This window comes from Streptomyces lasiicapitis (assembly GCF_014646335.1).
GTDB lineage: Bacteria > Actinomycetota > Actinomycetes > Streptomycetales > Streptomycetaceae > Streptomyces > Streptomyces lasiicapitis.
This window is the reverse complement of record NZ_BMNG01000005.1, coordinates 365,169-480,511: the sequence shown is the minus strand read 5'-3', so window position 1 is coordinate 480,511 and position 115,343 is coordinate 365,169. Positions and strand designations below refer to the sequence as shown.

Genomic DNA, 115,343 nt, shown 5'->3' with positions numbered 1-115,343 from the left:
ACCAGACGGAGGACGGCGTCCTCGTCATGGAGCCCGCGGGCGAGGGCCACAAGACGACGATCTACCTGCTGCCGCGCTCCGACCGGGAGAACGGCGAGTTCTGGCTCGACGGCCAGGGCGAGCTGTGGGTCGGCCGCCGCAACTCCCTCACCGAGGCCGAGCGGCTCTACGGCGTCCCCGCCTCCGACGTGCGCGAGCTCGCGGACGCGCTGCGCGAGGCCACCGGTCCTGTCCGCGTGGTGCGCGGGTACGACGCCGGGATCGAGGCGGCGCTCGCCGACAAGGTCACCGCCGAGCGCGACGAGGAACTGCGCGTCTTCCTCTCCGAGGCCCGGCTCGTCAAGGACGAGTTCGAGGTCGGCGAGATGCAGAAGGCCGTGGACTCCACGGTGCGCGGCTTCGAGGACGTGGTGAAGGTCCTCGACAAGGCCGAGGCCACCTCCGAGCGCTACATCGAGGGCACCTTCTTCCTGCGCGCCCGCGTCGAGGGCAACGACATCGGCTACGGCTCCATCTGCGCCGCGGGCCCGCACGCCACCACCCTGCACTGGGTGCGCAACGACGGCGCCGTGCGCTCCGGCGAGCTGCTCCTGCTCGACGCGGGCGTCGAGACGCACACGTACTACACGGCGGACGTCACCCGCACCCTGCCGATCAACGGCCGCTTCGACGAGCTGCAGAAGAAGATCTACGACGCGGTGTACGAGGCCCAGGAGGCCGGCATCGCGGCGGTGCAGCCGGGCGGCAAGTTCCGTGACTTCCACGACGCCTCGCAGCGCGTGCTCGCCGAGAAGCTGGTCGAGTGGGGCCTCGTCGAGGGCCCGGTCGAGCGCGTCCTGGAGCTCGGCCTTCAGCGCCGCTGGACGCTGCACGGCACCGGTCACATGCTCGGCATGGACGTCCACGACTGCGCGGCCGCCCGCCGCGAGACGTACGTGGACGGCACCCTGGAGCCCGGCATGTGCCTGACCGTCGAGCCCGGCCTGTACTTCCAGGCGGACGACATCACGGTGCCGGAGGAGTACCGCGGCATCGGCGTGCGCATCGAGGACGACATCCTCGTCACGGAGGACGGCAACCGGAACCTCTCGGCGGCGCTGCCGCGCCGGTCGGACGAGGTCGAGCTGTGGATGGCGAAGCTGAAGGGCTGACGCTTTTCGCTTCGGTTCGCAGATGAGGGCCGGGCATCCCTGGGGGTGCCCGGCCTTCGCCGTACCCCGGCCCCGCGGCCGAACAACAAGCGGGCCTAGCCCTGGCGTTCGTCCGTCCCGGCGACCTTCCCGGTGCTCAGGGCGATCCGGTTCCACGTGTTGATGGTGAAGATCAGGCCGAGCACGTGCGCCAGCTCGGTCTCGTCGAACTGTGCGGCCGCCTCGGCGTATACGGCGTCCGGGACACCGGCGTCGGCGACGCGGGTGACGGCATCCGTGAGGGCAAGTGCGGCCTGCTCCTTGGCGGTGAAGAAGTTCCTGGCCTCGCGCCAGACGGCCACCATGTGCAGCCGGTCCTCGCTCTCGCCCGCCTTGCGCGCGTCGTTGGTGTGCATGTGCAGGCAGTACGCGCAGCCGTTGAGATGCGAGGCGCGGATCTGGATCAGCTCGACCAGGGCCGGGTCGAGGCCCGCGCGGGCGGCGGCGTCCAGGCCGATGACGGCCTTGAAGACCTTCGGGGCGGCCCTGGCGAAGTCGACGCGGGCGACGGGCCCGGCGGACGGGGTGTGCGTGGTGGACTCGGTGTGCGTGGCGGACTCGATGTACGCGGTGCTGTTCGTCATGACCATGAATCTACGAGCGGAAAGACCACGGGTAGGGTGCATTTCCATGGTGGATTCATGGGTCAATTCGGCGGAGCGCATCGGCAGTGACCTGCACCTGGAGCTCTCCGGCGGAGGCAGCCGCAGAGCCGCCCTGATCCGCGCGCTGCGGGCGGCGGTCCAGGACGGCAGGCTGGCCCCGGGCACCAGACTGCCCCCGTACCGCTCCCTCGCCGCCGACCTCGGCGTCGCCCGCAACACCGTCGCCGACGCCTACGCCGAACTCGTCGCCGAAGGCTGGCTCACCGCCCGCCAGGGCTCGGGCACCCGCGTGGCCGAGCGCGCCGCGCCCCCGCCGCCCGCCCGCGTCCCCAAGCGCTCCCCCTCCGCGCCCGCACGCCCCGCGTACAACCTGGTCCAGGGCCAGCCGGACGCCGGTTCCTTCCCCCGCGCCGCCTGGCTCGCCGCCGCCCGGCGCGCCCTCACCGCCGCGCCCAACGAGGCCTTCGGGCCCGGCGATCCGCGGGGCCGCGTCGAGCTGCGCCGGGCGCTCGCCGGATATCTGGCGCGCGTACGCGGCGTACGCACCGACCCGGAACGGATCGTGGTCTGCTCCGGGTTCGCGCACGCGCTGCGGCTGCTGTTCGGCGGGCCCGGGGGCGGCTCGGGCGGCGGGGTGCTGCGCGGTCCCGCCGCCGTGGAGGCGTACGGACTCGGCTTCCACCGCTCGCTCCTGGACGCCGCCAAGGTACGTACGGTGCCGCTGTCCCTGGACGAACACGGCGCCCGCGTCGAGGAGTTGGCGGACGTCGCGGGCCCGGTCCGCGCGCTGCTGCTCACCCCGGCGCACCAGTTCCCCACCGGCGGCCCGCTGCACCCCGCGCGCCGCACCGCCGCCGTCGACTGGGCCCGCACCCGCGACGGCCTGATCGTGGAGGACGACTACGACGGCGAGTTCCGCTACGACCGCGAGCCCGTCGGCGCCGTCCAGGGCCTGGACCCCGAACGCGTCGTGTACGTCGGCTCGGTGAGCAAGAGCCTGTCGCCCGCCGTGCGGCTCGGCTGGATGGTGCTTCCGGAGCACCTGGTCGACGCCGTCGTGACCGCCAAGGGCCAGCGGGAGGCCTGGGCGAGCGTCCCCGACCAGCTCACCCTCGCCGACCTCATCGACTCCGGCCACTACGACCGGCACGTCCGCCGCATGCGCCAGCGCTACCGGCGCCGCCGCGACCACCTCGTCACCGCCCTCGCCGACCGCGCCCCGCACATCACCGTCACCGGCATCGCGGCAGGGCTGCACGCCGTGCTGCGGCTGCCGCCCGGCACGGAGGCGTCCGCGGTGAAGGCCGCCGCCTGGCAGGGGGTCGGCCTGGAGGGCCTGTCGGACTACCGCCACCCGGCCGCGACCGCGTCCATGCGCGCGCCGGACGGCCTGGTGGTCGGGTACGCGACACCGCCGGAGCACGCGTACGCGGCGGCGGTGGAGGCGCTGTGCCGGGTGCTTCCACCTTCGGGGGAGGGGGAGTTGTGAGGCGTACGTCGCTTCCGGACCGATGTCGTACGCCGCTGCCCGGCCCGCGTCAGCCCGCGGCGGCCGGCTCCTCCTGAGCGGCCTTCCCGTCGTACGCCTCCCGCGCCGCCGCGATGTCCGGGCGGTGGGCGATCGACCAGTCCGCCAGGGACTTCACGAGGTGGGTGAGGCTGTGGCCGAGGTCGGTCAGTTCGTACTCCACCTGCGGCGGGACGGTGGGGTACACCGTGCGCTTCACCAGGCCGTCGCGCTCCAGGCGGCGCACCGTCAGGGTCAGCATGCGCTGCGAGATGCCGCCGTGGATGCGGCGCTGGAGTTCCTTGAACCGCAGTACTCCGGAGGCGAGTTCGACCACTACGTAGACGGACCATTTGTCGCCGAGCCGGTCGAGGACGTCCCTGACGCCGCACTCGTCCTGCGGCGTCTCGCAGACGATCACCGGCTCGTCCGTGGTCGTGCCGGAAGTGGTTACCGCCGTGTGCCCTGCTGACATCAAAGTGCCTCCTTACGTGATCGTCCGCCGCGGATCACGATGTTCTCGGGCCCGGCGACCACCGCCACCCACTCCTTTGAATCTACGGAACCCAGGACAACGGGGGAAATTTCCCATGCTCATGATCACCGGCGCCACCGGCGCACTCGGCAAGCTCGTCACCGCGCGCCTCGCGGGCCGCGACGACGTCGTGATCGGCACCCGCACGCCGGGGCCCGGCGGGCGCCGCGTCGACTTCGACGACCCCTCCTCCCTGGACTTCACCGGCGTCGACACCCTGCTCGTCATCTCGGCGGGCGCGGCCGAGGACGACGTGGTCGCCGCCCGCCACGAGGCCGTGATCACCGCCGCCGAGAAGGCGGGCGTCGGCCACCTCGTCTACACCAGCCTCAGCGGCGACGGCGACCACCTCACGTACGCCCTCGCCCACCGCTGGACCGAACGCCGCCTGCGCCGCTCCACCCTGAACTGGACGGTGCTGCGCAACGGCCTGTACGCGGAATTCCTCGCCGCCGTCGCCGCGCCGGGCCCCGACGGCACCATCGCCGCGCCCCTGGGCGACGGCCGCCTCGCCGCGGTGGCCCGCGAGGACCTCGCCGACGTGGCCGTACGCGTGGCGACGAACCCGGCCCCGCACGCGGGCCGCACCTACGAACTGGTCGGCGAGGAGCCCCTGGGCGGCCCCGACCTGGCCCGCGCGCTCGGCGGCCACTACGAGCCCGACACCCTGGCCGCGACCCGCGAGGCGATCACGACGGCGGGCCAGGCCCTCCCCTTCCAGGTGCCGATGCTCCTGAGCACGTACTCGGCGATAGCGGGAGGCTTCCTGGACGGCACGGGTGTGGAGAACAACAAGCTCCGCGAGCTGCTGGGACGGGCACCGCGCTCGGCGCTCAAGGTCTACAGCGAGACGGTGGGAAATTAGCCCGCCCGGCGATTGAGGACGAGCAGGCCGCAGGCCGCGATCAAACGGCCACCCAGGCCGGAGGCTCACGCACTGATCAGTGGCGCGTCCTCGCGCCACTTCAGCACCTTGTCGAAACTGATCACCGCGCCGCCGCGCCCAGGCTTGTTCCCGAAGTCCACATGATCGGCGAGCTCACGGATGAGACACAGCCCGCGCCCGCTCTCGGCGGTTTCGGACGGCACCGAGGGCGCGGTGGGCAACACGGACGAGGCGGGCGGCGCCACCGCGGCCGGGCGGCGGGCGCGGCGGCGCCGACGGCCGCGGCGCGTCGACATGAGGACACGGCCCGGCGGAAAGCCGGGCCCCGAGTCGGCGACCTCGATGCGGCACTTCTCGCCGTCCAGGTAGGCAGTGACCCGATAGGCGCCACCGGGCGCGCCCGGGGCGGCCGCCCCACCGTGCTCCACGGCGTTGGCGCAGGCCTCGGTGAGCGCGAGCGACAGGTCGTACGAGATGTCGGGGTGCACCCCCGCGCTCTCCATCGTGCCGATCAGCAGGCGCCGGGCGAGCGGAACGCTCGCAGCTTCGCGCCGCAAATGGAGTGACCACCAGATGCTCATGCTCCAGCCTCCTGGCTGCGGCTCGACATACCGATACGTATTGCCGCGCGTGCCCGCGAATAAGCGCCCACTTGACGTGATGCCGCCCATACGGCGGACGCGGCGGCGACCCGTGCCGGTGTAGACGGGTACCCCTCGCGGAGGGGCGGAACCTTGCGGAGCCGGCGTAGACCTGCCGTAGGAGACGGGTGGGCCTGGTGCGATGATGGCCCCGCCATGACTGCCCCCCACGAGCGCCAGGCGCGCACCGGAGCCGACCTCCGGCTGCTGCGGGCCGCGATGTTCGCCGCGGTCTGTGTCGTGCTGTCCGCCGGGGGCCATGTACTCGCCTCGTGCGCCTCGGTCCCGCTGTGGACACTGGCCGTGGCCTTCCTCGCCGTCCTCGCCGTGGCCGTGCCCCTCGCCGGGCGCGAGCGTTCGCTGCCGGGCATCGCGGGGGCACTCGCCGCCGGTCAGCTGGCTCTGCACGCGCTGTTCGGCCTCGGCCAGCAGCACGGCACGGCCATGGCGTCGGCCACCGCGGGCGGTTCGGACGCCGCCTCGCTCGTCGAGCGCGCGGCCCGCATCGCGTGCGGCGCGAGCGCGGCGACGATCACTCCCGTACAGGCACGGCAGATCCTCCGGGGCGCCGGTCTGGAGCCCTCGGGCGGTGCCCACGCGGCCCACGGCCACGCCGGGAGCGAGGCCGCGGGGCACGCCGCGACGGGCTCGATGCCGGGCATGGACCCGGCGGCCTCGCTCCTTCCGTCGCTGCCGATGCTGCTCGCGCACGTCCTCGCGGCGCTCGCCGCGGGCTGGCTGCTGCGCCGCGGCGACCTCGCGCTGACCCGTCTGGTGCGGCTCTCGGCCCAGGGGGCGTATGGAGTCGCCGAGGTGGCGCTCGTACGTTCGCTGCGTGCCGCTCTCGCGCTGGTACGAGTCATGCGCGCCGGGCTCACCGGCGCGCCCACGGCCGGGCCCGTGCACGCCGCGCACACGCTCCTGCCGCCGCGGCTCGAAGCCGCCACGCTCAAGGACACGGTGATCCGGCGCGGCCCGCCCGCGCCCGCCGACCTCGCACTCGCCGCCTGACGCGGACCGCTCCTTCCTCAAGGGGTGCGTGCCGCGAGGCGTGCCCGCACGCATGCGCGCCCGGCCGCACGGCCCGCCCGCACCGCGTCCCCTTGTCGAACACCACAGTGCGTACGGCCGTATTCACCGTTCACCACGGGCACGACGCCCGTGTCACCACGGGCACGACCGCCGTGTCCACCTGCCGAAACTGGAGCATTCCGCCATGAAGTCCCTGACCCGTGTCTCCGTCGTCGCCGGCACCGCCGCCTCCGCCGTCCTGCTGCTCTCCGCCGTCCCCGCCTTCGCGCACGTCAGCGTCAGCCCCGAGGGCGAGGCCGCCAAGGGCGGCTACGCGACCGTCAACTTCAAGGTCCCCAACGAGCGCGACGACGCCTCGACGACCAAGCTCGAGGTCACCTTCCCCGCCGACCAGCCGCTCGCGTCGGTGATGACGCAGCCCGTGCCCGGCTGGAAGGCGAAGGTCACCAAGACCAAGCTGAAGAAGCCGATCGAGATCCACGGCGAGAAGATCGACGAGGCCGTCTCCAAGGTCGTCTGGACCGCCGACGGCAAGGGCATCGAGCCGGGCACCTTCCAGAAGTTCCCGCTCTCCCTCGGCCAGCTCCCCGAGGACGCCGACCAGATGGTCTTCAAGGCGCTCCAGACGTACAGCAACAAGGACGTCGTGCGCTGGATCGAGCCGCAGCAGAAGGGCGCGGAGGAGCCGGAGTTCCCGGCGCCCGCCCTCGCGCTGAGCGCCGCGTCCGAGGACCACCACGGCGGCGCCGGTGCCGACGACAAGTCCGATGACAAGGACAAGGCCGCGGCCGAGTCCGACGCCAAGTCCGGCGGCAAGGAAGAGAGCGCCTCCGACAGCGACAGCAGCGACACCACCGCCCGCACCCTCGGCATCGTCGGCATCGTCGTCGGCGCCGCGGGCGTGGCCTTCGGGGTGCTCGCGGGCCGTCGCCGCGTCAACAGCTGAGCCACCCGCGGGACGCGCCGCAGGGCTTGGCCCCGGCGCGTCCCGGCCACCTCACATCTGGGACATTTTCGTATGCGCAAGTTGAGCAAGCAGACCACGAAGTCGCTCACCGCCGCCGCGTTCCTGACCGCGGCCGCCCTCACCCTGACCGCGTGCGGCTCGGGCGACGGCGACAAGAAGCAGGCGGTCGCCGACGTGTCGATGGAGCCAGGCGCCGACAAGGCCGCGACCGTCCTCGACAAGCCGTTCAAGAAGCCGGACCTGGTCCTGAAGGACACCCACGGCAAGAAGTACGACCTGCGCGAGCAGACCAAGGGCAAGCCGGTGCTCCTCTACTACGGCTACACCAACTGCCCGGACGTCTGCCCGCTGACGATGAGCAACATCGCGGTCGCCAAGAAGAGCCTGCTGCAGAAGAAGACCGTCACCAAGGCCGAGCTCGACAAGCTCCAGGTCGTCTTCGTCACCACCGACCCCGAGCGGGACACCTCGAAGGAACTGGGCAAGTGGCTCAAGGCCCAGGACCCCGAGTTCATCGGGCTCACCGGTGACTTCCCGACCATCCAGGCCAGCGGCCGCACCGTCGGCATCAACGTCGAGCCGTCCAAGAAGCTCAAGAACGGCAAGATCGAGTCGATGCACGGCACGCAGGTCATCGCCTTCTCGCCGAAGTCCGACGCCGGCTACGCCGTCTACAACGGCAAGGACGCGACGGACAAGGACTACGAGCAGGACATCCCCAAGATCCTCAAGGGACAGAACCCGTGAACCACCGCACCACCCGCCGTCGTCTGCTCACCGGCACCGCCCTGGCCCTCACCGCGGGCCTCGCCCTCGCGGGCTGCGGCGACTCCGACAACGGCAAGGACAGCCCCTCCGGGGACGCCGCCAAGAAGCCCGAACTGAAGGTGTCCGGGGCCTACATCCCCGCCCCGGCGATGGCCGACATGGCCGGCGGCTTCTTCACCGTCACCAACAAGGGCGCCGCGGACAAGCTCGTCGGCGCATCGAGCCCGCTCGCGGGCAGCGTCACCCTGCACGCCACCGTCGGCTCCACGATGAAGGAGCGGAAGTCCTTCGACGTGCCCGCGAACGGCGAGCTCGCCTTCAGCCGCGGCGGCAACCACATCATGCTCGAAAAGCTCAAGCACAAGCCGGAGCAGGGCGACAAGGTGGAGGTCACCCTCCGCTTCGAGAAGTCGAAGCCGATCACCGTCGAGGTGCCGGTGAAGGCCGCGACGTACAACCCGGCGAGCGCCTCGGACCAGCGGTCCGACAGCACCTCCGACACGAAGCACGACCCGAGCGACACGAAGCCCCACTCCACCACCGACAAACACTCGTCGCACTGAGGGGACTGAAGAGTTGATGCGGACCACCGCTCCCCGCCCGGGACCGGCCTCCCTGACCGGGTACGGGCGCCTGCTGCTCGTCGCCGTCGCCCTGATCGGCGCCGTCCTCGGCTCCGTGCTCGCCGCCGCGGCGCCCGCCGGCGCGCACGCCGCGCTGACCGGGAGCGACCCCAAGCAGGGAGCGGTGGTCGACAAGGCACCCGCCCAGGTGTCGCTGTCGTTCTCCGAGAAGGTCGCCATGTCCGACGGCTCGGTACGGGTCCTCGACCCGGCCGGCAAGCGCGTCGACACCGGCAAGACCAGCGACCTGGGCTCGAACGCGTACGGCGTGAAGCTGAAGCCGGGCCTGCCCGACGGCACCTTCACCGTCGCCTACCAGGTCGTCTCCGCCGACAGCCACCCCATCTCCGGCGCCTTCACCTTCTCCATCGGCGCGCCCTCCGACACCAAGGTGTCGCTGTCCGACCAGGAGGTCGGCGGCGGACTCGTCGGCGCCCTCTACGGCTTCGCGCGCTATATCTCGTACGCCGGATTCACGATCGTCGTCGGCGGTGCCGCCTTCGTGCTCGGGTGCTGGCAGCGCGGCGCGGGCGTACGTCCGCTGCAGCGGCTCGTGGTCGGCGGCTGGCTCTCGCTCACCGGCGCCACGCTGGTGATGCTGCTGCTGCGGGCGCCGTACACGGGGTCGGGCAAGCTCGGGGACGCCTTCGACCTGGCGAAGCTCGGCGACGTGCTCCAGACCAAGACCGGCGCCGCGCTCGTCTCGCGGCTGCTGCTCCTCGCGGCCGCCGCGCTGTTCATCGCCGTGCTCTTCGGGGCGTACGAGCGGCGCGAGGACGCCAAGGAGAAGCGGGACCTCGCCTTCGGCCTGGCGATCGGCGGCAGCGTCGTCGCCATCGGCATCGCGGCGACCTGGGCACTCGCCGAGCACGCCTCGACGGGCATCCAGGCCGGGATCGCCATGCCGGTCGACGTCCTGCACCTGCTTGCCGTCGCGGCCTGGCTCGGCGGGCTCGCGGCGCTGCTGCTTTGCCTGTACCGCGCGCCGATGATCGACGCCGGTGCCGTACGCCGTTTCTCGCGCGTCGCGTTCGCCAGCGTGGTGACGCTCGCGGCGACCGGGCTCTACCAGTCGTGGCGGCAGGTCGGCTCGTGGACCGCGCTCGTGGAGACGCGGTACGGGCAGTTGCTGCTCGTCAAGATCGGGCTCGTCGTCGTCCTCGTGGGCGTCGCGTCGGTGTCACGGCGCTGGACGGGGCGGATCGCGGGGGAGGCCGGAGGGATGGCGCCCGAGGCGGCGGCCGCGGCGGTCGTCGAACAGCGGACCTCGACCAAGAAGAAGAAGCCCGTCGCCGTGGCGCACAGCTCCAAGACGGGGGTCTCGGCGGAGGTCGAGATTGCCGAGGGCAAGGGCGGTGGCGGTGGCAAGGGCGCCGACAGCAAGGCCCCCGGCCAGGACAAGCGTTCCGCGCAGCTCGCCCGGCAGCAGGCCGCCATGGACTCCGCCCGTGAGAAGCGGATCCGTGACGCCGACCCGCACCGCTCGGGCCTGCGCCGCTCGGTGTTCGCCGAGGCGGGCGTGGCCGTCGTCCTGCTCGCCGTCACCACGATCCTCACCAGCACCGAGCCCGGCCGCACCGAGGAGGAGGCCAAGAACGCCTCGTCCACCTCGGCGCAGCAGCCCGCGGGCCCGGTCAAGATCAAGATCCCGTTCGACACCGGCGGCCAGGACGGCAAGGGCGCCATACGCCTGGAGCTCACACCGGGCCGTACCGGCAGCAACGACCTGCATGTCTTCGCGAACCGGCCCAACGGCAGCGCCTTCGACATCCCCGAGGTGAAGGTCTCCTTCACCCTCAAGTCCAAGGACCTCGGCCCGCTGCCGGTCGCCCCCGACCGCATCGCGACCGGACACTGGAGCGCGAGCGGCGTGCAGATCCCGATGGCCGGCAAGTGGCAGGTCAAGGTGACCGTCCGCACCTCGGACATCGACCAAGTGACTCTCGACAAGAACGTGCAGATCGGCTGAACTCCATGGCGGACCACACCATTTCGCGACGGCGCCTGCTCGGTACGGCGGGCGCCACCGGCCTCGCACTCGGCGCGGCGGGCAGCGCGGCCGGGTACGCGGTCGCGTCCTCGGACTCGTCCGACGGCTCCGGCGCCTCGCGGGCGGCCCTGACGACCCTCGGCACGGACGAGGTGATGTTTCACGGGAAACATCAGCCGGGGATCACCACCCCCGTGCAGTCCCGCGGTCACCTGATCGCCTTCGACCTCGCGGCGGGCTCCGGGCGCAAGGAGGCCGCGGCCCTGCTGCGCCGCTGGTCGGCGGCGGCCGAGCGGCTGATGGCGGGCGAGCCGGTGGACGGCGCGGGCCCGGACACGGACATCGCGCGCGACGCGGGCCCCTCCGCGCTCACCGTCACCTTCGGCTTCGGCCACGGCTTCTTCGGCCGCACCGGCCTGGAGAAGCAGCGCCCGGCCGCCCTCGACCCGCTGCCCGACTTCTCCTCCGACCGCCTCGACAAGTCCCGCAGCAACGGCGACCTGTGGGTGCAGATCGGCGCGAACGACCCGCTCGTCGCCTTCCACGCGCTGCGCGCGCTGCAGAAGGCGGCCGGTTCGGCGGCGAAGGTGCGCTGGCAGATGAACGGCTTCAACCGCTCGCCCGGCGCCACCGCCCGCCCCATGACGGCCCGCAATCTGATGGGTCAGATCGACGGCACCAACAACCCGAAGCCGTCCGACGACGACTTCAACAAGCGGATCTTCGTCCCCGAGAAGCCGGACGGCGCCGACCCCGCCTGGATGGCCGGCGGTTCCTACGCCGTCGTACGCCGCATCCGGATGCTCCTCGACGACTGGGAGCAGCTCGCCACCAAGGCCCAGGAGGACGTCATCGGCCGCCGCAAGGCCGACGGCGCGCCGCTGACCGGTGGCACGGAGACCACCGAGATGAAGCTGGAGAAGACCGGCGCCGGCGGGAAGCTCGTTGTCCCGCTCAACGCCCACGCCCGCATCACCCGGCCCGACCAGAACGGCGGCGCCGCGATGCTGCGCCGCCCCTTCTCGTACCACGACGGCTTCGACGCCAAGGGCGAGCCGGACGCGGGGCTGCTCTTCGTCTGCTGGCAGGCGGACCCGCTGCGCGGCTTCGTACCGGTGCAGCGCAAGCTCGACCGCGGGGACGCGCTCTCGGAGTTCATCCGGCACGAGGCGAGCGGTCTTTTCGCGGTGCCGGGCGGCGCGGGGAGCGGTGAATACGTGGGGCAGAGGTTGTTGGAGGGATAGCAGAGGTTGTCGGAGGGACAGCGGATGTCAGTTTTCGTCGTCTGTTGTCTGGAGTTTGTAATCGGTCGCATGTTGGACAACAGCCAACCTTCGCCTCACCCAGCGCATTAGGGTGATCCCATGTCGGCGACGCGCTACACCTACCTCGGCCCCGAAGGCACCTTCACCGAAGCGGCCCTGCGCACCCTGCCCGAGGCGGCCACCCGGGAGCTGGTCCCGATGGTGTCCGTCCCGGCGGCGCTGGACGCGGTGCGCGGCGGCGAGGCCGCGGCGGCGCTCGTACCGATCGAGAACTCGGTGGAGGGCGGCGTCACCACGACCGTCGACGAGCTCGCCAAGGGTGAGCCGTTGATGATCTACCGCGAGGTCGTCCTGCCGATCGCCTTCGCGCTCCTGGTGCGCCCCGGCACCAAGCTCAAGGACATCAAGACGGTGACGGGCCACCCGGTGGCACAGCCGCAGGTGCGCAACTGGCTCGCCGCCCATCTGCCGGACGCCGTGTGGGAGTCGTCGGCGTCGAACGCGGACGGCGCGCGCCTTGTGCAGGAGGGCCGCTTCGACGCGGCGTTCGCGGGCGAGTTCGCCGCGGCGACGTACGGCCTGGAGCCGCTGGTCACCGAGATCCACGACGCGGCCAACGCCGAGACCCGGTTCGTCCTGCTTGGCCGCCCGGCCCGGCCCGCGGCGCCCACCGGCGCGGACAAGACCTCCCTCGTCATCTGGCTCGGCGACGACCACCCGGGCGCGCTGCTCGAACTGCTCCAGGAGTTCGCGGTGCGCGGCGTCAACCTGATGCGCATCGAGTCGCGGCCCACCGGACAGGGCATCGGCAACTACTGCTTCAGCGTGGACGCCGAGGGCCACATCACCGACCGCCGGGTGGGCGAGGCGCTGATGGGCCTGAAGCGGATCTGCCCGAAGGTGCGCTTCCTCGGCTCGTATCCGCGCGCGGGCGTGGCGGTCGACGATGTCCGGCCACTGCGGCCGGGGACCACCGACGAGGAATTCATTGCGGCTTCGGACTGGCTGGCGCACTGCCAGGACGGCCGGTTCTGAGCGTTCACCGGCCGTTCAGGGCGTTCGCCGGCGCTTCACCTTCCCTGCCCCGGGGGTTCTCCGGGGTTCCCCGCCGTTCTCCGGGTGTTCCCGACGGCCTTCGCCGTGGCCGAAACTGCAGTACTACCTGCAGATTTACGTTATCCACAGAAGTTATCCACAGGTGCCCTTCTCGATCTGGGGACAAGTCGACAACGAAGTGCGACATCGTCGACAAAGCGGCTCTGAGCGCCCAAGTGCGTCCACAGCCCCGCACGTCACCCCTCGTCCACCCTTTTCCATTGATCAACTCTTTGGAGTTAACCATTTCCACTCGAAAGTTGGCCCGGAGGGGGTTTGGGGAAGGAATCCACCGACGCGGGGACGGCATTCGGAACGACTTCTTCCGGCATCCACAGATCTTTCGCACAGCCTGTGGATAACTTTCCGGGAGGTCCCATTCCTGTGGACAACCGCGTCCCCAAGTCCCGTTTCCCGCAAGGGGATCGAGTCAAGGCGGCCGGATGATTCTGCCCCGTTTCGGGGAATCGTGTCCGCTTTATTGACCCTCCGAAGGGGTGGCGCTCTCCGGCCACCCGGACGCCATCCCGGCGTCACTCCAAGGAATTCCCATTCCGACAAAACGGGCATAACGCCTGCATAGTGAATATCGAGTCGTGGGCCGGAACCGGGCGACGGTAGCCTTGAGGGGTGATTGACCTTCGCCTGCTCCGTGAGGACCCCGACCGTGTTCGCGCTTCGCAGCGCGCCCGTGGAGAGGACGTCGGCCTCGTCGACGCCCTGCTCTCCGCCGACGAGCGGCGCAGGTCGTCCGGGCTCAGCTTCGACGAGCTGCGCTCCGAGCAGAAGGCACTCGGCAAGCTCATCCCCAAGGCCTCCGGCGACGAGAAGGCCGAGCTCCTGAAGAAGGCCGGCGAGCTGGCGGCCGCCGTCAAGGCCGCGAACGCCGCGCAGGACGAGGCCGACGAGCAGACCAAGCACCTCCTCCTCCAGCTCGGCAACCTCGTGCACGAGGACGTGCCGGTGGGCGGCGAGGAGGACTTCGTCGTCCTGGAGACGCACGGCACGATCCGTGACTTCGCCGCCGAGGGCTTCGAGCCCAAGGACCACCTGGAGCTCGGCGAGGCGCTCGGCGCCATCGACATGGAGCGCGGCGCGAAGGTCTCCGGCTCCCGCTTCTACTACCTGACGGGCGTCGGCGCGCTGCTGGAGCTCGCGCTGGTCAACGCGGCGATCGCACAGGCCACGGAGGCCGGGTTCACGCCGATGCTGACCCCCGCCCTGGTGCGCCCGCGCGCCATGGAGGGCACCGGCTTCCTCGGCCAGGCCGCGGAGAACGTGTACCACCTGGAGAAGGACGACTTCTACCTGGTCGGCACCTCCGAGGTCCCGCTCGCGGCGTACCACATGGACGAGATCATCGACGCCGACAAGCTCCCTCTGCGGTACGCCGGGTTCTCGCCCTGCTTCCGCCGCGAGGCGGGCACGTACGGCAAGGACACCCGCGGCATCTTCCGGGTGCACCAGTTCGACAAGGTCGAGATGTTCTCGTACGTCGCCCCGGAGGACGCCGAGAACGAGCACAGGCGGCTCCTCGACTGGGAGAAGCAGTGGCTGACCGGCCTCGAACTGCCCTTCCAGGTGATCGACGTCGCCTCCGCCGACCTGGGCGCATCGGCCTCCCGCAAGTTCGACTGCGAGGCCTGGATCCCCACCCAGGGCAAGTACCGCGAGCTGACGTCGGCCTCCAACTGCGACGGCTTCCAGGCCCGCCGCCTCTCCGTGCGCATGCGCGAGGAGCACGACGGCAAGAAGAAGGTCCAGCCGCTGGCGACGCTGAACGGCACGCTCTGCGCGGTGCCGCGCACGATCGTGGCGCTCCTGGAGAACCACCAGCTGGCCGACGGATCGGTGCACGTTCCCGAGGTGCTGCGGCCGTATCTGGGGGGCCGGGAGATCTTGGAGCCCCTCGCCAAGTGAGCACCGCGCCCACGGGCGGCCCCGAGCCGGCCTTCCCGTACCCCCTCGTCGCGACCGACCTCGACGGGACGCTCCTGTCCCCCGACGACACCGTCTCGACGCGCACCCGTGCCGCGCTCACCGCGGTCACCGCGGCGGGCGCGGCCCACATCATCGTGACCGGCCGCTCCGTCGCCTGGACCAAGCACGTCCTGGACGACCTCGGCTACGACGGCCTCGCCGTCTGCGGCCAGGGCGCGCAGGTCTACCACGCGGGCGAGCACCGTCTGCTGACGTCCGTCACCCTCGACCGGCAGCTCGCGGGCCTGGCCCTCGCCAAGATCGAGGCGGAGGTCGGCCCGCTGGCGCTGGCCGCGAGCCGCGACGGCCTGGAGGGCGAGGTCCTGGTGGGCCCCGGGTATGTGGTCCAGGAGGGCCCGCTCCCGGTCATCCCGTTCACGGACGTCGCGGACCTGTGGGCCGCGCCGCTGAACAAGGTGTACGTCCAGCATCCCGGCCTCGGCGACGACGCCCTGGCGGCCGTGGCGCAGGAGGTCGCGGGCGGCCTCGTCGGCGTGACGATGGCGGGCGAGGGCATAGTGGAACTCCTGCCGCTCGGCCTGACGAAGGCGACGGGCCTGTCCCTCGCCGCACGCCGCCTCGGCATGAAGGCAGCGGACACGATCGCCTTCGGCGACATGCCCAACGACATCCCGATGTTCGCCTGGTCCGCCCACGGCGTAGCCATGGCCAACGCCCACGAGGACCTCAAGGCGGTGGCGGACGAGGTGACGACCTCCAACGAGGAGGACGGCATCGCGGTGGTACTGGAACGGTTGCTGGCCTAGGGCGGCACGGGTGGGCACAGCCCAGGACGACGGCCACCGTCATGTGGGCATGCACAAGGCCGGACCCCGGGTCACGGGAATGTTCCCGTGACCCCAGGCCCGGCCGAGTGCGACGTTGGGTGGGCGGCCCGCGCAGCGAAATGTGCGCGCTCGAAGCGGCCGCCCCGGGCGGTCCCCCGTGGACGGGCTCGGACGGAGGGTAGTGACTACTCCGGAGCCTGCCGCGGTTCGCCCTGCAGGGAGCACGACGGACTGTTCGTGAACATCGTCGGCTCCTCTCCCAGAAGGTGAGCGCCGGGACGGACCCGACGCGCGGTGACACCCCTACTCTGCCGGGCACCGCCCGCCGTCCGCCACCGAATATTTTCCCGGGCCCCCGCCCAAGGCCCCGCGGCGCCTACTTGCGCCGCCTCCGCTTACGACGCCGGCTGAAGAACCACCCGGCGGGCGGCTCGTCGGACCGCCAGGGCTGCGGCTCGGGCGCCCCGTCCCGCCAGCGGGCGGAAAGCATGCGGGCCCGAGCGGACGGCTCGGCGGCCTCCGCGGAACGTATGAAGTCGTCGTCGAGCACCACGTCGTCCCAGACCCCGTCCTCGCCACCCGAGGCGCCGGAGGCGCCAGAAGCGCCCGATGAACCCGATGCGTCCTCAGCCCCCGCGGGACCCTCGTCCCGACTCTCGTCCGATGCCATCGCGGCACCTCCCGGCCACAGCAGAAGCATCCCCCTCCCACCAGTGTCCTGATGGGAGGGTGAAGACGCCGTCAAGACGGCCTACTCGTCGCCGGCCAGCGTCAGGGTCCGCAACTTCTGCCCCGCGAACCACGTGGCCCCCGCCGTCACCACGATCAGCAGAATCACCGCCACAGGCAGACCCACGTCGGAGGTGACCAGGTCACCGCCGTCCGCGACCTTGTGGGCGACCGACAACGACCACTGCTGGACGCTGAGCGTGCGCGCCCCGGAGACCAGCGATCCGAAGAGCGCCTCCCACACGAGGGCGTACACGAGGCCGAAGACCACCGCGTGTCGCGTGATGGTGCCGAGGAGCAGGAAGATCGCCGCGTACGCGATCGAGGAGACGAGCGCGGCGATGGTGTAGGCGACGGCGACCTGCTGGCCGTTGCCGTTGAGGATCATGCCCGCGATGAACGTCGGGGCCGCCGAGAACGCCATGGTGACGGCGATGGCGACGGTGAGCTTGGTGACGATGATCGTGGGCCGTTTGACCGGCTTGGACAGCAGGTAGAGCACGGAGCCGTCGTCGATCTCGGGCCCGATCGCGCCGGTGCCCGCGATGACGCCGATGATCGGCACCATCGTGGCGAGGGCGAAGCCGCCGAGCAGGTCGGAGGCGACCTGGTCGTCGGCGCCGCTGAGGCCGCGTACCGCCGCGGAGATGACGATGAGCAGCAGCGGCAGGGCGAAGAGGATCATCGCCCTGCGGCGGCCGAGCAGGGCCCGGTAGGTGAGCCGGGCGACAGTGGGGTCGTACACGGTGACTCCCTTCAGGCCGCGACGAGGTAGGAGAAGACCGACTCGAGCGACTCGTCCGAGGGCGAGACGGTCAGGAGCCGGATGTCGTGCTCGCGGGCGATGCGTGGCAACAGGGTGGTGAAGCGCCCGAAATCGACGGCCTGGATGCGCAACGCGCCCTCCTTGAGGTCGACTTCGATGCCCGCGGTCGACGGGTCGGCGATGAGCGCGGCGGCGAGCGCGCGGTCGTCGCTGGAGCGCACCAGGTAGCGGTGCGGCCGGTCCGTCATCAGGCGGCGGATCTTGCGGAAGTCACCGCTGGCGGCGTGCCGGCCGGCGACGATCACCTCGATGTGCGAGGCGAGTTGTTCGACCTCTTCGAGGATGTGCGACGAGAAGAGCACGGTGCGGCCCTCGTCGCCCATCTTGCGAAGCAGTTCCATGAGCTGCATGCGCTGGCGCGGGTCCATGCCGTTGAAGGGCTCGTCGAGCAGCAGCACGGACGGTTCGTGGACGAGTGCGGAGGCCATCTTCACGCGCTGCTTCATGCCCTTGGAGTACGTCGAGATCTTGCGGTCCTGCGCGTACTCCATCTCGACCGTGGCGAGCGCCCGCTGGGCGGCCTTCTTGCCCAGGCCGTGCAACTCGGCGTTGGCGACGACGAATTCGCGGCCGGTGAGGAAGTCGTACATCCCCTCGCGCTCGGGGACGATGCCGAGGTGCTTGTAGATGGTCTCGTTGCGCCAGGTGGCGCTGCCGTCGAGGGTGACGGAGCCGGTGGAGGGGGCGAGGAAGCCGCCCATCATGCTGATGAGGGTGGACTTCCCCGCGCCGTTCGGGCCGAGCAGGCCGGTGACTCCGGGGCTGATCGTCATCGTGATGTCGTTGACGGCCACGACGTTGCCGAACCAGCGGGATACGTGGTCGATGCTGAGGGACGTCATGGCTAGAGCCCGGCCTTTCGGTAGCGGCGCAGCAGGGCGGCGTAGCTGCCCGCGATGAGGGCGAGGACGACGACTACGTAGACGACGCCCGCGCCGGCCGAGGGGCCTTCCTTGCCGGGGAAGGCGGAGGTGGCGCCCAGGAAGGCGGTCTGCAGTCCGTCGATGAGCGTGATCGGCGAGAACAGGCCGAGCCAGCTGATGGCTTCGGAGCTGCCCTGTTCGTGCGCGATGGCCTGGACGGTGGACACCGCTCCGTAGGAGATGGTCAGGACGGCGATGACGGCGGCGATGCCGAAGCCGCGGCGCGGGGTGACCGCCGAGATGACGAGCGCGATCCCGGAGAACAGCACCGAAAGCAGCGCTACGGAGACCAGCCCTTGGGCGAATCCCTTCGTCTGGTCCGCGAAGTCGAGTTTGGCGAGCAGTGCTCCTACGTAGAGCACGATCAGCGGTGCGGCCGTCAGGATGAACAGCGCGCTGGAGAGCGCCGCGAACTTCGCGCGTACGTAGTCGACGCGATCGATGGGGCGCGAGAAGTACAGCGGCACGGTCTGGAACCGCAGGTCCCTGGAGACGGTCTGCGGGGCCTGGGCGGCCAAGTAGAGGCTGATGACGGCCTGGAGCACGATGGCGTAGCGCGTGTAGTCGATCGGCAGGTCGTTGGCCTTGGTGGCGACGGCGACCGCGACCATGATCAGCGCGGGGGCGCACATGACCCCGAAGAGGATCATCGGCAGGACCTTGGACTTGGCCGAGCGGCCGAGGCCGTAGGCGCCGCGCAGGCTCTGCGAGAACAGCGACCGGGTGGCGTAGGCGCGGCCCAGGCGCGGGCCGTCGTAGTGCCGGTAGCCGATGTTGTGGATCTGTGTGGAGTCAGCGGGCATCGCTGCCGCCTCCCGTCTGCTCGGCGGCGGCCGTGGTCGCGGTCTTCGCCGTGTTCGCCGCCCAGGCGGCGGCGCGCTCGGAGGCCGCACGTCCCTGTGCGCCGTCCGCGGCGGTCTCGGCGGTCTCGTCTTCGGTGCTCTCGGCGTCCTTGGTGCGGAAGACCTCCGCGATGTGGTGCCTGCGCTGTTCCATGCGGACCAGGCCGAGGCCGAGATCGGCCACCACGTCGCGTACGAGGTCGTACGTCTCCTCGCCGGCCGCCTCCAGGAGCACGGTGTGCCCGGCGCCGGGCAGGCCGCCGCCGTCGTCCTGGGTGTCGACGCCGAGGCCGTGCAGTGCCTTGCGCAACGCGCCGGTGCCGTCGGGGTGTTCGTCGCTGTCGGTGACCTCGACGGCGAGCGTCGTCGTGGTCTGGGTGAAGTCCGTGGTGGAGCTGGAGCGCAGGAGCTTGCCGCCGTCGACGACGACGACGTGGTCGCAGGTGCGCTCCAGTTCGCCCAGGAGGTGCGAGGTGACGAGGACCGAGATCCCGAAGTCGGTGTGCACGCGCCGGATCAGGGCCAGCATCTCGTCGCGGCCGACCGGGTCGAGGCCGTTGGTCGGCTCGTCGAGGAAGACCAGCTGCGGGTCGTGCACCAGCGCCTGGGCGAGCTTCACGCGCTGCTTCATGCCGGTCGAGTAGCCGCCGATGGGGCGATATCGCTCTTCGTAGAGCCCGACATGGCGCAGGGTGTCCGCGGTGCGCTCGCGTGCGGCGGCGGGTGGCAGGCCCGACATGCGCGCCATGTGGACGACGAACTCGGTGGCCGAGACGTCCGGTGGCAGGCAGTCGTGCTCCGGCATGTAGCCGACGCGCTCGCGGATCTCGCCGCCGCTGGTGGCGACGTCGAGGCCGAGCACGGCGGCGCGGCCCTCCGTGGCGGGGGACAGACCAAGGAGGATCTTGATCAGTGTGGACTTGCCGGCTCCGTTGGCTCCGACGAGTCCGGTCACACCGGGCCCGATATCCATGGAGAGCCGGTCAAGCGCGGTCACCCTCGGGTACCGCTTGCTCAGGCTTTCGGTCGCGATCACAGTCACGGTTCGAACGTAGTGGCGCGGACCACACCCGGGCGTCAGCCCTGAGGCTCGATCGCCGTCACTCTCGAGTATTACGGGCCCGTAGGGGTCGTCCTGAAGTCGACCCTCAGGGGTTCCACCGGGACCCCCTCGGGGAACTTCCGGACCTGTCCCGGACTGTCGTGCAGAACTATTGACGCAGCCGCCAAGCATTGTCACATTCATCAGTGTCAAGTTACGAGCGCGTACAGAGACGGCGGACGGGACGTGGCATGACCTCAGCAGTGAAGGGTGAACTCTCCGCGGAGCTGCGGGGGTTCCAGCAGGTGCAGACCCTCGCGTACGAATGCGCGGAAGCGGTCGCCGCCCAGCTCAAGCCGGGGGTGACGGAGCGCGAGGCGGCGCGGATGCAGCGGGAGTGGCTGCGGGCCCGGGGGGTGCGGGACTGGTTCCATCTGCCCTTCGCCTGGTTCGGCGACCGCACGGCGTTCGTGAACTTCCGGATACCGCTGCAGTTCTTCCCCACCAACCGCCGCCTGGAGCCGGGGATGCCCTTCATCCTCGACATGGCCCCGGTCTTCAAGGGGTACACGGCCGACATCGGTTACTCGGGCTGTCTGGGCCTCAACCCGGTGCACGACAAGCTCCTCGCCGACCTGGAGGCGCACCGCGAGCTGATCCTGCGCGAGGTCCGCGAGCGCCGCCCGCTCCGCGAGATCTACGAGAGCGTGGACCGCCTCATGGTCCGCCAGGGGTACGCCAACCGCCACCGCGCGTATCCCTTCGGCGTCATCGCGCACAAGGTCGACCGGGTCAAGGAGCGCCGCCTGTCCCCGCACGTCTTCGGGTTCGGCACGCAGTCCCTGAAGGGCCTCGCGAGCGACGCGCTGCGCGGCCACCGGGACGGCTGGTCGCCCCTGTGGTCGCCGTACAAGTTCTCCGACCACCCGCCGCAGCCGGGTCTGTGGGCGGTCGAGCCGCATCTGGGCTTCCGCGGCACGGGCGCGAAATTCGAGGAGATCCTGGTCGTCACCGACTCCAGGGACCCCGACGAGAGCGCCTTCTGGCTGGACGACGATCTGCCGCACGTGCGGCGCTGGGCCGAGGAAAGGGCTGCCGCATGACCACCGTGGATCTCTTGGACGCGCGTGAGCGCTGGGTGCGCGCGGGCGACGTGGAGCTGTGCGTCGCCGAGCTGGGCGACGCCGGGCGGCCCACGGTGCTGCTTGTGCACGGCTATCCGGACTCCAAGGAGGTGTGGTCCGAGGTCGCCGCGCGGCTGGCGGAGCGCTTCCACGTGGTGCTGTACGACGTGCGCGGGCACGGCAGGTCGACGGCGCCCAAACCGCTGCGCGGCGGCTTCACGTTGGAGAAGCTGACCGACGACTTCCTCGCGGTCGCGGACGCGGTGAGCCCGGACAAGCCGGTGCATCTGGTGGGGCACGACTGGGGCTCGGTGCAGGCCTGGGAGTTCGTGACGGTCCAGCGCACGCAGGGCCGCATCGCGTCCTTCACGTCGATGTCGGGCCCGTCCCTGGACCACTTCGGGCACTGGATCAAGAAGCGCATGACCCGGCCGACCCCACGCCGCGCGGCCCAACTGGCGGGCCAGGGCGCCAAGTCCTGGTACGTGTACATGCTGCACACCCCCGTCCTGCCCGAGCTGGCCTGGCGCGGCCCGCTCGGCAAGCGCTGGCCGAAGATCCTCCAGCGCCTGGAGAAGGTCCCCGCGGACGGCTATCCCACACTGTCGCTGCCGTCGGACGCCGCGCACGGCGCCTGGCTCTACCGCGACAACGTCCGGGCCCGTCTGCGCAGGCCGCGCGAGGACGCGTACGCACACGCCCCGGTGCAGCTGATCACGCCCACCGGCGACATCTTCCTCTCGGAGAGTCTCTACGACGATCTGGAGCTGTGGGCCCCGCAGTTGACCCGCCGCAGGCTCCCGGCCAAGCACTGGGTGCCGCGCACCCGCCCCGACCAACTCGCCACGTGGATCACGGAGTTCGTCACGACCCACGAGGACGGCGGCCCCACGGCCCTGGCGAGCGCGGCGGCCCCGGCACCGGGCAAGTACGCCGAGCGGTTCTCGGGCCAGCTCGTCCTCGTCACCGGCGCGGGCAGCGGCATCGGGCGGGCCACGGCGTTCGCGTTCGCCGAGGCGGGCGCGCGGGTGATAGCCGTCGACCGGGACGCGGAGAGCGCGGCGCGCACGGCGGAGCTGTCCCGCCTGGTCGGCGCCCCCGCGGCCTGGGCCGAGACGGTCGACGTGAGCGACGAGTCGGCCATGGAGAAGCTCGCCGAGAAGGTCGCCACGGAGTACGGCGTGGTGGACGTCCTGGTGAACAACGCCGGCATCGGCCTCTCCGGCTCCTTCCTCGACACCAGCGCCGAGGACTGGAAGAAGGTCCTCGACGTCAATCTGTGGGGCGTCATCCACGGCTGCCGTCTCTTCGGCAAGCAGATGGCCGAGCGCGGCCAGGGCGGCCACATCGTGAACACCGCGTCCGCGGCGGCCTATCAGCCCTCCAAGGCCCTCCCTGCGTACAGCACGTCGAAGGCCGCCGTCCTGATGCTCAGCGAGTGCCTGCGCGCGGAGCTTGCGGGCCAGGGCATCGGGGTCTCGGTGATCTGCCCGGGCTTCGTGAACACGAACATCACGGCGACGGCCCGCTTCGCCGGAGTCTCCGCCGACGAGGAGAAGCGCCGCCAGAAGAAGTCCGCCCGCCTGTACGGCCTGCGGAACTACCCGCCGGAGAAGGTCGCCGACGCCGTGCTGCGCGCCGTCGTCCGCAACCAGGCGGTCGTGCCCGTCACCCCGGAGGCCCGCGGCGCCCACCTCATGTCCCGCTTCACGCCCAAGGCCCTGCGGGCGATAGCGCGATTGGAGCCGCCGCTGTGAGCACGGACAGCCCCGAGAGCGCGGGAAACGTCCCCGCCGCCTCCGCCTCCGAGGAGCACTACGCGATCGTGCCGCGCCGCGTCTCGTTCGACTGGGACGAGACGCCGCTGCACTGGATACCGGACGAGCCCACGGCCACGCACGTCATCAACGTCCTGCATCTGCTGCTCCCGGCGGGGGAGCGGTGGTTCGTGAAGGTCTTCAAGGAGGGCCTGCCGCTGGTCACCGACCCCGTGCTGCTCAAGGACGTCAAGGGCTTCATGGGGCAGGAGGCCACGCACAGCGTGCAGCACGCGTACGTACTCGATCACCTCGCGGCGCAGCGCCTGGAGACGGCCGACTTCACGAAGTACGTCGACCTCCTCTTCGAGAAGCTCCTCGGCGAGCAGCCGCCGCTGGGGGCGCCGATCCCCACACAGGAGTGGCTGCGCTTCCGGCTCGCGGTCGTCGCGGCCATCGAGCAGTTCACGGCGGTCCTCGGCAACTGGGTGCTGCACGCCGAGGGGCTCGACCGGGCACGCGCGGACGAGGTCATGCTCGACCTGCTGCGCTGGCACGGCGCGGAGGAGGTGGAGCACCGCTCAGTCGCCTTCGACATGTACCAGCACTGCGGCGGCTCGGGGACGCCCCGGTACGCGCGACGGGTCGCGGCCATGGGGATCACCGCGCCCGTGATGCTCTACCTGTGGGTCTGGGGCAGCGCGTATCTGATCCGGCACGACCCCCAGCTCGCGGGCCGGCTGCGGCTCTCCCCCAAGGAGTTCAACAGGGCGATCGGCAAGGGCCTGCTGCCCACCTGGCGGGAGCTGGGCGCGGCCATACCCCGCTACCTGCGGCGGTCGTACCATCCGTCGCAGGAGGGCTCGCTGCGCAAGGCCGTCGAGTATCTGGCGGAGTCGCCCGCGGCGCGGGCCGCGGCGGCGGTGGCGGCCCGCACGGCCATCGCCTAGGACGAGGCGTCGGGGTCAGGAGGGGGAGCGTGGAGGACAGGTCGGCCACGGAGCCGCACAGCACGAAGCGGTGGGACGGCGGGGAGGGGGCCGAGGTGACGGCATCCGGGCCGCGGGAGCCCATGGTGTCGATGCCTGCCCCGGGCGAGCCCGAGATGTCGATGCCCGCTCCGGGCGAGCCCAAGGTGTCGTTGTCCGCTCCGGGCGAGCCCCGCGTGGAGTACCGGATAGAGGACCTCGCCCACCGCAGCGGGGCCACGGTGCGCACCATCCGGGCCTATCAGGACCGCGGCCTGCTCCCCCGGCCGGAGCGGCGCGGCCGGTCCAATGTGTACGGGGACGCGCATCTGGCCCGGCTGCGCCAGATCGCCGACCTGCTCGACCGGGGGTACACGCTGGCCTCCATCAAGGAGCTCCTGGAGGCCTGGGACGCGGGCCGCGGCCTCGGCGGGGTGCTCGGCCTGGTCGCGGAGGTCGACGGTCCCTGGACGGACGAGAAGGCCGACCGGATCACGCGGGCCGAGCTGGACGCGGCGTTCGGGGGCGTTTCGGACGAGGTGGCGGTGGCGGACGCGATCGCGCTCGGCGTGCTCGAACCGCTGCCGGGCCGCGACGACGAGTTCCTGGTGCCGAGCCCACAAGAGCTGGCGGTGGCGGCCGAGTTGCACGCAGCGGGCGTGCCGCTGTCGGCGATCTCTGGCCATCTGCGGGAGTTGAGGGGGCAGGTCGAGCACATCGCGGCGCGTTTCCTGGAGTTCACCAACGAGCACGTCTTCGCCCGCTACCTGGGAAATCATCCGCCCAGTGAGGCGGACGCGGCGGAGGCGGCCGCGCTCATCCGCCGCCTGCGGCCGCTGGCGCAGAAGTCGGTGGACGCCGAACTGGCCCGCGCGATGCGGCTGTTCGCGACCCGGTATCTGCGCCGCCACCTCGACGCGGAGGATCCCCCCCGACTGAGCAGCCAGGGCCGCCGGGACGCGGAGCCGCAGCACGTGGCTCTGCCCGCCGACACAATGCGCGCAGTTCAGGAGCTGGTTGGGCGGGAGAACGCCGCCGCGTTCATTGCGGCTGCCGCCGAACGGGAGGTACAGAGCAGGACATTGGACGCACTTACCTCAAGTCATCGTGATCAGGCACTAGTTACCCAAATGCCGCCTACAGCCTGAGAGTTGTCCACAGAATCGTCAACGAGCCTGTGGATAACTGGACTTGGTTGTGGATCAAACCTGTGGACCGATTTTCCTCGATGAAAAGTCGGTGGCGAAGAAAGGTCGTCGGCGAAAAATCGAGTGCGCGGAGAACGGCGGACCGCGACGCTGAGGAGATGCGAGAAGCACAGCCGCCGGGCCGGACGGCGCGTCCACCGGACCGAACGGACGACCGGCGCACCGTGAAGGTGTCGAAATACCTGTCCAAGCACCTGCGTCATCAGCCCGAGCGCATCGGGATCACGCTCGACGACGGCGGCTGGGTGGACATCGGCACCCTCATCGAGGCCGCCGCGGCGCACGGTTTCCGCTTCACCCGCGCCGAGCTCGACCATGTGGTCGCCGAGAACGACAAGCAGCGCTTCGCGGTCGAGGGCGACCGGATCCGCGCGAGCCAGGGCCACTCCGTCGAGGTGGACCTGGACCTGCCGGCCGCGACCCCGCCCGCGTACCTCTTCCACGGCACGGTCGCCCGCCACCTGGACGCGATCCGCGCCGAGGGGCTGCGCCCCATGAACCGGCACGCCGTCCACCTCTCGCCCGACCGCGACACGGCGACGCGGGTGGGCGCCCGGCGCGGGCGGCCGATCGTGCTGTCCGTCGACGCGGGCGCGATGCACCGCGACGGCCACGTCTTCCAGGTCAGCGCCAACGGCGTCTGGCTCACGGACGCCGTGCCGCCGGGGTATCTGCGCTTCCCCGAATCCCACTGACCGCGGGGTCGGGTGTGCGGGCCCGGATCCCGCTGAAAGCCCCCGCCGGGCATGATCGGGAGGCATGGAGCATCTGCACAGCACCGAGGCCGCCGTCAGCGCGCTGCGCGCGATCGCGGACGAGTACGAGCGGGAGATCACCGTCGCCCATGACATAGGCGCCGACCGGACCTCCCGCCGCAGCGCCGCGGGCGTGGGCGTGGCGACCGACGCGGACGGCTCGCTGCCGCACGAGGCGTTCGTGGAGCTCGGCGGCTCACCGAGGATCTCCGTGCGGCTCTATCCGGACGACGACGCGCTGATCGACGTCGAGGGCGTCGAGTGCCCGGACATCCCGCGCGACTCGGTGCCCGCGTTCGTGCGGTCGGTCCTCGGCGGCCTCGCGTACGTCAAGGGGCGCCGCTTCCCGCCGGGCTACTGGCTGATCGTGCCGCTGCCCGGGGACGAGACGTACAAGGAACTGATCCCCATGATCTCGCTCACACCGTGGCTGAACGCCAGGGTGCGCTGAGACCTCCGCCGAGGGGCCCGGGCCGGGCGGGCGGAGTGGCCGCCTCCCGCGCCCCCGTACGCTCGATGGCATGAGTCTGCGTCTGAGCACCGTGATCCTGCCCGTCCGCCGCTGGCACGAAGGCGGCAAGGAGCGCTGGCAGCGCGCGGAGGACCTCGGTTTCCACACCGCCTACACCTACGACCACCTCTCCTGGCGGACCTTCCGCGACGGCCCCTGGTTCGGCGCGGTGCCCACGCTGACGGCCGCCGCGGCCGCGACCGAGCGGATCCGGCTCGGCACGCTCGTCACCTCGCCGAACTTCCGGCACCCGGTGACGCTCGCCAAGGAACTGATCACCCTCGACGACGTGTCGAACGGCCGCGTCACGCTGGGGATCGGCGCGGGAGGCAACGGCTTCGACGCCGGCACGTTGCGCCGTGCCGGCGAGGAGCCCTGGACACCCCGTGAACGCGCGGACCACTTCGGAGAGTTCCTGCCGCTGCTCGACCGGCTGCTCACCGAGGACTCGGTGACGTACGAGGGCGAGCGCTACGCGGCGTACGAGGCGCGGAACATCCCGGGCTGCGTGCAGCGCCCGCGGCTGCCGTTCGCCGTGGCCGCCACCGGGCCGCGCGGTCTGCGGCTCGCCGCGCGGCACGGGCAGGCGTGGGTGACGACCGGCGACCCAAAGATCTCCGAGACGGGCACCCCGGAGCAGTCCCTCGAAGCCATCCGCGGCCAGATCGGCAAGCTCGGCGCGGCCTGCGCGGAGATCGACCGCGACGTCGACGAGCTCGGCAAGATCCTGCTCACCGGCTTCTCCCCGGACCGCCCCCTGGACTCCTTCGACGCCTTCGTCGACTTCGCGGGCAGGCACGCCGAACTGGGCATCGACGAGATCGTCCTGCACTGGCCGCTGCCCGGCACGGACTTCGCGGCGGACGAGAAGGTCTTCGAGCGCATCGCCACGGAGGCGCTGGCCCAGCTCTGACCTGGCTGCGGGGTCGCGTCCGACCCGACCGCGGGTCGCGCGAGGTGTGGCAGGGGCGCACGGGTGTGTGACGTACTCAGATGTGCGCCCCGCCACACACCCGTGCGCGCATATGCGGGACAATCGCGTACGTGACCTCAACCACCCCTCGGCCCCGGACCCCGGCCTCCAGCGTCCCGCCCCGGCTGATCGCCACGGACCTGGACGGCACCCTGCTGCGCGACGACAAGTCCGTCTCCGAGCGCACCGTCGCCGCGCTCGCCGCCGCCGAGGCGGCCGGCATCGAGGTCTTCTTCGTGACCGGGCGCCCGGCCCGCTGGATGGACGTCGTCAGCGCCCATGTGCACGGCCACGGCCTGGCGATCTGCGGGAACGGCGCCGCCGTCGTCGACCTGCACGGCGGGCCCGGCGGGCACCGCTTCGTGAAGGTGCGGGACCTGTCGCCCGCCACCGCCCTCGACGTCATCGGCATCCTGCGCGCGGCAGCTCCCGGCACGTCCTTCGCCATCGAGCGGACCGGCGGGGTGCACCACGAACCGGCCTATCCGCCGCTGCACCTGGACCCCACCGTCGGCGTCGCGCCCGCCGAGAAGCTCCTCGCGGCCGAGTCCGACTGCGCCGACCAGCCCGTGCTCAAGGTCCTCGCCCACCACCCCGACCTCTCGCCGGACGCCTTCCTGACGCTGGCCCGCGCGGCCGTGGGCGGCCTCGTGGAGATCACCCGGTCCAGCCCGACCGCGCTCCTGGAGATCAGCGGCCCCGGCGTCTCCAAGGCCAGCACGCTCGCCCTGTGCTGCGCCGAGCGCGGCATCAGCCACGAGGAAGTCGTCGCCTTCGGAGACATGCCGAACGACGTCGAGATGCTCACCTGGGCCGGCGTCTCCTACGCGATGGGCAACGCCCACGAGGACGTCGTCGCCGCCGCGTCCGGCCGCACCGTCGCCAACAACGAGGACGGCGTCGCGGTGGTCATCGAACGAATACTGGCGCGGCTCTAGCCTGGCGGGGGCGCCTGTTCTGGCGGGGGCGCCTCGACCGGGTGCGCTGGGAAACGCCCCTCTCCGGAGAGAGCGCCGTGGGCGCCGACCACCCGCCGCAGCGGCCCCCGGCCGGCAGCCTCAGAGGCCGACCCCCCGCTCCGCCAGCCACTTCACCGGGTCCACGCCCGAGCCCAGGTCCGGTGTCACGCGTGCTTCGAAGTGCAGGTGCGGGCCCGTCGAGTTGCCGGTGGTGCCCGCCTGGCCGACCCACTGGCCCGCGCGCACCAGCTCCCCCTGGTCGACGGCGGCGGACGCGAGGTGGGCGTACTGCGTGTAGTAGCCGTCGTCGTGCCGCACGACGACCTCGATGCCGAAGCCGCCGCCGCAGGCGACCCGCTCCACACGGCCGGCGCCCACCGCCCGCACCGGGGCGCCGATGTCGACGGCGAAGTCCTGCCCGGTGTGCCGGCCCGCCCAGCGCTCACCGGCGCTGTCGAAGCCCGCGGACAGGTCGTACGTCTCCAACGGCGGCACCCACGCGCGCGTGGACGGCGATTGCGGCTGCGCGAGCCGCACCGCGCCCCGGCACCGGCCGGCCGCGACCGACCGGTCGGCCTCGCCCTGCAGCGTCCACCGCGCCGACTCCAGCTTCTCCTCGATGCCCCGCTTCAGGCTCGCGAGCTGCGTCGTGCGCCGGTCGAGCACGCCCCGGGCGCGGTCGGCGGACCGCTTGGCGGTGTCGAGCCTGGCCGCGGCCCGCTGGGTGCGGGCGACGGCGTTGGTGACGGCGAGGTCCGCCTGCCCCACGACGCGCCTGCCGCGCAGCAGTTCGTCGGGGTCGTCCGCGAGCAGCAGCCGCGCGGTGAGCGGCAGCCCGCCGCCGGTGCGGTACTGGGCGCTGGCCATCCGGCCCAGATCCTTGTGCAGTACGTCGACCTGGAACCGCTCCTTGGCGAGCAGCTGGTCGAGCCGCGTGACGCGGGCGCGCTGCACGTCGGCCGCCCGCTGCCCGGCCTCGTACCGCAGCGTGGCCGTCTGCGCCTCTTCGTAGAGCCGCGCCACGTCGGCGCCCACCCCGTGGCCGTCCGGGCCCGGTCCGGGGCTCCCTTCGCCCCCGTCGGCGGCCGCGGTCCGGGGCGCGGAGAGGGCGACGAGCGCGCACAACAGGACCGGCACGACGAACGGGCGGCGAGGCAGTGGGCGCATGTCCCGGATCGTTGCCCGCAGGCGCGCGGCGCGCCCGGGGGACTCGTACGCGTGGGGGACCGGGTGACCCGTACGGGGCACCCGGATACGGCCGAACAGGGCGCCCGGAAGCGGGTGGTCGGGCAGCCCCGGGAACCCAGGGCACACCCAGCCCAGGCACTCAGTACGGCGCCTGCCACACCACCGTCGTCCCGCCCCCGTCCTCCCCGATCCCGGGCCCGTACCAACTGTCGCCGCCCAGCGACTCCGCGCGCCGCTTGAGGTTCTTCAAGCCGCTGCGGCGGCCGCCCTCCGCGATGCCGACGCCGTCGTCCGCGACGGTCAGGCGTACGCCCCGCTCCCCGTCGGGCAGCGTCAGCGTGGAGTCGACGACGACGTCGATGCGGGCGGCCTGCGCGTGCCGGAAGGCGTTCGACAGGGCCTCGCGGAGCGCCGCGATGAGGTTCTTGCCGGTGAGCTCGCCGACGACCGTGTCGACGGGGCCCACGAAGTGGTGCGAGGGCTTGAAGCCGAGCGGCACGGCCGCCATGTTGATCTCGCGCAGGACGCGGGTGCGCAGCCCCGCGGGTGCTTCGGCGGGCCCCTGCTGGAGCGCGAAGATCGCCGTACGGATCTCCTGGATCGTGACGTCCAGCTCGTCGACGGCCTTGCCGACGCCCCGCTGGACCTCCGGCACGACGGACCGCCGCTGGGCGCTCTCCAGCATCATCCCGGTGGCGAACAGCCGCTGGATGACGAGGTCGTGCAGATCGCGGGCGATCCGGTCGCGGTCCTCGTAGACGGCGAGCCGCTCCCGGTCGCGCTGCGCCTCTGCCATCATCAGCGCGAGCGCGGCCTGCGAGGCGAACTGGGCGGCGAGGGTCCGCTCGGCCTCCGTGAAGGGGCGTGCCCCGCGCGCGCGGGGCGTGACCAGCGTCCCCAGGACCCGGCCGTCGCTCTGCAGGGGCAGCATCATGGCGGGGCCGTAGTGCCGCGCCAGGTCGGTCATGATGCGCGGGTCCGTGGCCGCGTCGTCGATGAACACGGCCTGCCCGTCGAGGAGGTCGGCGATGATGCGGCTCTCTGGGGGCACCGCCACGCCGAGCGCCCCGATGGGCTCCTCCGAGGACACGGCGACGATCTCCATGCCGCCCTCCTCGTCGGGCAGCAGCACGATCCCGGCCGCCGAGTCGGCCAGATGGCGCGCCTGCTCGGCGACGACCGCGAGCGCGTCCTCCGCGTCGGAACCCGAAAGCAGCGCCGTGGTGACCGCCACGGAGCCGTCGATCCACCGCTCGCGCTGCTTGGCGGCCTCGTACAGGCGCGCGTTGCCGATCGCGATGCCGGCCTCCGTGGCGAGCACGCGCACCATGTGCACGTCGTAGTCGTTGAACTCGCCCCCGCCGCGCTTCTCCGTGAGATAGAGATTGCCGAAGATCTCCCCCTGGACGCGGATCGGCACCCCCAGGAAGCTGCGCATCGGCGGGTGGTGGGCGGGGAAGCCGCAGGAGCGCGGATCGGTGGCGAGGTCGGCGAGGCGCAGCGTCTCCGGCTGGTGGATGAGCGCGCCGAGCAGGCCGCGATGGCCGTCCGGGAGGTGTCCGATGCGGGCGGCGGTCTCCTCGTCGATGCCGGTGTAGACGAAGTCGGAGAGCCCGTCGCCGTCTTCGGAGACGACGCCGATCGCGGCGTAGTGGGCGTCCGTGAGCTCGGCCGCGGTCTCGCAGATGCGGTCCAGGGTGGTGTGCAGTTCGAGCCCGGTGCCGACGGAACGCATCGCCTCCAGGAGCTGCGGTACGCGCGCGGTCAGCTCGGTGGACAGCCCCTGGAGACTGCGGGTCGCCCGCGCCGCCGCCTCCGCCGAGTCCGGGGGGCCTTCCGGGCTCGGAGTCGCCTCAGGGGGCGGGGTGGGCGCGGAGGCCGGGGGGACAGGCATGCCCTGAGCGTAGTTAGTCCGATTTGCCAGGGAAAGTCGAGCCTTCACCGGGCCCCGACGGGCGGCGCCACCGCGGTCCGCGGTCACCCCCCTCAGCCTCCCGCCGCGCTCATCGGTGCCGCCCCCTCAGCCGCCCACCCCGGTCAGCAGATCCGCCGCCGACTCCCGCTCCCGCATCCGCCGCAGCGGCCCGTCGACGGCCACCAGCTCCGCGTACGTACCGCGCTGCGCGACCCGCCCCTCCTCCAGGACGAGCACCTCGTCAACTTTGTCGAGTCCGGCGAGACGGTGCGTGATGAGCAGCGTCGTACGGCCCTCGGTGGCCGCGAGCAGGTCGGTGGTGAGGGCGTCGGCGGTCGGCAGGTCGAGGTGTTCGGCGGGCTCGTCGAGTACGAGGACGGGGAAGTCGGCGAGCAGGGCGCGGGCGAGCGCGAGGCGCTGCCGCTGGCCTCCGGAGAGGCGTGCTCCGTGCTCGCCGACGAGGGTGTCGAGCCCGTCGGGCAGGGACCGCACCCAGCCGTCGAGCCGTGCCTCCGCGAGCGCCCCGTACAGCGCGTCGTCGTCTGCGTCCTTCCGCGCGAGCAGCAGGTTCTCGCGCAGCGAGCTGTCGAAGACGTGTGCGTCCTGCGCGCACAGGCCGACGAAGCGGCGCACGGTGTCGCCGTCGAGCGCCGACACGTCCGTGCCGCCGAGCGTGTACGTCCCTTCGTGCGCGCCCAGGAAGCGCAGCAGGACGTGGGCGAGCGTCGTCTTGCCGGACCCGGACGGGCCGACGACAGCGACGCGGCGGCCGCGCTCCAGGCTGAGAGTGACGTCCGCGAGGGCGTCCCGCTCCTGCCCTTCGTAGCGGGCCCGCAGGCCTTCGAGACGCAGCGGGAAGGGCGTCCGCGGGGGTTCCGCGAGTGCGGGTGCGGTGGGGTCCGGGACGGGTTCGGGGGCGTCCAGGACCTCGTGGACCCGCTCGGCGCTCTTCTTCACGCGCTGGCGGTACTGCACGGCGAGCGGCAGCCCCATGACCGCCTCGAACGCGGCGAGCGGGGTGAGGACGACGACGGCCAGCGCGACACCGCTGAGCCTGCCGTCGTGCACGCCCTGGACGCCGACGAGCGCCGCCGCGGCCACGGTGAGGCCGGTGGCGAGCGCGGTGAGTCCGTCGCCGAGCGCGGTGGCGCTCGCCGTGCGCGAGGCGATGCGCGTCAGCTCGGCGTCCGCTTCCTTCGCCTTGTCGGTACGTCGCCTCAGGGCGCCCGCGACCGTCAACTCGGCGGTGCCCGTGAGCAGATCGGCCACCCTGGTGGCGAGCACCCCGCGGGCGGGGGCCAGCTTGCGTTCCGCGCGGCGGGCGACGGCGCCGCTCACCAGGGGGACGCCGACGCCCGCGGCCAGCAGGCCGACGGCCAGGACGGCACCCGCCTCCGGGAGCAGCCACGCCGTGAACCCGACGGCTCCGGCGCCGACGACGGCCGCGGCACCGGCCGGAAGGAGCCAGCGCAGCCAGTAGTCCTGGAGGGCGTCCACGTCGGCGACGAGGCGGGAGAGCAGGTCGCCGCGGCGGGTGCCGCGCAGGCCCGCGGGGGCGAGGCGTTCCAGGCGCCGGAACACGGCGACCCTGGTGTCGGCCAGCATCCGCAGGACCGCGTCGTGCGACACGAGGCGCTCGGCGTAGCGGAAGACGGCCCTTCCGATGCCGAAGGCGCGGGTCGCCGTGACGGCGATCATCAGGTACATCACCGGAGGCTGTTCCGACGCCCGCGAGATCAGCCACCCGGACGTGGCCATGAGCCCCACAGCACTGCCCAGCGCGAGGCTGCCCAACAGCAGGGCCAGCGCCAACCTGCCCCGGCACTGCCGCGCGGCACCCCTGACCCGAGCCAACACCCCGCCGCTCGGGCGGGAGTTCTCCCACCCGCCCGCCCGTTCACTGTCGGACACAGGGTCACTGAACGAGCCCTCGCCCAGGTCCACGGCATCGTTGCTTGTTCCGTTGTGGGCAGTCGTGTCGCAGGGCGAGTGGGGCATCCCCTGCTCAATGGGGTCTCCCCCTGCAACGTCCACCCGCACCACCCGATCGGCCACATCCAACAACGCAGGCCGATGCACCACCATCACCACAGTCCGGCCGACGGCCAGCCTCCGGACCGCCTCTACGATCCCCGCCTCGGTCTCCCCGTCCAACGCGGCGGTGGGCTCATCAAGGAGCACCACAGGCCGGTCGGCCAGGAACGCCCGCGCCAGAGCGACCCGCTGCCGCTGCCCGGCGGACAACCCGACCCCGTCCTCCCCCAGGACGGTCTCCACGCCCCGGGGCAGCCCACCCACGAACTCCCAGGCCCCCGCCGCACACAGCGCGTCCACCACGGCCGCGTCATCCGCCTCCGGACGCGCGAGCCGAACGTTCTCGCCAATGGTCCCGGCGAACAGGTACGGCCGCTGCGGCACCCAGGCGACCCGCTCCCGCCACCCCGCCAGGGAAACCCCGGCCAGCTCGGCCCCGCCGACAAGCACGCGCCCCTCCGTCGGCGGCACGAAGCCCAACAACACGTTCAGAAGCGTCGACTTGCCCGACCCGCTCGGCCCCACCAGGGCCACCGTCTCCCCGGGCTCGACCGCGAACGACACCCCGGACACAGCGTCGGCCGCCCGCCCGGGGTACCGGACCGTGACCCCTTCCACGGCCACGCCAATCGCACCCTCCACGGCCACGCCCACCGCACCGCCCCCGGGCACAACCGCCGACCCCCCGGCGGGAACCGGGGCCTCAAGCACAGCGAAAATCTCCTCCGCCGCAGCCAGCCCCTCCGCTGCGGCGTGATACCGCGCCCCCACCTGCCGCAACGGCAAGTACGCCTCGGGCGCGAGGATGAGGATCACCAAGCCGTCGTACAGCGCCATGTCCCCGTGGACGAGCCGCATGCCGATGGTGACGGCGACCAGCGCCACCGAGATCGTGGCGAGAAGTTCGAGGGCGAACGACGACAGGAACGCGATGCGCAGCGTCCGCATCGTCGCCCGCCGGTACTCACCCGTGATCTTCCGGATCGACTCGGCCTGCGCCTTGGCCCGGCCGAACACCTTCAGCGTCGGCAAGCCCGCGACGACGTCGAGGAAGTGCCCGGACAGCCGGGAGAGGAGCTGCCACTGACGATCCATGCGGGCCTGCGTGGCCCAGCCGATCAGCATCATGAAGACGGGGATGAGCGGCAGCGTTCCGACAATGATCGCCGCCGACACCCAGTCCTCGGTGGCCACGCGCAGCAGCACCGCCGCAGGCACCACCACCGCGAGCCCCAACTGCGGCAGATAGCGCGAGAAGTAGTCGTCGAGGGCGTCCACGCCGCGCGTGGCCAGGGTGATGAGGGACCCTGTCCGCTGGCCGCTCAGCCAACCCGGGCCGAGCTCCCCCGCCCGCTCGAGCAACCGCCCCCGCAGCTCCGACTTGACCGCCGCGCTCGCCCGGTGCGCGGCGAGTTCGGTCAGCCAGGCCACCACCGCCCTGCCCACGGCCACCGCCGCGAGCAGGACCAGCGGTGTGCCCAAGTCACCGACGGCGAAGCCCTGCTGGAAGCCGCCGACCACGATCTCGGCGATCAGCATGGCCTGGGCGACGACCAACCCCGCACCGGCCAGGCCGAGAATCACCACGGCCGCCAAGAAGAAGCGAGTGGCGCGGGCGTACCGGAACAGACGCGGGTCGATCGGTTTCACGTGAAACACACCCTCCCAAGAACCTTGGGCATTCAGAGAGTTGGCTCAGGCACGGAGAGACCGTGCACTGAGAGACCGTGCGCGGAGGGACTCAGTGCGCGGCGTCGGCCGGAACATCCGACGCGATGTGCTGCGTACCGATCCGCTTGCGGAACACCCAGTACGTCCACGACTGATACAGCAGCACGACCGGAGTCGCGATGCCCGCGCACCACGTCATGATCTTCAGGGTGTAGGGCGTCGACGAGGCGTTGGTGACCGTGAGGCTCCAGTCCTCGTTCAGCGACGACGGCATGACGTTCGGGAACAGCGTCAGGAAGAGCATCGCGACGGCCGCGACGATGGTCAGACCCGAGAGCGCGAATGACCAGCCCTCGCGCCCGAGTTTGATCGCCCCGATGGCCGCCACCAGGGACACCACCGCCACGATCATCGCGGCCAGGCTCTTGCCGTCGCCGTTGTCGGCCTGCGTCCAGATGAGGAAGCCGAGCGCGAGCACCGCGGTGACCAGGCCCAGGACGAGCGCCAGCCTGCGCGCCCGCATCCGGATGTCGCCCACCGTCTTCAGCGCGGTGAACACCGTGCCGTGGAAGGTGAAGAGGGTGAGAGTGACCAGGCCGCCCAGGATCGAGTACGGGTTGAGCAGGTCCCAGAAGTTGCCCACGTACTCCTTGTGCGCGTCGATCTTCACGCCCCGCACGATGTTGCCGAAGGCCACACCCCACAGCACCGCCGGGATCAGCGAGCTCCAGAAGATCGCGTGCTCCCAGTTGGTCTGCCAGCGCTCCTCGGGCCGCTTCGCGCGGTACTCGAAGGCGACACCGCGGATGATCAGGCAGAGCAGGATGATCAGCAGTGGCAGATAGAAACCGGAGAACAGCGTCGCGTACCACTCGGGGAAGGCCGCGAAGGTCGCGCCGCCCGCGGTGAGCAGCCACACCTCGTTGCCGTCCCACACGGGACCGATGGTGTTGATCAGGACGCGCTTCTCGGTCCGGTCACGGGCGAGCAGCTTGGTGAGGACACCGACCCCGAAGTCGAAGCCTTCGAGGAAGAAGTAGCCGGTCCACAGGACGGCGATGAGGACGAACCAGACGTCGTGAAGTTCCATGTGCGTCTACCCCCTTCTTCAGTACGAGAAGGCCATGGGCCGGTCGGCCTCGGCTTCGGCGTCGGTGTCCGCGCTCGCCCCGCCGGGCGGTCCGCCGATCTTGGTGGGCGGGTTGAGGTCGGCCTCGGTGAGCTCCGGCGGTCCCTTGCGGACGTACTTGAGCAGCAGCCGGACCTCGATGACGGCGAGGATCGCGTAGATCAGCGTGAAGACGATCAGCGAGGTGAGCACCTCGCCCTGCGAGACACCGGGGGAGACCGCGTCCTCGGTCTTCAGGACGCCGTAGACGACCCAGGGCTGCCGGCCCGTCTCGGTGAAGATCCAGCCCCAGGCGGTGCCGATGAGCGGGAAGATCAGCGTCCACTGGGAAAGCCGCCACCACCAGGTCCCGAGCCGCGGCGCGAGCTCCTTGTTCTTGGTGAGCATCAGCTTCGGTACGTCGTCCTCGCCGGTGCGGTGCTCCGGCGCGAGCCAGAACTTGCGCCGGGTGAGCCAGAGTCCGACGGTGCACAGGACCATCGAGACCCCGCCGAAGCCGATCATCCAGCGGTAGGACCAGTACGCGGTGGGGATGTTGGGCCGGTAGTCGCCGGGCCCGAACTTCTCCTGTGCTTCCTTGTTGAGGTCGTTGATGCCGGGGATCTCCGCGCTGAAGTTGTTCTTGGCGAGGAAGGAGAGCACCCCGGGGATCTCTATGGCGACCTCGTTGTGGCCCTTGGCGACGTCGCCGTACGCGAAGAGCGAGAACGGGGCGGGCTTCTCGGACTCCCACAGCGCCTCGGCGGCCGACATCTTCATCGGCTGCTGCTCGTACATCACCTTGCCGAGGGTGTCGGCGCTGATGACGGTGAGCAGGGTGCCGACGAATGCGGTGACCAGGCCGACCCGCAGCGACATCCGCATGGTGCGGGTGTGCTGCTTCTTGCGCAGGTGGAAGATCGCGATGCCGGTCATGAAGGCGCCGCCGACCAGGATCGACGCCGCGATCACATGGAAGAAGTTGACGAGCGTCGTCTCCTGGAACAGCACCTTGGCGAAGTCGGTGAGCTCGGCCCGCTTGACGCCGTCCCGCTCCGCGATCTTGTAGCCGACCGGGTGCTGCATGAAGGCGTTCGCCGCGATGATGAAGTACGCCGACAGGACGGTCCCGATGGAGACCATCCAGATCGTCGCGCAGTGCAGCTTCTTGGGCAGCTTGTCCCAGCCGAAGATCCACAGGCCGATGAAGGTCGACTCGAAGAAGAAGGCGATCAGGGCCTCGAAGGCCAGCGGGGCGCCGAAGACGTCGCCGACGAAGCGCGAGTAGTCGGACCAGTTCATGCCGAACTGGAACTCCTGCACGATGCCGGTGACGACGCCCATCGCGATGTTGATCAGGAACAGCTTGCCCCAGAACTTGGTGGCTCTGAGGTAGTGCTCCTTGCCCGTCCGCACCCACGCCGTCTCGAGGATCGCCGTGAGGGCGGCCAGAGAGATCGTCAGGGGGACGAAGAGGAAGTGGTAGACGGTGGTGATGCCGAACTGCCATCGCGCCAGTGTTTCCGGCGCCAGAGCCAGGTCCACGTCGACTTCTCCTTACGTGCCGTGGTCATAACGGCAGTTTGCCCCTTATGTCATAGACAACTACGGAGCAACTGGGACACGCTTGTGAACGCGTTCACATTCACAAGCATTATGTCGCACGTACGGTCGACGTTCGTCAGGGGGGTCCCCCTTACCGGCGGGAACCGGCCAGGGAGCGGCGGTGGCGGTGGCCCGCGGCGGCGGTGGCGGTGGCGGTGGCCCACAAAACAGGACGCGCGAGGCAGCAGCTGCCTCGCGCGTCCTTGCGATCTTCTCCCCGACCGGGAGGGCTCCCGACCGGAAGGGCTCCCCGGCCGCGAGGGCTAGAGCTCCTTGCGGAACGCCTCAGCCGTCTGCAGGAAGATGTCGTTGCCCTCGGTCTCGCCGATGGTGACGCGGACGCCCTCACCGGGGTACGGACGCACGATCACGCCGGCCTTCTCGCAGGCCGCGGCGAAGTCCATCGTCCGGTCGCCAAGACGGAGCCAGACGAAGTTCGCCTGCGTCTCGGGCACGGTCCAGCCCTGCGCCCGCAGCCCGTCCTGCACCCGCGAGCGCTCGCCGAGCAACGCGCCGACCCGGCCGAGCAGTTCGTCCTCCGAACGCAGCGACTCCACCGCCGCGTCCTGCGCGAGCTGGTTCACGCCGAAGGGCACCGCGGTCTTGCGCAGCGCCGCGGCCACCGGCTCGTGGGCGATGGCGAAGCCGACCCGCAGGCCCGCGAGGCCGTACGCCTTGGAGAAGGTGCGAAGCACGCAGACGTTCGGCCGGTCCCGGTACAGCTCCAGGCCGTTCGGCGTCTCGGGGTCGCGGACGAACTCCACGTACGCCTCGTCGATCACGACGAGGATGTCCTTCGGCACCCGGTCCAGGAACCGCACCAGGTCGGCCTTCTTGACCACGGTGCCGGTCGGGTTGTTCGGGTTGCAAACGAAGATCAGCCGGGTGCGCTCGGTGATCGCGTCGGCCATCGCGTCGAGGTCGTGCACCTCCCCCGACGCCAGCGGCACCATCACGGACTTGCCGCCGCCGACCGTGGTGACCACCGGGTAACCCTCGAAGGACCGCCAGGCGTAGATCACTTCGTCGCCCGGCGTCACCGTGGCCGTGACCAGCTGCTGCGAGATGCCGACCGAGCCGACGCCGGTGGCGACGTGCGAGACGGGCACCCCGAAGCGGTCCGCGATCTCGTGCAGCAGCCGGTCGCAGCCGTAGTCCGGGTACCGGTTGAAGGACCCGGCGGCCGCGACCGCGCGCTCCATCACACCGGGCAGCGGCGGATAGGGGTTCTCGTTGGAGGACAGCTTGTACACGACGGGGCCGCCGCCCTCGCCGCTCTCGGCGTTCCTGCCCGGCTTGTAGGCGGGGATACCCTCCAGCTCGGCGCGCAGCCTCGGGCTCGTCTCGCTCACCGCGGTCCTCCTAGTGATCTTCGTAATCCTCAGTGATCATCCAGACTTCAATGATTCTCACCTTATGAGGATTCGGCGCCCCTGCGAATGGGGTGACGGCTTCGGGCTGTGCCGAACGGCAGCGGGAAGCCGCGGCCACGCACGGCCCACTGCCACCGTACGCACCGCTCCCCGGAGACGTACACCGGAAGCCGTCACCCGGAGGGCGGTAGCGCCCGAAACCAGGGGGAGCGCTCCCCGTTCCGGCGTGCGCCGGTGGCTCGCTCCGTGGCGCGCGTCCCCCGTAGAGGTGAGTTGAGACCTCTTCGAGACCTCGGTCATTTGGCAGGCCCCTGCGCGACGACAAGGGAGCGATGCCTTACTTGACGCCCAACTCCCTTTGTTTCGAAGGTCATTGAAGGTTTTCCGCCATGCAGAAACGTGCCTGTCAACGGGTGCATATGCGTCCGCACTACCCACCCCCATGAGCCCTACTATCGGCTCGCCATGACAGCAGCAGGGAAGCACCAGGTGAGCCGAGCGGAGACCTCCCGCCGGGGCAACCGGCAGAGCCGAGCAGGCATCAGAGACGTCGCCGCCGCAGCCGGTGTCTCCATCACGACTGTGTCCGACGCGCTCAACGGCAAGGGCCGGCTGCCCGATGCCACGCGACGCCATGTCCGCGAGGTCGCCGACCGTCTGGGTTATCGCCCATCGGCGGCGGCCCGAACCCTCCGTACCGGAAAGTCGGGCCTCATCGGCCTCACCGTGACGACGTACGGGGATGAACCTTTCACCTTCACGGAATTCGCGTACTTCGCGGAGATGGCGAGAGCCGCGACCTCGGCGGCCCTCGCCCGGGGCTACGCCTTGGTCATCCTCCCCGCCACCTCGCGCCGCAGTCCCGTCGACGTGTGGTCCAACGTCGCGCTCGACGGCACGGTCGTCGTCGATCCGTCCGACCACGACCCGGTGGTCAGCGAGCTGGTGCGCCAAGGCCTGCCGGTCGTCTCCGACGGGCGCCCGGCCGGATCACTGCCGGTCACGGCCTGGGTCGACAACGACCACGAGGCCGCGGTCCTGGAGATCCTGGAGCATCTGGCGGCGGCCGGAGCCCGCCGCATCGGCCTGCTCACGGGCACCACCACGGACACGTACACCCATCTCTCCACGACCGCCTATCTGCGCTGGTGCGAGCGCGTGGGACAGGATCCGGTGTACGAGTCCTACCCCGCGCACGACCCGTGCGCGGGCGCCGTCGCCGCCGACCGGCTCCTCGCCAGGCCCGACCGGCCGGACGCCGTCTACGGCCTGTTCGACCCGAACGGCACCGACCTGCTCGCCGCGGCCCGCCGCTACGGCCTGCGCGTGCCGGACGATCTGCTCCTGGTGTGCTGCAGCGAGTCCACCGTGTACGCCACCACCGAACCGCCGATCACCACGCTTTCGCTGAAGCCCCGGCGCATCGGCACCGCCGTCGTCCAGCTCCTCATCGACGCCATCGAGGGCCTCGACGCGGGCCGTCCCATCGAGCAGGTGATACCGACCGAACTGATCGTGCGCACCTCGTCCGAGCGACGTCCGCCACGTACGACCGTCAGCCCGCCCCGGTCACCCGGCCAGGGCTGACCTTCCCACCGACCCGCCCACCGATCGGCCCGGGGCCCCCGACCTGCGGATAAGGCCGGGGAAACCTCGGGCCAATTCGGGAGAAAACCGCGGTGAACTGGGGCTCCGCACCGATTCACCACCCCTGGTGCACCACACAGCGACAGCCGCATTCCTATGATGGGCGGACGACACCGCGGGCCCGCTGCGACCAGGCAGTCCGATCCCGGTGCAGATGCGGCGCGATGGTGGTGGAGGGGTCGATGACTCAGGGGGCCGGTCAGGGACCCGAGGTGCGGACGGCGACGCTGCGCGACTTCCGCGTGCCCGCGTACGTCTATGAGGGCGTCCGTGAGACCGGCCGGGGCGCGGCGCAGGAGCAGGACGCCGGGCAGGAGCGGGAGCAGGATGCCGCCGCGCAGGCTCAGGGGGGTCAGGTCGCCCAGGTGCCCGCGCAAGCCGCGCAGACTGCTCAGGCCGCTCAGGTGCCTGCGCAGGGCGGGTCGGTGGAGCAGGGTGGTCCTGTCGGTCGGGGTGGTCCCGTAGGGCAGGACAGTCCCGCCGAGCCGTCGGCTCGGGCCGCGCAGTCCCCGTCCCACGCGCCCACACCCACCCAGTCCCAGTCCCCCGCGCCCGTGTCCGTGCGGCCGCTGCGGGATTCCGTACAGGCGCGTGTGGAGCCGCAGGCTCCCGTACGGCAGCAGACCCCCGTACAGCAGCCGCTGGAGCAGCACCGCCCCGTACAGCCGCAGAGCCCGGCGCAGCCGCAAGCCCCCGTGCAGCCGCAGGCCGCCGCGCCCCACCCCGGGTCCGCCGGTGAGGCCTCGGACGGATACACGCCCACCGAGCGGGACCTGCCGGTCATCAACCGCGGTGACACCGTGCAGGTCGAGGTGCGCGAGATGCCCGAGCCGCCGCCCGCGCCGGACCCCGGCGGCATGGGCCCGCTGTACGTCGTCGGCGACGTGCACGGCTACCTGGACGAACTCGTCGCCGCCCTCGCCGCCGAGGGCCTGATCGACGCCGAGGGCAACTGGGCCGCGGGCAACACGCGGCTGTGGTTCCTCGGCGACTTCACCGACCGCGGGCCCGACGGCATCGGCGTCATCGACCTGGTGATGCGCCTGTCCGCCGAGGCCGCGGCCGCCGGCGGCTACTGCAAGGCGCTCATGGGCAACCACGAGCTGCTGCTCATCGGCGCGAAGAAGTTCGGCGACACCCCGGTCAACTCCGGCGCGGGCACGGCCACGTTCCAGGCCGCCTGGCTCCTGAACGGCGGCCAGAAGACCGACATGGAGCGCCTGGAGGACCACCACCTGCAGTGGATGGCCCGCCTCGACGCCATCGAGGAGGAGGACGGGCACCTGCTCGTGCACTCCGACACGACCGCGTACCTCGACTACGGCGACTCCATCGAAGCCGTCAACGACACCATCCACGAGGCGCTCACCCGCAACGACCCGGACGAATACTGGGACCTGTTCCGCAAGTTCACCAAGCGCTTCGCCTTCCGCGACGACTCCGGCGCGGCAGCCGTACGCGAACTCCTGGACGCCTACGGCGGCAGCCGCATCGTCCACGGCCACAGTCCCATCCCGTACCTCCTCGGTGAAGTCGGCTCCGAATACGACGGCGACGACGACGGGCGGCCGGTCATCGAGGGCCCGCACATCTACGCCGAAGGCCTGGCCATCGCCATGGACGGCGGAGTGACGATGGCCGGAAAGCTCTTGGTCTGCCAACTCCCGCTGGACGGCTGAGAGTTCCGGCTTCGCCGGAAGCTGAAATTTCCGGCTCGGGCCGGAAGGACGAGATTTCCGAACGTTCGTATCGAACGTTCACGGGGCACGTGCCCCTATACAGGATCTCGCTGGCCAGAGGGCCAATTCTGGTTAACCCCTGTCACCGCGTGCCGTCACCGCTCTACCATCGCCTTATCCGTAGCAGGCTCCCCTCCGTTTCTGCCCGACGGCTCGTAGCCATGCGAGCCCCAAGCCCTACGGAGCATCGGGGGATGCACATGAACAGCGCTCCACATCTGCTCAATGAGGACCGCCCCCAGTACGAGCGGGTCCTCGATGAGGCGCTGCGCACCGCACCGAACCACCCGGAGCTGGCCGCGGTGGGCCAGCGACTCAACCCCGAGCAGCTGCGCACGATGGCTCTCAACGCCACCGCTCTGATCACGGCCGCCGCCGCGGCCGAGTATCACCACTACGTGAAGGTCCGTGAGGAACTGCGCGACCCCGGACCCTCGTCGTCCTCATCGGTCCGTGAAGGGAGCGGATCAAGTTCCAGCTCGACCGAATCCGGATCCGGCGGCATCAGCCTCGCCACCACCATGGGCGAGGTCACCGAGACCGCGGGTGCCGGACTGGTCGCGGTCATCGCGGTGCTCGCGCCCGTCCTCGCCGGGACGGCCGCCGCGATCTTCCTGCTCGTCGGCTACATCCTGAAGATGCTCGACCCCGAGCCCGCCTTCGCGGACACCCTGCTCACCGCCGGGTGGCTGTTCGGCGCGCTCACGGCCGCCGCCATCCTGGTCGCCGCGGTCGGCCTGCTCCTCACCGCCCTGCGCAACGGCTCCACCTCTCTCCAGGCAGGCTCGCACCATGAGCGGGACGAGGCGGTGGACCGGGCCAGGGAAGCCTGGTGCCAGGCACTCCTGGAGCGTGGCATCCTGCCGTTCCTGCGTGAGGCACTCGCGGACCCGGACGCGTCAAAGGCGCCCGCGACCCGCGCGTCGTCGCCGGGACCGGCCGGGCGCATGCCCCAACTCGGCTATCACAGGCCGGGATTCAGCAGCCCGGACGGCGGCTCGACCACTGGGACCCGCCCGAGCTACAGCAGCCCGGACTTCTCGAGTCCGGACTACGGAGGGCCCGAGCACCCCCCGGAGTAGCCCTTAAGTGAAACCGGACGCCGGAGGTCAGGAACCGGCGCCGGTCCGGACGCCGGTCATCGCAACCGACGCCGGAGAGGACGGTCGGCAACGGCGGCCGGCCGGTCGAACACGGGCCGGAAGCCCCCGCGCGGGGGCTTCGGCGCGCCGCCGTCGGCGGATGGCGGCGCGAAGGCCCGGCCTCGCACAGAGCCTGCCCCCGCCACGGCCTCAGCGCTCTGAGGGAACCTGGCGCGTGGGCGCCTTCCTCAGAGAATCCCGGCCTGACGCGCGGCCGCCATCCAGTCCGGGAACTCGGACAGCAAACGGTCGTACAACTCCGGATCCGGAACCGTACTGATGTCGTCCACCGCGAAGAACCCGACATTGTCGACACGGCGCCCCGGCAGCGTGTCGAACCGCTCCAGCACCCCGTAGTTGGACCGCCCCAGACCCACGAACTGCCAGAAGATCGGCTCCTCCACGGCGTCCCGAAGCTCCCGCTCGATCTCCTCATTGCGGTAGACGCCACCGTCCGAGAAGAACAGCACCAGTGTGGGAGCGGCGGTCGGGTTCTCCCTCACGTACGCCCTCACCTGGGCGATGACCTTCTGCTCCTCGTTCTGAATGCCGACCGACCGCATGTCGACCTGATCGTCCCGAAGTCCCTTCTTCCGCTTGCCGGGACGGTAGAAGAGCCCCACCTCACCGACCCGCACATGCAGCCGCAACCAGTCGGGCAGCTCCCCGATGGTCAGATCGGCCAGCCGGGCCGGGTTCGAGGCGAACGTCCACGCCTGCATCTCACCGTCGTCGTCCAACTGCGCGGCCACGGCGGCCATGCGCTCCACGACATCGGCCACGATGCCCTTCGAATACAGGAACGACATCGACCCGGACGCATCGAGTACGAGAATGACGCGCGCCGTGACCCCCTCCGCGCCGTGCTTGCGCAGACTGACCGCCACCTGCTCCTTGCGGAGCGACAGCCGCTTGCGCATGTCTACGGGGAGCTGGTCTTCGCCCTTGATGAGGCGGGGGCCGGGAGGTGCTGCGGGCGCGGGCGGGGTGGCAGGGGCCACGGGGGCCGCAGCGGCCACCGAACTCGCAGGAGTCACAGGAGCCCCGGCGGTCCCGGCAGCCCTGTCAGCCCCGGCAGCCCCTGAACCAACCGGAGCATCATCCACCGTGATCCCGAAGTCCGTCGCCAACCCGGCAAGCCCGGAATCGTACCCCTGCCCCACCGCGCGGAACTTCCACTGCCCGCCGCGCAGATACAACTCGCCGCCTATGAACGCGGTCTCGGTCGTAGCCGCCATGTCGAAGCGCGCGAGCTCGGCCTGGGTCACCGCGTCGAGCAGCCGCAGCGTGAGCCCGGACATCTGCCCGAACGTCCCGCCATCGGCCGACGCACAGATCAACACCCGCTCGACCACGGACTCCAGGGCATGCAGATCCACCTCGACCGTGTCCGTCGTCACCCCGGCGGCACTGTGTTTGCCCAAATGCCGTACGGTGCCGGACGCATGCCGCGGTTGGTTGTAGAACACGAAGTCGCCGTCGTCGCGTACGCGTCCGGCCGAGGTGAGCAGCAGCGCCGACGCATCGGCGACGGGCCCGCCCGCCCCCTCGGCCCAGCCGAGCTCGGCCCGCACCGCGGAAGCCCCGACGGGAAGATTGGCACCCTTGCTCAGGGAACTACTGGCAGTCATACGCCCAGTCTGCCCAGCCCGACGGCACGGGGACACCGCGTTCACCGATCTCTGACGGACGACGGCCGCGATGCCCAGGCCGGGTTGGGCAGCGGGTGGGGCAGCGCGGTCCAACCCGGCACCGCGAACCAACCCAGCACCGCGTCCCGACCCGGCACCGCGGCGCCGTCCGCCCAGCTCACTCAGCCAGCGGCAAATACACCCGATTCCCCGCCGCCGCGAACTCCTTGGACTTCTGCTCCATGCCCTCCTCGATCTCCGTCTTCGTGGTGCCGTGCTCGCGCCGGATGTCCTGCGAGATCTTCATCGAGCAGAACTTCGGCCCGCACATCGAGCAGAAGTGCGCCGTCTTCGCGGGCTCCGCGGGCAGCGTCTCGTCGTGGAACTCCCGTGCCGTGACCGGGTCCAGGGCGAGGTTGAACTGGTCCTCCCAGCGGAACTCGAACCGCGCGTCCGACAGCGCGTCGTCCCAGTCCTGCGCGCCCGGGTGCCCCTTGGCGAGGTCCGCCGCGTGCGCCGCGATCTTGTACGTGATGACGCCCGTCTTCACGTCGTCCCGGTTGGGCAGGCCCAGGTGCTCCTTCGGCGTCACGTAGCAGAGCATCGCCGTGCCCCACCAGCCGATCATCGCGGCGCCGATGCCGGAGGTGATGTGGTCGTACGCGGGCGCGATGTCCGTGGTCAGCGGGCCGAGCGTGTAGAACGGCGCCTCCTCGCAGATCTCCTGCTGGAGGTCGATGTTCTCCTTGATCTTGTGCATCGGGACGTGACCGGGGCCCTCGATCATCGTCTGTACGTTGTGACGCTTGGCGATCTGGTTGAGTTCCCCGAGCGTGCGCAACTCCGCGAACTGCGCGTCGTCGTTGGCGTCCGCGATCGACCCCGGCCGCAGGCCGTCGCCGAGCGAGTACGTCACGTCGTACGCCGCGAGGATCTCGCACAGCTCCTCGAAGTGCTCGTACAGGAAGCTCTCCTTGTGGTGCGCGAGGCACCACGCCGCCATGATCGAGCCGCCGCGCGAGACGATGCCGGTCTTCCGGTTCGCCGTCAGCGGGACATACGGAAGGCGCACGCCCGCGTGCACCGTCATGTAGTCCACGCCCTGCTCGGCCTGCTCGATGACCGTGTCCTTGTAGATCTCCCAGCTCAGCTCCTCGGCCTTGCCGTCGACCTTCTCCAGTGCCTGGTAGAGCGGCACCGTGCCGATCGGCACGGGGGAGTTGCGCAGGACCCACTCGCGGGTCGTGTGGATGTTGCGGCCGGTGGACAGGTCCATGACCGTGTCCGCGCCCCACTGGGTCGCCCACGTCATCTTGTCCACCTCCTCCTCGATGGAGGAGGTGACCGCCGAGTTGCCGATGTTCGCGTTGACCTTCACCAGGAACTTCTTGCCGATGATCATCGGCTCGATCTCCGGGTGGTTCACGTTCGCGGGCAGCACCGCCCGGCCCGCGGCGATCTCGTCCCGTACGACCTCGGGCGCCATGTTCTCCCGGATGGCCACGTACTCCATCTCCGGCGTGATCTCCCCGCGCCGCGCGTACGCGAGCTGCGTCACGGCCTGGCCCGCGCGGCCCCGGCGCGGCTGGCGCGGGCGGCCGGGGAAGACCGCGTCGAGGTTCCTGAGGCCCCCGCGTGGCGAGGTGTGCTTGATGCCGTCGTCCTCGGGGCGGACCGGGCGGCCCGCGTACTCCTCGGTGTCGCCGCGGGCGATGATCCAGTTCTCCCGGAGCGGCGCGAGGCCCCTGCGGACGTCGGTGTCGATGGCGGGGTCGGTGTACGGCCCCGACGTGTCGTACAGCGTCACGGCCTTGCCGTTGGTGAGGTGCACCTGGCGGACCGGCACACGCAGGTCCGAGCGCGAGCCCTCCGGGCCCGTCACGTACGCCTTGTGCCAGCCGATGGACTTCCCGCCCTCAGCACCCTCGGTGCTGGAGGCAGGCGTGCGTGCGTCCGATGTGGTCATGTGACCTACTCCCTACGCCGGCATTACCCGGTAACAGGTTCGGCGGTCGACGCAGCGGTTTCCGTACGTTCCGAACCGGTTCCTGCCCGTTCGTACGGAGGTCAGCGCCCTCTCAGCCCGGTGCTCCGAGCTCCCGCGATTGCAAAGGTGCCTCCACGCTAGCGTCATATCGGGCGCGGTGAACAGAGGGCCCCCACCGTTCTTGCGATGATCGGGCCGTGACCACACCACCGCCGCCCACCGGGCCCCCCACCCCGGAGCCGCACGGCCATTCGCACAGTCACGGCCCTGCCGCCCCCGTGTCCCAGCATCTGCGCAAGGTCATCGCCGCCGTCCTGATCCCCTTCACCACCGCCGTCCTCGTCGGCCTCGTGGTGCTGTGGCCCGGCGGCGCCCCGGACCACGAGCGCACCGGTGTCGGCTTCGACCGGCAGACCCAGTCGGCCACCGTGACCAAGCTGGAGAAGCTCCCCTGCAAGGACTTGAACGCCTCGCAGCCCCCGCCGAACGGCGACACCTCCACCGCCGAGGGCCAGTCCGCGCAGTCCCGCGCTGACGGCACCTGCGGCAGGGCCACCATCAAGGTCACCAGCGGCTCGGACAAGGGCCGCACCTTCACCGAGGTCATCCAGCCGGATTCGCCCCGGCAACTCCACAAGGGCCAGGGCGTGGTGGTCGCCTACGAGCCCAAGGCCCCCAAGGACCTCCAGTACTCGGTCACCGACGTGAACCGCAAACTCCCCATGGCCCTCCTCGCCGGCATCTTCGCCCTGGCCGTCGTCGTGGTGGGGCGGCTGCGCGGAGTCATGGCCCTGGTCGCCCTCGCGGTGAGCTTCCTGGTCCTGACCTTCTTCATCCTCCCGGCGATCCTGCAGGGCTCGAACCCGCTGGTCGTGGCCGTGATCGGCGCGAGCGCCATCATGCTGTGCGCGCTCTACATGTGCCACGGCCTGACCGCGCGCACCTCCGTCGCGGTACTCGGCACCCTCATCTCCCTCCTCCTCATCGGCCTGCTCGGCTCCCTGTTCATCGGCTGGGCATCCCTGACCGGCAACACGGACGACAACACCGGCCTGATCCACGGCCTCTACCCCGACATCGACATGAGCGGCCTGCTCCTCGCCGGCGTCATCATCGGCTCCCTCGGCGTGCTCGACGACGTCACCGTCACCCAGACCTCCGCCGTCTGGGAACTCCACCAGGCCAACCCGACGATGGGCTGGCGCGGCCTGTACCGCGCGGGCATCCGCATCGGCCGCGACCACATCGCCTCGGTCGTCAACACCCTCGTCCTCGCCTACGCGGGCGCCGCCCTGCCCCTCCTGCTGCTCTTCTCCATCGCCCAGAGCAGCGTCGGCACCGTCGCCAACAGCGAGCTCGTCGCCGAGGAGATCGTGCGCACCCTCATCGGCTCCATCGGCCTCGTCGCCTCCGTCCCCGTCACCACCGCCCTCGCGGCCCTGGTCGTCTCCGCCGACCGCTCCGGCCCCGCCACCGCGCCGGCAACCGCCCCGCTGGCCCCTTCGGGCCCCACACCTCCCGTCCCCTCCGACCGACCCGCTCCCCGCCGCCCGTCCCTGGGCGGAAAGGGCCGCCGCCGCAAGACGTGAGCCCGCGGCGCCGCCGCACCGCCAGGCCGACGCCGACGCCCACGCCGACCAGTCCGCACCGCAGCACGCACCCGCACCCGCACCCGCACCCGCAAGCCGATGCCATGAAATGCCCTGATCCGCCGACATCCAGGGCCCGTTGAACCCGGCCGACCGGGTCAGCCCGCGCTCTGCTCCGCGAGAATCCGGTCCAGCGCCTCGTCGAGATGCGTCTCGAAGTCGATCAGTGTCCGCTCCTGTCCCAGCGGCACCAGCTTGTCCGTCCGGTCGAGGAAGGCGAGCAACGGCGGGATGCCCACTCTGAACAGCGCCTGATCAGGACCCACTTGAAGCCGGATCAGCGCCTCCTCCAACTGCTCGGGGTCGGTCGGCGCGATGCGCACATCCCCGTCCCCGCACGCCCTGCCCACTCCGTCCACCAGGAGCTCCCGCCCGAAGGCCCAGGTCACCGGGACATCGCCGGGGAGGTGGAAGGTCAACCGCACGGCATAGGGATCTCGCGTCTCGTACCGCAGTTCCACCGGGATGCGGAACGACAGCTCCTCCGACACAAGGAAGCTCATCATGACCTCTGCCTGGACCGACTCTCGCATCGCCGCCTACCCCGTCACTAGCCTTCTTGATGGCGCAGGAACCAACTCCCTGACACTCATGGCATCTTGCTTAACGTACACACCAGATCACAAGGAGTGAGTTTTCAGATGCTGATAGAGAAGCCGAGTGTCCGTAGTAGCTTTCCGATCTCCTCCTGCAACAGGCGTGCCGCGGGCAGCAATCGGTCGGCCTGAGCGGACGGTACGGAGATCGCCAAAGTGGCCGCAGTACTGCCCACCGTGATCGGAATGGCCGCGCAGACCGTCCCCAGCGCGTACTCCTGATACTCCACCACCGGCGTCATCCGGCCCCTCGCGTCCAGCCGCCGCAGCAGCGTCCGATCGTCACGCACCGTGTTCGGCGTGAGGGAGCGCACCGGGTGGCGGTCCAAGTGGTCCCGCCGTGCCTCGTCGTCCAGTTGAGCGAGCAGGCACTGGCCGATCGCGTGGGCGTGACCGGTCTCGCGGAAGTCGGCCCACTCCTCGACGGCCGGATTGCCCGAGGTGTCGGCGACGGACACGACCTCGATCTCGCCGTCCTGGTAGATGGCGAAGTACAGGGGCACGCCGATGACATCACGCCAATGCGCCAGCGTTTCACCGATCATGACGCGACGATTCTGCTCCGCCGCTCCCGTACTCAACCGCTCGGCCGCGTCGCCGAGCACGAACACCCCTTTCTCCCGGCGGAGATAGCCTTCGTGGTTCAGCGTCCGCAGCAGGTGATACGCCGTGGGAAGGGCTAGGCCGGCCTCTCGGGCCAGTTGCTTCGCGGGCGCTCCGCCCGGGTGCGATGCGGCTGCCTCGAGCAGGCGCATCGCCCGTTGCACGGAGCCGATGAGGGTGGGCGCGACGGCGGTGTGGCCAACGGCCGCCGCGGTGGCGTCGGTTGACGGTTCGTCGCCCGAAGTTGCCTCGCTCGGGGGGACGGTGGGCTGGACGTGGGCGGGTGCGTCGTCAACCGAGGCCATGGGTCACTCCCGAAGCACATGGGGGGTCCACCCGCGCCGGAGGCCACGGGTGGGGGCAGTGGGCCCGCCTGCGGGGATTCCCCCGCGTCGGTTTTCGGACTCTAACCCTTGGCCACCGCTGGCAAGCGCCCTGGCGGAAAACTTCCCCCTGGGGAGGGAACCCTTGCTTCCCCTTTCGCCTGTCGCCGTGTGCCGATCACCAGTCGCCGCGTGACGAGGACGAGCTGGATATGAACTTCCGTACGACGTAGACGAGTCCGCCGACGAGGGCCACGAACAGCAGCAGCTTGAAGAGCAGCGTGAAGACGAAGCCGATCACGCTCGCTATGACACTGCCGAAGACGACCAGGGCGACCAGCGGCACCGCGATCCACTTCACCCACCACGGCATACCCGCGAAGATCTCTCGCATTGCCCTCGCCCTTACCTTTCTCACAGATTTCGGGGAACTCCGCTGCTGAGCAGATTTCCCATCTCACGCATTCGATGCTAGGTCGGAAAAAGCCAGTTCGGGGCCGTGCGATCCCTTGTACTCCCCTGACTCGCCCCCTAGGGAACCCCGAGGCAGGAGCCCTGAGGCGGCCACGAGGGGAGACGCCGCCGTCACCGCTCCGGCGGCGAGAACACGACAAGGACCCGCAGGTCCTCGCTGATGTGGTGGAACTTGTGGGGCACCCCCGCCGGCACGTACACGACACTGCCGCGCGCGACCTCCGTCGTCTCCATCCCCACCGTGATCGACGCACGGCCGCTGACGACCATGTACACCTCATCCTGCCGGTGCGGCTGCTGCGGGTCGCTGTCGCCCGCGTCCAGCGCGTAGAGCCCGACCGACATGTTCCGCTCCCGCAGAAACTGCAGATACGCGCCGTCATTCGCGGCGCGTTCCGCCTCCAGCTCGTCCAGTCGGAATGCCTTCATCGCTCTTCTGCGCCCCTTGCCCCAGGTCGTGGACCGACCACTGTTTCCTCACGTCTGCCACGATCAGACACATGAAGAATTTCGTAGTCAAGACGATCGCCAACGCAGTGGCCCTGGCCGTCGCCGTGTGGCTGCTTGACAAGATCACGCTCACCGGCGACAGCACGGGCAAGAAGACCCTCACACTGCTCGTGGTCGCGCTGCTGTTCGGTCTGGTGAACTTCCTGGTCAAGCCCGTGGTGCAGGTCCTGACGTTCCCCCTGTTCATCCTCACGCTCGGCCTGATCACCCTGGTGATCAACGCCCTGATGCTGCTGCTCACGTCCTGGCTGGCGGACAAACTCGACGTCAGCTTCCACGTCGAGGGGTTCTGGACCGCCGTACTGGGCGGCCTGATCATCTCGATCGTGTCCTGGGCGCTGAACGTCGCCCTCCCCGACCACAAGGACTGACCCACCCATGCCCCGCGCCTCCGCGTCCACGTCGTCCGCCCCATCTGTCCAGTCCGGCCGGTCCGGCCACTCCGTCCAGGCGCCGTTCGCCGTCTGCTTCGTGTGCACCGGCAACATCTGCCGCTCGCCCATGGCCGAGTCGGTCTTCCGCGCGCGGATCCGTGACGCGGGGCTCGACGGGCTCGTCGTGGTGGACAGCGCGGGCACCGACGGCTGGCACGAGGGCGACGGCGCCGACCCGCGCACCGTCGCCGTCCTGGAGGCCGCGGGCTTCGACGCCGACCACGTGGCCCGCCGGTTCCGGACGGACTGGTTCGCCCGGCTCGACCTGGTCATCGCCCTGGACCGCGGCCACCAGCGCTCCCTGCGCCGCCTGGCCCCGACCCCCGAGGACGCGGACAAGGTGCGCCTGCTGCGCTCGTACGACCCGTTGGCGTACGACGAACTGGACGTGCCCGACCCGTACTACGGGGACGCCGACGGCTTCGAGGAGTGCCTGACAATGGTGGAGGCGGCGAGCGAGGGCCTGCTCGCCGCGGTACGGGACGCGGTGGAAGGACGAGCGGCATGACGGACGCGGAGCGAATACCGGAGCCGGAGCCTGCGACTGGCCCCACGCGGACCGACGAGGTCACTTCCGCGCCGAAGACCGGCGACGGCACCCGGGCGGTGCGGGCCGGGCTCCCCGAACCCGCGAAGTACGAGCCGACGCTGCCGGGCCCGGTGTTCGCGGCCCACTTCCACCTCCCCGGCGACCCGACGGGCCCGTACGCGTACGGACGCGACGACAACCCGACATGGACCCACCTGGAGCGCGCCATCGGGGAGCTCGAATCCCCGGCGGCGGCCGGCGCGCGCTCCGAAGGCGACGCGCGCTCCGGGAACGACGCGGGCCCTGGGGACAACGCGGGCCCCGGCGTCTCTCCGGCCGTGGAGACGCTGGTCTTCGCGTCCGGGATGGCCGCGATCTCCGCGGTGCTTTTCTCCCAATTGCGCGCGGGCGACGCCGTGGTGCTGCCTGACGACGGCTACCAGGCACTGCCCCTGGTGCGCGAGCAGCTCACGGCGTACGGCATCGAGGTACGCACCGCGCCCACCGCCGACGACGCGCAGCTCGACGTGCTCGACGGCGCCCGCCTCCTGTGGATCGAGACGCCGTCCAACCCGGGGCTCGACGTGTGCGACATCCGCCGCCTCTCCGACGCCGCCCACGCGCGCGGCGCCCTGGTCGCCGTCGACAACACCCTCGCCACGCCTCTCGGCCAGCGCCCGCTGGAGCTCGGCGCCGACTTCTCCGTGGCCAGCGGCACCAAGCAGCTCACCGGGCACGGCGACCTCCTCCTTGGGTACGTGGCCTGCCGCGACGCCGAGCTGATGGCCGCCGTACGGCGCTGGCGCAAGATCGTCGGGGCCATTCCGGGGCCGATGGAGGCCTGGCTCGCCCACCGCTCGCTCGCCACGCTCCAGCTCCGCGTCGACCGGCAGAACGCCACCGCCCTCACCCTCGCGAAGGCCCTGCGCGACCGCCCCGAGGTGACCGGCCTGCGCTATCCGGGGCTGCCCGACGACCCCTCGTACAAGATCGCGGAGCGGCAGATGCGGCGCTTCGGGTGCGTGGTCTCCTTCGAACTGCCTTCACGCGCGCGTGCCGAGCGTTTCCTCGCGGCGCTGCGGCTCGTGGACGACGCGACGAGCTTCGGCGGCGTACGGTCCACTGCCGAGCGGCGTGGGCGGTGGGGCGGCGACGCGGTGGCGGAGGGCTTCATCCGCTTCTCCGCCGGTGCGGAGGACGCCGAGGATCTGGTGGCGGATGTGCTGCGTGCGCTCGACGAGACGGCGGACCAGCCGGACCACGGAGCGACAGCCAACTGACCGCGTACGGGAGCCTCCTACGCACAACGGACGGTCCGAGCCTCCCCCCTCGTGGCTCGGACCGTCCCGGTTCCGCGTGCGAAGAACCGCGCGAACAAGGCTAGTTGACTCTGTGTCAGTGTCCAATCACAGTAGCGACAGCAACCTATCGACAAATTTATAGTTGGGCGGGCGCCGGGGGCCGACTGAGAAGAGGGTGGCGACATGGACTTGGCCCTGTTGCGCACATTCGTGACCGTGCACCGGGCTGGGTCCTTCACGCGTGCGGCAGCTCTCCTCGGGCTGTCCCAGCCCGCCGTGACCTCACAGATCCGCACGTTGGAGCGGCAGCTCGGCCGTCCGCTCTTCCTGCGCCAGGCCCGTGGCGTGACCCCCACGACCATGGGCGACGAGCTCGCCCACAAGGCCGCCCCGCACCTCGACGCGCTCGTCGAGATCGCCGAGGCCGGGCTCGACGAGGACTCTTCCGTCCGTACGCTCCATCTGGCCGGGCCACCGGAGTTCACAGCCGAACGCGCCCTTCCGGCCCTCACCGCGCTGACCGGCCACGACGGACAGGGTTTCGCGCTGCGCGCGTCGTTCGGCAACGCCGAGGAGGTCCTGGAGGGGCTCGCCGCCGGGCACCACGACCTGGCCATCACCACGGCCCGGTCACGAGGAGCGCTGCTCACCGCGACGCCCCTGTGCGACGAGGAGCATGTGCTGATCGCCGCTCCCCGCTGGGCCGCCCGGCTCGGCCCCGGCAAGCTGCGCCGCAAAGGCGCGGTCACGGTCGAGAACCTGCCGGTGGTGGAGGTGCACGAGTCGCTGCCGCTCGTCTCGCGCTACTGGGCCGCCGTCTTCGACTCCCGTCCCGCCGCGTCGGGCGCCGTGATCGTGCCGGATCTGCGGGCGGTGCTCGCCTGCGTGATCACGGGCGCCGGGCTCGCCGTGCTGCCCCGCTATCTGTGTGCCGCGGCCCTGGAGCGCGGCGACGTCGTGGCGCTGCTCGATCCGGCGGTGCCGCCCCTGCGTACGTATTTCCTCGTCGTACGCACCGGCACACTCGCCATGCCGCATATCGCGCGGGCGCACGAGTGGCTGCTGCGTGCTGCCGCCGACTGGTCCTGAGGACAGCCCCAGCAGACCCGCGATGTTTCACGTGGAACAGTCCGGGCCACATTTCTCCCATGACCGTCCGACCCGTGGTCAAGCGCACCGCACGTGCCGTCCTCCTCGATGGGGACGACCTCATCCTGATCAAGCGGACCAAGCCCGGCGTGGATCCGTACTGGCTCACTCCGGGCGGCGGCGTCGAGACGGAGGACGCGACCGTCATCGACGCCCTGCACCGGGAAGTGCACGAGGAACTCGGCGCCAAGATCATCGATGTGGTGCCGTGCTTCGTGGACACGGTCGAGCACATCGGCGAGGACGGCGGCGCGACCGGCGTGAAGGTGCAGCACTTCTTCGTCTGCCGCCTGGAGTCCATGGACGCGGCGCTGCGGCACGGCCCCGAAGTCGACCACCCCGACGGTGAGTACGAGATCGTGCGGGTGCCGTTCACCCGCGTCGGGATCGCCTCGGTCCATCTCGTCCCGCTGTCGCTGCGGCACTATCTGGACGGCAACATCGAGGGCGTACGGGCGATGCACGCGCCCGACCTGGGCTGAACGTCAGCCATGGGCGCCGAGTCCTGCTTCTGAGCTCCGGGTGCTGACCGTGTGCGGGGGCTAGTCGCCCGCCGCGACCAGTTCCTCCACCGCGTCGTGCCGGATGCGGCCTGCGGGAATCCCCACGTCCCGCAGCGCGTCCACGCCGCTGCGGATCATCCCGGGCGGGCCCGAGAGATACGCGTCGTACTCGTTCCACGGGCCGTACTCCCGCACCGCGTCCGGCAATTGGGCCCGGTTGTCGACGATGGGGCGGACGGCCAGCCACGGGTGGGTCTGCTGCAGGCGCAGCATCGTGTCGATGTCGTACAGGTCGTGATCGGTGCGCGCGCCGTAGAACACCTCGACCGGGCGCCGCCTGCCATGCTCGGCGACGTCCTCGACAAGCGCCTTGATGGGCGCGATGCCGGTACCGCCGCCCAGGCAGAGCAGTCCGCTGCTGGTGGAGTGGTCCACGGTCATCGAACCGGCCGGCGGGCCGAGCCGGACCACGTCCCCGGGCCGGGCGCGGTGCACCAGCGCGTTGGAGACCCAACCCGCCGGGATCGCCTTCACGTGGAAGGACAGCAGCCCGTCGGAGCGGGGCGCCGACGCGAAGGAGTAGTGCCGCCATATGCGCGGCCACCAAGGCGTTTCCAGGCTTGTGTACTGGCCCGCCAGGAACGGGTACGGCTGGTCGGGGCGGACCGTGACGACAGCGATGTCGGGCGTCCTGAGGTCGTGCGAGACGACCTCCGCGTACCACCAGGCAGGGGCGCGCAGTTCGTCCTCGGCGGCCGCGTCGATCATGACCTGGGAGATCGTCGTGTACGTCCGGACCCAGGCCGCCTCGGTCTCGTCGTCCCAGACGGCGCCGGCGTACCGGCTCAGCGCGCCGATCAGGCACTCGCCGACGGCCGGATAGTGCTCGGCCTGCGTGCCGTACTTGCGGTGTCCGCGGCCGAGGTTGCGCAGGTAGGCGACGAGTACGTCGGCCTGGTCGATATGCTCCGCGGCGGTCAGCAGCGCCTTCAGGAGCCGGTCGCGCTGGGTGTCCATCGCGGCAGGGAACAGGCCGCGCAGATCCGGGTGGCGGGTGAAGAGGAGCGCGTAGAAGTACGAGGTGACCTTGTCGGCGACGGGTCCGATCTCGGCCATCGTGCGCTGGACGCGGGCGGCGTCGGGGGAGGCGTTGGGGCCTTGGGGGGCGGGCGCGGCAGGCTCGGCGGGTTCAGCGGGTTCAGCGGGCTCGGCGGGTTCAGCGGGTTCAGCAGAGGCTTCGGCGGCGGCAGGGGCTGTGGGCGCAGCAGGAGCTTCGGGCGCGGCTCCCGCCACAGCCTCAACTACGGGGCTGGCGTTGGCGCTGGCGGCCTCCGCGACGGGCTCGGTGTCACCGGCAGCAACCTCGTCCTCGACGACCGGCTCCAAGACCGGTATTCGCTCCGACCCGGGCTCCGCAGCGCCCACCGCACCCGGCCTGCCCAGTGGCCGTATGGCGGACACTCTGCGCCCGGACGGCGACTCCCGTGGCCCGTTCCCGGGTTCGGCCCCTGACTCAGCCTGCTCCGCCGTGCGAGGCGACTCCGCGGCCTCCTGGTCACTCGGCGTTCTACGTGGTGTGAACCAGCCGCCAGAACCGCCGTTGTCCCCGGAAGTGCCGTTGCCAGCCGACGTGGTGGTCGGAGCGTCCATGCTGTGCCTCGCCTCGAACATCTCTCAGTCGGTCCGTGCACTTCCTCGCCGGAAGGTGCGTGCTTTCCCCGCTCCGCCTCGGCAGCCCATGTCGACCACATTGAACCCTGGTGTCCCAAGACCTACGGACAAGTAGGGAAAGAATGTGACATTGGCCGCAGTCATCTCACCCGCAGCGTCGCAGCCGCGTCCATTGTGCGGAGCACAAAGCCCGAAGTACGGGTTCTCGATCTCTTTGCCCCGTTAAGCTTTGTTGATCTGCGTCCGCGCCCTCTCGGGTGCGCCTTCCACGCCCCTGGCTCGAACCTTCTCCGCCCCTGGCTTGAACCGGAGTCGACCATACCGGCCGACGTCCTGCGCACAAGTACCCTTCCTTCACTCGGAATTCAAGGGTCCACCCCCGTCAATTGCCTCGATTACCGGCGTGCGCACCAATTCGTACGCCTTCCACAAATCGCGCCCGACATACGCATGCGTGGCCAGGTCGACCAGCCGCGGATCCGCATTGACCGCGACCGAAACAGGCATTGCGGCGAACAGATCCAGGTCGGACAGCGAGTCTCCATACGCAACGCAGTCGGCCCGGCCCACCCCGAACTCTTCACAGAGCCGGTTCGCGATCTTCACCTTGGCCGCCGCGTTGAGAATGCCCGCGGGATTCACGGGTTCGGCGAACGGCACGGCCGGGAACCGCGATCCGTACGCGGCATGGGCACCCCACTCCAGCAGCCGCTCCACGAAGAACGACGGCGACAGCGAGACAACGGCGCAGTAGTCGCCGTTCGCACGGATCTCGTCCCAGGTCTCGCGTATGCCGGCCAGCCAGGGAGCCCCGTCGAAGGCCGCCGCCACATGGGAGTCGGTGAGGCCCGCCCAGAGGTCATGCACCCGCACCGCGTACCCACGCGAGTCAATACGCCCCGCGACGAAGTCCCGCTCCAGCTCCGCGATCTCCCGGTCCAGGCCCAACTGCCGGGAGATTTCCACGGGCGCGGCGGTGCCGTACAGCAGCGTTCCGTCCAGATCAAAGAGATGCAGGCGTGCCATGTACGCCGAGGCTAGTACCCGGGGTTACTCCCGCTGTCAGACGCCCCTGGCCGCTTCTCCCGGCAACGTGTTTCACGTGAAACTTCGCCGCCCCGCACGCCGGGCCACCCTCGTCGTCCATGTCACAGCCGCCGCCGGCTGGCTCGGGCTCACGCTCGGGCTCGTCGCACTCGCCGCGGCCGCGATCACCACCGATTCCGCCCCGACCATCGAAGCCTCCGTCCGCGCGATGAAGGTCTTCACCGACTGGCTCGTAGTCCCCCTGGCCTTCGTCACGCTGCTGAGCGGTCTGCTGCTCTCGCTGGGGACGCCCTGGAGGCTCGCGCGGCACCGCTGGGTCTATACGAAGTTCTGGCTGACGCTGGCCACCACCATCGCGTCGACCTTCGCGTTGCGGCCGGGCGTCAATGACGCTGTGGCGACCGTGTCCGCCGGAGAACCGCTGGCCAGCTCGACCGACCTCATCGCCGGCCCCATCGTCTCGCTGAGCGCGTACCTCTTCATGACGGTCATCTCGGTCCTCAAGCCCTGGGGGCTGACCCGGCGCGGCCGCCGCCTGCGCACCACCCACCAGGCTGACCAGAAACAACTTGGCCAAAAGCAACGTGCTTCTACCCACAAAAAGGTGGACGCCGAGGTCATGCGTCAGACAGCCTGACCCGCGTGTCGACACCTACCCTCTCCGCACTGCCCATCCGCAGGCTGACTCCCCGCGATCTCGCGGCCTGCGCCGATCTGTCCGAGGACCGCGGCTGGCCCCGCGAGGAACACAAATGGGGCCTGCTGCTCTCGGCCGGAACGGGCTACGGCATCGACGACCCCGACGGCCCCGGCCTGATCGCCGCGTGCGTCGTGACCCAGTACGGACCTCTTGAGAACCCCGGACTCTCGGCGATCGGCATGGTGCTGGTCGCCGAGCGTCATGCCCGCAAGGGCATCGGACGCCATCTGATGCGCTACGTCACCGATTCCGCGGGCACCACCCCGCTCACCCTGCACGCGACACCGAACGGCCGTCCCCTGTACGAGCAGCTCGGCTTCAAGACGGTGGGCCGCGCCGAGATGCTCCGCGGCCACTTCACGCCTTCATCTTCATCTTCGGCCTCAGCCTCGGCCGACGGGACTCCAGGCATCACCACCCGAGCGGCGACCGCGGAGGACCTGCCCACCCTCATCAGTCTCGACACCGAGGTCTTCGGCCTGGACCGCACGCACGTGCTCACCCGCCTGCCCGCCTTCACCGACCAGTTCAGAGTCGCGGAGGCGAACGGCGAGATCATCGGCTACGCGGGCGCGTGGCCGAACATGGAGACCCATGTCGTCGGCCCCCTCATCGCCCGTGACACGGAGACGGCGAAGGCACTCATCGCCTCGCTCGGCGCCCGCACCGACCGGCCGCTGCGCACCGACATCGACGTACGCCACGAGGAACTGCTGACCTGGGCGAAGGAGCACGGCTTGGAGACTGTCGCCTTCAACGCCGTGATGACGTACGGCATCCAGGAACTGCCAGGCGACTGGACCCGCCGATTCGCGCCCCTGACGGTGGCCGCGGGCTGAGCTGACGCCCGTCACCGGGGGCTCGCGGTCAACGCGTCGAAGCCCGCCCTCAAGTGCCATGGTTCTTCTGGCACTTGAGGGCGGGCTTCAGTCACGTACGGGGGGATACCCCGGCTACGCGAGGGCCTTCACGGCAGCCGTCGCGAAGCCGTGGTCCTGCTCCGGGGCACCGCCGCCGACGCCGATCGCGCCGATGAGGCGGCCGTCGCGGTGGACGGGCACGCCGCCCGCGATGAACAGGAGCGGCCGGTCGAGCGCCGTCGGCAGGGTGTGGAACGGCCCGCCAGGCTGCACCGCGTCGACGAGGTCGGCGGTCGGGGCGTTGAGCTGGAGGGCGGTGAACGCCTTGCGGGTGCTGGTCTCCCCGGAGATCAGTACGGCCCGGTCGTCGCGTCGGAAGGCCAGGAGGTGGCCGCCCGCGTCGAGGACGGTGACGCTGACCGTGACGTCCGCGGCTTCGGCGGCGCGGTGGGCGGCGGCAACGAGGGCTTCCGCGTCGCTGGTGGTCAGGGGGGTGACGGCCGTGGTGGTGCTCATGAGGGGGTTCTCCTTGATGGTGCTGTGAGGTGGGGTGAGGGAAGTGGTCAGTGGTGCGCGGGCGCCGGGACCTCGGCCGCGGGCGCGACACCGGCAGCGGCGACGACCTTGCTGGGAGCGGTGGACCGGCGCTCCAGGGCGGCCGAGAGGACGGCCAGGCCGAGGGCGGAAGCGGCGAGGGCGGCGCCCACCCAGTTCGGGGCGGTGTAGCCGAAGCCGCTGGAGATCACGATGCCGCCGAGCCAGGCCGCGAGGGCGTTGCCGAGGTTGAAGGCGCCGATGTTGGCGGCCGACGCGAGGGTCGGTGCCGCGGAAGCCTGGTCGAGGACCCGCTTCTGCAGCGGCGGCACCGTGGCGAAGCCGAGCGCGCCGATCAGCATGACGGAGACGGCGGCAGCGACCTTGTTGTGCGCGGTGACCGTGAACAGGGCGAGCACGACGGCGAGGGCGCCGAGCGAGATGTACAGCATCGGCATCAGGGCGCGGTCGGCGAACTTGCCGCCGATCAGGTTGCCGGCGACCATGCCGAGGCCGAAGAGGACGAGGAGCCAGGTCACGGAGGACTCCGCGTAGCCCGCGACGTCCGTCATCATCGGCGTGATGTACGTGATGGCCGCGAAGACACCGCCGAAGCCGAGGACGGTCATCGCCATGGCCAGGAGCACCTGGACGTTGCGGAAGGCACCGACCTCGTCGCGCAGCCGTACGCCTTCGGGCTTGGGCAGGTCCGGCACGAGCTTGGCGATACCGGCGAGGCCGAGGACGCCCAGGGCGGCGACGATGACGAAGGTGACGCGCCAGCCGATGGCCTGCCCGACGAGCGTGCCGAGCGGCACACCGACCACGTTGGCCACGGTCAGGCCCGTGAACATCATGGCGATCGCGCCCGCCTTCTTCTCCGGGGCGACCAGCTCGGCCGCGACCACCGAGCCGATGCCGAAGAAGGCGCCGTGGGCGAGCGAGGCGACGACGCGTCCGGCGAGCATGACACCGAAGACCGGGGCCACTGCGGAGATCAGGTTGCCCACGATGAAGAGCCCCATCAGGAGCATCAGCATCCGCTTGCGGGTGATCCGCTGGCCCAGGACGGTCATGAGCGGGGCGCCGACGACGACGCCGAGCGCATAGCCGGTGACGAGCAGACCGGCGGTGGGGATGGAGACGTCGAAGTCACCCGCGACCTGGGGAAGCAGTCCCATGATCACGAACTCGGTGGTCCCGATTCCGAAGGCCCCGATCGCGAGGGCCAGAAGCGCGAGAGGCATGGCGTTACCTTCCAGACGGTTGCAGGTGCGCTTAACGTGCGTCCACAATAGTTGCAGACGCGGGATAAATGCAAGCGCCGGATATTGCAGTGGTGGACTATCCTGGACGGAGCCGCTCGGAGACAGGGCTGGACGCGGCGGAACGCGGCCGCTCAGAGCCCCGGGAAGACGGCAGGGACGCCGGAAGACGGAGGAACAGTCATGACAGCGACAGACCCGGCACTCACCGCCCTCGCCCAGGGCTGGTGCGCGCTCTCCCTGCTCCACGGGAAGATCGAGACCCATGTCGAGCGTGCGCTCCAGGCCAAGCACGACCTGAGCGTGCGGGAGTACAGCCTGCTCGACGTCCTCAACCGCCAGCACGACGGCGAGGGCGGCCATCTGCAGATGAAGCAGGTCGCCGACGCGGTCGTCCTGAGCCAGAGCGCCACCACGCGCCTGGTCACCCGCCTCGAGGAGCGCGGACTCCTGTCACGCTATCTGTGCCCGACGGACCGGCGCGGCATCTACACGGACGTCAGCGAGAGCGGGTCCGCGCTCCTCGCCGAGGCCCGCCCCACCAATGACACGGCGCTGCGCGAGGCCCTGGACGAGGCCGCCAAGAACCCCGAGCTCGCCCCGCTGGTCAAGGCCGTCGAGGCGGTGCGCACCCCCGCGTAGCGGGACCTCACGCCCCGCTGGGCGCCGGCATGCAGGCCCCGGCTGGGCCCGGCATGCCCGATCGGGCGCCGCATAAGCTGCGGCCATGGGAGATCTTGAGATACGACCTGCCGTGGCCGACGACATCCCCGCGATCGTGGCAATGCTCGCCCACGACCCGCTGGGCGCCCAGCGAGAATCCCCGGACGACCTGACGCCCTATCTGCCGGCGTTCGAACGGCTCGCCGCGGACCCCAATCAGCACCTGGTCGTCGCCGTACGCGAAGGCCGCGTCGTGGGCACGCTCCAGCTCACGATCGTGCCGGGGCTCTCGCGGCAGGGCGCGACTCGGTCGATCATCGAAGCAGTCCGCGTGCACGCGGACGAGCGGGGCGGCGGGCTCGGAACCCGCTTCATCGAGTGGGCCGTCGAGGAGTCCCGGCGCCAGGGCTGCCAGCTGGTGCAACTGACGTCCGACGCCACACGTACCGACGCGCACCGCTTCTACGAGCGCCTTGGGTTCACGGCTTCGCATGTGGGCTTCAAGATGCAGCTCTGAATCACGCGGGCTCGCCGGTCGCCGACGCACGGCTATCTGTGGCGGGGTGTCGTGTTTCACGTGAAACACGACACCCCAGCACTCCTTGGGGGCGCCACAGGGGGCCTCAGCAGCCGTCACAAGCCCATGGGGCTCTGCGTCCTGCCGGGACCGGGGCCGCGCCCCGACCCGGCGTACCGCAAGTTCCGCCCTGCCCGGCTCTGCCTACGCGAGCCCTCGCCAACCCTCCGGGTCCACGCCGCCCGGCACCGGCGCCTCCGTGTCGTACGGCTTGCGGGTGAAGACGAACGACGCCAGGTCGAGGTGGCTGACCGAGCCGTCCGCCCGTCGCACGGCCTCCAGCCGCTCGCCCGCGAAGTACCCGTCGAGCCCGGTCCACGTCCCGTCCCCGTTGGGCCGGAACCGCGAGCCGCGCCCCCCGCCCGCCAGCGGCCCCACCACGACCGCGCCATCGGCCGCGAGGCGCAGCACGAACACGCTCGTGCCCCAGTACCAGGGCCCCGCCAGCTCCAGCACGGCCTGGTCGACGTCCGGCAGCGGCCGCCACGGCTCGGGAATGCGCGGCTCGGCCTCCGCCACGATCCGCAGCAGATCCGCGGCCACCAGGGCCACCGGCAGGCCGGACGTGCAGTTGGCCAGCGTCACCGCCGCCAGCCCGTCCTTCTCGCTCGTCCACAGCGCCGCGACGAACCCGGGCAGCGAACCCGCATGACCGGCCAGCGTGTACCCCTTCCCACCGATCAGATCGACGCCAAGGCCGTACGTCCGCTCCCACTCCCCGGCCTCAGCGGGTCCCGCCGGCCGCTTCATCTCACGGACCGATTCCACCCCGAGCACCCGGTCGTCGCCCTCCATCAGGAAGACGGCGAACCGAGCCAAGTCAGCCGTCGTGGACCACAGTTGGCCAGCCGGAGCCATCAGCCCCAGATCCTGCGTGGGTTCGGGCAGCAGGACGTCCGCCCAGGGGTGCACGGCCCAGCCACCGGCGTGCGGGGCCTGCGGCTCCCCGCTGGTACGGCGCAGACCGAGCGGTTCCAGGACCTCACGGCGCAGGACGTCCTCCCACGGTTCGCCGCGCACCGCCTCGATCAGCGAACCGAGCAGGGTGTAGCCGGGGTTGGAGTAGTGGTGCCGCCGTCCGACGGGGTGCTTGAAGGGCTGTTCGCCGAGTACGTCAGCCAGCTCCGGGCGCAGGGACGCCGAGCTGCGCTCCCACCACTCGCCCGGGGTCTCCGCCCCCAACCCGCCCGTGTGCGAGAGGAGTTCCGCGATGGTGATCTCACCTACGCCGGTGCCCGGCAGATGCTTCTCCAGCGGGTCCGCGAGGTCGAGCACGCCCTCATCACGCAAACGCATCACGAGGACCGCGGTGAACGTCTTGGTGATCGACCCGATGCGGTACTGAACGTTCTCGTCCGGCGCGTGTCCTGCCACCGAGGTGCGGGCCCCGGTCCACACCAGCTCGCCGTCCCGGACGACCGCGGCGACCAGCGAGGGGGCCCGTCCCTCGGTCTGAGCGGTGGCGATGCGGTGGGTCAGGGACCGGCGTGTGCTGGGAAGCAGTTCTTCATGACTCATGGGGCCAGTTCATACGGGCTGATGCCGCGCGTCGAGCGAATTCCCGCGTACGGTCACAGGTCTTCGAGGAAGTCCCGGACCACGGCGGCGAATCCCGCCGGGTCGGTCTCGTGGACGGTGTGGCCGGTTGCGAGCTCGACGAGCCGCGCACGAGCGCGCCGCTCGACCATCTCCTTGGCGTGCCGACTGCTGAGCACGTTGCTGTGGCGGCCATGAACCAGTAGCGCGGGACAGCCGCCCGTCAACCAGTCGCCCCAGTGATCGCCGTTGAGCTGTCGCTGAGACGCGACCATGTCCCGCGGCTCGAAGGCCAGACCCCAGCCGTCCGCGTACTCACGGACAGCATCTGCGACGTACCGGGCCGAGCCGCCCAGCGCCTCCATCAGGGCGGCCCGCGTGGGCGAGCGGTCGGGCCAGGCCAGGCAGAAGGAGAGGTCGTCGTCGGTCTCGGCACCGATGTCCTCGACGACGAGAGCCCTGACGAGACGCGGATGCCGAGCCGCGAGCTGGTACGCGTTGACGCCTCCGAGCGAATGGCCGAGCACCACGGTGTCCGTGACCCCGAAGTGATCGAGAACCGCCGCGGCGTCACTGACATAGCCGTCGCGGGAGAAGTCCTCCGCCCGCTCCGATTCGCCGTGTCCCCGCTGATCGGGGGCGATCACCCGCCAGTCCGGGCCGAGTTCACGCGCCAGTCGCGTGAACGTGCTCCCTTCACCGAAGTGACCGTGCAGGGCGAGCAGCGGCTGGCCATGACCCCCGAAGTCGAGGCAGGACAGACGGCGACCGCCGATGCTCACGTTGTGCCGGGTTGGTTCCTCCACGGCGGTCACTCTGGCAGGGGGCACTGGCAGCGGTGGCGAGCCGCCGGGTCTCAGGAAGACCCTCCGTAGCAGGTGGCGATCGCGGCGGCGCGGTCGCGCAACGAGTCGCGCAGCCACTGCGGGGTCAGGGCCTCCGCGTTCGTGGCGAGCTGCCACACCGCCCATTCGGCGTGCCTCGAATCCTGGAAGGTCACCTCCAGCCGCAGCCAGCCGTCCGCGTCGGCTTCCTCGGCGAGGACGGCCAGCGCGGTGCCCACCAGGTCCTGCCGCCGCTCGGGGTGCACCCGTACCAGCACGGTGACTTGGTCGCCGCCGCTCCGGAACCGCGTGCTGCGTTCCTGCCAGGCCCGGTCCAGATCGACCCGGTCCGGTCGCTGTGCCGGTTCGTCGAGTTCCTCGGCGGCCAGGACCCGTGACAGCCGGTAGGTGCGGTCCGCGCCGGACCTCGTGGCCAGCAAGTAGCCCTGGCCGCGCACGGTGACCAGACCGATCGGATCCACCGTCCGCCACTTCGGGGCCTGGTCCACGGCCGCGTAGTGAATGCGCAACTTGTGTCCCGCGAACACCGCGCCCCGGACCTCGGCCACGACGGTGTCAGGCACCTCTTCCCCGACCAGCCGACGCGCGAGGAGATCGGTCTCCGGGTCGATGAGCAATCGCTCGGCCGCGCCGGCCGCGGTGGCCCGATAGCTTTCGGGCAGCGCGTCGACCACCTTGAGCATCGCCGAAGCAAGCGCCGAGCCGAGGCCGAACACCTGCGCGCCGCGCCGCGATCCGGCGACCAGCAGCGCAAGCGCCTCGTCGTGGTTCAGCCCGGTGAGCTCGGTCTGGAAACCGGGCAGCAACGCGAAACCACCGTGCCGACCGCGTTCGGCGTAGACCGGGACACCGGCCGCGGACAGCGCCTCGATGTCGCGCAGCACGGTGCGCGTGGACACCTCCAGCTCACGGGCGAGCGCGGTCGCGGACAGCCGACCGTGCTGCCGGAGCAGCAGCACGAGTGAGACCAACCGGTCGGCGCGCATGCGAAAACCGTACAGGGATACATGACACAGGGTGTCGCGTATTCGTTGCGAGGCTGATCAGCATGACAAACAAGGAACCGGCCACTGAGCCGAACGACCTGGGCAGGTACTTCGTCGAGCGCGCCAACGCGGGCGATGTCGACGGGCTGGTGGCGTTGTACGAGCCGGACGCCGTGCTGGCCTTCCCACCGGGCAACATCGCGACGGGACATGCGGAAATCCGCAAGGTGTACGAGCAGTTCGTCGCGGCCGCGCCAGTGCTCTCACCGGGCAGGCAGCACCCGGCGCTGGTGAGCGGCGACCTGGCACTGACCGCGGCCACGCTGACCAACGGCGACATCACCGTCGAGGTCGCCCGCCGCCAGCCGGACGGTTCGTGGCTGTGGGCCGCGGACCAGCCGACACTCGCGCCGTAGCGGGGCAGCGGGGCGGCGGTGGGCCGGCGCACCCGAGCCCACCGCCGCTCGGCAGGGACCCGCAGCCGGACCGAGCAAACCCACCCGCCGCTACGTCTGCGCCATGTCCACAAAGCGCGAGTAGTGGCCCTGGAACGCCACAGTGATCGTCGCCGTCGGGCCGTTACGGTGCTTGCCCACGATGATGTCCGCCTCGCCCGCGCGCGGTGACTCCTTCTCGTACGCGTCCTCGCGGTGCAGCAGGATCACCATGTCCGCGTCCTGCTCGATGGAGCCGGACTCACGCAGGTCGGAGACCTGGGGCTTCTTGTCGGTGCGCTGCTCGGGGCCACGGTTCAGCTGTGAGAGCGCGATGACCGGAACTTCGAGCTCCTTGGCGAGCAGCTTCAGGTTTCGCGACATGTCCGAGACTTCCTGCTGGCGGCTCTCGGCGCGCTTCGAGCCGCCGGACTGCATGAGCTGCAGATAGTCGATGATCACGAGCTTGATGTCGGCGCGCTGCTTGAGGCGGCGGCACTTCGCGCGGATCTCCATCATCGACAGGTTCGGGGAGTCGTCGATGTAGAGCGGAGCGGCCGAGACCTCGGGCATCCTGCGCGCGAGCCGCGTCCAGTCCTCGTCCGTCATCGTGCCGGAACGCATGTGATGCAGCGCCACACGTGCCTCGGCGGAGAGCAGACGCATCGCGATCTCGTTGCGCCCCATTTCGAGGGAGAAGATGACGCTGGGCAGGTTGTGCTTGATGGAGGCGGCCCGCGCGAAGTCGAGCGCCAGCGTGGACTTACCCATCGCGGGACGGGCCGCGATGACGACCATCTGGCCGGGGTGCAGGCCGTTGGTGAGCGAGTCGAAGTCGGTGAAGCCTGTCGGCACACCCGTCATCTCGCCGCTGCGCGAGCCGATCGCCTCGATCTCGTCGAGCGCGCCCTCCATGATGTCGCCCAGCGGCAGATAGTCCTCGCTGGTGCGCTGCTCGGTGACGGCGTAGATCTCGGCCTGGGCGCTGTTGACGATCTCGTCGACGTCGCCGTCGGCCGCGTATCCCATCTGTGTGATGCGCGTACCGGCCTCGACCAGGCGGCGCAGGACCGCGCGCTCGTGGACGATCTCCGCGTAGTACTCGGCGTTCGCGGCCGTCGGGACCGTCTGGACGAGCGAGTGCAGATACGAGGCGCCGCCGACCTTGGTGATCTCACCGCGCTTGGTGAGCTCGGCGGCGACGGTGATGGGGTCGGCCGGCTCGCCCTTGGCGTACAGGTCGAGGATCGCGATGAAGATCGTCTCGTGCGCCGGGCGGTAGAAGTCGTGGCCCTTGAGCACCTCGACGACGTCCGCGATGGCGTCCTTGGACAGCAGCATGCCGCCGAGTACGGACTGCTCGGCGTCGAGATCCTGCGGCGGAACGCGCTCGAAGGACGTACCACCGCCGTCCCAGGAGCTCTCCCGACCCCGGTCGTGCTGCTCCTCGCGGCCCCGGCCTCCGTCACGGCGCGGGCGGGAGACAGGCAGACGGTCCCCCGGACCGCTGTCGGCCCACGGGTCGTCCAAGGGCTCGGAAATACTCACCGGGCCACCTCCTCCCGTCCGCCACGCGGACCTCGCCGTGCCCCTCTTTCTTACGGCACGACACTGACAAATAAGGGGGCCCAACTCCGCTTCTGACGCGTCGGATTTGCGGGGTTTCCGCGATGGCAGGAAGAGGCGGGCGCCGGACCACGGTAGGCCCGCGGGCACCGTCAGCCAATCTGGTTATCCACAGGCGGTGTGGATGACGGGCGCGATGCTGTGGAGAACCCCGCGAAACCTGTGCACGGCTCGGTGGACAGCCCTGTGAACAAGCCCTCAGCCCACTTTCCGCACCCCACCTGACCTGCGTCTTTCCCGTCCACCGGCTGTGCAGAAGAAAAACTTTCCCAGTCGGCCCAAGATCTCGGCGAACCGCACCCTGCCGGATGCGCACACCCGACCCAAGTAAGGGTCCTAAGGCAGTTGTATCTCTTACCTGTGGAAGATTAGATTGGCGCTCATGACACAGGCTCCCGCGGCGCCCAAGGCCGCCCGGCGTCGGCACGACCGAGAGATCGTCGCCCTCGCCGTTCCCGCCTTCGGCGCACTCGTGGCCGAGCCCCTCTTCCTCATGGCTGACAGCGCCATCGTCGGCCACCTCGGCACCGCGCAGCTCGCCGGTCTCGGCATCGCCTCGGCTCTCCTGACGACGGCCGTCAGCATCTTCGTCTTCCTCGCGTACGCCACCACGGCCGCCGTCGCCCGCCGTGTCGGCGCCGGAGATCTCCAAGCCGCCATCCGCCAGGGCATGGACGGCATCTGGCTCGCCCTGCTCCTCGGCGCCGCCGTCATCGCCGTCGCCCTGCCCACCGCGCCCGCACTCGTCGACCTGTTCGGCGCCTCCGATTCGGCGGCCCCTTACGCGGTCACCTACCTGCGTATATCCATCCTCGGCATACCGGCGATGCTCGTCGTGCTCGCCGCCACCGGTGTGCTGCGCGGCCTCCAGGACACCAAGACTCCGCTGTACGTCGCCGTCGGCGGGTTCGTCGCCAACGGCGCACTGAACGTCCTCCTCGTGTACGGCTTCGGCTTCGGCATCGCCGGTTCCGCCTGGGGCACCGTCCTGGCCCAGTGCGGCATGGCGGCCATCTACCTCTACGTCGTCGTCCGCGGCGCCAAGCGGCACGGTGCCTCCCTGCGCCCCGACGCCGCCGGCATAAGGGCCTGCGCCCAGGCCGGTGTCCCGCTCCTGGCCCGTACGCTCGCGCTCCGGGCCATCGCGCTGATCGCGACGGCCGTGGCCGCCCGCCTGGGCGACGCCGACGTGGCCGCCCACCAGATCGTCCTGTCCCTGTGGAGCCTGCTCTCCTTCGCCCTCGACGCCATCGCGATAGCCGGGCAGGCCATCATCGCCCGCTACCTGGGCGCCAATGATCCACAAGGCGCCCGCGACGTCTGCCGCCGCATGATCCAGTGGGGCTTCGTCTCGGGCGCCGCCCTGGGACTGCTTGTCGTCGCGGCCCGACCCGTGTTCGTCCCGCTGTTCTCCGGTGACGCCGCCGTCCAGGACGCGGCGCTGCCCGCCCTCATGGTGGTGGCCCTCGCCCAGCCCATCTGCGGCATCGTCTACGTCCTCGACGGCGTCCTGATGGGCGCGGGGGACGGCCCCTATCTGGCCTGGGCCATGCTGGCCACGCTCGCGGTGTTCGCGCCCGCGGCACTCCTCGTACCCAGCCTCGGCGGTGGTCTGACCGCCCTGTGGGTCGCGATGACCCTCATGATGACGGTGCGCGCGCTGACCTTGTGGCTGCGGTCGCGTTCGGGCCGCTGGGTCGTCACGGGCGCCACGCGCTGACGTTTCGGTCGCTGTGTTTCACGTGAAACACAGCAAAGGGGCCGCACCCGTAGGTGCGGCCCCTTCACTCAGTCCTGCGAGCGCATTGCTGCGACTCAGGCAGAGACGACCTCGACGTTGACCTTCGCGGCCACCTCGGGGTGCAGACGCACGGACGTCGCGTGGGCGCCCAGCGTCTTGATCGGCGAGCCGAGCTCGACACGACGCTTGTCGATCTTCGGGCCACCAGCAGCCTCGATCGCCGAAGCGACGTCAGCCGGGGTGACGGAGCCGAAGAGACGACCGGCGTCGCCGGAGCGGACGGCCAGGCGGACCTTGACGGCCTCGAGCTGGGCCTTGATCTCGTTGGCCTGCTCGATGGTCGCGATCTCGTGGATCTTGCGAGCACGACGGATCTGCGCGACGTCCTTCTCGCCACCCTTGGTCCAGCGGATAGCGAACTTCCGCGGGATCAGGTAGTTGCGGGCGTAGCCGTCCTTGACGTCTACGACCTCGCCGGCGGCACCGAGGCCGGAGACCTCGTGGGTGAGGATGATCTTCATGTTTCGGTCACCCTTCCCTTATCGCGCGGTGGACGTGTAGGGCAGCAGCGCCATCTCACGGCTGTTCTTCACGGCCGTGGCGACGTCACGCTGGTGCTGCGTGCAGTTGCCGGTCACGCGGCGGGCACGGATCTTGCCGCGGTCGGAAATGAACTTCCGCAGCATGTTCGTGTCCTTGTAGTCCACGTACGTGACCTTGTCCTTGCAGAAAGCGCAGACCTTCTTCTTAGGCTTGCGCACAGGCGGCTTCGCCATGGTGTTTCTCCTGTGTGATCAAGAAGTGTGGGTACGACCCGCCTTCTTGCCCTGAGGCCTTCGGCCCGAGGCTTAGAAGGGGGGTTCGTCCGAGTAGCCGCCACCGGAGCCGCCGGAGCTTCCGCCCCAGCCGCCACCGCCGCCGCCCTGCTGCTGGCTGCCGCCGCCGGCAGGCGCACTGGTCGCCCAGGGGTCGTCGGCGGGAGCACCGCCGCCGCCACCCTGCTGCTGACCGCCGCCGGAGCCACCGCCCCAGCCGCCGCCCTGCTGGCCGCCGCCACCGCCGCCGCCGTATCCACCCTGACCGCCGCGACCCGTGGTCTTGGTGACCTTGGCCGTGGCGTTCTTCAGGCTGGCGCCGACTTCCTCGACGTCCAGCTCGTAGACCGTGCGCTTGATGCCCTCACGGTCCTCGTAGGACCGCTGCTTCAGCCGGCCCTGCACGATGACGCGCATGCCTCGCTGGAGCGACTCGGCGACGTTCTCCGCCGCCTGACGCCAGACCGAGCAGGTCAGGAACAGGCTCTCGCCGTCCTTCCACTCATTGGTCTGCCGGTCGAAGGTGCGGGGAGTGGACGCGACACGGAACTTCGCGACCGCCGCACCGGACGGGGTGAAGCGCAGCTCGGGGTCGTCGACAAGATTGCCGACGACCGTGATGACGGTCTCGCCTGCCATTGGGGGAACCTCTCGGCGGGTTTGCTGCTGGCTGCTTTTACTGCTGCTACTCGGATCCCGAGTGCCGTCGAGCGCTAGGGCTCAACGGGCCTGAGCCGGAAGGCTCAGTGCATCTCGGGGCGGAGGACCTTGGTCCGGAGGACCGACTCGTTCAGGTTCATCTGGCGGTCGAGCTCCTTGACGACTGCAGGCTCGGCCTGCAGGTCGATGACCGAGTAGATGCCCTCGGGCTTCTTCTTGATCTCGTACGAGAGACGACGACGGCCCCAGGTGTCGACCTTCTCGACCTTTCCGTTGCCCTCACGGACGACGGAGAGGAAGTTCTCGATCAGCGGGGAGACAGCGCGCTCCTCGAGATCGGGGTCGAGGATGACCATCACTTCGTAGTGACGCATGTGGAACCCACCTCCTTTGGACTCAGCGGCCACGGTCGTTCCGTGGCAGGAGGGTCGTGATGCGTACGCAACGGTATCGGCCGCCACTGACAATCGGCTCCCGCGAGCGGGGGCTCTTGCTGTGGCCTGGGCAGACACCGGTGCAGACGGTACACAGTACCCGCACCGAGGCTTCCGGTTGAAATCCGGCGGTGGGCGGGCAGAATCTGTACACATCGGGTGTGTATGGCGCTACGATGCGCTGCCTTCCGCAGGAGGTGCCTCCATGGCACAGACAATGCGACGCAACACCGTCGGCTCTCTCTTCGCCACCGACGGCAAACCCCATCCGCTCCAGGACACGCTGCTCGGTGTGACGCTGGCCCTCGGAGCCATCGCCTTCGTGACGGCGATGTTCCACAACCTGCATCTGCTCAGTTCCTGGACCGGTCTCGTCGGGATCTTCACGGGGGCGTACGGCCAGTTCATCTCGGTGACGACCCGCGAGCGCTCCTTCCTGATCGTCGGGCTCGGCGCCTCGGCGGTCGGCTTCTTCCTGGGCATGGCCCACGGCGGGCTCTTCGGCGGGCTCTGGTGACCTTGCCGCGGACCTGCCGCTGACGGACCCGCACCGCCCCTGGTCAGAGCATGGCCGGGGGCGAAGGTTCGATACGCCCAGACGGGGCGCTCGCAGGGCGCAGTAGGCTTCGGCGCGAGAGCCGGAGCCCCTGTACCCATGGGGACACACCAGCCCGAGGAGCGCCGCGAATGAGCCTGACCCTGAGGACCATCAGCCGAGAGCAACATCTGGCGTACATCCAGAGCCTGCCGTCGGCTAGCCATTGCCAGGTCCCCGCATGGGCAGACGTGAAGAGTGAATGGCGTTCGGAGAACCTGGGCTGGTTCGACGACAGGACCGGCCAGTTGGTGGGCGTGGGCCTGGTGCTCTACCGCCAGTTGCCGAAGGTCAAGCGCTATCTCGCGTATCTGCCCGAGGGCCCGGTCATCAACTGGTACGCCCCGAACCTGGACGAGTGGCTCCAGCCGATGCTGGCGCACCTGAAGAAGCAGGGCGCCTTCTCCGTGAAGATGGGCCCGCCGGTCGTCATCCGCCGCTGGAACTCGGCCGCGATCAAGTCCGGCATCCAGAACCCGGACGTGAAGCGGCTGCGCGACGTCGAGGCGACGACCATCGAACCGCGCGCCTTCGAGGTCTCGGACAAGCTGCGCCGCATGGGCTGGCAGCAGGGCGAGGACGGCGGCGCCGGCTTCGGAGACGTGCAGCCCCGCTATGTGTTCCAGGTGCCGCTGGCCAACCGCGCCCTGGACGACGTACTCAAGAACTTCAACCAGCTCTGGCGCCGCAACATCAAGAAGGCCGAGAAGGCCGGCGTCGAGGTCGTCCAGGGCGGCTATCAGGACCTCGCCGAATGGCAGCGCCTCTACGAGATCACCGCGATCCGCGACAAGTTCCGCCCGCGGCCGCTGGGTTACTTCCAGCAGATGTGGCAGACCCTCAACACCGAGGATCCCAACCGCATGCGGCTGTACTTCGCGCGGCACAACGGCGTGAACCTTTCGGCGGCGACGATGCTCGTCGTCGGCGGGCACGTCTGGTACTCCTACGGCGCTTCCGACAACATCGGTCGTGAGGTCCGGCCCTCGAACGCCATGCAGTGGCGGATGCTGCGCGACGCCTACGCGCTCGGCGCGTCCGTCTACGACCTGCGGGGCATCTCCGACTCGCTCGACGAGACGGACCACCTCTTCGGCCTGATCCAGTTCAAGGTCGGCACCGGCGGCGAGGCCGTGGAATACGTCGGTGAGTGGGACTTCCCGCTGAACAAGCTGCTGCACAAGGCCCTCGACATCTACATGTCGCGCCGCTGATCCACCGCAGCTTCCGTCCGCATCACCTTCCACTCCTTCCACACCTCTGCCACACCGCAGACACCAGAAAGGTTCCGGGATCCAGCCATGGCGCTCACGCTCTATGTCGACACCGCGCGCTGGCGGGCACATCAGAAGCACATGCTGGAGCAGTTCCCGGGCATCGTCCCGGTCTGCAAGGGCAACGGCTATGGCTTCGGTCACGAGCGGCTCGCGGAGGAGGCCACGCGATTCGGCTCCGACGTACTCGCCGTCGGCACAACCTACGAAGCCGCCCGGATCAAGGACTGGTTCAGCGGTGACCTGCTGGTCCTGACGCCGTTCCGGCGAGGCGAAGAGCCCGTGCCGCTGCCCGACCGCGTCATCCGCTCCGTGTCGTCGCTCGACGGCGTGCACGGTCTCGTGGGCGCCCGCGTCGTCATCGAGGTCATGTCCTCGATGAAGCGGCACGGCATCAGCGAGCAGGACCTGCCGCATCTGCACGCCGCCATCGAGGACGTACGCCTCGAAGGCTTCGCGATCCACCTGCCCCTGGACCGCACCGACGGCTCGGACGCCGTCGAGGAGGTCATCGGCTGGATGGACCGGCTGCGCGCGGCCCGCCTGCCCCTGCACACGATGTTCGTCAGCCACCTGAAGGCCGGCGAACTCGTCCGCCTCCAACAGCAGTTCCCGCAGACCCGCTTCCGGGCGCGCATCGGTACGAAGCTCTGGCTGGGCGACCACGACGCGACCGAGTACCGGGGTGCCATCCTGGACGTCACTCAGGTCGCGAAGGGGGACCGCTTCGGCTACCGGCAGCAGAAGACCGCGTCCGACGGCTGGCTGGTCGTCGTCGCGGGCGGCACCTCGCACGGCGTCGGCCTGGAGGCGCCGAAGGCGCTGCACGGCATGATGCCGCGGGCGAAGGGCGTGGCCCGCGCGGGCCTCGCGACCGTCAACCGCAACCTGTCGCCGTTCGTCTGGGGCGGCAAGCAGCGCTGGTTCGCCGAGCCGCCGCACATGCAGGTCTCGCTGCTCTTCGTCCCCTCGGACGCGCCGGAGCCGAAGGTCGGCGAGGAACTGGTGGCCCACCTGCGGCACACGACCACGCAGTTCGACCGGATCGTCGACCGCTGAGCAAAGCCCCACCAGGCGATACGCTCGCGACAGCGCGGTAGAACGTTGAAGGGCCGGTACGCGCCACGTGCGCGTACCGGCCCTTCAACTTGCTCCCCGCCTCAGCGGGCCGGAGGCTGTTCGCTCAGAGCGAAACCATCGCTCGCCGCCCCCCATGACACATACGTACCGGATCCCTCCTGCACGGCTGCTCTCCGCGGCGGATGGGCCGCGGGCCCGAGCACGAAGACGTCCGCCGCACCGTCCAGAACCCCGCCGGAGGGATCGTCCTCCCCGGTCTTTCGCACCACGTCCCGCTCCGGCATGAGGATGTCGCGTACGACCACGGCGCACAGGTACAGCGTCCCCAACAGGTGCACGCCGATGGCCAGTTGATAGCCCTCGGTGGGCAGCCCCTTGTGCGCGTCCCCGCTCGTCGTGAACGCGAGGTACATCCAGATCCCCAGGAAGTACGCGACCTCGCACGCCTGCCAGATGAGGAAGTCCCGCCAGCGCGGCCGGGCCAGCGCGGCGAGCGGAATCAGCCACAGCACGTACTGCGGCGAGTAGACCTTGTTGGTGAGGACGAAGGCGGCGACCACCAGGAAGGCCAGCTGCGCGAACCGCGGGCGACGTGGCGCGGTGAGGCCCAGCGCGGCCACGCCAAGGCAGCACAGCAGCATCAGCGCGGTCGCGAGGTGGTTCACCGTGTCCGTGGTGAGGGGGTCGTCCATGCGCTGGGAGAGGATCAGCCAGAACGAGCCGAAGTCGACACCGCGTTCCTGGCTGAACGTATAGAACTTCGCCCAGCCCTCCCGGATGTGGAAGCCCGCCGCGTCGTGGCTGATCATCACCGGCAGGTTCACCACCAGCCAGGCACCCAGCGCGGCCGCGGCGGACACCCAGAAGGCCCGCCAGCGCCCCGCGCGCCAGCACAGCACGAGCAGCGGCCCGAGGAGCAGCGCCGGATAGAGCTTCGCGGCGGCCGCGAGCCCGATGAGGAGGCCGGCGGCGAGCGGCCTCTCACGCGACCACATCAGCATCGCCAGGGCCGTGAGGGCCACGGCGAACAGGTCCCAGTTGATGGTGGCCGTCAGCGCGAAGGCGGGGGCGAGGGCGACGAGCAGGGCGTCCCAGGGGCGGCGGCGGTGGATGCGGGCCACACAGACGGCGATGACGACGGTGCAGACCATCAGCATCCCGGCGTTGACCATCCAGTAGAACTTCTCCTGGTGCTGGATGCTCCCGCCGTTCGGCGTCAGCCAGGCGGCCACCTGCATGAACGCTCCGGTCAGCACCGGGTACTCGAGGTACTCCATGCCGACGTTGTCGGGCAGCCGGTCGAAGTACGGCAGAAGCCCGTCGGCGAAGCCGCGCCCCTGGTAGAGGTGGGGGATGTCGGAGTAGCAGGCGTGTGTGTACTGCGAGCTCGCTCCGACGAACCAGCCGCCGTTGTAGCAGGGCATCTTCTGCACCATGCCGAGTGCGAACATCCCGATGGCGACCAGTGCGATGACGCGTACGGGAGTCAGCCGGGTCGTCATCAGCAGGGCTCTGCGACCGATCGGTCCGCCGATCAGCTCACTGCCGGCCGCGGCGACCTCGTCCTGCTTCGTGGGGAGCACAGACTGCGGGGCCTCTTCGGTTGCTGACTGATGCGCGCGTGTGGGGGGCATCTTCTCTGCGCTGGGCATGGCGCACATCCTGCCGTACGGGTCTGAGAAGTCCCGCGAACGTGCCCGAGAACACGGCAAGGCCGCCGCACCCTTACTGGATGCGGCGGCCTTGTTTCACGTGAAACACGTCGTTTCACGTGAAACGTCACGCGGAGCGTGGGTCAACCGGTCGGACCGGCGAAGAGCCCTCCACCGTTGTCGTTGCCGTTGTTGCCGCCGTTGCCGTTGCCGCCGTTCGGCTGGCCGGTGGGTGGTGGTGAGGTGCCACCGGGGTCACCGTTGGCACCACCGTCATCGCCACCACCGTCTGCCGCACCACCGTTGTCCTCGCACCTCGGGTCCCAGTCATTGCACGTCTCGGTCGGGTCCGGAGTCTCCGACGGCGACGGCGAGGAGGAGGACTCGGTCTCGGACGGGGTCGGCGACGGGGAGTCGCTCGGCTCGGGCTCTTCGGTCGGCGTCGGGGAGGGCGGCGGAGTGTCTCCGACGACCTCTCCGATCGGCCCCGGCGCCGGGAACGGCACGGCGCGCTTCCCCTTGAGCGCCTCTTCCATGTAGTCCTGCCAGATCCGCGCGGGGAACGAAGCTCCGTGGATCTTCTTCTCACCGCCCGTGCCGAACATCTCCAGGAACTCGCGCTTCTTGTTGTTCTCGTCGTCGTCGAGCCGGTACATGCTGATCGCCGTCGACAGCTGCGGCGTGTACCCGACGAACCAGGCGGACTTGTTGCCGTCGGTCGTACCGGTCTTGCCCGCCACCTGACGGCCGGGGAGCTTGGCCGAGGTGCCGGTGCCCTTTTCCACGACGGTCCGCAGGACGTCGGTGACGTTGTTCGCCACCGTCGGGGTGAAGGGGCTCTTGGTCTCAACATCCTGGGTGAAGACCGTCTCGCCCTCCTTCTCGACCTCCTTGACCGAGTACGGGTCACGCTGCTTGCCGCTGGCGGCGAACGTGGCGTACGCACCGGCCATTCGGATCGCGCTCGGCGACGAGGTGCCCAGGGAGAAGGACGGGTAGGTGGCGCCTGCCATGGACTTGTCGTCCTTGAGGCCGGCATCCATCGCCGCCCGCTTCACCTTGTCCAGCCCGACGTCCATGCCGAGCTGGACGTAGGCCGAGTTGACCGACTCCCGCATCGCCTCGCGGAGATCGATGTCGTAGGTCGGCGGGTTGTACGACTGGTTGCCGTCGTTGGTCTGCAACCACTCCTTGCCGTCCTTGTCCTGCCAGACCGTGTCGTTGTAGTTCTTGATCTTGAGCTTGTTCTTGCCGCTGTACAGACTCTTCGGGTCGACCACGGTGCGCTCACCGTCAGGCTGCACCTCACCGCCGGTCTTGGAGCGGATGCCGTTCTTGAAGGCCGCCGCCAGAACGAAGGGCTTGTACGTCGAGCCGACCTGGGCGCCGGTCGTGTCCGCGTTGTTGGTGAAGTGCTTCGTCGCGTCCTCACCGCCGTAGATGGCCTCGATCGCGCCGGTCTTCGGGTTGACGGAGGCACCACCGAACTGGACGTGTGTGTCCTTGTCCGGGCGCACATCCGGCTTGATCTTCGCCTTGCGGACCTTCTTCACCGCGTCTTCGAGCTGCTTGACCTTCTTCTTGTCGAAGGTCGTGTGGATCTCGTAGCCGCCTCGTTCCAGCTGACTGGCTGTGATCCTGCCGTCACTGTTGTTGATGACGTACGCCTTGGCGAGCGACACCAGATAGCCGATCTGGCCGCTCAGCTTGACGTTGGAGCGCGGGCTCTGCAGCTTCGGGAACTTGGTGTACTTGGCGCGGACCTCGGCGCTCAGACTGCCGTCCTTGACCTCTTCGTCGAGGATCCACTTCCAGCGCTTCTCGGCCCGCTCCCGGTTGGCCTTCGGGCTGGCCGCGGGATCGATCTCGGCGTAGCCGGCCGGGTCGTAGTACGTGGCGCCCTTCAGGACGGTCGCGAGGAGAGCACACTGGCTCGGGTTCAGGTCTTCCGCGTCCTCAGCGAAGTAGGCGCGTGCGGCGGCCTGGATGCCGTAGGCGTTGCGGCCGTAGTAGGCGGTGTTCAGATAGCCCGCCATGATCTCTTCCTTGCTCACCTCCCGGCCGACCTTTATGGAGATGAACAGTTCCTTGAACTTACGGGAGACCGTCTGCGACTGGTCGTCGAGGCGGGCGTTCTTCACGTACTGCTGCGTGATGGTCGAGCCGCCCTGGGTCTGACCACCCTTCGCCATGTTGACCACGGCGCGGGCGATGCCCATCGGGTCGACGCCCTTGTCCTTGTTGAAGGTCTTGTTCTCGGCCGAGATGACGGCGTTGCGCATGGCCCTCGGGATGTCCGCGTACTTGATGATCTGGCGGTTGGTCTCACCACCCGTCGCGACCATCTGCGAGCCGTCGGCCCAGTAGTAGACGTTGTTCTGTGCCTTGGCCGCCTCGGCGACCTTCGGGACCTCGACGAGGGCGTACGCGATGCCCGCGACCGCCATCAGGCTGCCGAGGAACCCGATGAACAGGCCGGTGATGAGGCGCCACGACGGGATCCACCGCTTCGGCCCGACCTTGCCCGCGCGCGGGTAGTCGATGAAGCGCTTCTTTGCGGGCTCGTGGACACGCCCTCTGCCGCGCCCCCGCCCAGCGGTCTCCACCGCCCTGCGGCGGCCACCAGTGCCGCTGCCGACGGAGCCGTTGCGGGCGGCGCGCCGGGCCTCGGCGCGGCCCCCATAGGGTCGCTCCTCACCCTCGGCGGCGCCGGGCGCGTGCGACGGAGGCGCCGGCGGCGATCCGGTGGCGCCACGCGGTGCTGCGCGACGGCCCGACGGCGCGCCGGATGCGCCACGCCTGGCCGCGGCGCGTCCGCCGCCCTGCGGCTGCGGCGGTTTGCGACGGTGCTCGCTCATCGAACGACTACTCCTCGGGCAGGCGCGGGTCTCCGCGCCTGGAAACGGCGGCTGGTTTCCGGTCCCCCCGATGTACGGATGCGCCCGTTCCGGCACTCATCCGCACTGCACCGGGGACGACGACGCCCCCTCGCGTCACTTGGTTCCCGGCGGTATGCATGGCGCACAGACTACGCACCGTCAAAACCCTCGTAGGCCTGAAGTTCACCCCAAAACAGGCAAGTTACTTCCTACGAATCGGTGATGTGATGCCGTTCACCGTGCCCCCTCTTGTCCCAGGCGTGACCTCGTTCTATCGTCGTGATGTATCGAGCCGATACATCAGCTCGGCATAAAGGGCCGCGGCCGACAGACCGGGACAGACAGGAGGCGACGATGAGCAGACGCTCCGGCATCCTCGAGTTCGCCGTGCTCGGTCTGCTTCGCGAGTCCCCGATGCACGGCTATGAGCTGCGCAAGCGGCTCAACACCTCACTGGGTGTGTTCCGCGCCTTCAGCTACGGGTCGCTGTACCCGTGCCTCAAGACGCTGGTCGCGAACGGCTGGTTGATCGAGGAGTCGGGCACCGCCACCGCAGAGACCCTGGCAGCTCCCCTCGCGGGACGCCGCGCCAAGATCGTCTACCGGTTGACGGCGGAAGGTAAGGAACACTTCGAGGAACTGCTCTCGCAGACCGGCCCCGATGCGTACGAGGACGAGCACTTCGCCGCCCGCTTCGCCTTCTTCGGGCAGACCTCGCGAGACGTGCGGATGCGGGTGCTCGAGGGCCGCCGCAGCCGCCTGGAGGAGCGCCTCGAGAAGATGCGCGCTTCCCTGGCCCGCACCCGGGAGCGCCTCGACGACTACACGCTTGAGCTGCAGCGGCACGGGATGGAATCCGTGGAGCGCGAAGTGCGCTGGCTGAACGAGCTCATCGAGAGCGAGCGCCAGGGACGCGACCAGCAACGGTCCGCACCCGAAGGCCCCGCTCAGCAGAACAGCACATCTGGGGAGTCGGGCGTCCTGCCCCGGCGGCGGGGCAGCACCCCGCCGCCGGATGCGTCCGACGACACCACCAAGTGAAGCTCCGCATTCCGCGGGGTTTCATCCGGAATACCGAGATCACACAGGGAGCAACCGGAATGGGTTCGGTTCGCGTAGCCATCGTCGGCGTGGGCAACTGCGCCGCCTCGCTGGTCCAGGGCGTCGAGTACTACAAGGACGCCGACCCGGACGCCAAGGTCCCGGGCCTGATGCACGTCCAGTTCGGCGACTACCACGTCGGTGACGTCGAGTTCGTCGCCGCGTTCGACGTCGACGCGAAGAAGGTCGGCCTCGACCTCGCGGACGCCATCGGTGCCAGCGAGAACAACACCATCAAGATCTGCGACGTGCCGAACTCCGGCGTCCAGGTCCAGCGTGGTCACACCCTCGACGGCCTGGGCCTGTACTACCGCCAGACCATCGAGGAGTCCACCGAGGCCCCGGTCGACGTCGTCCAGATCCTCAAGGACCGCCAGGTCGACGTCCTCGTCTGCTACCTGCCCGTCGGTTCCGAGGACGCGGCGAAGTTCTACGCCCAGTGCGCCATCGACGCCAAGGTCGCCTTCGTCAACGCCCTCCCGGTCTTCATCGCCGGTACGAAGGAGTGGGCGGACAAGTTCACCGAGGCCGGCGTGCCGATCGTCGGTGACGACATCAAGTCCCAGGTCGGCGCCACCATCACGCACCGCGTCATGGCGAAGCTGTTCGAGGACCGCGGTGTCCGTCTCGAGCGCACCATGCAGCTGAACGTCGGCGGCAACATGGACTTCAAGAACATGCTGGAGCGCGACCGCCTCGAGTCGAAGAAGATCTCGAAGACGCAGGCCGTCACCTCGCAGATCCCCGACCGCGAGCTGGGCGAGAAGAACGTCCACATCGGCCCGTCGGACTACGTCGCGTGGCTCGACGACCGCAAGTGGGCGTACGTCCGCCTCGAGGGCCGCGCCTTCGGCGACGTCCCGCTGAACCTGGAGTACAAGCTCGAGGTCTGGGACTCCCCGAACTCCGCGGGTGTCATCATCGACGCCCTGCGCGCCGCGAAGATCGCCAAGGACCGCGGCATCGGCGGCCCGATCCTGTCGGCGTCCTCGTACTTCATGAAGTCCCCGCCGGTGCAGTACTTCGACGACGAGGCCTACAACAACGTCGAGAAGTTCATCAAGGGCGAGGTCGAGCGCTGAGTCGCCGTCCACCCGGCCGTCCGCTCAGCCGCCAGCTCGGCGGCTGAGTCGGCCGCTTCGTTCGGCAGTTGAGGGTCCCCGGGTCGTACGCACTCGGGGACCCTGCTCGTATGTGAGGCTGTGCCCCATGGCTGTCGTCGGTGACCTGCGCGTTCTGCTGCGGCTGCGGGACTTCCGGCGCCTGCTCGCCGTGCGGGTCGTGTCCCAGGGCGCGGACGGCGTCTACCAGGTGGCGCTCGCCACGTACGTCGTCTTCTCGCCGGAGAAGGAGACCTCCCCTGCGGCCATCGCCTCCGCGATGGCGGTGCTGCTCCTTCCCTACTCCCTCGTCGGCCCGTTCGCGGGCGTCCTGCTCGACCGCTGGCGCCGCCGCCAGGTCCTCCTTTACGGCAATGTTCTGCGGGCCGCGCTCGCCTCCGTGACGGCCGTCCTGATGCTCAGCGGATCGCCCGACTGGCTCTTCTTCGCCTCCGCACTGTGCGTCACCGCCGTCAACCGCTTCGTCCTGGCCGGACTCTCGGCGGCACTGCCACGCGTCGTGGACGCCGACCGGCTGGTCATCGCCAACTCCCTTTCCCCGACCGCCGGAACGCTCGCGGCCACCGCGGGCGGCGGGCTCGCCTTCGCGGTACGCATCGTGGCGGCGGACTCGGACGCGGCGGTCGTCCTCCTGGGGGCCGCGCTCTACCTGTGCTCGGCGCTCGCCTCCCTGCGCATGTCCCGTGAACTCCTCGGACCCGAGCCGGAGTTGGTGCAGCCACGCCTGGGGACAGCGCTCACGGGAACCGCACGCGGTCTCCTCGCGGGCGTACACCACCTCGCCGAGCGCCGGCCGGCCGCGCACGCGCTGATCTCGATGACGCTGATGCGGTTCTGCTTCGGCGCGCTCACGGTCATGGTCCTGATGCTGTGCCGGTACGCCTGGGCGTCGACGGAGGACGACGGGCTCGCGCTGCTCGGGATCGCCGTGGGGATCTCCGGTGCGGGGTTCTTCGCGGCCGCCGTGATGACGCCATGGGCAGCCGGGCGCTTCGGGCCGCACGGCTGGCTCACGATCTGCGCGGGGGCCGCGGCCGTTCTCGAACCCGCCCTGGGGCTGCCCTTCGCGCCGGCGCCGATGCTCGTCGCCGCCTTCGTCCTGGGGCTCGTCACCCAGGGCGCGAAGATCGCCACGGACACGGTCGTCCAAGCAGCCGTGGACGACGGCTTCCGCGGCCGGATCTTCTCTCTGTACGACGTGTTGTTCAATGTCGCGTTTGTCGGCGCCGCAGGGGTGGCGGCCCTGATGCTGCCCCCTGACGGCAAGTCCGTCCCGCTGGTGGTCACGGTGGCGTTCATCTACGCGGCGATTGCTGTGGCTATGGCCAGGTTTGACGACCAGTAAGTGTCACATCAATGCCACAGAGCCCTTTCTGGCTTCAGTCCGCGCACAGGAGCCCGATAGCTTACGGGGGTCATTTCGCGCCATCGCGCAACCAACCCGCAAGCCTTGTGCTCTCTTCTAGGGGGATCCCCGTGTCCACTCCGCCGCCCCAGGGTCAGAACCCGTTCGCCCAGGGCCAGCAGCCCTACGGTCAGCAGCCTCAGGGCGGTGCGCCGTATGGCCAGCCCCAGGGTGGGGGCGACCCGTACAGCCAGGCTCCGGGCCAGCCGTACCGCCGCAGCCGGGTGCTCCGCAGCAGCCGGGCGTGCCGTTCTACCAGGGCGGCCCGGACGCTACTGCGCCGCGCAAGAGCAAGAAGAAGCTGATATTCGTCATCGTGGGCGTTGCGGTTGCCGCCGCGATCGGTGCGGCGGTGTGGGCGGGCCAGGATGAGGCGGCCGCCGCCGAGGTCGGTGACTGCATGAGCATCGGCAACCCGGCCAGTACCACTGACCCTGACCTCAAGATCGTGGACTGCGGCGACAAGGACGCCAAGTACAAGGTCGCGGAGAAGAAGGACAGCGGGACCTGCGACATCAAGAAGTACGCCACCTACCGGGAGACCGGCGGCGGCGACGACTTCACGCTCTGCCTGGAGCCTTACAAGCCGTAAGACCAAGGACGCGCACGCACCGAGGGGCGATGTTTCACGTGAAACATCGCCCCTCGGCATAGACGTTGGGGCGCTGTGTTTCACGTGAAACACAGCGCCCCAACGCGTTGTCCGCTCTACGCCTCCTGCGTGGCCCACCACTCCTTGAGCGCCGCCACCGCCGCGTCCCGCTCCATCGGCCCGTTCTCCAGGCGCAGTTCCAGCAGGAACTTGTACGCCTTGCCGATCGCCGGGCCCGGGCCCACGTCCAGAATCTCCATGATCTCGTTGCCGTCGAGGTCGGGGCGGATGGAGTCCAGCTCCTCCTGCTCCTGGAGGCGGGCGATGCGCTCCTCCAGGCCGTCGTAGGCACGCGAGAGCGCGGTGGCCTTGCGCTTGTTGCGGGTCGTGCAGTCGGAGCGGGTCAGCTCGTGCAGGCGGTCGAGCAGGGGGCCGGCGTCGCGTACGTAGCGACGTACCGCCGAGTCCGTCCACTCGCCCGTGCCGTACCCGTGGAAGCGCAGGTGCAGCTCGACCAGGCGCGAGACGTCCTTGATCAACTCATTCGAGTACTTAAGGGCCGTCATGCGCTTCTTGGTCATCTTCGCGCCCACCACCTCGTGGTGGTGGAAGGAGACCCGCCCGTCGTTCTCGAAGCGGCGCGTCTTCGGCTTGCCGATGTCGTGCAGCAGCGCGGCGAGGCGCAGCGTCAGGTCTGGGCCGTCCGTCTCCAAGGCCATCGCCTGCTCGAGGACGATCAGGGTGTGGTCGTAGACGTCCTTGTGCCGGTGGTGCTCGTCGCGCTCCAGACGCAGCGCCGGGAGCTCGGGCAGAACGTGGTCGGCCAGGCCGGTGTCGACGAGCAGCGCGAGGCCCTTGGCCGGGTGCGGGGACAGGATCAGCTTGTTCAGCTCATCCCGGACGCGCTCGGCGGAAACGATCTCGATGCGGCCGGCCATCGCCTTCATCGCGGCGACGACCTCCGGAGCCACCTCGAAGTCGAGCTGCGCGGCGAAGCGCGCGGCACGCATCATCCGCAGCGGGTCGTCCGAGAACGACTCCTCGGGGGTGCCGGGCGTCCGCAGGACCCGCTCCGCCAGGTCGTCGAGGCCGCTGTGCGGGTCGATGAACTCCTTCTCCGGGAGCGCCACGGCCATCGCGTTCACGGTGAAGTCGCGGCGGACGAGGTCCTCCTCGATCGAGTCGCCGTACGACACCTCGGGCTTGCGCGAGGTCCTGTCGTACGCCTCCGATCGATATGTCGTCACCTCGACCTGGAAGCGCTGCTCGGCGCCGTCCACACGGGCGTCCTTCTGGCAGCCCACCGTGCCGAAGGCGATCCCGACCTCCCACACCGCGTCCGCCCACGGTCGGACGATCTTCAGTACGTCCTCGGGGCGGGCGTCCGTCGTGAAGTCCAGGTCGTTGCCGAGCCGGCCCAGGAGCGCGTCCCGGACCGAGCCGCCGACCAGGGCGAGGGAGAACCCGGCCTCCTGGAAACGGCGGGCGAGGTCGTCCGCGACAGGGGAGACGCGCAGCAGCTCGCTCACGGCGCGCTGCTGCGCCTGGCTCAGGGCACGGGGATTGTCTTCGTTGGCGTTCGGCACAACAGAAAAGGGTACGTGCCCGGGCCGCGCGCGGCCGCCCGGATTTCCGCGGCGCGCGTCAGCGCCGTTCACCGCGCTCACCACGGCCCTCGCCGCCGCGACGGCCAGTTGTTGCGATCTTGTGGAGCGGACCGCGGCACTTAGCCCCCGCGCACCTCGTTACCATGCGTGGACGCAGCGAACGACAACCACCGACACACCTGACGACGACGAGGGACGGGCAACGCGTGGCCGAGGCGGCAGATTTCCCGGGGACCAGCCCCTCACCTGCCCGCCGGTGGCTCCGGCGCACAGCGACACTGCTGGCCGGGGCTCCCCTGCTGGCCGGTCTGCTTCATGTGCCCGCGAGCCCGTCCGCGTACGCGGCATCCTCGGAAGTGACGGCGAACACGTCGAGCGCCACGAGTGCCGGCACGAGCAGCGGTGTCACAAGCGCCCAGACGGCCGCCACGCGCCCGAAAGCCGCCGCCACCGGCTCCCGCACCGTGAATGTCTCCCTGAACTCGCTCACGCCCGCGGCGCCGCGCGAGGGCGACACCGTCACCGTCTCGGGCACGGTCACCAACGACGGCAGCCAGACGGTCACCGACGCCCAGGTGGGCCTGCGCATCGGCGCCGTTCCCCTCGGCGGCCGCACGGAGATCGACAGCGCGTCGAAGCGCACCGCATACCAGCTGGGTGCCGACGGCAATGAGGTCGGCGGGAAGTACGTCCAGAAGGTCTCCCGGCTCGCCCCGGGCGTCCGCCACGACTTCAGCATCTCCGTGCCCGTAAGCGCCCTGAACCTCGGCGTGGACGGGGTCTACCAGCTCGGCGTCACGCTCACCGGCCAGACCTCGGCCCAGCCCTTCCCCCAGGTGCTCGGCATCGAGCGGACCTTCCTGCCGTGGCAGGACGGGGCCGCCGAGACAAAGACCAAGACGACCTACCTGTGGCCGCTCATCTCCGCCACGCACCTCACCGCGAGGATGCGCTCGGACGCGCAGCAGACTCCACTCTTCAAGGACGAGGGTCTGGCCAAGGAGCTCCAGCCGGGCGGCCGTCTGCAACAGCTCCTGACACTCGGCAGCCAGCTCGACGTGACCTGGGTCGTCGACCCGGACCTGCTGGTCTCGGTCGAGGCGATGACAACGAGCTACGACGTCGAGGGCCCCGACGGCACAACCGTCGCGGGCAGGTACCAGGCCGTCGCGAAGCAGTGGCTCAACCAGCTCCAGCAGGCCGTGGAGGGCAAGAAGGTCGTCGCGCTGCCCTTCGCGGACCCCGATCTCGCCTCGCTCGCCCACACCGGCAAGACGGTCACCGGTTCGCTCGGCCACCTCAAGGAAGCCACCCAAGTCGGCGCCGACGCCGTGGACGACATCCTCCAGGTCAAGCCGAACTCCGACTTCGCCTGGCCGGCGGAGGGCGCGATCGACCCGTCGGTCGTCGACGTCGCCACCTCGGCGGGCGCCCACGCGGTGATCGCCCGCAGCGACAGCCTGCGCGAGACGGGCGGGCTGCCGTACACACCCAGCGCGGCGCGTCCCATCGGCGGCGGCACGACCGCCGTGGTCGCCGACGCCCGCCTGTCCACCGCGTTCCGAGGCGACATGACGGGCGCCGAGGACTCCACGCTCGCCGTGCAGGAGTTCCTGGCCCAGAGCCTCATGATCACGCTGCAGGATCCCGCCAAGCAGCGCAGCATCGTGGTCGCGCCGCAGCGCATGCCGTCCGCCAGCCAGGCCCAGTCGATGGCCAGGGCGCTGACTGCCCTCGACGACAAGCGCTGGTCGCAGCCGCAGGACCTGGCGGCCGCCGCGAAGGCCAAGCCGGACCCGAACGCCACCACGCAGGTCCCGTCAGCGGGCGCCTACCCGGCGTCCCTGCGCAAGCAGGAGCTGCCCCGCTCGGCGTTCAAGGAGATCCAGGACACCCAGGGCAAGCTCGACCGCTTCCAGGAGATCCTCTCCGCGCCGGAGCGCGTCATCACCCCCTTCGGGCGGGCGATGGACCGCGGAATGGCCACGTCGTGGCGCGGCCGCACGGCGGAGGCAAGCACCTTCCGCAAGGGCGTCCAGGCCTATCTGACCAGCCTCACCGAACAGGTGAAGTTGATCAACAAGTCCGACGTGAAGCTTTCGGGGCGCAGCGCGACCATCCCGGTCACGGTGCAGAACAACCTGGTCCAGGGCGTCGACCACCTCGTCCTGCGCCTGACGTCGACCAACCCCACCCGCCTGAAGGTCGGCGACGGGCTGTACGAGGAACAGCCGGTCAAGATCACGGGCGGCGGTCACACGCAGTCCGTGAAGTTCACCACCACCGCCAACGCCAACGGCCCGGTCACGGTCTCCGCCCAGCTCTACACCGAGGACGGACAGCCCTACGGCGCCCCCGTCCGCTTCGACGTCAACGTCACCGAGTTCACCGCAACGGTGATGCTGGTCATCGGCGGCGGCGTCCTGCTCCTCGTCCTCGCCGGGTTCCGCATGTACACCCAGCGCAAGCGCGCGGCGCAGCAGCGGGCGGAGGCAGGCCCGGACGGCGGCCCCGACGGAGGCCCCGACGGGGATTCCGACGCCACCCCCGGCCCCGCTCCCGACACCGACCCCGGCGGGAGCGATCCCGAGCAGCCGAGTGACCCGACACCGGACACCGCTCCCGAAAGCACCGAGCCGTCGCACCCGGGTGAGAGAGTGGACCGTTGAGCGATGTCGTGGCCGGTGGGCCCGGGGACCATGAGGTGGGGTAAACCATGAACGCGCCGTACGACGGTGAGCGCGGCGAGGGCACGGGCAGCTCCGGCGCAGCCGGAGGCCCTCCTCCCGGCACGCCTGAGGACGGGCAGGTTCCGCCGCAGCACGCGCCGGACGCCTACCTCCAGGACGCGTACGCCCAGGACCCCTACCGAGCCCAGGACCTCTCGGCCCAGGACCCGGTCGCCGAGGCGCTCTACGACCGCGCGGCGCACCCCCCGCCGCCCCCCGGCAGCTACCCGGACCCGCAGCAGCTCTACGCCCAGCCGCCTTCGTCCCAGTACCAACCGGACCCCCGCGTCTGGGCCCAGACCCCGCCCCCGGAGCCGGAGGGCCCGACCCGGCACCTTCCGTACGGCGACGACCCGCGCACGACGCAGTACGTGGGCGTGGACGACCTCGTCACCCAGGCCGGCGAGGAGCGTCACCAGCCGGACGCCTTCGCGCACCTCTTCCGCGACCAGCAGGGCAGCGGCTACCAGGACCCGCGGGCGGCCGACTACGGCAACCAGCGGCCCGCCGACCCACGCGCACAGCAGGCATCCGGCTACGAGGGCCAGCAGCACGGCGGCTACCAGGGCCAGCAGCCCCAGGGCTACCAGGGCCAGCACCCCGCCCAGGGCGCCGGGCACCAGGGCCAGCAGGCCTCCGGCTACCAGGGACAGCCCACCGCCGGATACCAGGACCAGCAGGGCGGCGGCGCGTACCCCTACCAGCAGCAGCCCGGCCAGGCGGCCTACGCGGACCCACAGCACCCTGGTGCCGGTTACGCGGGCCAGCAGGGCTCGGGTTACGCCGCCCAGCAGCAGCCGGGCGCCACGTACCAGAACCAGCAGCAGCCCGGCGCCGCGTATCCCGACCAGCAGCACGGCACGCCGTACGCCTACCCTCAGAACGAAGGCGGCTACGGCGCCCAGCAGAACGCCCAGTACGCACAGCACGGCACCCCGTACGCCGCGCAACAAGGCGGCGGCTACTACCAGGACCCCAATCAGTACCCGGACCCGAACCAGGGCGGTTACTACCAGGACCCGCAGTACGACGGTGAGCGCCCGCCGGCCGAGCCGGAGACCGCGGCCGTCCCCGCGCCCGCCAAGGCGCCCACGCCCGCCCCCGCGGCGCCCGCGGGGAAGTCCGGCGGCCGCGCGGCCAGCCTGCTGAAGTCGAGCGCGGTGATGGCCGCGGGCACGATGGTGTCCCGCCTCACCGGCTTCGTCCGCTCGGCGATGATCGTCTCGGCCCTCGGCATCGGCCTCCTCGGCGACACCTTCCAGGTGGCCTACCAACTGCCGACGATGATCTACATCCTCACCGTCGGCGGCGGCCTCAACTCGGTCTTCGTGCCGCAGCTCGTGCGCGCCCAGAAGAACGACGCGGACGGCGGCCAGGCGTACGCCAACCGGCTTCTGACGCTGGTCATGGTGGCGCTGGGCATGCTCACCGTGATCGGTTGGCTGGCGGCGCCGCTGCTGGTCCACGCGCTCTCCACGCCGGTCGCCAGCGACCCGGCGGCCAACGAGGTCGCCATCACCTTCGTCCGCTACTTCCTGCCCTCGATCTTCTTCATGGGCGTCCACGTCGTGATGGGGCAGATCCTCAACGCGCGCGGCAAGTTCGGCGCGATGATGTGGACCCCGGTCCTCAACAACATCGTCATCATCGCGACGCTCGGCATGTTCCTGTGGGTGTACGGCACCTCCGAGAAGTCGGGGATGCGGGTCACGTCGATCCCCGACGACGGCGTGCGCCTGCTCGGCATCGGCGTCCTGCTCGGGCTCGTCGTCCAGTCGCTCGCGATGATCCCCTACCTGCGCGAGACCGGCTTCAAGCTGCGCCTGCGCTTCGACTGGAAGGGCCAGGGCCTCGGCAAGGCCGCCATGCTGGCCAAGTGGACGATGCTCTTCGTCCTGGCCAACCAGGCGGGCGCGATCGTCGTGACCCAGCTCGGCACCGCGGCGGTCAAGCACTCCGGCATGGACGGCACGGGCTTCTCCGCCTACGCCAACGCCCAGCTCATCTGGGGCCTCCCGCAGGCCATCATCACGGTCTCCCTGATGGCCGCCCTGCTGCCGAGGCTGTCCCGCTCGGCCCACGAGGGCGACACCGGGGCCGTCCGCGACGACATCTCGCAGGGCCTGCGGACCTCGGCGGTCGCGATCGTGCCGATCGCCTTCAGCTTCCTCGCGCTCGGCATCCCGATGTGCACGCTGATCTTCGGCTCGTCCGGCGTCAACGGCGCGACGCGCATGGGCTACATGCTGATGGCCTTCGGCCTCGGCCTGATCCCGTACTCGGTGCAGTACGTCGTCCTCCGCGCCTTCTACGCGTACGAGGACACCCGCACCCCCTTCTACAACACGGTCATTGTGGCCGCTTTCAACGCCGCCGCCTCCGGGGTCTGCTACCTGGTGCTGCCCGCCCGCTGGGCCGTGGCGGGGATGGCTCTCTCGTACGGCGCCGCCTACGCGATCGGTGTGGGCGTCGCCTGGCACCGGCTGCGCAAGCGGCTGGGGGGCGACCTGGACGGCGCGAACGTGATCCGTACGTACGCCCGCCTCGCGCTCGCGTCCGTGCCCGGGGCGATTCTCGGCGCCGGGACCGGGTACGCGATCACGAAGGCGCTCGGTCAGGGAGTCATCGGCTCGCTGGCCGCGCTGGTCGTCGGCTGTGCGGTGCTCTTCGGGGTCTTCTTCGTGGCCGCGCGGCGCATGCGGATCCAGGAGCTGAACTCGCTGGTCGGTATGGTGCGCGGACGACTGGGGCGCTGATGTGAAGGAGTTCGCACAACCATCGTCGGCCACCGCGTGTCGTGCATAGCGCCGGACTGTGGGCACAATTGGCTTTGGCGTCTGACGAAGCGCAACGGATGGGGAGGCAGGAACGACGGTGGCGGAACGGAGCACGGCTGCCGTCGACGTGGCAGACAACAGCGGCGACAAGCCGCTGACCGCGCAGGCGGAGCAGTCCACGGCCGACGGCGTGGCCCAGACCCGGGAGCGGGACACGGCGGACGACGGCGCAACAGAGACGAATGAGACCACCAGTCCTCCCGGGGCGACCACGCCCCCGGAACTGCACAGCGGCCACAAACTCGCCAGACGCTATCGCCTCGAAGAGTGCGTCACCCGTCTGGACGGTTTCAGTAGCTGGCGTGCGGTGGACGAGAAACTGCGCCGGGCGGTGGGTGTGCACCTGCTGCCCGCCGACCATCCTCGCGCCCGCTCGGTACTCGCCGCGGCCCGCTCCGCGGCGCTGCTCGGCGACCCTCGCTTCGTCCAGGTCCTGGACGCGGTCGAGGAGAACGACCTTGTCTACGTCGTCCACGAGTGGCTTCCCGACGCCACGGAACTGACCGCGCTGTTCGCGGCCGGACCCCTCGAGGCCCACGACGCCTACCAGCTCGTCAGCCAGGTCAGCCAGGCCATGGCCGCGGCACACCGCGAAGGCCTCGCGCATCTGCGGCTGGCCCCGAGCGCCGTCCTGCGCACCTCGTCGGGCCAGTACCGCATCCGCGGCCTCGCCGTGAACGCGGCACTGCGCGGGATCAGCACCGAGACCCCCCAGCGCGCCGACACCGAGGCCATCGGTGCCCTGCTGTACGCCTCGCTGACCCAGCGCTGGCCGTACGACAGCGACGCGTACGGCCTGTCCGGGCTGCCCAAGGGCGTCGGTCTGCTCCCGCCGGACCAGGTCCGGGCCGGCGTGCACCGAGGCCTGTCCGAGCTCGCCATGCGCGCGCTCGTCAACGACGGCGCGACGGCGTCCCGCCAGGAGCCCGCGTGCACGACACCGGACGACCTGGTGAAGGCCGTCGCCGAGATGCCCCGCATCCGGCCGCCGGAGCCCGCCTTCACGGCTCCGCCGGAGTACCAGCGCACGACCTACCAGCAGGGCAACTACGGTCGCGGCTCGCAGGCTCCCGGGGCCACCCAGCCCGTGCCGACACCGCCGCCCCCGCTGCAGAGCCGCACCGGCAGGGCCCTCAAGTGGGCCGTGTCCGCCCTGCTCATCGCCGCACTCGGCCTGGGCAGCTGGCAGCTCGCGGACGCGCTGATGGACCAGAACAAGAACGGTGACTCCGGCACGTCCAAGACGACGGACGGCGACGACAAGAAGCAGCCGAAGCCGCCGAAGCCGATCGCGATCGAGGACGCGCAGGAGTCTCTGCTCGGCGGCAAGGCGCAGGACCCTGAGAACGTCTCGAAGACGTACGACGGCGACACCTCCACGCTCTGGCGCACCAAGTCGTACGTGGCCGGTCCCCGGCTGGCCCCGTACCGCCCGGGCGTCGGCATCGTCTACGACCTCGGCTCCGCGAAGAACGTCACGGTTGCGTCGCTCGCCCTCAAGTACCCGGGCTCCAGCACGAAGGCGGCCCTGTACGCCACCGACTCGATGTCGCCGTCCGGGCCGGTCAGCTCGATGAAGAAGATCGGTGACGGCACGACCTCGGACACGAGCCTCAACATCAAAGCCAACAAGCCGGTCAAGACGCAGTACGTGCTGCTCTGGATGACGCACGTGCCGGAGTCCGGTACGGACGGCTACTACGGCGCGGGCTTCAAGCAGGGCATCACGGACGTGAAGTTCAAGGGCTGACCGGGCCGGCGGACGCTGAGAGGCGAGGGGAGGGGTTCCACATTGGACGGCACCGAGCTCGGTGAGCTGAACGACCAGGACCTCCTGGCCCGCCATGTCGACGGCGACAAGGACGCCTTCGGGGAGATCGTCCGCCGCCATCGCGACCGGCTGTGGGCGGTGGCCCTGCGCACGCTGGGGGACCGCGAGGAGGCGGCGGACGCCGTCCAGGACGCCCTCGTGTCCGCCTACCGCGCCGCCCACACCTTCCGCGGCCAGTCCGCCGTGACGACCTGGCTGCACCGCATCACCGTGAACGCCTGCCTCGACCGGGCGCGCAAGGTCGCCTCCCGGAAGACCTCTCCGGTCGACGACGCCGAACGTCTTGAGCAGCTCCTCGAACCGCACGAGTCCGCCGCGGCACCCGTCGAGCGCGGCGATCTTCACCGGGAGCTCCTGGAGGCGCTCGGCACCCTGCCGCCCGACCAACGGGCCTGCCTCGTCCTGGTGGACATGCAGGGCTATCCCGTGGCCGAGGCGGCCCGCGTGCTCGACATCCCGACCGGCACGGTGAAGAGCCGCTGTGCGCGCGGCAGAGCCAGACTCCTGCCCCTCCTCACGCATCTGCGGACGGAGGCGCCCCCTCGACGCGAGGACGGCGGCGGCAACGGAGGCAGCCGGGATGACACCAGAAACTCTGCTCCGGGACGGAACCGGACGCAGGGGACAACCGTCCCACCGGCAGCGGAACCTCATGACGCGGGGACTCCTCCGGATACGGGACCCAGCGACTCAGCGGCAGTGAAGGGCGGAGGTGGGCGAGCGTGACCACGACGACAGACTCGGCTGGGCACCCGGACGTCGCCGAGATCTCCGACCTCACCGAGGGCCTGCTCTCCCCGTCCCGCACCCTCGATGTGCGCCGGCACCTGGACGACTGCCCTCTCTGTACCGACGTCTACGAATCCCTCGAAGAGATCCGCGGCATGCTCGGCACACTGCCGGGGCCGCCCCGGATGCCCACCGATGTCGCGGAGCGCATCGACGCGGCCCTGGCAGCCGAGGCTCTGCTGGATGCCACAGTCGTCGTCACTGAGGCCGAATACGCAGCCGGTGACGCTGCCGTCGCCACTGCCGCCTCCACCCGTGAAACCGTCGCCGAGCCGACCGCGCATGTTTCACGTGAAACATCGACCACAGCGACGGCCAAGCCGACCCCTGCGGCTACCGCGTCGGCAGCCTCATCGGCGTCCGCCGCGCACGGCCCCGACACCCGCGGTCCCGCCGGACACCCCCGTGCCGCCAGCGGCCCTGGCCGCAGCAGCCGTCTGCGTGGCAGCCGCCGCCGTACGACCGTGCTCGGCGCCGTCTTCACCGCCGCCGCCCTCGGCCTGGGCGCGCTGCTCATCCAGCCGTGGAACGGTGACTCGAAGAAGCCCTCCAACTCCGCGTCGGCAGGGAACGACAGCACGTTCTCCAAGGGCAAGCTCGGCGGCCAGGTCTCCGAGCTCCTCAGCGAGGAGCAGGCGGCGGCCGCCGGCACCGACGGCGGGTCCTCACAGCCGTCCTACGACGTGCGGTCCAGCCCGGGGGAGAAACCCCCGAAGAGCTCCAAGATGCGCGATTCATACGTCGAGGTGCCCGCCTGTGTCGAGCAGGGCCTCCGCGGTCGCACGCCCCTGGCCTCCGACAAGGGCACATACGAGGGGAAGACCGCTTACCTGGTGGTCGTGCCGCACGACTCCGACAGTGCCAAGGTCTCCGCGTACGTCATCGACGGCACCTGCGTCGCCTCCGCCGCGCCCGACGACACCGGCAAGGTGCTCCTCACCGAGTCCTACGCCAAGCCATGAGGCTCTGAGACCCTCATTCCCACCCTCGTCTCCCTTCTCTGGGCACGCCCTGCTTCCGTGTGCTCGGACACGTTGGGAATGCTCGCCCCGTAGGATCCGTTGGGTGGGGTGAGAGTCCTGAGACAGGCACCCACCGGCAGTACGCAGCAGTCCCCAGAGACGAGGAATCAAGCCGTGACCGACGTCCGTAACGTGATCATCATCGGCTCCGGGCCCGCCGGCTACACGGCGGCGCTCTACACCGCGCGCGCCTCGCTGAAGCCCTTGGTGTTCGAGGGTGCCGTCACCGCCGGCGGCGCGCTGATGAACACCACCGATGTGGAGAACTTCCCGGGCTTCCGGGACGGCATCATGGGCCCCGACCTCATGGACAACATGCGCGCCCAGGCCGAGCGCTTCGGCGCCGAGCTCGTCCCCGACGACGTGGTCGCCGTCGACCTCACCGGCGAGATCAAGACGGTCACGGACACCGCGGGCACGGTGCACCGCGCGAAGACGGTCATCGTCACGACCGGCTCCCAGCACCGCAAGCTGGGCCTGCCGCGCGAGGACGCCCTCTCCGGACGCGGTGTGTCGTGGTGCGCGACGTGCGACGGGTTCTTCTTCAAGGACCAGGACATCGCGGTGATCGGCGGCGGTGACACGGCGATGGAGGAGGCCACCTTCCTCTCCCGGTTCGCCAAGTCCGTGACCGTGGTCCACCGCCGGGACAGCCTGCGTGCCTCCAAGGCCATGCAGGAGCGCGCCTTCGCCGACCCGAAGATCAAGTTCATCTGGGACAGCGAGATCGCCGAGATCCAGGGTGACCAGAAGCTCTCCGGCCTCACGCTGCGCAACATCAAGACCGGTGAGACCTCGGAGCTGCCGGTGACCGGCCTCTTCATCGCGATCGGCCACGACCCGCGCACCGAGCTCTTCAAGGGCCAGCTGGACCTGGACGACGAGGGCTACCTGAAGGTCGACGCGCCGTCGACCCGGACGAACCTCTCCGGCGTCTTCGGCGCCGGTGACGTCGTCGACCACACGTACCGCCAGGCGATCACGGCTGCGGGCACGGGCTGCTCCGCCGCTCTCGACGCCGAGCGCTTCCTCGCCGCCGCCGTGGACAGCGAGACCGCGGCTGCCGCTGCCGTCTGACCCCTTCGCCCCACCCGCACCACCAAGTGAGGAGCCCATCGTGGCCAATCTGAAGAACGTGACCGACGCTTCCTTCGATGAGGACGTCCTCAAGAACGACAAGCCCGTCCTGGTCGACTTCTGGGCCGCATGGTGCGGCCCGTGCCGCCAGATCGCGCCGTCGCTCGAGGCGATCGCGCAGGAGTACGGCGACAAGATCGAGATCGTCAAGCTCAACATCGACGAGAACCCGGGAACGGCCGCCAAGTACGGCGTCATGTCGATCCCGACGCTGAACGTCTACCAGGGCGGCGAGGTCGCCAAGACCATCGTCGGCGCCAAGCCGAAGGCGGCCCTTGTGCGCGACCTTGAGGACTTCATCGCCGAGTAGTCGACGCCCGCCGCTGCGACGGTGAGCGATGTTTCACGTGAAACACGAATGGGCCAACCCCGTGGGGTTGGCCCATTCGTTTGTCTACAGCGGCCGCAGCACCGGTTCCTTCTGGACCGCGCCCAGGAGCCGGTCGAGAGCCAGCTCGACGTCTTCCTTCCAGGAGAGCGTCGTACGCAGCTCCAGCCGCAGCCGGGGATAGGCAGGGTGCGGACGGACCGTCTTGAAGCCCACCGCCAGCAGATGATCGGCCGGCAGCACGCAGGCGGGCTTCTCCCAGCGGGCATCCCCGAAAGCCTCGATGGCTTTGAACCCTCGACGCAGCAGATCCTTCGCGACGGTCTGCACGATGACGCGGCCCAGGCCCTGCCCTTGATAGCCCGGCATGATCCAGGCGGTCATGAGCTGCACCGCGTCCGGTGAGACGGGGCTCGTGGGGAAAGCGGTCGAGCGCGGTACATAGGCCGGCGGCGCGTAGAGCACGAAGCCCACCGGCACCTCGTCGACATAGACCACGCGTCCGCAGGAGCCCCACTCCAGGAGGACAGCGGAGATCCACGCCTCCTTCTCCAGCTCCGGTGTGCCGGCCTTTACCGCGGCCTGGCCGCTGACCGGGTCCAGCTCCCAGAAGACACACGTGCGGCAACGCTTGGGAAGGTCCGGAAGGTTGTCCAGCGTGAGCGGTACGAGCCGTCGCCCCATGAAGGCGGTTCCTCACTTCCTTCGCCCGCGGCCCCACGAGCGGCCGTCAGTGCGCTCCGTTCTTTGAGCAGGCTGCCGACGAACCCGCCGACCGCTCCGAGCCCGAGCCCGGCGGTCACCAGTCCTGTGCGGCTCACCGATCGCATGGCCCCCGCCTCCCCTAAGAGGTGCTGTCAGGTGGATGCGCCATACCCGAACGCATCGTATCCACGATGTGATTGCACCGATACCGTAAGAAAGGAAAGAGCAGGCCGTGTTCCGGCACACACCGGACACGGCCTGCTCTCACAGGGGCCACGGGACTCCGTCCCATGGAGCGCGGGGGAGACTCAGTCCCGCTCGTCCTCCTGGCTGTCCTCAGCCTCGGCTTCGGCCTCGGCGAGCCCGTTCCTGAGGACCGGGCCCTCCTCCGGAGCGAGCGTGGCGAGGATGCGCTCCAGGTCCTCCAGCGAGGCGAAGTCGACGACGATCTTGCCCTTCTTCTGCCCCAGGTCGACCCGCACGCGCGTCTCGAACCGGTCGGAGAGACGCGTGGCGAGACCGGTCAGCGCCGGGGAGACGATGGTGCCGGCACGCGGGCCCTTCGCCTTCGGCTTGTTCTGCGGACGCGACCCCATGAGGGTCACGATCTCCTCCACGGCACGCACCGAGAGGCCTTCGGCAACGATGCGGTGTGCGAGCCGGTCCTGCTCCTCCGCGTCCTCCACGGACAGCAGCGCACGGGCATGGCCTGCGGAGAGGACACCGGCGGCAACCCGCCGCTGCACCGTCGCCGAGAGCTTCAGGAGCCGCAGCGTGTTGGAGACCTGCGGGCGCGAGCGCCCGATGCGGTCCGCCAACTGGTCGTGCGTGCAGTTGAAGTCCTTGAGCAGCTGGTCGTACGCCGCTGCTTCTTCCAGCGGGTTCAGCTGGGCGCGGTGCAGGTTCTCCAGGAGCGCGTCCAGGAGGAGCTTGTCGTCCTCCGTGGCCCGCACGATCGCCGGGATGCGCTCCAGGCCCGCCTCACGGCAGGCACGCCAGCGCCGCTCGCCCATGATGAGCTCGTAGCGCGCGGGCCCCAACTGCCGTACGACGACGGGCTGGAGGAGACCGACCTCCTTGATGGAGGTCACCAACTCCGCGAGGGCGTCCTCGTCGAACACCTCACGCGGCTGCCGCGGGTTGGGCGTGATGGAGTCGAGGGGGAGTTCGGCGAAGTGCGCGCCGGCGGGATTCGCCAGCTCCTCCACCGCGACGCCGTTCACCGGCTCCTCCGTTTCATGTGAAACGGGGGTCTGCGGAAGCGAGGCCACCTTGGCGGCCGCCACTCCTCGCTCGGCGGTGAGCACCGGCACGGCTGAGGGCGAAGTCGAGGCTCCCCCGGCGGCCTGGGCAGCCGACTTCTCCGTGGGGGCCGCAGGGATCAGAGCGCCGAGCCCACGGCCCAGCCCTCTCCGTCGCTCGCTCACTGGATCCCCTCCGTCAGGTTCTGCTGTTCGTTCTGGCTGCCCGCGTGGGCGTGCTGTACGTCGTAGCGCACGCCGACTCCGCGGAGCGCGATCTCCCGTGCCGCCTCGAAGTACGACAGGGCACCACTGGAGCCCGGATCATAGGTCAACACGGTCTGGCCGTAACTCGGCGCCTCCGAGATACGCACCGAGCGCGGGATGCTCGTGCGCAGCACCTCTTCGCCGAAGTGGTTGCGCACCTCGTCCGCCACCTGCGACGCCAGCCGGGTCCGGCCGTCGTACATGGTGAGCAGGATGGTCGACACATGCAGGAGCGGGTTGAGGTGTCCCCGGACCAGGTCGACGTTGCGCAGGAGCTGCCCGAGGCCCTCCAGCGCGTAGTACTCGCACTGGATCGGGATCAGCACTTCCGCACCGGCCACCAGTGCGTTGACCGTCAGCAGCCCCAGCGACGGCGGGCAGTCGATGAGGATGTAGTCCAGGGGCTGCTCATACGCCTGGATCGCTCGCTGCAGCCGGCTCTCCCGTGCCACGAGGGACACCAGCTCGATCTCCGCACCGGCGAGGTCGATGGTCGCCGGGGCACAGAAGAGCCCTTCGACGTCCGGGACCGGCTGAACGACCTCGGAGAGAGGCTTGCTCTCGACCAACACGTCGTAGATGGAGGGGACTTCGGCGTGATGGTCGATACCGAGAGCCGTGGAGGCATTGCCCTGTGGGTCGAGATCGACCACCAGGACACGCGCGCCGTGCAGAGCGAGCGAGGCGGCAAGGTTGACGGTTGTCGTCGTCTTGCCCACTCCGCCCTTCTGGTTGGCGACCACCATGACTCGGGTCTGGTCCGGTCGCGGCAACCCTTCGCCGGCACGGCCAAGGGCTTCCACCGCCAACTGGGCGGCGCGACCGATGGGGGTGTCGTCCATCGGGCTCGGTGTTTCACGTGAAACATCCTCCCCCGCCGACTCGGTACGGGGACCGGGGACCGGATCGGTCATCGGTCCCGCGATGTTGGCGTCGGACCGCAAGGATTCACTCTCCTCGACTTCAGGCTCGCAATGAACAGAGCCTCCCATGCTTTCGGGGTCGTGAACCAGCGAGGCCCGGTCTTCTGTGGACGAATCCCCCTCTGTGGACAACTCCGTGCCCTTGTCGAGGGAGCCAAGCGGCCGACGTTCGCGAGGTTCCGCAGCGCGGCCGCGACTGATGATGCCATGCAGCAGTGAGCGACGTTTCACGTGAAACACGATGCACGGCAACCGGGGTGCCGCTGGTGCGACACCCCGGTATGCGTACGTTTGACAGCTTTTGTGGAGTACGGCTCGTCGTCAGGACGGATCAGCGACCGATCCGCTCGACTGTTCCGCGACGGTCAGCGACGGCGTCGAGCCCGCCCCGTTCGCGCGGCCTTGGCCCGCTTGGCCGCGAACCGCACACCGCCGGGACTCTCACCGACCTCGACCCGCACCACCGTGGACAAGGGATCCACGATGCCCTCGCCCACGTGCACGACGGAGACGGACTCCGCGCCGAGCTTGCTCAGGGCCGCTCCCGCCGCCTTGACCTCTTCCTCGGCGGTGTCGCCCTTGAGGGCCAGCATCTCTCCGTACGGACGCAGCAGCGGCACACCCCAGCCCGCGAGCCGGTCCAGCGGGGCCACGGCTCGCGCCGTCACGACGTGGACGGGCGACAGTGTGCCCAGAACTTCCTCGGCACGGCCGCGGACAACGGTCACATGGTCGAGCCCGAGCAGTTCGACGACCTCGGTCAGGAAGTTCGTACGCCGCAGCAGCGGCTCAAGGAGCGTGATCTTCAGGTCGCCGCGGACGAGGGCCAGCGGGATTCCGGGCAGTCCAGCGCCGGAGCCGACGTCGCAGACCGTCACGCCCTCGGGGACCACCTCGGACAGCACCGCGCAGTTCAGCAGGTGCCGCTCCCACAGCCGGGGAACCTCACGGGGGCCGATCAGGCCGCGCTGCACTCCCGTATCGGCCAGCAGCTCCGCGTACCGGACCGCGTCCGGAAACCGCTCACCGAAAACTGTCCGCGCCTGCTCCGGCGCCGGGGGGAGCTCCGCTGCCTCCGTCACGGGGACCGTCCTTCCGTACCGCACTGGGTCGCTGACTATCAGGCTGACAAAGACCGGCCCCGTCTGCGAACAGACGGGGCCGGGAAAAGCGCGTGTGATCAGGCGGGGAGTACCACGACGAAGCGCTGGGGCTCCTCACCCTCGGACTCGCTGCGCAAGCCGGCGGCCTTGACCGCATCATGCACGACCTTGCGCTCGAAGGGCGTCATCGGCTTGAGCTTGACCGGCTCGCCGGAGCTCTTCGCGTCGGCCGCGGCCTTGGCGCCCAGCTCGGACAGCTCTTCGCGCTTCTTCGCGCGGTAGCCCCCGATGTCCAGCATCAGGCGGCTGCGGTCGCCGGTCTCGCGGTGCACCGCGAGGCGGGTGAGCTCCTGGAGCGCCTCAAGGACCTCGCCGTCGCGGCCGACCAGCTTGTGCAGGTCGCGGCCGCTGCCATCGCTGACGATCGACACCGCGGCACGGTCGGCCTCGACGTCCATGTCGATGTCGCCGTCGAGGTCGGCGATGTCCAGCAGACCCTCGAGGTAGTCCGCCGCGATCTCGCCCTCCTGCTCAAGGCGGGAAAGGGTGTCGCCGGCCTCAGCAGCGGCGGAGGTGGTGGTGCCTTCCGTCACGGTATGGACTCCTTCTACTTCTTCGAGGGGTGCTTGGGCCGCTGCTGGCCCTTGCGCTGTCCGGACTTGGCTTTACTGCGGGTGCCCTGGCCGGGCTGGCCGCCGGAGGCTCCGGACTTGCCCTTGTTCTCGGTGTCCTTCTTCAAGGCGTCCTTGGGCTCGGTGTCCTTGCCCTCGGTCTGGTCCTCGCCGTCCTCGGACTTCGTCAGCGAAGTCTTCGCGTCCTCGTCCGTCTTTCCGGCCGCCGTGGTCGGGGCGGACTGGCGCTTGGCCTTGCTCTGCCGCTTGGGCTGCTGCCGCTTGGGCGCACCACCCGTGGCCGGAGTGCCGTCCTCGGTGATGGTGGCGGTGTCGCTGACCACGATCGTGCCGTCGGCCTGGGCCGCGAGTCCGGCCTTGTTCAGGCCGTTGATGAACTTGCGCTCGTACTCGTTGCGGTCGCGGCCCTTGGCGACGATGGCCTTGACCACATTGGTCTCGCGACGGTTGCGGGTCTTCTGGGCGTGCGTGACGTGCTTGTGCAGGCGCTCCAGGAACGCGGCCTGGGCCTTGGAGCCCGGGGTCGGGTTCTGCCGGATCACGTACATCTGCTGGCCCATGGTCCACACGTTGGTGGTCAGCCAGTAGACGAGGACACCGACGGGGAAGTTGATGCCGAAGACGGCGAACATGACGGGGAAGACGTACATCAGCATCTTCTGCTGCTGCATGAACGGCGTCTTCACGGTGGTGTCGACGTTCTTCGTCATGAGCTGGCGCTGCGTGTAGAACTGCGACAGCGACATCAAGACGATCATGAGCGCGGTGACGACGCGCACATCCGTCAGGGAGGAGCCGAGCTCTTCGACCTTCGACGAGCTGTCGGTGAACTTCGAGGCCAGCGGGGCGCCGAAGATGTGAGCCTTCTGCGCGCTCTCCAGGAGGCGGTTGTTGATCACGCCGATGGTGTCGTTCGACGCGATGCTGTTCAGCACGTGGTACAGCGCGAAGAAGAACGGCGACTGCGCCAGGATGGGAAGGCACGAGGAGAGCGGGTTGGTGCCCGTCTCCTTGTACAGCTTCATCATCTCTTCGGACTGACGCTGCTTGTCGCTCTTGTAGCGTTCCTGGATCTTCTTCATCTCGGGCTGCAGCGTCTGCATGGCCCGGGTCGCCTTGATCTGCTTCACGAAGAGCGGGATCAGGCAGATGCGGATCAGGATCACCAGGGACACGATCGACAGGCCCCAGGCCCAGCCCGTATCAGGGCCGAAGATCGCACCGTACAGCGAGTGGAACTGCACGATGACCCAGGAGACGGGTGTCGTGATGAAGCTGAAGAAACCGGCAATCGTGTCCACTAATCAGGCTCCTTGAGCATGGGACGGGGTCTCGGCGGCCGGGCTCGCGGGAGCCGGGGGAAGGTCTCCGGTCGGCACGCCAGCGGCGGAGGGCCCGCCCTTGCGCTCGCGCCAGGCGGCGCGCAGCATCTCGTGCCACCGCGGGCGCTTGCGCGGCGGAACATGGTCGACACCACCGAGCGACCACGGATTGCACCGCAGGATGCGCCAGGCAGTGAGCGCCGTTCCCTTGATCGCACCGTGCCGGTCGATGGCCAGAAAGCCGTAGTGGGAGCACGACGGGTAGTACTTGCAGACTGGGCCGAGGAGCGGACTGATCGTCCACTGGTACAGCTTGATCAGCGCCAGCAGCGGGTACTTCATCGCGCGCCCCCTCCCAGGAGCCGCTCCAGGGCGGCGTCCAGGTCTCGGGCCAGCAGTGCATGGTCGGCGTCGCCCGCGCCGGGCAACGCTCGTACGACTACCAGGCTACCGGGGGGCAACAAGGCAAGTCGGTCGCGCATGAGGTGGCGCAGTCTGCGCTTGACCGTATTGCGGACCACGGCTCCACCCACGGCCTTGCTCACGACGAAACCCGCACGTGTCGGGGGAACGCTCTCCCCTGGCACGTGCGGGTCCGTTGCACCGCTGCGTAGATGGACGACGAGGAGCGGGCGGCCAGCCCGACGACCCCTTCGTACCGCGGTCGCGAAGTCTTCGCGCCGCCTCAGCCGATGCTCGGTAGGCAGCACGACGTCATGACCTTATTGCGCTTAGGCGGACAGGCGGGCGCGACCCTTGCTACGGCGGGACGCCAGGACGGCGCGGCCGGCACGGGTGCGCATCCGCAGCCGGAAGCCGTGGGTCTTCGCGCGACGACGGTTGTTCGGCTGGAAGGTGCGCTTGCTCACTCGGGGGCTCCAGAAATGATGTGTGTGGTGGCGGGACATCGCCTGGCTGTCACCGTGCGCCCACGAGAAGCTCGCATACGCACCGAGTGCACCGCTTCACAATCACAGATCGTGATCTTTGCCCATCGGAGGCAGGCGGCAGCAGCCATCGACAACTCGACCTGGTTACGGTACGCGGGGCTACGCCATCCGGTCAAACCAGCGGTCATCGAGAGACACTGTGCACAGCCTGTGGACAACAACTTGAACCGCACCCGTCGCCCTGACTACCGTGGCTGAACTCCGACTCGTTGCCCGTCCCCCGTCCCTCCCGATTTCCGTCACTACCCGTCCCAAGAACCACACCTTCGTGGGACCCGTGAGAGAGCGTGCCCTGTGGCTGATGTACCTGCCGATCTTGCCGCAGTGTGGCCACGGGTATTGGAACAACTTCTCGGAGAGGGGCGAGGGCAGGGCGTCGAGGCGAAGGACGAGCACTGGATCAAACGGTGCCAGCCGCTCGCCCTGGTCGCCGACACCGCGCTCCTCGCCGTGCCGAACGAGTTCGCCAAGGGCGTCCTGGAGGGCCGGCTCGCCCCCGTCGTCAGCGAGACGCTGAGCCGGGAGTGCGGCCGCCCCATCCGCATCGCGATCACGGTCGACGACTCCGTGGGCGAGCCCCCGGCCCCGCCGGCACCGCCCGTCCAGCAGCAGTCGCGGTACCCCGACTACGACGAGCAGCAGTCCCGGTACGAGGACCAGTCCTCGCGGTACGAGGAGCACTCGTCGCGCTACGAGGAGCCCGAGCCTCCCTCCTCCGGTCAGGGGCATGACACGTACGACGGCTACGGCCGCCGCCCAGGGGACGAGCACGGCGGGCGCCCCGACCAGCTGCCGACGGCCCGCCCCGCCTACCCGGACTACCAGCGCCCCGGCGCCTGGCCCCAGCAGCCCCAGGACGACTACGGCTGGCAGCAGCCGCGCCTGGGCTTCCCGGACCGCGATCCGTACGCGAACCCGCCCCAGCAGCCGCCGCACGACTACCGCTCGCAGCCGCCGCAGGACCGCGGACCGTACGACCAGCTCTCGGACCGGCAGCCGCAGGACCGCGACCGGCACGAGCGGCATGAGCGCCCCGACCGGCACGACAGGCACGACCGCCGGGACCGGCACGAGCACCCCGAGTCGTCCGGTGGCGCGGGCTCCGGCGGCCGCGGCGGCCCTGGGGGCCCCGGCGGGCACGGAGGCCAGGGAAGCCACGGCGGACCCGTGGGCCGCGGCGGTACCCCGCTGCCCGCGTCGAGCGGCGCCCCCGGCCCGCTGGCCGCGCAGCCCGCGCCCGCGACCGGCCCGGGTGAGCCGACCGCGCGCCTCAACCCGAAGTACCTCTTCGACACTTTCGTCATCGGAGCGTCGAACCGGTTCGCGCACGCGGCCGCGGTCGCCGTGGCCGAGGCGCCTGCGAAGGCGTACAACCCCCTGTTCATCTACGGGGAGTCGGGCCTCGGCAAAACGCATCTTCTGCACGCCATCGGGCACTACGCGCGGAGCCTCTATCCCGGTACGCGCGTCCGTTATGTGAGCTCCGAGGAGTTCACCAACGAGTTCATCAACTCCATCCGCGACGGCAAGGGCGACAGCTTCCGCAAGCGCTACCGCGAGATGGACATCCTTCTGGTCGACGACATCCAGTTCCTCGCGGACAAGGAGTCGACGCAGGAGGAGTTCTTCCACACCTTCAACACGCTGCACAACGCGAACAAGCAGATCGTGCTGTCCAGCGACCGGCCGCCCAAGCAGCTCGTGACCCTTGAGGACCGGCTGCGCAACCGCTTCGAGTGGGGCCTGATCACCGACGTCCAGCCGCCCGAGCTGGAGACGCGTATCGCGATCCTTCGTAAGAAGGCGGTGCAGGAACAGCTCAACGCGCCCCCGGAGGTCCTCGAGTTCATCGCGTCCCGCATCTCGCGCAACATCCGCGAGCTGGAGGGCGCGCTGATCCGGGTGACGGCGTTCGCCTCGCTCAATCGGCAGCCTGTGGACCTCGGTCTCACGGAGATCGTCCTCAAGGACCTGATCCCCGGCGGTGAGGACGCGGCTCCGGAGATCACGGCGACGGCCATCATGGCCGCGACCGCCGACTACTTCGGGCTCACGGTGGACGATCTGTGCGGCTCCTCGCGCAGCCGGGTCCTGGTGACGGCACGGCAGATCGCCATGTATCTCTGCCGCGAGCTGACCGACCTCTCGCTGCCGAAGATCGGCGCGCAGTTCGGCGGCCGCGACCACACGACCGTGATGCACGCCGACCGCAAGATCCGCGCGCTGATGGCCGAGCGCCGCTCCATCTACAACCAGGTCACCGAACTCACCAACCGCATCAAGAACGGCTGACAGCCACCGAGTTACGCGGCTTCAAGGGCGCTCCGGACAGGTTCCGGAGCGCCCTTCGCGTTGTCCAGAGCGCTTCCTAGCGACTTCCTAGGGACTTCCAAGGCGCTTCCACACAGCTCCGGGAGCGCCGTTTTCGTTGCCCACGCGCGCGTGCCCACAGCTGTGCACGACGGAAACGGCCGCGCGAGCGCGACCTCACCGACACCTGCTGTTCGATTCCGACTCACCCCGCGTACGTTCTCCACAGATCTGTGGCCTTTGCGCCCTCCACACCCTGGGGACTGCCGAGTTGTCCAGATCGTGTCCACAGGGGACCCTGCTGAATATCCATCAGGCCAGGTCAGCCGCCTGTGGATTCGTGGACGAACTCTCTCCACAGACTGTGGATGAAGATCGTGTCCACAGGGTCGCTCCGGAGTTGTCCACCGGCGGCCCACAGGCAGGGGTCGGTTGTGCACAGCTTCTCCCCAGCCCTGTCCACTGTTCGGCAACGCGACGCGCCCTCTCACCGGGACGAGTGAAAGGCGTCACACGAAGTTGCTCGGTTGGCCTGTGGGGAAGCTGGGTAAAGCTGGGGACAGGGCTGGGGAGAAGTGGCCTCTCCCTGTGCATCGGGTGTGCAGAACTTTCGCCCGTCCACAGAAACCCCCGGTTTTCCACCGCCTCCGCCCACAGGGCCGGTGGACAAAAAACGGGGCCTGACCTGCGCATTCGCGGTTATCCACGGTTTCCACAGGCCCTACTACTACTGCCCCCTAGGTAGACCTGAGAATTCGTTTCGAAGTTGGGGCTGTGCACAACTCGCCGCTCGGCCCGCCGACACCTCTCGGCACGACTTGACCCCGACGGGCACCAGCTGTCAGTGCGGTGCGTCAGACTGGTCCCCAGTGCCAGCAACAGCAGGAGGGCGGCTAAGTGAAGATCCGGGTGGAACGCGACGTACTCGCGGAGGCGGTGGCGTGGGCGGCACGCAGCCTCCCGGCTCGGCCGCCAGCGCCCGTCCTCGCGGGCCTGCTGCTGAAGGCCGAGGAGGGCGCACTCAGCCTGTCGAGCTTCGACTACGAGGTCTCGGCCCGCGTCTCCGTGGACGCCGAGGTCGACGAGGAGGGCACGGTCCTCGTCTCCGGCCGTCTGCTCGCCGACATCTGCCGCGCCCTGCCCAACCGCCCGGTGGAGATCTCCACAGACGGTGTGCGGGCGACGGTGGTCTGCGGCTCCTCGCGATTCACACTCCACACCCTGCCTGTGGAGGAATATCCGGCGCTGCCGCAGATGCCCACCGCCACCGGCACGGTCCCCGGTGAGGTCTTCGCCGCCGCCGCGAACCAGGTGGCGATCGCCGCCGGCCGCGACGACACCCTCCCGGTGCTCACAGGTGTGCGCATCGAGATCGAGGGCGACAAGGTCACCCTGGCGTCCACCGACCGCTACCGCTTCGCGGTCCGTGAGTTCCTGTGGAAGCCCGAGGACCCGGAGGCGTCCGCGGTCGCCCTGGTGCCCGCCAAGACCCTCCAGGACACCGCCAAGGCCCTCACGAGCGGCGACACGGTCACCCTGGCGCTCTCCGGCTCCGGCGCGGGAGAGGGCCTCATCGGCTTCGAGGGCGCGGGCCGTCGCACGACCACGCGACTGCTCGAAGGCGACCTGCCGAAGTACCGCTCGTTGTTCCCGACGGAGTTCAACTCGGTCGCCGTCATCGAGACGCCCCCCTTCGTGGAGGCCGTCAAGCGCGTGGCCCTCGTCGCCGAGCGGAACACGCCGGTGCGGCTCAGCTTCGAGCAGGGCGTGCTCATCCTGGAGGCCGGCTCCAGCGACGACGCACAGGCTGTGGAGAGGGTCGACGCCCAGTTGGAGGGTGACGACGTCTCGATCGCCTTCAACCCGACGTTCCTGCTCGACGGCCTGAGCGCGATCGACTCCCCGGTCGCCCAGCTCTCGTTCACGACGTCCACGAAGCCCGCGCTCCTGAGCGGCAGGCCCGCCCTCGACGCCGAGTCCGACGACGCGTACAAGTACCTGATCATGCCCGTTCGTCTGAGCGGCTGAGCCCACAGGTGTGTGGCCGCGTCCGGGCGTAGGCTCGGACGCGGGTACGAAAGTGCCGCGGGTACGCCGTGACCTGCTCGACGACGAGTGGCGACGGCGTGCCGTCACGCCACATCGCTAGTTAGGAACGTACTGATGGAGCTCGGTCTCGTCGGTCTCGGCAAGATGGGCGGCAACATGCGCGAGCGCATCCGCCGCGCAGGCCACACCGTCATCGGATTCGACCGCAACCCGGACCTCGCGGATGTCGAGAGCCTCGAAGAGCTCGTGAGCAAGCTCAAGGGCCCGCGCGTGGTGTGGGTGATGGTGCCGGCCGGAGCCGCGACCCAGTCCACGATCGACGAGCTCGGCGAGCTCCTGCAGCCCGGCGACGTCGTCGTCGACGGCGGCAACTCGCGCTGGACGGACGACGAGAAGCACGCCGAGGAGCTGGCGGCCAAGGGCATCGGCTTCGTCGACTGCGGCGTCTCCGGCGGCGTCTGGGGCCTGCAGAACGGCTACGCGCTGATGTACGGCGGCGACAAGGAGAACGTCGCCAAGGTCCAGCCCGTCTTCGACGCGCTCAAGCCCGAGGGCGACTTCGGTTCGGTGCACGCGGGCAAGGTCGGCGCGGGCCACTTCGCGAAGATGGTCCACAACGGCATCGAGTACGCGATGATGCAGGCCTACGCCGAGGGCTGGGAGCTCCTGGAGGCCGTGGACTCGGTCACCGACGTCCGTGAGGTCTTCCGCTCCTGGCAGGAGGGCACGGTCATCCGTTCCTGGCTGCTCGACCTCGCGGTCAACGCCCTCGACGACGACGAGCACCTGGACAAGCTGCGCGGCTTCGCGCAGGACTCCGGAGAGGGCCGCTGGACGGTGGAGGCGGCGATCGACAACGCCGTGCCGCTGCCCGCGATCACCGCGTCCCTGTTCGCGCGGTTCGCCTCGCGTCAGGACGACTCTCCGCAGATGAAGATGATCGCGGCGCTGCGCAACCAGTTCGGCGGCCACGCGGTCGAGTCCAAGAGCGGGCACTGATCCACAGCTCGCACGGTCCTTCGTCCACAGCCTGTGTGGACGGGCCAAGGACCGGCACCACGCAGAAGTAGGCCGGGGGAGGTCGGCGCTCACCATGCATGTCACGCATCTGTCGCTGGCCGACTTCCGTTCGTACGCCCGGGTCGAGGTCCCGCTCGACCCGGGCGTCACCGCGTTCGTGGGCCCCAACGGACAGGGCAAGACCAACCTCGTCGAGGCCGTCGGCTACCTCGCCACCCTCGGCAGCCACCGGGTCTCCTCGGACGCGCCCCTGGTCCGCATGGGCGCCGACCGCGCCGTCATCCGGGCCGCGGTCCGGCAGGGCGAGCGCCAGCAGCTCATCGAGCTCGAGCTGAACCCCGGCAAGGCCAACCGCGCCCGAATCAACCGGTCCTCGCAGGTCAAGCCCCGTGACGTACTCGGCATCGTGCGCACCGTGCTGTTCGCGCCCGAGGATCTGGCGCTGGTCAAGGGCGACCCCGGGGAGCGGCGGCGGTTCCTCGACGAGCTGATCACCGCGCGCTCGCCGCGCATGGCGGGCGTCCGCTCCGACTACGACCGCGTCCTCAAGCAGCGCAACACGCTCCTGAAGTCGGCCGCCCTCGCGCGCCGGCACGGCGGCCGCTCCATGGACCTGTCCACGCTCGACGTGTGGGACCAGCACCTCGCGCGCGCGGGCGCCGAGCTGCTCGCCCAGCGGCTCGACCTGATCGCCACGCTGCAGCCGCTGGCCGACAAGGCGTACGAGCAGCTCGCCCCCGGCGGCGGTCCCGTCGCGCTCGACTACAAGCCGTCCGCGCCGGAAATCGTCGGCCACGCGCGCGAAGAGCTGTACGAGCAGTTGCTCGCCGCCCTGGCGGAGGCCCGCAAGCAGGAGATCGAGCGGGGCGTGACGCTGGTCGGGCCGCACCGTGACGAACTACTGCTCAAACTTGGCCAGTTGCCTGCGAAGGGCTACGCGAGCCACGGAGAGTCCTGGTCGTTCGCGCTCGCGCTGCGCCTTGCCTCGTACGATCTGCTCCGCGCGGAGGGCAGCGAGCCGGTGCTCGTGCTCGACGACGTCTTCGCCGAGCTGGACGCGCGGCGCCGGGAGCGGCTCGCGGAGCTGGTCGCCCCGGGCGAGCAGGTCCTCGTGACGGCGGCCGTGGACGACGACGTGCCGGGCGTGCTGACCGGTGTGCGGTACTCGGTGGCCGAGGGCGCGGTGGAGCGCGTATGACCGCCGAGAAGCCGCGGCCGCGAGGCGACGTCCCGAAAGTGCAAAACGCGCAAAACGCCCAGAATGTCCCGCTGGACACTCCCGGCACTTCCGGCACCGCGGGAGCCCCCGAAACCCCCAAGCCCCCCGAGCCCTCCGGCGTCGACCTCGCCCGTGTCGCCCTGCGCGCCGCCAAGGAGCAGGCACGCGCGCGTGGGGACGCGACCCAGCAGAAGAAGCAGGCCCGCCGCGGCGGGCTGCGCTCGGGCGCGCGGTCGGACGGGCGCGACCCGCTGCCCCTGGGGTCGGCCATCAACCGGCTGATCACCGAGCGCGGCTGGGAGACCCCGGCCGCCGTGGGCGGCGTGATGGGCCGCTGGCCGCAGATCGTCGGCGACGACCTGGCCAAGCACTGCGTGCCGCAGCGGTACGACGAGAACGAGCGGATCCTGACCGTCCAGTGCGACTCCACGGCCTGGGCCACCCAGCTGCGCCTGATGGCTCCGCAGCTGGTCGCGCGCCTGAACGAGGACCTCGGCCACGGCACCGTACGCATCATCAAGGTCCTCGGCCCGGGTGGCCCCGCGCGCCGCTTCGGACCCCTGCGCGCCCCTGGCAGCACGGGTCCCGGCGACACCTACGGATGACCTGATCCGGACTGTAGCTGGCGGTTGACCTCCCGAAGCGCTGAGTGCCGCTGTGAGCCTCTGGGACCCCGGGGCCGCATATGGGGAGTCGGCTGAGCCCGGTTCAGGGCGGCACATGCGGACTCAGGTACCGGCAAACCCCCATCACTGTCGGCGCTACCGGTAGACTGGAAGCTAATCCCGCCCCAAGCGTGGGGAGCGACGGGAGAAGCTGAGCAAGAGCTGAACCAGGCTTATCAACGCAACACGCCGCAGCCGCTCCGGCCAGCGCCGGGAGCTTGGCTTGTGCTGTGCCAGAAAGGGCGCTTCGTGGCCGATTCCGGCAACCCCAACGAGAACATTCCGTCCACTGCCGCCGGCAAGCCCGGCGAGGTACCCCCGCAGGCGCCCGTCGCCTCCGGAGAGGTCACTTCGTCGTACGACGCCAGCGCCATCACCGTCCTCGAGGGTCTGGACGCGGTCCGCAAGCGGCCCGGCATGTACATCGGCTCGACCGGTGAGCGTGGTCTGCATCACCTCGTGCAGGAGGTGGTGGACAACTCCGTTGACGAGGCCCTCGCCGGGCACGCGGACACCATCGACGTCACGATCCTCGCCGACGGCGGCGTGCGCGTGGTCGACAACGGCCGTGGCATCCCCGTGGACATGCACCCGGTGGAGAAGAAGCCCGCCGTCGAGGTCGTCCTGACCGTGCTGCACGCGGGCGGCAAGTTCGGCGGCGGCGGCTACGCCGTCTCCGGCGGTCTGCACGGCGTCGGCGTCTCCGTGGTGAACGCGCTGTCCACGAAGCTCTCCGTCGACATCAAGCGCGACGGCTACCGCTGGACGCAGGACTACAAGGTGGGTGTCCCGACCGCCCCCCTCGCCAAGCAGGAGAAGGTCGACGACTCCGGCACCACGGTCACCTTCTGGGCCGACCCGGACGTCTTCGAGACCACCGACTACTCCTTCGAGACGCTCTCGCGGCGCTTCCAGGAGATGGCCTTCCTCAACAAGGGCCTGACGATCAAGCTCACCGACGAGCGCGAGTCGGCCAAGGCCACGGCGGGCGCCGACTCCGCCGAGGCCGGCGACGACACCGTCGAAGAGGTCCGCACGGTCACGTACCACTACGAAGGCGGCATCGTCGACTTCGTGAAGTACCTCAACTCCCGCAAGGGCGAGGTCATCCACCCGACCGTCATCGACGTCGAGGCCGAGGACAAGGAGCGCATGCTCTCGGCCGAGATCGCGATGCAGTGGAACTCTCAGTACAGCGAAGGCGTTTACTCCTTTGCCAACACCATCCACACGCACGAGGGCGGTACGCACGAAGAGGGCTTCCGCGCCGCGCTGACCGGCCTGGTCAACCGGTACGCACGCGACAAGAAGCTGCTCCGCGAGAAGGACGACAACCTCACGGGTGAGGACATCCGCGAGGGTCTGACGGCGATCATCTCGGTCAAGCTCGGCGAGCCGCAGTTCGAGGGCCAGACCAAGACGAAGCTGGGCAACACGGAGGCGAAGACCTTCGTCCAGAAGGTGGTGCACGAGCACCTGACGGACTGGTTCGACCGCAATCCGAACGAGGCCGCGGACATCATCCGCAAGGGCATCCAGGCCGCCACCGCGCGCGTGGCCGCCCGCAAGGCCCGCGACCTCACCCGCCGCAAGGGCCTGCTCGAGACCGCCTCCCTGCCGGGCAAGCTCTCCGACTGCCAGTCGAACGACCCGACGAAGTGCGAGATCTTCATCGTCGAGGGCGACTCCGCCGGCGGCTCCGCCAAGTCCGGCCGCAACCCGCAGTACCAGGCCATCCTGCCCATCCGCGGCAAGATCCTGAACGTCGAGAAGGCCCGCGTCGACAAGATCCTGCAGAACCAGGAGATCCAGGCGCTGATCTCGGCCTTCGGCACCGGAGTCCACGAGGACTTCGACATCGAGAAGCTCCGCTATCACAAGATCATCCTGATGGCGGACGCCGACGTCGACGGCCAGCACATCAACACCCTGCTGCTGACGTTCCTGTTCCGCTTCATGCGGCCGCTCGTCGAGGCCGGACACGTGTATCTGTCCCGTCCGCCGCTCTACAAGATCAAGTGGACCAAGGACGACTTCCAGTACGCGTACTCGGACCGCGAGCGCGACGCGCTGCTCGAGCTCGGCCGCCAGGCGGGCAAGCGCATCCGCGAGGACTCGGTCCAGCGCTTCAAGGGTCTCGGCGAGATGAACGCCGAGGAGCTGCGCGTGACCACGATGGACCAGGACCTGCGTGTGCTCGGTCTGGTCACGCTCGACGACGCCGCCCAGGCCGACGACCTGTTCTCGGTCCTCATGGGCGAGGACGTCGAGGCACGCCGCTCGTTCATCCAGCGCAACGCCAAGGACGTCCGCTTCCTCGACATCTGAGCCGGTCAGGCGCCCGAAGTCGCTGACCCGACTGCTGACTGCTGCTGACCGCACCGAAAGGATCTTGACCGGCCATGGCCGACGAGAACAACCCCACCACCACCGAGGACGGCGAGGACCAGTCGCTGCGCATCGAGCCCGTCGGGCTCGAGACGGAGATGCAGCGCTCGTACCTGGACTACGCGATGTCCGTCATCGTGTCCCGCGCGCTGCCCGACGTCCGCGACGGCCTCAAGCCCGTCCACCGCCGTGTCCTGTACGCGATGTACGACGGCGGGTACCGCCCCGAGAAGGGCTTCTACAAGTGTGCCCGCGTCGTCGGCGACGTCATGGGCAACTACCACCCGCACGGCGACTCCTCGATCTACGACGCGCTTGTCCGCCTCGCGCAGCCGTGGTCGATGCGCATGCCGCTGGTGGACTCCAACGGAAACTTCGGCTCTCCGGGCAACGACCCCGCGGCCGCCATGCGCTACACCGAGTGCAAGATGGCGCCGCTGTCCATGGAGATGGTCCGGGACATCGACGAGGACACCGTCGACTTCACGGACAACTACGACGGCCGCTCCCAGGAGCCCACCGTCCTGCCGTCCCGCTTCCCGAACCTGCTGATCAACGGTTCGGCGGGCATCGCGGTCGGCATGGCCACCAACATCCCGCCGCACAACCTGCGCGAGGTCGCCGCGGGCGCCCAGTGGGCCCTGGAGCACCCGGAGGCCACGCACGAGGAGCTGCTCGATGCGCTCGTCGAGCGCATCAAGGGCCCGGACTTCCCGACCGGCGCCCTGGTCGTCGGCCGCAAGGGCATCGAGGAGGCGTACCGCACGGGCCGTGGCTCCATCACGATGCGCGCGGTCGTCGAGGTCGAGGAGATCCAGAACCGCCAGTGCCTGGTGGTCACCGAACTCCCCTACCAGACCAACCCGGACAATCTCGCGCAGAAGATTGCCGACCTGGTCAAGGACGGCAAGGTCGGCGGCATCGCGGACGTCCGCGACGAGACGTCGTCCCGTACCGGCCAGCGACTCGTCATCGTGCTCAAGCGCGACGCCGTCGCCAAGGTCGTACTGAACAACCTCTACAAGCACACGGACCTCCAGTCGAACTTCGGCGCCAACATGCTGGCGCTGGTCGACGGTGTGCCGCGCACGCTGTCGCTCGACGCGTTCATCCGCCACTGGGTCGCCCACCAGATCGAAGTCATCGTCCGGCGCACCAAGTTCCGGCTGCGCAAGGCCGAGGAGCGCGCGCACATCCTGCGCGGCCTGCTCAAGGCCCTGGACGCCATCGACGAGGTCATCGCGCTCATCCGGCGCAGCGACACCGTCGAGATCGCGCGTGTGGGCCTGATGGAGCTCCTGGCGATCGACGAGATCCAGGCGAACGCCATCCTGGAGATGCAGCTCCGCCGGCTCGCCGCCCTGGAGCGCCAGAAGATCGTGGCGGAGCACGACGAGCTCCAGCTGAAGATCAACGAGTACAACGCGATCCTGGCCTCGCCCGAGAAGCAGCGGGCGATCGTCAGCGAGGAACTCGCGGCGATCGTCGAGAAGTTCGGCGAGGACCGCCGCTCCGCGCTCGTGCCCTTCGACGGCGACATGTCCATGGAGGACCTGATCGCCGAAGAGGACATCGTCGTCACCATCACGCGCGGCGGCTACATCAAGCGCACCAAGACGGAGGACTACCGCTCGCAGAGGCGCGGCGGCAAGGGCGTGCGCGGCACGAAGCTGAAGCAGGACGACATCGTCGACCACTTCTTCGTGTCGACGACGCACCACTGGCTGCTGTTCTTCACGAACAAGGGCCGCGTCTACCGCGCGAAGGCGTACGAACTGCCCGACGCGGGCCGCGACGCCCGCGGTCAGCACGTCGCGAACCTGCTCGCCTTCCAGCCGGACGAGCAGATCGCCGAGATCCTCGCGATCCGTGACTACGAGGCCGCGCCCTACCTGGTGCTCGCCACGAAGGCCGGCCTGGTCAAGAAGACGCCTCTGAAGGATTACGATTCGCCCCGTTCCGGCGGCGTCATCGCGATCAATCTGCGCGAGACGGACGACGGCGCGGACGACGAACTGATCGGCGCCGAACTGGTTTCGGCCGAGGACGATCTGCTTCTGATCAGCAAGAAGGCACAGTCGATCCGCTTCACGGCGACCGACGACGCGCTGCGTCCGATGGGCCGCGCGACCTCAGGTGTGAAGGGCATGAGCTTCCGCGACAGCGATCAGCTGCTCTCGATGAATGTGGTTCGGCCCGGTACGTTCGTCTTCACCGCCACCGATGGTGGGTACGCGAAGCGGACCGCCGTCGACGAATACCGCGTCCAGGGCCGCGGTGGCCTCGGCATCAAGGCCGCCAAGATCGTGGAGGACCGCGGTGAGCTCGTCGGCGCGCTGGTGGTCGAGGAGACCGACGAGATCCTCGCCATCACCCTCTCCGGCGGTGTGATTCGTACGCGAGTCAACGAGGTCAGGGAGACGGGCCGTGACACCATGGGCGTCCAACTGATCAACCTGGGCAAGCGCGATGCCGTGGTCGGTATCGCTCGTAACGCCGAGGCCGGGCGCGAGGCCGAGGAAGTCGACGGTGACATCGTCGTCGACGAATCGTCCGACGGCGAGTCGGCCGTCGGT

At 69.9% G+C, this 115,343-nt stretch carries 100 protein-coding genes (2 of these 100 cut by a window edge); 56 read left to right on the top strand and 44 right to left on the bottom strand.

The features are described 5' to 3' along the window. Positions 1 to 1,151: the 3' portion of an aminopeptidase P family protein gene (locus IEY91_RS13800; RefSeq protein WP_189174139.1), read on the top strand. It extends 319 nt beyond the left edge of the window; only the last 1,151 of its 1,470 coding nucleotides appear in the window; its start codon lies off the left edge, out of view; the stop codon is at positions 1,149 to 1,151. A 95-nt stretch (positions 1,152 to 1,246) separates the two neighbouring features. Here the strand turns inward: IEY91_RS13800 and IEY91_RS13795 are convergent, their stop codons facing one another. Next, a complete protein-coding gene (locus IEY91_RS13795) occupies positions 1,247 to 1,780 on the bottom strand; it encodes a carboxymuconolactone decarboxylase family protein (RefSeq protein WP_189174138.1) in 534 nt (177 codons plus the stop codon). A 40-nt stretch (positions 1,781 to 1,820) separates the two neighbouring features. On the opposite strand from IEY91_RS13795, the gene pdxR reads away from it, so the two are divergent. Further along, entirely contained in the window at positions 1,821 to 3,284 is a 1,464-nt protein-coding gene (pdxR, locus tag IEY91_RS13790; RefSeq protein WP_189174137.1) for a MocR-like pyridoxine biosynthesis transcription factor PdxR, read from the top strand. Positions 3,285 to 3,333: 49 nt separating this feature from the next. Here pdxR and IEY91_RS13785 read toward each other — a convergent pair whose 3' ends face one another. Then, complete coding sequence (locus tag IEY91_RS13785; RefSeq protein ID WP_164323111.1) at positions 3,334 to 3,777, bottom strand: winged helix-turn-helix transcriptional regulator; 444 nt, start codon at positions 3,775 to 3,777, stop codon at positions 3,334 to 3,336. A gap of 115 nt (positions 3,778 to 3,892) precedes the next feature. Between IEY91_RS13785 and IEY91_RS13780 the strand changes: the two genes are divergently transcribed. Then, positions 3,893 to 4,702, top strand: coding sequence for an NAD(P)H-binding protein (locus IEY91_RS13780; RefSeq protein WP_189174136.1), 810 nt, complete (start codon positions 3,893 to 3,895; stop codon positions 4,700 to 4,702). 65 nt (positions 4,703 to 4,767) lie between these two features. Here IEY91_RS13780 and IEY91_RS13775 read toward each other — a convergent pair whose 3' ends face one another. Continuing rightward, a complete protein-coding gene (locus IEY91_RS13775) occupies positions 4,768 to 5,304 on the bottom strand; it encodes an ATP-binding protein (RefSeq protein ID WP_189174135.1) in 537 nt (178 codons plus the stop codon). Between the two features lie 216 nt (positions 5,305 to 5,520). Here IEY91_RS13775 and IEY91_RS13770 point away from each other — a divergent pair, with 216 nt between their 5' ends. From IEY91_RS13770 to IEY91_RS13730, 9 genes are all read left to right on the top strand, one after another. Then, positions 5,521 to 6,375 carry a hypothetical protein gene (locus IEY91_RS13770; RefSeq protein ID WP_189174134.1) on the top strand — a complete coding sequence of 285 codons (855 nt, stop codon included), beginning with the start codon at positions 5,521 to 5,523 and terminating at the stop codon, positions 6,373 to 6,375. A 205-nt stretch (positions 6,376 to 6,580) separates the two neighbouring features. Beyond that, complete coding sequence (locus tag IEY91_RS13765) at positions 6,581 to 7,342, top strand: YcnI family copper-binding membrane protein (RefSeq protein ID WP_189174133.1); 762 nt, start codon at positions 6,581 to 6,583, stop codon at positions 7,340 to 7,342. 72 nt (positions 7,343 to 7,414) lie between these two features. After that, a complete protein-coding gene (locus tag IEY91_RS13760; RefSeq protein ID WP_164323101.1) occupies positions 7,415 to 8,110 on the top strand; it encodes an SCO family protein in 696 nt (231 codons plus the stop codon). Next, a complete protein-coding gene (locus IEY91_RS13755) occupies positions 8,107 to 8,694 on the top strand; it encodes a copper chaperone PCu(A)C (protein WP_164323099.1) in 588 nt (195 codons plus the stop codon). Before IEY91_RS13760 ends, IEY91_RS13755 begins: the two co-directional genes overlap by 4 nt. 16 nt (positions 8,695 to 8,710) lie before the next feature. Further along, on the top strand, positions 8,711 to 10,723 hold the full coding sequence (locus tag IEY91_RS13750; RefSeq protein ID WP_189174132.1) for a copper resistance CopC/CopD family protein: 2,013 nt from the start codon (positions 8,711 to 8,713) through the stop codon (positions 10,721 to 10,723). Positions 10,724 to 10,728: 5 nt separating this feature from the next. Further along, positions 10,729 to 11,988 carry an iron uptake transporter deferrochelatase/peroxidase subunit gene (efeB, locus tag IEY91_RS13745; RefSeq protein WP_189174131.1) on the top strand — a complete coding sequence of 420 codons (1,260 nt, stop codon included), beginning with the start codon at positions 10,729 to 10,731 and terminating at the stop codon, positions 11,986 to 11,988. 120 nt (positions 11,989 to 12,108) lie between these two features. After that, complete coding sequence (pheA, locus tag IEY91_RS13740; protein WP_164323095.1) at positions 12,109 to 13,044, top strand: prephenate dehydratase; 936 nt, start codon at positions 12,109 to 12,111, stop codon at positions 13,042 to 13,044. Positions 13,045 to 13,734: 690 nt separating this feature from the next. Beyond that, positions 13,735 to 15,024 carry a serine--tRNA ligase gene (gene serS, locus IEY91_RS13735; RefSeq protein WP_189174130.1) on the top strand — a complete coding sequence of 430 codons (1,290 nt, stop codon included), beginning with the start codon at positions 13,735 to 13,737 and terminating at the stop codon, positions 15,022 to 15,024. Continuing rightward, on the top strand, positions 15,021 to 15,851 hold the full coding sequence (locus IEY91_RS13730; RefSeq protein WP_189174129.1) for an HAD family hydrolase: 831 nt from the start codon (positions 15,021 to 15,023) through the stop codon (positions 15,849 to 15,851). The genes serS and IEY91_RS13730 overlap by 4 nt, the downstream gene beginning before the upstream one ends. A 397-nt stretch (positions 15,852 to 16,248) precedes the next feature. Here IEY91_RS13730 and IEY91_RS13725 read toward each other — a convergent pair whose 3' ends face one another. From IEY91_RS13725 to IEY91_RS13705, 5 genes are all read right to left on the bottom strand, one after another. Beyond that, positions 16,249 to 16,542: an SGM_3592 family protein gene (locus IEY91_RS13725; RefSeq protein WP_229696928.1), complete on the bottom strand. Its 294-nt coding sequence runs from the start codon at positions 16,540 to 16,542 to the stop codon at positions 16,249 to 16,251. An 81-nt stretch (positions 16,543 to 16,623) separates the two neighbouring features. Beyond that, on the bottom strand, positions 16,624 to 17,346 hold the full coding sequence (locus IEY91_RS13720) for an ABC transporter permease (protein ID WP_164323087.1): 723 nt from the start codon (positions 17,344 to 17,346) through the stop codon (positions 16,624 to 16,626). Between the two features lie 11 nt (positions 17,347 to 17,357). Then, complete coding sequence (locus IEY91_RS13715; RefSeq protein WP_164323085.1) at positions 17,358 to 18,269, bottom strand: ABC transporter ATP-binding protein; 912 nt, start codon at positions 18,267 to 18,269, stop codon at positions 17,358 to 17,360. 2 nt (positions 18,270 to 18,271) lie between these two features. After that, positions 18,272 to 19,153 (bottom strand): ABC transporter permease, encoded by an 882-nt coding sequence (locus tag IEY91_RS13710; protein WP_189174128.1) that lies wholly within the window; start codon positions 19,151 to 19,153, stop codon positions 18,272 to 18,274. Next, a complete protein-coding gene (locus tag IEY91_RS13705; protein ID WP_164328376.1) occupies positions 19,143 to 20,228 on the bottom strand; it encodes an ABC transporter ATP-binding protein in 1,086 nt (361 codons plus the stop codon). Before IEY91_RS13705 ends, IEY91_RS13710 begins: the two co-directional genes overlap by 11 nt. 257 nt (positions 20,229 to 20,485) lie before the next feature. Here IEY91_RS13705 and IEY91_RS13700 point away from each other — a divergent pair, with 257 nt between their 5' ends. The 8 genes from IEY91_RS13700 (at position 20,486) to IEY91_RS13665 (ending at position 28,468) form a co-directional block, all read left to right on the top strand. Then, positions 20,486 to 21,337 (top strand): M24 family metallopeptidase, encoded by an 852-nt coding sequence (locus IEY91_RS13700; protein ID WP_189174127.1) that lies wholly within the window; start codon positions 20,486 to 20,488, stop codon positions 21,335 to 21,337. Continuing rightward, the gene (locus IEY91_RS13695) at positions 21,334 to 23,115 is read left to right on the top strand and encodes an SDR family oxidoreductase (protein WP_189174126.1); all 1,782 of its coding nucleotides are present in this window, start codon (positions 21,334 to 21,336) and stop codon (positions 23,113 to 23,115) included. Before IEY91_RS13700 ends, IEY91_RS13695 begins: the two co-directional genes overlap by 4 nt. Continuing rightward, positions 23,112 to 24,065 (top strand): metal-dependent hydrolase, encoded by a 954-nt coding sequence (locus IEY91_RS13690; RefSeq protein ID WP_229696927.1) that lies wholly within the window; start codon positions 23,112 to 23,114, stop codon positions 24,063 to 24,065. The genes IEY91_RS13695 and IEY91_RS13690 overlap by 4 nt, the downstream gene beginning before the upstream one ends. A 161-nt stretch (positions 24,066 to 24,226) precedes the next feature. Then, positions 24,227 to 25,231, top strand: a complete 1,005-nt coding sequence (locus IEY91_RS13685; protein WP_189174207.1) for a MerR family transcriptional regulator — start codon at positions 24,227 to 24,229, stop codon at positions 25,229 to 25,231. 158 nt (positions 25,232 to 25,389) lie between these two features. Beyond that, a complete protein-coding gene (locus tag IEY91_RS13680; protein WP_189174125.1) occupies positions 25,390 to 25,986 on the top strand; it encodes an RNA 2'-phosphotransferase in 597 nt (198 codons plus the stop codon). A 64-nt stretch (positions 25,987 to 26,050) separates the two neighbouring features. Beyond that, positions 26,051 to 26,497 (top strand): hypothetical protein, encoded by a 447-nt coding sequence (locus tag IEY91_RS13675; protein ID WP_189174124.1) that lies wholly within the window; start codon positions 26,051 to 26,053, stop codon positions 26,495 to 26,497. Between the two features lie 70 nt (positions 26,498 to 26,567). Beyond that, complete coding sequence (locus IEY91_RS13670) at positions 26,568 to 27,470, top strand: LLM class flavin-dependent oxidoreductase (protein ID WP_189174123.1); 903 nt, start codon at positions 26,568 to 26,570, stop codon at positions 27,468 to 27,470. Between the two features lie 131 nt (positions 27,471 to 27,601). Next, the gene (locus IEY91_RS13665; protein ID WP_189174122.1) at positions 27,602 to 28,468 is read left to right on the top strand and encodes an HAD family hydrolase; all 867 of its coding nucleotides are present in this window, start codon (positions 27,602 to 27,604) and stop codon (positions 28,466 to 28,468) included. A gap of 120 nt (positions 28,469 to 28,588) precedes the next feature. Here the strand turns inward: IEY91_RS13665 and IEY91_RS13660 are convergent, their stop codons facing one another. The 6 genes from IEY91_RS13660 to hisC all read right to left on the bottom strand — a co-directional run bounded on the left by IEY91_RS13660 (position 28,589) and on the right by hisC (position 39,362). Continuing rightward, positions 28,589 to 29,656, bottom strand: a complete 1,068-nt coding sequence (locus IEY91_RS13660; protein ID WP_189174121.1) for a M23 family metallopeptidase — start codon at positions 29,654 to 29,656, stop codon at positions 28,589 to 28,591. Between the two features lie 160 nt (positions 29,657 to 29,816). Beyond that, positions 29,817 to 31,571 (bottom strand): sensor histidine kinase, encoded by a 1,755-nt coding sequence (locus IEY91_RS13655; protein WP_164323067.1) that lies wholly within the window; start codon positions 31,569 to 31,571, stop codon positions 29,817 to 29,819. A 126-nt stretch (positions 31,572 to 31,697) separates the two neighbouring features. Continuing rightward, positions 31,698 to 35,276 carry a thiol reductant ABC exporter subunit CydD gene (gene cydD / locus IEY91_RS13650; protein WP_189174120.1) on the bottom strand — a complete coding sequence of 1,193 codons (3,579 nt, stop codon included), beginning with the start codon at positions 35,274 to 35,276 and terminating at the stop codon, positions 31,698 to 31,700. Positions 35,277 to 35,367: 91 nt separating this feature from the next. Then, positions 35,368 to 36,387: a cytochrome d ubiquinol oxidase subunit II gene (cydB, locus tag IEY91_RS13645; protein WP_189174119.1), complete on the bottom strand. Its 1,020-nt coding sequence runs from the start codon at positions 36,385 to 36,387 to the stop codon at positions 35,368 to 35,370. Between the two features lie 18 nt (positions 36,388 to 36,405). Beyond that, the gene (locus IEY91_RS13640) at positions 36,406 to 37,950 is read right to left on the bottom strand and encodes a cytochrome ubiquinol oxidase subunit I (protein WP_164323061.1); all 1,545 of its coding nucleotides are present in this window, start codon (positions 37,948 to 37,950) and stop codon (positions 36,406 to 36,408) included. A gap of 323 nt (positions 37,951 to 38,273) precedes the next feature. Then, entirely contained in the window at positions 38,274 to 39,362 is a 1,089-nt protein-coding gene (gene hisC / locus IEY91_RS13635) for a histidinol-phosphate transaminase (RefSeq protein WP_164323059.1), read from the bottom strand. A 486-nt stretch (positions 39,363 to 39,848) separates the two neighbouring features. On the opposite strand from hisC, the gene IEY91_RS13630 reads away from it, so the two are divergent. The 3 genes from IEY91_RS13630 (at position 39,849) to IEY91_RS13620 (ending at position 43,851) form a co-directional block, all read left to right on the top strand. Next, complete coding sequence (locus tag IEY91_RS13630; protein ID WP_164323057.1) at positions 39,849 to 40,970, top strand: LacI family DNA-binding transcriptional regulator; 1,122 nt, start codon at positions 39,849 to 39,851, stop codon at positions 40,968 to 40,970. A gap of 701 nt (positions 40,971 to 41,671) precedes the next feature. Next, complete coding sequence (locus IEY91_RS13625) at positions 41,672 to 42,709, top strand: metallophosphoesterase (protein WP_373287942.1); 1,038 nt, start codon at positions 41,672 to 41,674, stop codon at positions 42,707 to 42,709. A gap of 254 nt (positions 42,710 to 42,963) precedes the next feature. After that, positions 42,964 to 43,851 (top strand): hypothetical protein, encoded by an 888-nt coding sequence (locus tag IEY91_RS13620; RefSeq protein ID WP_164323052.1) that lies wholly within the window; start codon positions 42,964 to 42,966, stop codon positions 43,849 to 43,851. 248 nt (positions 43,852 to 44,099) lie between these two features. Here IEY91_RS13620 and IEY91_RS13615 read toward each other — a convergent pair whose 3' ends face one another. Further along, positions 44,100 to 45,542, bottom strand: coding sequence for a VWA domain-containing protein (locus IEY91_RS13615; RefSeq protein ID WP_189174117.1), 1,443 nt, complete (start codon positions 45,540 to 45,542; stop codon positions 44,100 to 44,102). A 178-nt stretch (positions 45,543 to 45,720) separates the two neighbouring features. Beyond that, positions 45,721 to 47,508 (bottom strand): phosphomethylpyrimidine synthase ThiC, encoded by a 1,788-nt coding sequence (gene thiC, locus IEY91_RS13610; protein ID WP_189174116.1) that lies wholly within the window; start codon positions 47,506 to 47,508, stop codon positions 45,721 to 45,723. 218 nt (positions 47,509 to 47,726) lie between these two features. On the opposite strand from thiC, the gene IEY91_RS13605 reads away from it, so the two are divergent. Continuing rightward, positions 47,727 to 49,118 carry a YibE/F family protein gene (locus IEY91_RS13605; protein ID WP_189174115.1) on the top strand — a complete coding sequence of 464 codons (1,392 nt, stop codon included), beginning with the start codon at positions 47,727 to 47,729 and terminating at the stop codon, positions 49,116 to 49,118. Between the two features lie 158 nt (positions 49,119 to 49,276). Here the strand turns inward: IEY91_RS13605 and IEY91_RS13600 are convergent, their stop codons facing one another. The 4 genes from IEY91_RS13600 to IEY91_RS13585 form a co-directional block, all read right to left on the bottom strand. Further along, entirely contained in the window at positions 49,277 to 49,711 is a 435-nt protein-coding gene (locus IEY91_RS13600) for an SsgA family sporulation/cell division regulator (protein WP_164323044.1), read from the bottom strand. A 104-nt stretch (positions 49,712 to 49,815) separates the two neighbouring features. Continuing rightward, positions 49,816 to 50,682 (bottom strand): IclR family transcriptional regulator, encoded by an 867-nt coding sequence (locus IEY91_RS13595; RefSeq protein WP_229696926.1) that lies wholly within the window; start codon positions 50,680 to 50,682, stop codon positions 49,816 to 49,818. A gap of 196 nt (positions 50,683 to 50,878) precedes the next feature. Beyond that, a complete protein-coding gene (locus tag IEY91_RS13590; RefSeq protein ID WP_189174114.1) occupies positions 50,879 to 51,094 on the bottom strand; it encodes a DUF5326 family protein in 216 nt (71 codons plus the stop codon). Positions 51,095 to 51,285: 191 nt separating this feature from the next. Next, positions 51,286 to 51,603 carry a cupin domain-containing protein gene (locus IEY91_RS13585; RefSeq protein WP_030357805.1) on the bottom strand — a complete coding sequence of 106 codons (318 nt, stop codon included), beginning with the start codon at positions 51,601 to 51,603 and terminating at the stop codon, positions 51,286 to 51,288. A gap of 71 nt (positions 51,604 to 51,674) precedes the next feature. Between IEY91_RS13585 and IEY91_RS13580 the strand changes: the two genes are divergently transcribed. From IEY91_RS13580 to IEY91_RS13560, 5 genes are all read left to right on the top strand, one after another. Beyond that, positions 51,675 to 52,055: a phage holin family protein gene (locus IEY91_RS13580; RefSeq protein ID WP_164323039.1), complete on the top strand. Its 381-nt coding sequence runs from the start codon at positions 51,675 to 51,677 to the stop codon at positions 52,053 to 52,055. Between the two features lie 130 nt (positions 52,056 to 52,185). Next, complete coding sequence (locus tag IEY91_RS13575) at positions 52,186 to 52,626, top strand: low molecular weight protein-tyrosine-phosphatase (protein WP_229696948.1); 441 nt, start codon at positions 52,186 to 52,188, stop codon at positions 52,624 to 52,626. Beyond that, positions 52,623 to 53,927 carry a cystathionine gamma-lyase gene (locus tag IEY91_RS13570; RefSeq protein ID WP_189174112.1) on the top strand — a complete coding sequence of 435 codons (1,305 nt, stop codon included), beginning with the start codon at positions 52,623 to 52,625 and terminating at the stop codon, positions 53,925 to 53,927. Before IEY91_RS13575 ends, IEY91_RS13570 begins: the two co-directional genes overlap by 4 nt. A 204-nt stretch (positions 53,928 to 54,131) precedes the next feature. After that, the gene (locus IEY91_RS13565) at positions 54,132 to 55,037 is read left to right on the top strand and encodes a LysR family transcriptional regulator (RefSeq protein WP_164323033.1); all 906 of its coding nucleotides are present in this window, start codon (positions 54,132 to 54,134) and stop codon (positions 55,035 to 55,037) included. 59 nt (positions 55,038 to 55,096) lie between these two features. Then, positions 55,097 to 55,579: an NUDIX domain-containing protein gene (locus IEY91_RS13560; protein WP_164323031.1), complete on the top strand. Its 483-nt coding sequence runs from the start codon at positions 55,097 to 55,099 to the stop codon at positions 55,577 to 55,579. A gap of 60 nt (positions 55,580 to 55,639) precedes the next feature. Here IEY91_RS13560 and IEY91_RS13555 read toward each other — a convergent pair whose 3' ends face one another. Both IEY91_RS13555 and IEY91_RS13550 read right to left on the bottom strand, forming a co-directional pair. Then, positions 55,640 to 57,271, bottom strand: coding sequence for a globin domain-containing protein (locus IEY91_RS13555; RefSeq protein ID WP_189174111.1), 1,632 nt, complete (start codon positions 57,269 to 57,271; stop codon positions 55,640 to 55,642). A 354-nt stretch (positions 57,272 to 57,625) separates the two neighbouring features. Then, positions 57,626 to 58,297 (bottom strand): HAD family hydrolase, encoded by a 672-nt coding sequence (locus tag IEY91_RS13550; protein WP_189174110.1) that lies wholly within the window; start codon positions 58,295 to 58,297, stop codon positions 57,626 to 57,628. 76 nt (positions 58,298 to 58,373) lie between these two features. Here IEY91_RS13550 and IEY91_RS13545 point away from each other — a divergent pair, with 76 nt between their 5' ends. Further along, positions 58,374 to 58,955 carry a DUF2269 domain-containing protein gene (locus tag IEY91_RS13545; protein WP_189174109.1) on the top strand — a complete coding sequence of 194 codons (582 nt, stop codon included), beginning with the start codon at positions 58,374 to 58,376 and terminating at the stop codon, positions 58,953 to 58,955. Positions 58,956 to 58,960: 5 nt separating this feature from the next. Then, the gene (locus IEY91_RS13540; RefSeq protein ID WP_189174108.1) at positions 58,961 to 59,857 is read left to right on the top strand and encodes a GNAT family N-acetyltransferase; all 897 of its coding nucleotides are present in this window, start codon (positions 58,961 to 58,963) and stop codon (positions 59,855 to 59,857) included. Positions 59,858 to 59,971: 114 nt separating this feature from the next. On the opposite strand, the gene IEY91_RS13535 is transcribed toward IEY91_RS13540, so the two are convergent. Both IEY91_RS13535 and IEY91_RS13530 read right to left on the bottom strand, forming a co-directional pair. After that, positions 59,972 to 60,394: a GlcG/HbpS family heme-binding protein gene (locus tag IEY91_RS13535; protein WP_164323021.1), complete on the bottom strand. Its 423-nt coding sequence runs from the start codon at positions 60,392 to 60,394 to the stop codon at positions 59,972 to 59,974. 47 nt (positions 60,395 to 60,441) lie between these two features. Continuing rightward, the gene (locus IEY91_RS13530; protein ID WP_164323019.1) at positions 60,442 to 61,659 is read right to left on the bottom strand and encodes an MFS transporter; all 1,218 of its coding nucleotides are present in this window, start codon (positions 61,657 to 61,659) and stop codon (positions 60,442 to 60,444) included. A 201-nt stretch (positions 61,660 to 61,860) separates the two neighbouring features. Here IEY91_RS13530 and IEY91_RS13525 point away from each other — a divergent pair, with 201 nt between their 5' ends. Beyond that, positions 61,861 to 62,319: a MarR family winged helix-turn-helix transcriptional regulator gene (locus tag IEY91_RS13525; RefSeq protein WP_164323016.1), complete on the top strand. Its 459-nt coding sequence runs from the start codon at positions 61,861 to 61,863 to the stop codon at positions 62,317 to 62,319. Positions 62,320 to 62,404: 85 nt separating this feature from the next. Then, on the top strand, positions 62,405 to 62,857 hold the full coding sequence (locus IEY91_RS13520; protein WP_189174107.1) for a GNAT family N-acetyltransferase: 453 nt from the start codon (positions 62,405 to 62,407) through the stop codon (positions 62,855 to 62,857). A 204-nt stretch (positions 62,858 to 63,061) separates the two neighbouring features. Here IEY91_RS13520 and IEY91_RS13515 read toward each other — a convergent pair whose 3' ends face one another. From IEY91_RS13515 to IEY91_RS13505, 3 genes are read right to left on the bottom strand one after another with little or no spacing between them, the layout of a single operon-like run. Beyond that, positions 63,062 to 64,435: a serine hydrolase domain-containing protein gene (locus IEY91_RS13515; RefSeq protein ID WP_189174106.1), complete on the bottom strand. Its 1,374-nt coding sequence runs from the start codon at positions 64,433 to 64,435 to the stop codon at positions 63,062 to 63,064. 53 nt (positions 64,436 to 64,488) lie between these two features. Next, a complete protein-coding gene (locus IEY91_RS13510) occupies positions 64,489 to 65,259 on the bottom strand; it encodes an alpha/beta fold hydrolase (protein WP_229696925.1) in 771 nt (256 codons plus the stop codon). A gap of 50 nt (positions 65,260 to 65,309) precedes the next feature. Next, positions 65,310 to 66,284 carry a helix-turn-helix transcriptional regulator gene (locus IEY91_RS13505; protein ID WP_189174104.1) on the bottom strand — a complete coding sequence of 325 codons (975 nt, stop codon included), beginning with the start codon at positions 66,282 to 66,284 and terminating at the stop codon, positions 65,310 to 65,312. Between the two features lie 62 nt (positions 66,285 to 66,346). Between IEY91_RS13505 and IEY91_RS13500 the strand changes: the two genes are divergently transcribed. After that, the gene (locus IEY91_RS13500; protein WP_164323007.1) at positions 66,347 to 66,700 is read left to right on the top strand and encodes a YybH family protein; all 354 of its coding nucleotides are present in this window, start codon (positions 66,347 to 66,349) and stop codon (positions 66,698 to 66,700) included. 90 nt (positions 66,701 to 66,790) lie between these two features. On the opposite strand, the gene dnaB is transcribed toward IEY91_RS13500, so the two are convergent. Beyond that, the gene (dnaB, locus tag IEY91_RS13495; RefSeq protein ID WP_164323005.1) at positions 66,791 to 68,266 is read right to left on the bottom strand and encodes a replicative DNA helicase; all 1,476 of its coding nucleotides are present in this window, start codon (positions 68,264 to 68,266) and stop codon (positions 66,791 to 66,793) included. Between the two features lie 460 nt (positions 68,267 to 68,726). On the opposite strand from dnaB, the gene IEY91_RS13490 reads away from it, so the two are divergent. Beyond that, positions 68,727 to 70,064: an MATE family efflux transporter gene (locus tag IEY91_RS13490; protein ID WP_164323003.1), complete on the top strand. Its 1,338-nt coding sequence runs from the start codon at positions 68,727 to 68,729 to the stop codon at positions 70,062 to 70,064. A gap of 95 nt (positions 70,065 to 70,159) precedes the next feature. Here the strand turns inward: IEY91_RS13490 and rplI are convergent, their stop codons facing one another. The 4 genes from rplI to rpsF all read right to left on the bottom strand — a co-directional run bounded on the left by rplI (position 70,160) and on the right by rpsF (position 71,934). Beyond that, the gene (gene rplI / locus IEY91_RS13485) at positions 70,160 to 70,606 is read right to left on the bottom strand and encodes a 50S ribosomal protein L9 (protein ID WP_189174103.1); all 447 of its coding nucleotides are present in this window, start codon (positions 70,604 to 70,606) and stop codon (positions 70,160 to 70,162) included. Positions 70,607 to 70,624: 18 nt separating this feature from the next. After that, a complete protein-coding gene (gene rpsR, locus IEY91_RS13480; RefSeq protein ID WP_003949403.1) occupies positions 70,625 to 70,861 on the bottom strand; it encodes a 30S ribosomal protein S18 in 237 nt (78 codons plus the stop codon). Between the two features lie 72 nt (positions 70,862 to 70,933). Then, a complete protein-coding gene (locus IEY91_RS13475) occupies positions 70,934 to 71,539 on the bottom strand; it encodes a single-stranded DNA-binding protein (RefSeq protein WP_164322999.1) in 606 nt (201 codons plus the stop codon). A gap of 104 nt (positions 71,540 to 71,643) precedes the next feature. Beyond that, positions 71,644 to 71,934: a 30S ribosomal protein S6 gene (gene rpsF / locus IEY91_RS13470; RefSeq protein ID WP_016644628.1), complete on the bottom strand. Its 291-nt coding sequence runs from the start codon at positions 71,932 to 71,934 to the stop codon at positions 71,644 to 71,646. 265 nt (positions 71,935 to 72,199) lie between these two features. On the opposite strand from rpsF, the gene IEY91_RS13465 reads away from it, so the two are divergent. The 3 genes from IEY91_RS13465 to IEY91_RS13455 all read left to right on the top strand — a co-directional run bounded on the left by IEY91_RS13465 (position 72,200) and on the right by IEY91_RS13455 (position 74,922). Further along, the gene (locus IEY91_RS13465; RefSeq protein WP_164322997.1) at positions 72,200 to 72,511 is read left to right on the top strand and encodes a hypothetical protein; all 312 of its coding nucleotides are present in this window, start codon (positions 72,200 to 72,202) and stop codon (positions 72,509 to 72,511) included. A 170-nt stretch (positions 72,512 to 72,681) separates the two neighbouring features. Then, positions 72,682 to 73,803 (top strand): lipid II:glycine glycyltransferase FemX, encoded by a 1,122-nt coding sequence (locus IEY91_RS13460; protein WP_164322995.1) that lies wholly within the window; start codon positions 72,682 to 72,684, stop codon positions 73,801 to 73,803. Between the two features lie 87 nt (positions 73,804 to 73,890). Continuing rightward, positions 73,891 to 74,922, top strand: coding sequence for an alanine racemase (locus tag IEY91_RS13455; protein ID WP_164322993.1), 1,032 nt, complete (start codon positions 73,891 to 73,893; stop codon positions 74,920 to 74,922). 101 nt (positions 74,923 to 75,023) lie between these two features. Here the strand turns inward: IEY91_RS13455 and IEY91_RS13450 are convergent, their stop codons facing one another. Beyond that, positions 75,024 to 76,604, bottom strand: a complete 1,581-nt coding sequence (locus tag IEY91_RS13450; RefSeq protein WP_373287937.1) for a glycosyltransferase family 87 protein — start codon at positions 76,602 to 76,604, stop codon at positions 75,024 to 75,026. 134 nt (positions 76,605 to 76,738) lie between these two features. Then, a complete protein-coding gene (locus IEY91_RS13445) occupies positions 76,739 to 79,453 on the bottom strand; it encodes a transglycosylase domain-containing protein (protein WP_189174102.1) in 2,715 nt (904 codons plus the stop codon). 375 nt (positions 79,454 to 79,828) lie between these two features. Between IEY91_RS13445 and IEY91_RS13440 the strand changes: the two genes are divergently transcribed. From IEY91_RS13440 to IEY91_RS13425, 4 genes are all read left to right on the top strand, one after another. Continuing rightward, a complete protein-coding gene (locus IEY91_RS13440) occupies positions 79,829 to 80,515 on the top strand; it encodes a PadR family transcriptional regulator (RefSeq protein WP_164322989.1) in 687 nt (228 codons plus the stop codon). A gap of 59 nt (positions 80,516 to 80,574) precedes the next feature. Beyond that, positions 80,575 to 81,657, top strand: coding sequence for an inositol-3-phosphate synthase (locus tag IEY91_RS13435; protein WP_164322987.1), 1,083 nt, complete (start codon positions 80,575 to 80,577; stop codon positions 81,655 to 81,657). 127 nt (positions 81,658 to 81,784) lie between these two features. Further along, on the top strand, positions 81,785 to 83,041 hold the full coding sequence (locus IEY91_RS13430; protein WP_189174101.1) for an MFS transporter: 1,257 nt from the start codon (positions 81,785 to 81,787) through the stop codon (positions 83,039 to 83,041). A gap of 304 nt (positions 83,042 to 83,345) precedes the next feature. After that, entirely contained in the window at positions 83,346 to 83,693 is a 348-nt protein-coding gene (locus IEY91_RS13425) for an LppU/SCO3897 family protein (protein ID WP_306309895.1), read from the top strand. 116 nt (positions 83,694 to 83,809) lie between these two features. On the opposite strand, the gene IEY91_RS13420 is transcribed toward IEY91_RS13425, so the two are convergent. After that, positions 83,810 to 85,279: a CCA tRNA nucleotidyltransferase gene (locus IEY91_RS13420; protein ID WP_189174100.1), complete on the bottom strand. Its 1,470-nt coding sequence runs from the start codon at positions 85,277 to 85,279 to the stop codon at positions 83,810 to 83,812. Positions 85,280 to 85,506: 227 nt separating this feature from the next. Between IEY91_RS13420 and IEY91_RS13415 the strand changes: the two genes are divergently transcribed. The 7 genes from IEY91_RS13415 to trxA all read left to right on the top strand — a co-directional run bounded on the left by IEY91_RS13415 (position 85,507) and on the right by trxA (position 95,955). Next, positions 85,507 to 87,969 carry a DUF6049 family protein gene (locus IEY91_RS13415; RefSeq protein WP_189174099.1) on the top strand — a complete coding sequence of 821 codons (2,463 nt, stop codon included), beginning with the start codon at positions 85,507 to 85,509 and terminating at the stop codon, positions 87,967 to 87,969. Positions 87,970 to 88,016: 47 nt separating this feature from the next. Beyond that, on the top strand, positions 88,017 to 90,785 hold the full coding sequence (murJ, locus tag IEY91_RS13410) for a murein biosynthesis integral membrane protein MurJ (protein WP_189174098.1): 2,769 nt from the start codon (positions 88,017 to 88,019) through the stop codon (positions 90,783 to 90,785). Positions 90,786 to 90,903: 118 nt separating this feature from the next. Then, positions 90,904 to 92,616 carry a protein kinase family protein gene (locus tag IEY91_RS13405; protein WP_189174097.1) on the top strand — a complete coding sequence of 571 codons (1,713 nt, stop codon included), beginning with the start codon at positions 90,904 to 90,906 and terminating at the stop codon, positions 92,614 to 92,616. Positions 92,617 to 92,658: 42 nt separating this feature from the next. Further along, entirely contained in the window at positions 92,659 to 93,423 is a 765-nt protein-coding gene (gene sigM / locus IEY91_RS13400) for an RNA polymerase sigma factor SigM (protein WP_189174096.1), read from the top strand. Beyond that, complete coding sequence (locus tag IEY91_RS13395) at positions 93,420 to 94,448, top strand: anti-sigma factor family protein (RefSeq protein ID WP_189174095.1); 1,029 nt, start codon at positions 93,420 to 93,422, stop codon at positions 94,446 to 94,448. The genes sigM and IEY91_RS13395 overlap by 4 nt, the downstream gene beginning before the upstream one ends. Positions 94,449 to 94,622: 174 nt before the next feature. Further along, on the top strand, positions 94,623 to 95,585 hold the full coding sequence (gene trxB, locus IEY91_RS13390; RefSeq protein ID WP_164322969.1) for a thioredoxin-disulfide reductase: 963 nt from the start codon (positions 94,623 to 94,625) through the stop codon (positions 95,583 to 95,585). Positions 95,586 to 95,622: 37 nt separating this feature from the next. Then, positions 95,623 to 95,955, top strand: coding sequence for a thioredoxin (gene trxA / locus IEY91_RS13385; RefSeq protein ID WP_164328369.1), 333 nt, complete (start codon positions 95,623 to 95,625; stop codon positions 95,953 to 95,955). Positions 95,956 to 96,039: 84 nt separating this feature from the next. On the opposite strand, the gene IEY91_RS13380 is transcribed toward trxA, so the two are convergent. The 9 genes from IEY91_RS13380 to rpmH all read right to left on the bottom strand — a co-directional run bounded on the left by IEY91_RS13380 (position 96,040) and on the right by rpmH (position 103,035). Then, positions 96,040 to 96,657, bottom strand: coding sequence for a GNAT family N-acetyltransferase (locus tag IEY91_RS13380; RefSeq protein WP_164322967.1), 618 nt, complete (start codon positions 96,655 to 96,657; stop codon positions 96,040 to 96,042). 329 nt (positions 96,658 to 96,986) lie between these two features. After that, positions 96,987 to 98,105 carry a ParB/RepB/Spo0J family partition protein gene (locus IEY91_RS13375; protein ID WP_164322965.1) on the bottom strand — a complete coding sequence of 373 codons (1,119 nt, stop codon included), beginning with the start codon at positions 98,103 to 98,105 and terminating at the stop codon, positions 96,987 to 96,989. After that, positions 98,102 to 99,178 (bottom strand): ParA family protein, encoded by a 1,077-nt coding sequence (locus tag IEY91_RS13370; RefSeq protein ID WP_164328368.1) that lies wholly within the window; start codon positions 99,176 to 99,178, stop codon positions 98,102 to 98,104. Before IEY91_RS13370 ends, IEY91_RS13375 begins: the two co-directional genes overlap by 4 nt. A 296-nt stretch (positions 99,179 to 99,474) precedes the next feature. Further along, complete coding sequence (gene rsmG / locus IEY91_RS13365) at positions 99,475 to 100,191, bottom strand: 16S rRNA (guanine(527)-N(7))-methyltransferase RsmG (RefSeq protein WP_164322963.1); 717 nt, start codon at positions 100,189 to 100,191, stop codon at positions 99,475 to 99,477. A gap of 98 nt (positions 100,192 to 100,289) precedes the next feature. Then, positions 100,290 to 100,805 (bottom strand): Jag family protein, encoded by a 516-nt coding sequence (locus tag IEY91_RS13360; protein ID WP_164322961.1) that lies wholly within the window; start codon positions 100,803 to 100,805, stop codon positions 100,290 to 100,292. A gap of 14 nt (positions 100,806 to 100,819) precedes the next feature. Beyond that, entirely contained in the window at positions 100,820 to 102,145 is a 1,326-nt protein-coding gene (yidC, locus tag IEY91_RS13355; RefSeq protein WP_164322959.1) for a membrane protein insertase YidC, read from the bottom strand. Positions 102,146 to 102,148: 3 nt separating this feature from the next. After that, on the bottom strand, positions 102,149 to 102,508 hold the full coding sequence (gene yidD / locus IEY91_RS13350; protein WP_189174094.1) for a membrane protein insertion efficiency factor YidD: 360 nt from the start codon (positions 102,506 to 102,508) through the stop codon (positions 102,149 to 102,151). Continuing rightward, positions 102,505 to 102,876, bottom strand: coding sequence for a ribonuclease P protein component (rnpA, locus tag IEY91_RS13345; protein ID WP_164322955.1), 372 nt, complete (start codon positions 102,874 to 102,876; stop codon positions 102,505 to 102,507). The genes yidD and rnpA overlap by 4 nt, the downstream gene beginning before the upstream one ends. Positions 102,877 to 102,897: 21 nt before the next feature. Then, positions 102,898 to 103,035 carry a 50S ribosomal protein L34 gene (rpmH, locus tag IEY91_RS13340; protein ID WP_016644655.1) on the bottom strand — a complete coding sequence of 46 codons (138 nt, stop codon included), beginning with the start codon at positions 103,033 to 103,035 and terminating at the stop codon, positions 102,898 to 102,900. Between the two features lie 375 nt (positions 103,036 to 103,410). Here rpmH and dnaA point away from each other — a divergent pair, with 375 nt between their 5' ends. From dnaA to gyrA, 7 genes are all read left to right on the top strand, one after another. Then, a complete protein-coding gene (dnaA, locus tag IEY91_RS13335) occupies positions 103,411 to 105,408 on the top strand; it encodes a chromosomal replication initiator protein DnaA (RefSeq protein WP_189174093.1) in 1,998 nt (665 codons plus the stop codon). A gap of 915 nt (positions 105,409 to 106,323) precedes the next feature. Then, positions 106,324 to 107,454 (top strand): DNA polymerase III subunit beta, encoded by a 1,131-nt coding sequence (gene dnaN / locus IEY91_RS13330; RefSeq protein WP_164322952.1) that lies wholly within the window; start codon positions 106,324 to 106,326, stop codon positions 107,452 to 107,454. 135 nt (positions 107,455 to 107,589) lie between these two features. Continuing rightward, positions 107,590 to 108,474: a phosphogluconate dehydrogenase (NAD(+)-dependent, decarboxylating) gene (gene gnd / locus IEY91_RS13325; protein WP_164322950.1), complete on the top strand. Its 885-nt coding sequence runs from the start codon at positions 107,590 to 107,592 to the stop codon at positions 108,472 to 108,474. A gap of 94 nt (positions 108,475 to 108,568) precedes the next feature. Then, positions 108,569 to 109,693, top strand: a complete 1,125-nt coding sequence (gene recF / locus IEY91_RS13320; protein WP_164322948.1) for a DNA replication/repair protein RecF — start codon at positions 108,569 to 108,571, stop codon at positions 109,691 to 109,693. After that, complete coding sequence (locus tag IEY91_RS13315) at positions 109,690 to 110,319, top strand: DciA family protein (RefSeq protein WP_229696923.1); 630 nt, start codon at positions 109,690 to 109,692, stop codon at positions 110,317 to 110,319. Before recF ends, IEY91_RS13315 begins: the two co-directional genes overlap by 4 nt. 285 nt (positions 110,320 to 110,604) lie before the next feature. After that, complete coding sequence (gene gyrB / locus IEY91_RS13310; RefSeq protein ID WP_164322946.1) at positions 110,605 to 112,707, top strand: DNA topoisomerase (ATP-hydrolyzing) subunit B; 2,103 nt, start codon at positions 110,605 to 110,607, stop codon at positions 112,705 to 112,707. Positions 112,708 to 112,781: 74 nt separating this feature from the next. Further along, positions 112,782 to 115,343 carry the 5' portion of a DNA gyrase subunit A gene (gyrA, locus tag IEY91_RS13305; protein WP_164322944.1) on the top strand. Its footprint extends 33 nt past the window's final position, so 2,562 of the gene's 2,595 nt are visible here — the first part of the coding sequence; its start codon is at positions 112,782 to 112,784; the stop codon falls past the right edge of the window.

Coding starts and splice junctions, on each gene's coding strand:
- IEY91_RS13795 (WP_189174138.1), bottom strand. CDS start 1,780: ATGGTCATGACGAACAGCACCGCGTACATCGAGTCCGCCACGCACACC.
- pdxR (WP_189174137.1), top strand. CDS start 1,821: ATGGTGGATTCATGGGTCAATTCGGCGGAGCGCATCGGCAGTGACCTG.
- IEY91_RS13785 (WP_164323111.1), bottom strand. CDS start 3,777: ATGTCAGCAGGGCACACGGCGGTAACCACTTCCGGCACGACCACGGAC.
- IEY91_RS13780 (WP_189174136.1), top strand. CDS start 3,893: ATGCTCATGATCACCGGCGCCACCGGCGCACTCGGCAAGCTCGTCACC.
- IEY91_RS13775 (WP_189174135.1), bottom strand. CDS start 5,304: ATGAGCATCTGGTGGTCACTCCATTTGCGGCGCGAAGCTGCGAGCGTT.
- IEY91_RS13770 (WP_189174134.1), top strand. CDS start 5,521: ATGACTGCCCCCCACGAGCGCCAGGCGCGCACCGGAGCCGACCTCCGG.
- IEY91_RS13765 (WP_189174133.1), top strand. CDS start 6,581: ATGAAGTCCCTGACCCGTGTCTCCGTCGTCGCCGGCACCGCCGCCTCC.
- IEY91_RS13760 (WP_164323101.1), top strand. CDS start 7,415: ATGCGCAAGTTGAGCAAGCAGACCACGAAGTCGCTCACCGCCGCCGCG.
- IEY91_RS13750 (WP_189174132.1), top strand. CDS start 8,711: ATGCGGACCACCGCTCCCCGCCCGGGACCGGCCTCCCTGACCGGGTAC.
- efeB (WP_189174131.1), top strand. CDS start 10,729: ATGGCGGACCACACCATTTCGCGACGGCGCCTGCTCGGTACGGCGGGC.
- pheA (WP_164323095.1), top strand. CDS start 12,109: ATGTCGGCGACGCGCTACACCTACCTCGGCCCCGAAGGCACCTTCACC.
- IEY91_RS13725 (WP_229696928.1), bottom strand. CDS start 16,542: ATGGCATCGGACGAGAGTCGGGACGAGGGTCCCGCGGGGGCTGAGGAC.
- IEY91_RS13715 (WP_164323085.1), bottom strand. CDS start 18,269: ATGACGTCCCTCAGCATCGACCACGTATCCCGCTGGTTCGGCAACGTC.
- IEY91_RS13710 (WP_189174128.1), bottom strand. CDS start 19,153: ATGCCCGCTGACTCCACACAGATCCACAACATCGGCTACCGGCACTAC.
- IEY91_RS13700 (WP_189174127.1), top strand. CDS start 20,486: ATGACCTCAGCAGTGAAGGGTGAACTCTCCGCGGAGCTGCGGGGGTTC.
- IEY91_RS13695 (WP_189174126.1), top strand. CDS start 21,334: ATGACCACCGTGGATCTCTTGGACGCGCGTGAGCGCTGGGTGCGCGCG.
- IEY91_RS13685 (WP_189174207.1), top strand. CDS start 24,227: ATGCCCGCTCCGGGCGAGCCCAAGGTGTCGTTGTCCGCTCCGGGCGAG.
- IEY91_RS13680 (WP_189174125.1), top strand. CDS start 25,390: ATGCGAGAAGCACAGCCGCCGGGCCGGACGGCGCGTCCACCGGACCGA.
- IEY91_RS13675 (WP_189174124.1), top strand. CDS start 26,051: ATGGAGCATCTGCACAGCACCGAGGCCGCCGTCAGCGCGCTGCGCGCG.
- IEY91_RS13670 (WP_189174123.1), top strand. CDS start 26,568: ATGAGTCTGCGTCTGAGCACCGTGATCCTGCCCGTCCGCCGCTGGCAC.
- IEY91_RS13660 (WP_189174121.1), bottom strand. CDS start 29,656: ATGCGCCCACTGCCTCGCCGCCCGTTCGTCGTGCCGGTCCTGTTGTGC.
- IEY91_RS13655 (WP_164323067.1), bottom strand. CDS start 31,571: ATGCCTGTCCCCCCGGCCTCCGCGCCCACCCCGCCCCCTGAGGCGACT.
- cydB (WP_189174119.1), bottom strand. CDS start 36,387: ATGGAACTTCACGACGTCTGGTTCGTCCTCATCGCCGTCCTGTGGACC.
- IEY91_RS13630 (WP_164323057.1), top strand. CDS start 39,849: ATGACAGCAGCAGGGAAGCACCAGGTGAGCCGAGCGGAGACCTCCCGC.
- IEY91_RS13620 (WP_164323052.1), top strand. CDS start 42,964: ATGCACATGAACAGCGCTCCACATCTGCTCAATGAGGACCGCCCCCAG.
- IEY91_RS13615 (WP_189174117.1), bottom strand. CDS start 45,542: ATGACTGCCAGTAGTTCCCTGAGCAAGGGTGCCAATCTTCCCGTCGGG.
- thiC (WP_189174116.1), bottom strand. CDS start 47,508: ATGACCACATCGGACGCACGCACGCCTGCCTCCAGCACCGAGGGTGCT.
- IEY91_RS13600 (WP_164323044.1), bottom strand. CDS start 49,711: ATGCGAGAGTCGGTCCAGGCAGAGGTCATGATGAGCTTCCTTGTGTCG.
- IEY91_RS13595 (WP_229696926.1), bottom strand. CDS start 50,682: ATGGCCTCGGTTGACGACGCACCCGCCCACGTCCAGCCCACCGTCCCC.
- IEY91_RS13590 (WP_189174114.1), bottom strand. CDS start 51,094: ATGCGAGAGATCTTCGCGGGTATGCCGTGGTGGGTGAAGTGGATCGCG.
- IEY91_RS13585 (WP_030357805.1), bottom strand. CDS start 51,603: ATGAAGGCATTCCGACTGGACGAGCTGGAGGCGGAACGCGCCGCGAAT.
- IEY91_RS13580 (WP_164323039.1), top strand. CDS start 51,675: ATGAAGAATTTCGTAGTCAAGACGATCGCCAACGCAGTGGCCCTGGCC.
- IEY91_RS13575 (WP_229696948.1), top strand. CDS start 52,186: ATGGCCGAGTCGGTCTTCCGCGCGCGGATCCGTGACGCGGGGCTCGAC.
- IEY91_RS13570 (WP_189174112.1), top strand. CDS start 52,623: ATGACGGACGCGGAGCGAATACCGGAGCCGGAGCCTGCGACTGGCCCC.
- IEY91_RS13565 (WP_164323033.1), top strand. CDS start 54,132: ATGGACTTGGCCCTGTTGCGCACATTCGTGACCGTGCACCGGGCTGGG.
- IEY91_RS13560 (WP_164323031.1), top strand. CDS start 55,097: ATGACCGTCCGACCCGTGGTCAAGCGCACCGCACGTGCCGTCCTCCTC.
- IEY91_RS13555 (WP_189174111.1), bottom strand. CDS start 57,271: ATGTTCGAGGCGAGGCACAGCATGGACGCTCCGACCACCACGTCGGCT.
- IEY91_RS13550 (WP_189174110.1), bottom strand. CDS start 58,297: ATGGCACGCCTGCATCTCTTTGATCTGGACGGAACGCTGCTGTACGGC.
- IEY91_RS13535 (WP_164323021.1), bottom strand. CDS start 60,394: ATGAGCACCACCACGGCCGTCACCCCCCTGACCACCAGCGACGCGGAA.
- IEY91_RS13530 (WP_164323019.1), bottom strand. CDS start 61,659: ATGCCTCTCGCGCTTCTGGCCCTCGCGATCGGGGCCTTCGGAATCGGG.
- IEY91_RS13525 (WP_164323016.1), top strand. CDS start 61,861: ATGACAGCGACAGACCCGGCACTCACCGCCCTCGCCCAGGGCTGGTGC.
- IEY91_RS13520 (WP_189174107.1), top strand. CDS start 62,405: ATGGGAGATCTTGAGATACGACCTGCCGTGGCCGACGACATCCCCGCG.
- IEY91_RS13515 (WP_189174106.1), bottom strand. CDS start 64,435: ATGAGTCATGAAGAACTGCTTCCCAGCACACGCCGGTCCCTGACCCAC.
- IEY91_RS13505 (WP_189174104.1), bottom strand. CDS start 66,284: ATGCGCGCCGACCGGTTGGTCTCACTCGTGCTGCTGCTCCGGCAGCAC.
- IEY91_RS13500 (WP_164323007.1), top strand. CDS start 66,347: ATGACAAACAAGGAACCGGCCACTGAGCCGAACGACCTGGGCAGGTAC.
- IEY91_RS13490 (WP_164323003.1), top strand. CDS start 68,727: ATGACACAGGCTCCCGCGGCGCCCAAGGCCGCCCGGCGTCGGCACGAC.
- rplI (WP_189174103.1), bottom strand. CDS start 70,606: ATGAAGATCATCCTCACCCACGAGGTCTCCGGCCTCGGTGCCGCCGGC.
- rpsR (WP_003949403.1), bottom strand. CDS start 70,861: ATGGCGAAGCCGCCTGTGCGCAAGCCTAAGAAGAAGGTCTGCGCTTTC.
- IEY91_RS13475 (WP_164322999.1), bottom strand. CDS start 71,539: ATGGCAGGCGAGACCGTCATCACGGTCGTCGGCAATCTTGTCGACGAC.
- rpsF (WP_016644628.1), bottom strand. CDS start 71,934: ATGCGTCACTACGAAGTGATGGTCATCCTCGACCCCGATCTCGAGGAG.
- IEY91_RS13465 (WP_164322997.1), top strand. CDS start 72,200: ATGGCACAGACAATGCGACGCAACACCGTCGGCTCTCTCTTCGCCACC.
- IEY91_RS13460 (WP_164322995.1), top strand. CDS start 72,682: ATGAGCCTGACCCTGAGGACCATCAGCCGAGAGCAACATCTGGCGTAC.
- IEY91_RS13455 (WP_164322993.1), top strand. CDS start 73,891: ATGGCGCTCACGCTCTATGTCGACACCGCGCGCTGGCGGGCACATCAG.
- IEY91_RS13450 (WP_373287937.1), bottom strand. CDS start 76,604: ATGTGCGCCATGCCCAGCGCAGAGAAGATGCCCCCCACACGCGCGCAT.
- IEY91_RS13445 (WP_189174102.1), bottom strand. CDS start 79,453: ATGAGCGAGCACCGTCGCAAACCGCCGCAGCCGCAGGGCGGCGGACGC.
- IEY91_RS13440 (WP_164322989.1), top strand. CDS start 79,829: ATGAGCAGACGCTCCGGCATCCTCGAGTTCGCCGTGCTCGGTCTGCTT.
- IEY91_RS13435 (WP_164322987.1), top strand. CDS start 80,575: ATGGGTTCGGTTCGCGTAGCCATCGTCGGCGTGGGCAACTGCGCCGCC.
- IEY91_RS13430 (WP_189174101.1), top strand. CDS start 81,785: ATGGCTGTCGTCGGTGACCTGCGCGTTCTGCTGCGGCTGCGGGACTTC.
- murJ (WP_189174098.1), top strand. CDS start 88,017: ATGAACGCGCCGTACGACGGTGAGCGCGGCGAGGGCACGGGCAGCTCC.
- IEY91_RS13380 (WP_164322967.1), bottom strand. CDS start 96,657: ATGGGGCGACGGCTCGTACCGCTCACGCTGGACAACCTTCCGGACCTT.
- IEY91_RS13370 (WP_164328368.1), bottom strand. CDS start 99,178: ATGGGAGGCTCTGTTCATTGCGAGCCTGAAGTCGAGGAGAGTGAATCC.
- yidD (WP_189174094.1), bottom strand. CDS start 102,508: ATGAAGTACCCGCTGCTGGCGCTGATCAAGCTGTACCAGTGGACGATC.
- gnd (WP_164322950.1), top strand. CDS start 107,590: ATGGAGCTCGGTCTCGTCGGTCTCGGCAAGATGGGCGGCAACATGCGC.
- recF (WP_164322948.1), top strand. CDS start 108,569: ATGCATGTCACGCATCTGTCGCTGGCCGACTTCCGTTCGTACGCCCGG.
- IEY91_RS13315 (WP_229696923.1), top strand. CDS start 109,690: ATGACCGCCGAGAAGCCGCGGCCGCGAGGCGACGTCCCGAAAGTGCAA.